The organism is Desulfocurvus vexinensis DSM 17965, from assembly GCF_000519125.1.
Taxonomy (GTDB): Bacteria; Desulfobacterota; Desulfovibrionia; order Desulfovibrionales; family Desulfovibrionaceae; genus Desulfocurvus; species Desulfocurvus vexinensis.
Map to the genome: position 1 here is coordinate 228,730 of NZ_JAEX01000001.1, position 111,398 is coordinate 340,127.

Genomic DNA, 111,398 nt, shown 5'->3' on the forward strand with positions numbered 1-111,398 from the left:
GCGTCTACAAGACCCCGGCCCAGATCCGCGCCGAGATGGAAGCCAAGGGCTGGGCCAACGTCGCCGCCCTGCAGCTGCGCAACCCCATGCACCGCTCCCACGAGTACCTGGCCAAGATCGCCTGCGAAGTCTGCGACGGCGTGGTCATCCACTCGCTCATCGGCAACCTGAAGCCCGGCGACATCCCGGGTCAGGTCCGCATCAAGTGCATCCAGACCCTGATCGAGAAGTACTTCGTGAAGGACAACGTGATCAACGCGGGCTACCCCCTCGACATGCGCTACGCCGGTCCCCGCGAGGCTCTGCTGCACGCCACCTTCCGTCAGAACTACGGCATCAACAAGATGCTCATCGGCCGTGACCACGCTGGCGTGGGCGACTTCTACGGCCTGTTCGAGGCCCAGGAGATCTTCGACCGCATCCCCTACGCCAACGAGGCGTGCCCCACCCCGGGCAAGGCGCTGCTGACCCAGCCCATGAAGATCGACTGGACCTTCTACTGCTACAAGTGTGACGGCATGGCCTCCCTGCGCACCTGCCCGCACGGCAAGGAAGACCGCGTCATCCTGTCCGGCACCAAGCTGCGCAAGGCCCTGTCCGAGGGCGCCGAGGTTCCGGATCACTTCGGCCGCGACGAGGTCCTGGCCATCCTGCGCGAGTACTACGAGGGTCTGACCGAGAAGGTCGAGATCAAGATGCAGGGTGCCGCTTCCGGCGCCGTGATGAAGTAGCCTCCGGCTGCGCTTCACGTCCGCGATCCACGGGAGGCGTCCTCGGATGCCTCCCGTTTTTTCATCCCGGCCCTGCGGCCGGGGCGGGGAGGGGCGGCCCGTGTGCGTCCTGGCTTGCGAGGCCGCCGCCGGGGGGTGAATTCCGCTCTTGCCGGGGGCGCATCAAATGGTATAGGAACGTCTCCCCGATCCCCTTTTTCCCCGAGAACCAGATGACCGAACAGCACAAAGGCGGCAAGGCCCCCAAGGCGGGCCAGTCCGGCGCCCGCAAACCTTCAGGCCAGCCGCGCAAGCCCGGCCAGGGCCCCCGCAAGCCCTCCGGCAAGGCCGGGGCGCGTGAGGACCGTGACCGCAAGCCCTACCGCCCCAAGGGCGAGGCACCCAAGAAGCCCTACCGCCGCAAGGACGAGGCGCCCCAGGACGGGGAGCGCAAGCCGTACCGGAGCGCGGACGAGGCGCCCCGTGAGCGCAAGCCCTCCGGCAAACCCGAGTTTTCCCAGGACCGCGAGCGCAAGCCGTATGGCAAGGCCGGGGCCCCTGGCGACCGCGAGCGCAAGCCCTCCGGCAAGGCCGGGGCGCGCGAGGACCGCGACCGCAAACCGCACCGCCCCAAGGGGGACACCCCCCGGGATGGAGAGCGCAAGCCCTACCGCGCGGGCGCGGACGAGGCGCCCCGCGAACGAAAGCCCTACGGGAAGCCCGAATTTTCTCAGGACCGCGAGCGAAAGCCGTACCGCAAGCCCGGCACCCCTGGCGACCGCGAGGGCAAGCCCTATGGCAAGCCCGAGTTTTCCCAGGACCGTGAGCGCAAGCCCTTCGGGCCGGGCACTGCCCCGGGCGAGGGCGCGCCGCAGCCTTCCAGCGCCGACCAGCCGCCGCGCCGCAGCCCCGCTGCCCAGGATTCCGGCGCCCAGGGCGCACGCCCCGGGGCGGCCCCACGCCGCGCCCCGGCCTACGAGGGCCGGGGGCCTGCGGGCATGGGCCGCAAGCCCGGCGGGCGCCCCCAGTCCATGACCGAGGAGCTGGCGGACCTGGAGTTCGACATCGCCAACCTCATCGCCCGGCGCACGGCCCTGCTGGGCCGCTCGGCCAAGGCCCGGATCGACAAGGGCCTGCCCCTGGCCGACCCCAACCAGGAGCGCACCCTGCGCCGCGCCTGGGACGTGGTGGCCGGGCGCGAGGGGCTGGAGGTCGGCCCGCTGCGCGGCATCTTCACCCTGGCCAACGGCTTGGCCTACGCCCATGCCACCAAGCCCGAGGTGGGCCGCAAGGCGTTCTACTTCTCGCCCCACGTCAAGGACCTGGACCTGACCATGGCCGGGCCGCGCTCCCTGGTGCGCACCCGGCTGTGGGCCGCCGCGGCCGCTGCGGCCGGGGCCGACTGCACCCTGGCGCCCATCGTGCTCAACGATCCGCTGGTGGAGCTGGTCAAGGCCCTGAACCAGGCGGGCGCGGGCCTGGCCTGGGAGGACGGCACCGTACGCTGCCAGGGCGGAGCCCTGGGGTTCGCCGACCGCACGGTCTTCGCCGGGGCGGACCTGCTGAACCTCTACCTGCTGCTGGCCCTGGCCCTGCCGCAGGTCGGGCGCATGACCTTCACCGGCGGCGCGGCCCTCAAGGTCCACGACCTGGGGCCTGCGGCCGGGGTTTTCGCCGGGCTGGGGGCGCGGCTCACGGCCCTGGAGCCCTACACCCCGGGCCTGCCCGCGCGCCTGGAAAGCGGCGGCATGACCCACAACACCTTCCACGTGCCCGACGCCCTGCCCGCCGAGGCCGCCGTGGCCCTGGCCCTGGCCGGGCCGACCTACCCCGACGGCATCCGCTTCACCTGGGGTCCGGACTGGATGGGCGCGCCCCTGCTGGCCCACGCGGCGGCGGTGCTGCGCGCCTGCGGCGTGCCCTGCGAGCTGACCGGGGGCGGATTCTCCGTGGCCCGGGGCGCGCTGGCCGTGCCCGTCGCCCCCGCCGGGCAGGATCTGCCCCTGGACCCGCTGCTGGCCGCCAGCCTGCTGGCCGTGCCGCGCCTGGCGGGCGGGCGTGTGACCCTGAGCGGGGCCTGGCCCGGGGACGACCCCCTGGCCCCCGCCGCCCGGGCGCTGCTCGCCGCCAGCGGCCTTGAGCTGGACTTCTCGCCCACGGTGGCCGCCGCGCGCTCCGGGCCCTGGCCCGAGGCCGTGGAACTGGACGCCACGGACCCGGCCCTGGTGCCCCTGGCCGTGGCCCTGGGCCTGGGCGCGCCGGGCGACACGCGCATCCTGGTGGACGAGCGGGGCGATAGCGCCACGGCGGAGATCGTGGCCGAGCGCGCCGGGCGGTTTGCCCGCGTCAAACCCGGGCGCATCGTCATCGTGGCCGGGCAGGGCGCCGGGGAATGGGCCGACGCCGAGCGGCGCATGTCCAGCCCGTCGGCGGCCTGGACCCTGGCCCTAGCCCTGGTCTCCCTGCGCACGCCCAATATCGGCCTGGCCAACCCTGGCGGGCTGGCCGAGGTCTGGCCGGGGTTCATCAGCCTGTTCGCCGACAACTTCACCGTCAGGGAGAAGGAGCCCGAACCCGATGACGCAAAGAAAAAAGGACGACGAGTCCGTCTCGATTGAGGAGGAGGTCGCGCGCCTGGACGCCGAGCGAGCGGCCTTCGAAGCCCAGCGCCAGCAGGTGGCGGCGGAAGTCCGCCGCCTGCGCGACGCCGAGAACCCCGCCACCGGCGTCTACCACGCCCAGGAGATCTTCCGGCTCTCCCAGGAGAAGCTGCGCCTGGACACGGAAATCGAGGTCTGCCGCCGCCGGGCGGCGCGCCTGCTCATGCCCGACCCCCTGCACGGACCCCTGCAATAAGCCACGCCCGGCGGGACGCCTGCCCCCCGCCGCCAGGAGCCTCCCATGCCCATGAACCTGACCCGCAAGATCATCGCCGCCCACCGGGTTGACGGGGAGATGACCCCCGGCAGCGAGGTGGCCCTGCGCATCGACCAGACCCTGACCCAGGACGCCACCGGGACCATGGCCCACCTCCAGTTCGAGGCCATCGGCGTGCCCCGGGTGCGCACCGAGCTGTCGGTGAGCTACGTGGACCACAACACGTTGCAGATGGGCTTTCGCAACCCCGACGACCACCGCTACCTGCGCACCGTGGCCGCGCGCTACGGCATCGTCTTCTCCCCGGCGGGCACGGGCATCTGCCACCAGCTGCACCTGGAGAATTTCGCGCGCCCGGGGCGGACGCTCATCGGCTCGGACAGCCACACCCCCACGGCGGGCGGCGTGGGCAGCCTGGCCATGGGCGCGGGGGGCCTGTCCGTGGCCCTGGCCATGGCCGGGGAGCCGTATGTCATCACCATGCCCCGGGTGGTGGAAGTCCACCTCGCCGGGCGGCTGGGCGGCTGGGCCACGGCCAAGGACATCATCCTGCACCTGCTCGGCGAGCTGAGCGTCAAGGGCGGGGTGGGCAAGGTGCTGGAATACACCGGGCCGGGCGTGGCCACGCTGACCGTGCCCGAGCGGGCGACCATCACCAACATGGGCGCCGAGCTGGGCGCCACCACGTCCATCTTTCCCAGCGACGAGCAGACCCGGGACTTTTTGCGCGCCATGGGCCGCGAGGCGGATTTCGAGGCCCTGGCGGCCGACCCCGGCGCCGACTACGACGAGCGCGTGGAGATCGACCTGGGCGCCCTGGAGCCCCTGGTGGCCGCCCCGCACATGCCCGACCAGCGCCGGACCGTGCGCGAGCTGGCCGGGCTCAAGGTGGACCAGGCGGCCATCGGCTCGTGCACCAACTCCTCCTACGCGGACCTCAAGACCGTGGCCCTGATGCTTGCGGGCCAACGCATCGACCCGGGCACGGACCTGCTCGTCTCGCCGGGTTCCAAGCAGGTGCTGGCCATGCTGGCCGCCGAGAATCTCGTGGAGCCCGTGCTGGCCTCGGGCGCGCGGCTGCTGGAATGCACCTGCGGGCCGTGCATCGGCATGGGCGGTTCGCCGGTGTCGGCGGGCGTGTCGGTGCGCACCTTCAACCGCAACTTCGAGGGCCGCAGCGGCACCCAGGACGCCCAGGTCTACCTGGCCAGCCCGCAGACCGCCGCCATGTGCGCCCTGCGCGGCGCGTTCAGCGACCCGGCCACCTGGGGCCAGCCCCCGGCGCAGCCCGAATTCCCGGCGCGGGTGCCCTCCATCCGCCACCTGTTCGTCATGCCCCCGGCCGACGGCGCGGGCGTGGAGGTGCTGCGCGGGCCCAACATCGTGGCCCTGGAGACCTTCGACGCCCTGCCCGCGAGCATCGCGGCCACGGTGACCCTCAAGGTGGGCGACAACATCACCACCGACCATATCCTGCCCGCCGGGGCCCAGATCACGGCCCTGCGCTCCAACATCCCGGCCATCAGCGAGCACGTCTTCTCGCGGGTGGACGCGGGCTTCGTGGCCCGCCAGCGCGAGGCCGGGTGCGGGATCATCGTGGGCGGCGACAACTACGGCCAGGGCTCCAGCCGCGAGCACGCGGCTCTGGGCCCGCGCCACCTGGGCGTGCGCGCGGTGCTGGTCCGCTCCCTGGCGCGCATCCACCGCGCCAACCTCGTGAACTTCGGCATCCTGCCGCTGTTGTTCGCCGACCCGGCGGACTACGAGCGCGTGGCCCAGGGCGCGGCGGTGTCCATCCCCGCCGCGCGGCTGGCCGCCGGCGGCGTGCTGGAGCTGGAGGTGGCGGGCGCGGGCCGGGTGGCCGTCCGAAACGATTTGACGGAAAACGAACTGGCTATTATTCAGGCAGGCGGCCTGCTCAACCATGTGCGCACCCGCGCGGGCGCGTAGGCCCGCCACAACCGAACCCCCTTTGGAGACGTCATGCTAGACGGAATGCGGCAGCACGCCGGATCGTGGGTCATCAAGATCCTGTTCCTGATCATCATCCTGGCGTTCATCCTGGCCTACGGCTCGGGCTCGCTGCAGCAGGGCGGCAGCGGCATCCTGGCCTACGTGGACGACGAGCCCATCCTCGTGCGCGACTTCGAGCGCCAGTACGAGACCGACGTGCGCCAGCTCCAGGAGCAGATCCCCAACCTGAGCGCCGAGGACATGGCCAAGTTCGACATCAAGCAGGCCGTGCTGGCCAAGATGGTCAACACCATGCTGCTGGACCGCCAGGCCCAGCGCCTGGGCATCGGCGTGACCGACGCCGAGCTGGGAGCCTTCATCCGCTCCAACCCGCGCTTCCAGGGCGAGGGCCAGGCCTTCGACGAGCAGTACTACGAGCGCGCGGTGCGCGCCCAGGGCATGACCCCCGCAGCCTTCGAGGAGTCCACCCGCCGGGCCATCGTGCAGCACAAGCTCATGGAGCACGTGGGCCGCGCGGCCCAGGTCCAGGAGCGCGAGGCTCGCGACCTGTTCCTGTTCAGCCAGGAGCGGCTGGTGGTGGACTACCTGCTGCTGCCCTGGGAGGACTTCAAGGAGGGCGTGACCCCCGCCGAGGAGGAGATCGCCACCTACTACAAGGACAATATGGAGCGCTTCAAGCGTCCGGCCACGGCGGGCTTCAACCTGCTGCTGCTGGCCCCGGCCAACCTGGCCTCGCGCCAGGAGGTGGACGACGCCGCCGTGCGCGCCTACTACGACACCCACCCCGGGGAGTTCGAGGTCGCCGAGTCCGTGCGCGCCCGGCACATCCTGCTGGAGTTGCCCGCCGACGCCCCCGGGGCCCAGGCCGACAAGGCGCGCGTCGAGCTGCTCAAGCTCAAGGCCCGCCTGGCCAAGGGCGAGAGCTTCGCCACCCTGGCCGAGAAGCATTCCGACTGCCCGAGCAGCGCGCGCGGCGGCGACCTGGGCTGGTTCACCCGCCAGGCCATGGTCGCGCCCTTTGCCGAGGCCGCCTTCGCCCTGGAGCCCGGGGCCGTGAGCGACCCGGTGCGCACCGAGTTCGGCTGGCACCTGATCAAGGTCGAGGAGCGCCGCGAGGCCGGGACCAAGACCTTCGAGGAGGCCGCTCAGGGCATCCGCCAGCAGCTGGCCGAGGAGAAGGCCGCCGACGCCCTGCACGAAGTGCTGGACATGGCCATCGGCCGTCTGGTGGCCGGGGACACCCTGGCCCAGGTGGCCGAGTCGCTGGATCTGCCGCTGCAGCCCGTGCCTGCCGTGGCCAAGGCCACCCTGGTGCAGCGCCTGGGCGTGGACGAGGCCTCCGCCGAGATGCTCTTCGGCCTGGCCGTGGGCAAGGCCACCGAGATCCCCGTGGAGATCGAGGAGGGCGCCCTGCTGGCCGAGAAGACCGTGGACAACCCCGAGTCCGTGGCCGGGCTGGACGAGGTGCGCGAGGCCATCGTGGAGGCCCTGCGCCGCGAGGCGGCCATGCGCCTGGCCCGCGAGAAGGCCGTCCAGGTGCTGGCCGAGACTGCGGACGGCGACCTGCCCGCGACCCTGCGCGGCAAGGTCAAGACCAGCGAGCCCTTCCAGCGCTCGGGCGTGGTCGGCGAGCTGGGCATGAACCCGACCCTGGCCGAGGCCGCCTTCGCCGCCGAGGCCGGGAAGTGGCTGCCCGAGCCCCACGCCGTGGCCAACGGCTACGCCCTGGTGCGCGTGCGCGAGCGTCAGGTGCCCTCCGACGAGCAGTGGGCCGCCGCCAGGGACGTCATGCTGGCCCAGATCCGCCAGTCGCGCCAGCAGGAGATGTTCCAGGCCTTTGTCATGGAACTGCGCGACAAGGCCCAGGTCAAGATCGTGGAGCCGCGCGTGCTGCAATAGCGCGCGGCCACCTTGCAATGGCAAAGGCCCGTCCGGCATGTCCGGGCGGGCCTTTTCGCTGGCCTGCGGGGGGCGCTGCGGTGGTGCGGGGGCTGGCCCGCGCCGCAGCGCCGTTGCGGTGCAGCCGGGCCGGGGCGGAGCCCGCCGGGCCGCGCGGCGCGGGGCTCAGTCCTGCCCTGCGGCCCCGGGGTGCAGCCTGCGCCACAGCCGAAGGCCCAGGGCCGCAGCCTTGAGGGGCAGGTACATGTAGACCACGATCATCACCAGGGCGTAGATGTAGCCCCCGTTCCAGGGGTTGTCCTTGTACCAGGAATACGCGGGGTGGTTCCAGATGACGAAGAAAAAGAAGATCAGGCCCATGGTGTGCAGGAAGGAGCCCAGGCGCTGGCCCCGGTGGTAGCCCCAGCCGATGGCCGCCACCAGCGCCAGGTACAGGACCAGCGACAGCGGCGAGATCAGCGTCAGCGAGACTTCCAGGGCCCGCTGCACCAGCAGCAGAAGGTTCTTCAGGCCTTGCACGGCGCCTCCGGGGCTTTGGCCCAGGGTAGCGCATTGGCCGCAGCCGCGCAACCCGCCCCGGGCCGCCGCCTCAGCCCGGGGCCACCCGTGCCTGGCGGCGCAAAAGCGCCAGGTTGGGCAGCACGATGCCCGCCACGATGAGCGCCGCCCCGGCCAGCTGGCGGGCGAAGACCGGCTCGCCCAGCAGCAGGGCCGCCGCAGCCACGGTGGTCACCGGTTCCATGGTGGAGAAGATGGACGCATACGCGCTGCCCACGGCCTCGATGGCCGTGTAGAGCAGGGTCAGGGCCAGCACCGTGGGCACCAGGCCCAGGGCCAGGGCCACGCCCGCCTGGGCCGGGGTCACGCTGCCCGGGTCGGGCAGCCCGCGTAGCAGGGTGAAGGCCAGGGCGGCGAAGAAGATCACGTACAGCGAGAAGGTCAGCGGGCGCTCGCCGCGCATCAGGCGCTGCACCAGCAGCATGTAGACCGAGAAGACGGCCATGGACACGCAGGCCCACAGCACCCCGGCCAGGGCCACCTCGCGCATGAAGGCGTCCAGGAATACCAGGGCGCACCCGGCGGTGACCAGCACCAGCGACAGGCCCACCCGCCGCCCGATGCGCTGGCGGTGGATGAGCGCCCCGAGCAGCGTGACCACGGCGGGGTAGAAGTACAGGATCAGCGAGGTGGTGGCGGCGGGGATGGTCTCCAGGGAAAGCATGAAGCAGGTGCTCTGCACCGGGGAGATGAGCCCGCCCAGCAGCGCCGTCTTGAGCAGCCCGGCGGGCGAGATGCGCAGGGCCTCGCGCCGGGTGGCCGCGAACCAGGCCGCCAGCAGCAGCGCCCCGATGACGAAGCGGTATTGCAGCATGCGCGTGGAGTCCAGGCCGTGGGCGAAGCCGAGTTTGCCCAGGATGGGCAGCAGCCCGAAGCAGCAGGCCGAAAGCACGGCGCAGACAAGACCTTTTCGCATGGTGCAACCCCGGGAAGCGGTGAGCGGTGCGGGGGGTTATAGCACCATGGCCCCCGGGGGCAAGCGGAATCGCGCCCGGGGCGCCCGGAACGGCCAGCCGCGCAGGTCCGGGGGCGTGTCGTGCGATCCTGGCGGGGCGGGCCGGGGGCGCGAACACCCGGCCATGGCGTCACACCTGGCCCATGCGCTGGGCGATCTCGTGGTGGTTGACCAGGCAGCGGCTGACGTAGCCCACGGTGTCGGCGAAGGCCGGGATGCGCCCGTAGCGCTTGTAGACCCCGGCGTCCTCGCTGGTGTTGCCCAGCCCGGCGTGGTAGCCGGCGGCGGCGGCCAGGATGTTGCCGCCCCGGGCCCGCAGGAAGCGCGCCAGCATGAGCACCATGGCGCCCACGGGTTTGGCGTAGAGCACGCGCTCGTCGAAGCCCTGGAAGAAGGCCACGTCCTTGGCGTCGAAGATGTTGCGCCCGGCGAAGTTGGCCTCCAGGTAGGCCGTGAAGCGCTGGCGGGCGTCCTTGACCTCGGCGTCCAGCGCGTCCACCGCGGCGGCGGCGTCCAGGTAGGCCCGGGCCTGGGGGAAGGGCGCGCCGTCGGCGTGGGCCTGCATGGCCGCGCGCAAGAGCTCGGCCTCGTCGCCCAGGCGCCTGCGCTCGCGCAGGGCCTCGCGCCACTGGGCGCGCACGGCGGTGTAGTGCGCCCCGGCCCCTGCGTCGGCGGGGTTCCTGTAGGGCGCGGCGCCGTGGGCGGGCACGGAGCCTGCCACCATCAGGCCGTACTCGCTGGCCGTGGGGCCGATGAACTGGCAGATGCCCACGGCCAGGGCCCAGGACACGGCGAATTCGTTGAAGAACGATTCGGCCATGATCTGCCCGGCGACCCAGGCCGGGTCCATGGGGTAGACCTCGCGGTGGGCGTGGCAGGAGCGCACGATCCACAGGCAGATGTTGGCCACGCGCTTGTGCAGCTCCACCTCGGCCAGCGGCTTGCGCCATACGGGCAGGTTGCGGCCCTGGTAGTTCTCGCGCACGAAGTCCATGACGGCCAGGGTCAGGCGCTCCTGGACGGCGCGGCCCGCCGCCCCGTCCAGGTCGAGCTGGCGGGAGCGCGGCAGGATGACGTTGATATGCGTGGCGGCGGCGGGCGCTTGGGGCGCGGCCAGGGCCGGGGCGGCCAGGGGCAGCAGGGCGGCGGCCACGGCGGCTTGCAGGGCGGTGCGGCGTTGCTTGTCCATGGCGCAAGGCATAGCACGGCGCGACCCGGTTGCGAAGGGGGGCGGGCAGGCTTTGCCCCCGGCGCCCGGAGATGCTAGCATGGACCCCGAGGGGGACGATGCCCCGGCAGGCCCGGGGCGTGGAGGTTTTCATGCCCGATGTGTCGCGGGTTCCCGAGGACGCGTATTTCGCGGTGTCGCCGCTGATGCTGTTTCCGCACACCCACGGGAACTTCGAGGTCTACCTGCGCCAGGACGGCGAGTACGTGCTCTACACGCGCACCGGCGAGCTGTTCACGGCGACCCACAAGCGGACCATGCACGACCTGGGCGTGCGTGAGGTCTTCGTGCTGCGCGAGCAGAGCGCGCGCTTTCGCCGCTACGTCGAGGAGAACCTGGGGGCGATCCTGTCCAACGAGAGCCTGCCCGTGCGCGAGCGGGCGGGCATCTTCTACGACGTGTCGGTGTCCATCGTGCGCCAGGCGTTCACCCGGCGCCTGCCCGAGACCATGAGCGAGGCCGAGTTCGCGCGCATCCGCCGCCTGGTGCGCGGCTGCGTGGGCTTTTTGTCGCGCGGCGACGGGCTGCGCGCCGTGGGCGGGCTGGTCAGCCACGACTACAAGGTCTACCGCCACAGCATCAACGTGCTGGTCTTCGCCATGGCCATTTTGCAGACCTACGACCTGGAGGAGTCCTTCCTGGAGGAATGCGGGCTGGGGGCCATCCTGCACGACGTGGGCAAGACCGGGATACCGCGCGACATCCTGGAGCGCCCCGTGAAGCTTTCGGCGCGCGACAAGGAGATCCTGCGCACCCACCCCGTGCGCGGGGCGGCCCTGTGCGCCGGGATGCCGCTGCCCGGCGAGGTGATCAACGTGATCCTGTTCCACCACGAGAAGCTCGACGGCTCGGGCTACCCTGCGGGCATCGCGGCGCAGTCGCTGCCGCTGGCGGTGCGGGTGGTGGCCGTGGCCGACAAGTACGAGAACCTCATCTCCGGGCCGCGCTGGCAGGCGGGGCTTTCGCCCTTCCGGGCCCTGCGCGCGCTCTCGGAGCGCTACAAGGGCAAGTACGACCCCGACGTCATCCGCAGGCTGGTGCTGGTGCTCTCCGGCGCAGGGCTGGCCGGGGACGGGGCCGGGGGCGAGGAGCCCGCCGGGGAGGCCGGAGCGTAGCCGGGCGCCGGAAAAGGCGCGCCGCGCGACTGGCGTCGCGCGGCGCGTCCTGGCGGCGGACATCCGCCGGGCTAGAACAGGAAGGACAGGATGCGCAAGGGCAGGGGGGTCCGCTTGGGCTTCGGGGGCGTGACGGCCCATTGCCTGCGGCATTCGGACAGGGTGCTGTTCCTGCGCCGGGCCTCGGCGCGCAGGCCCCTGGTCGCGGCCTTGAGCTCGCGGCGCAGCTCGCGCATCTGCCGCTTGTGCTCCAGGACCAGTGCATCGGTGGTGTACATGGCGTGAGCCTCGTGTGACGTTCGGCGCTCCGGGCCGGGCCCGGGGCGCTTGGGTCCGGCCGGCACCCCTATGCCGTCCACAACCCGGTGCTGAAAAAACTCCCGCCCGGCGCCCCTCTGCGCCCGGGGGAGTTGTTTTTCCACAGGCCCCTGCGGGGCTGTGTGGAAAAGCGCATGAAGAGAGTATATTGGCCGCAGCAAGGGGCCGCAAATAGAAAATATCTATGGGAAGGCGCGAGTGGCGGCGGAGGCTGGAATAGCGCAATTTGCCGAAATATCGTTGAAATTGCCGTCCCGCAGCATGGGGAGGCGGCCCGGCTCAGGCGGCAGGGGCCGGAGTGCGGCCCGCCCGGAACCGGGAGGGCAGGCCGCCGGGCGTAGGTGCAGGCCGCCGGGCATGGGTGCAAACAGCCGGGCAACGGCGCAGGCCGCCGGGCGTGGGCCTTTGACAACCCGCCCCGGCTCTCCTATTGCTGACTGGCGGACAATCCCGCAAAGGAGTGAACAATGAAAGGATTCGGCATCGTCCTGGCCGCACTGGCCCTGATCGTCACCCTGGGCGCGGCCCGGGCCCAGGCCCAGGGGGCCGGGCCCGTGGTCGTCCTGGAAACCAGCAAGGGCACAATCATGGTGCTGCTCGACCCCGCCAAGGCTCCGGCCACGGTGGAGAACTTCCTGAAGTACGTGGACGCGGGCTTCTACGACGGCACGCTGTTCCACCGGGTCATCAAGGGCTTCATGATCCAGGGCGGCGGGTTCGACACGTCCCTGCGCCCCAAGCCGACCATGGCGCCCATCCGCAACGAGTCCGGCAACGGCCTGGAAAACCGGCGCGGCACCATCGCCATGGCCCGCACCAACGACCTGGACAGCGCCACCAGCCAGTTCTACATCAACCATGTGGACAACGCCTTCCTGGACACCAACAAATACTGCGTGTTCGGCAAGGTGCTGCGCGGGCTGAACGTGGTGGACGAGATCGCGGGCGTGGCCACCGGCAACCAGGGCGGCATGGCCGACGTGCCCCGCGAGCAGGTGCTCATCCTGCGGGCCTACCGGCACCAGGGCTAGCTCTCGCCCGGCGGGCCGGGGACGTTCCCGGCCCGCCCGGCACCCTTGACGCCCCACCCGGCGGCGGGATAGGAAACCGTTACATTCTTTCCGGTTCCCGAGGTGCCCAATGACGACCCCTGCCCAGGCCCGCGAGCGGATCATGGCCGCAGCCTACGCGAAGTTCTCCGCGCGCGGCATTCGCCGGGTGACCATGGACGACATCGCCCGCGACATCCGCATGAGCAAGAAGACGCTGTACCGGCACTTCGTGGGCAAGCACGACCTGGTGCGCCAGCTGGCCCTTGTGGGCGTCGGGCGGCGGCTGGAGGCCGCGCGCCAGGCCCTGGAGGCGGCGCCCGGCCCGCGCGAGGGCTTCGCGGCGGGCTTTTTCGCCATCCAGCGCCTGAGCAGCGAGGCCTCCCCCGAGTTCCTGGGCGACATCCGTGCCGACTACCCCGAAATATGGGAAGAGGTCGAGGCCGTGCGCATGCGTATCGTGGCGCTGTTCGCCCGCTGCTTGGCCGAGAGCGCGGCGCGGGGCGAGCTGCGCCCGGGCGTGGTGCCCGAGGTCGCGGCGGGCATCATGCAGGCCGTGGTCCAGCACTACATGATCCCGGAAACCTTCCGCGAGGCGGGCCTGGACCCGAACGCGGCGGTGAGCACCTGGTTCACCATGCTCTCGGCGGGCCTGTTCCGCGATCCGCCCCAGCTGCGGCTGGGCGGCATGGACCTGCCCGCCTCTTGACGACCCCCCGATTGTTTGCAAGCCGCGTGGCAGGCCGCGTTGCGACGGCGAGACGCAGTCGCGGGGCGCGCCCCGCGCGTCTGCGGGCGGCCTCGCACGGCGTCCTGGCGGCGCAGCGGATGTCTTGAAGCAAAAAACTGCTCCTTGGCAGGCCGTCGCGCTGTGCGATGCGCAGGCGCGCCCCTGGCTGGCTGCCGGAGAAATCAAGACCCGCAGGCCGTTCACAAATGGCGGGAGGCACGACGCGGCACAATCGGGCCGCGCCGTGCATTGCCCATGCACAAGCGGCCCGGGTTTTCCGCTGGCGCAGCAGGGCGCCGTTTGGGGCCGGCCTGCTAGCGCAGGGTGATGGTCAGCGTGTCGCCCTTGCGCGCGACCTGGGGCCCCTTGGCGGGTTTGCGCTCCAGGTCGAGCACCAGGCGCAGGGCACCGTCGCGCAGGCCCGTGCGCACCCCGCGCAGACCTTTTGCGGCTGTCTTGACGCTTCTGGCGCTGTCGGGCGTCCACTGGCCGGGAATGTCCACCACGAAGCGCGGCGGGTTCTCCAGGGCAAAGGCCCGGGGGGCGGCCAGGGCGGCGCTGGCCCGCGCCGTGACGACCACGGCCCCGCCCGAGGTGCGCACGGTCAGGTCCCTGATCCGCAGGGGCCCCCCGGCGGCGGGCTTGGCGGCCTCGGCGGACCGGGGTTCGGCCTTGAGCGGGCGGGGCACGATGTCCAGGGGCGCCTCCTCGTCCAGGGGCGTCTGCGCGTCCTGCGGGGCGGCGGCCAGGGGCGCCCCGGCCTGGACGGGGCTGGCTTCGGCGGGGGCGCCCGGGGCGGCTGCGGCCTGCAGGGGCGCCTCGGCTTCGGGCGGTGCGGGGGCCTCGGGGGGCGCCGGGGGGGCGGGCTCCTGCGGCGCCGGAGGCAGGGCGGCCATGGTGACCGCGCCGGGTGCCGGGTCCGCCCCCGGCAGGCCCAGGGTCGCCCCCAGCCAATAGGCCAGCACCAGGGCGACCAGACCCAGCAGGCCCAGGGCCAGCCGCGAGCCCAGGGCCCCGTAGGAGACCGACAGCCGCCAGTTGCTCTTGCCGCAGCGCACGCAGCGGTAGGGCGCCAGGGGCAGCATGTGCAGAAGCCGCGCCGGGCCCCGGGGCACGATGCCCAGCATCAGGTCGTTTCCACAGTTGCCGCACTTCACAGCGTCGCCTCGTCCGTTGGCGGTTTGCTTGCCTGCCGTCATGTAAAGAGAAACAGGGCCGCGTGTAAAGCCCGGTTGCGGGCTGGGGCGGAAGAATGGTCTTGACAAGGCGGCGCAATGGAACATATCCATGACCTCCCACCGGGCCTGCCCGGGCCGGGTTGACATCATGGAGCAATCGTCCCGCGTGGGGCCCCGGCCCGGCGCGCGACCCCTTGGAGAGGTGGCCGAGCGGCCGAAGGCGCGCCCCTGCTAAGGGCGTATACCTTAACGGGTATCGAGGGTTCAAATCCCTCCCTCTCCGCCATTTTCAGAAAAGCCCCCGCCCTGCGGGGGCTTTTCGCGTCTGGCGGGCTGCCTGCGGGGGGGGCGGGACGGGTGCGCCGGGGTCGGGTGGCGGGCGTTGGCCCGGCGCTGGTACGGCAGGCCGGTGGCGGCTTGGCGCTGGCGCTTTGCGCGGGGGCAAGGGGCCGGACCCGTTACTGGCACCGGCAGCCGAACGCTGGCGCCCCGCGCGCGGTGGGGGCGGCGCGGCCCGCCGGGGGATATGGTTCGTGGCGCGGCGCTGGCGCTTCGCGCTGTGAGCCCGGCAGGGCGGTACGCGATTGCGGGACAGCATCCGCGCTGGCGCCTCGCGCGCAGGAGCCCGCGCCCAAGGCGGCCTTTCGGGAAAAAGCAACTCCGCCAGGCTTCCGGGCGGGGCGAGCCATCTGTGGCGACAAAATGTCACCACCATGGTTGTCATCGATCACCGTTTTCCGTATTCTCCGGGGCAGAATCCCGGAGCAGAGCCGGGACCGGACTCGACGGGCCGCTCCGGCGGCCATGGGACTCCATGCGTACACTCCTGCGTCTGCTGCTCGCTGTCGCCCTGCTGCTGCCCGCCGTGCCGTGCCGTGCCGGGCAGCCCCTGCACATCGCCTTTCCCGAGTTCTGGCCCTTCTTTTCCCAGGGGCCGGACGGCGCGGTGACGGGGTTCTTCCACGATATCGTCACCGAGGCCCTGGAGCGGCGTCTGGGCGTGCCCCTGGTCTGGGAGTGCTACCCCTGGGTCCGCTGCCAGGAGCGCGTGCGCGAGGGCAAGTCCGACGCCATGATTACCGCGCCCACCGCCGAGCGCGCGACCTACGCCCTGACCCACCCCACGCCCTTCTACCGCAAGGAGCTGGTGGTCTTCACCGCCCCCGGGCATCCGCGCCTGGCCGAAATCCTGGCCCTGCGCAGCGTGCAGGACATCCGCCGGGGAGGCTTCTCCGTGGTCACCTATATCGGCAACGGCTGGAGCCGCGAGAATCTGTCCGCCGTGGGCATTCCCGTGCAGGAGAGCTCTTGCTTCGAGTGCGTCTGGCCCATGCTGGCCGCGCGGCGCGCCGACCTGGTTGTGGAATGGCCGCCTGCGGCCTGGCCGGGCATCCGCCACGCCGAGCTCGAGGACCGCGTGCTCCAGACCGGCGTGGTCCTGGACTCCATGCCCTTCCACCTGCACATCGGCAAGCATTCGGCCCATGCCGCCCTGCTGGGTCCCTTCGAGGAGACGGTGGCCGCCATGCGCGTCGACGGAACCCTGGACCGGATCCTGGCGGGCTACTAGCGCAGGGGCGCCGCTGGCGACTGTCTGGAACCAGGTGCTTGCCTTTGGGGGGTAATCGGCTTATTTCGCAATCTGTTAGCTTCGATCTGCCCCGGCGTTCGCGTCCGGGGAAACCCTTGGCACGAGGAACGGCCCGCCCATGAACCGAACGGTCCTGCTGCTGCTCACGGCCCTGGCGCTGGTCGCCTCGCCGTGCGCCCCCGCAGCGGCGGGCGGGGCGATGCATGTCGCCTACACCGACTTTCCCCCCTTCCACAGCCAGGACGAGCAGGGCCGCATGTCCGGGCTGCTCTACGACATCGTCACCGAGGCCGTGCAGAAGCGCCTGGGCATCCCTCTGGCCTGGGAGCCCTGCCCCTGGGCCCGCTGCCAGGAGCGCGTGGAGCGCGGCCAGGCCGACGCGCTGGTCACCGTGCCCACCCCCGAGCGGGCCCGCTACACCGTGACCCACGACGTGCCGTTGTACCGCAAGGAGCGGGCCCTGTTCACCTACGCGGGCCATCCGCGCATGGACCAGATCCTGGCCCTGGGCGGCGTGGCGGACATCCGCCGGGCCGGGTTCACGGTCATCACCTACGTGGGCAACGGCTGGAGCCGGGAGCACCTGGCCAAGGCCGGGGTGCGGGTGATCGAGACTGCGGACCTGGACAGCATCTGGCCCATGCTGGCCGCGCGGCGCGCGGATCTGGCCGTGGAGTGCCCGCCCGCCGCCTGGGGAGCCATGCGGGGCCGGGTTCCCGAAGGCCAGGTGGTGCAGACACCCGTGGTCCTCGAGGCGGTGCCGTTCCATCTGCTCGTGGGCAAGGGCTCGCCCCTGGCGGGTTTTTTGCCACAACTGTCCGCCATCCTCGCCTCCATGCACGCCGACGGCAGCATGGAGCGCATCCTGTCCGCCTACAGGTAGGGCCCGGACTCCGGGGCCTCCCCGGCTGCCGGGCCGGACGCCCGCCGCCCCGCCCGGGGCTGGCCATCCAGCAGCGCGCGGGCCAGGGACGCCGCGTCCGCCACATATCCGCATCGGGCACAGGCGTAGAGGCTCAACCCGCCCAGGGCGGGGTGGGCGCTGGCGTGCGTGGCGTCGGCCAGCAGGCCCCCGGGGGCCGCGCACGCCGGGCAGGGCACGCCGCAGGGCGCAAAGCGCGGGCAGTCGGCGGGCTGGCGCGCGGATTCGGGGCGGGGCGGGCAGTCGTGGCCGTCCAGGGTGCAGCGCCAGCCGCCCCGGGGGGTGGAAAGCCGGAAGCGGCAACGGGTGGTGGGCATGGAGCCTCCTGGGGCAATATAGGCGATTTTTGCCTTTTAGGGTGAGGGTGATATCGCCTGTTGGCCGGGCGGCGCCGCAGAGGGGCGGCGCCGGGCGGCAGGGTGTCTGCCGCCCGGCAGGTCGGGCCAGGGCCGGGCCCGCGCGGGTTCAGTCGGCCTGGGCGCGGGGGGCGGGCTCCGGCGCGGGGGCCGGGGAATGCAGCGCGTCGGGCCGTGCGCCGGGTTCGGCCAGGCGGCTTTCCAGTTCCCACAGGGCGCTGGCCAGGTCGCTGACCCGGCGGCCCATGAGCCCTGTGACATAGGCGGCCCCGCCTGCGTGGACCTGGGTTTCCGTTTCGTCGTGGCTTTCCAGGGCGTCCTCCAGGAAGCGCAGGGCGGAAGCGACATCGTAGAGTTCGGTGAGGGGGTCCTTTCCGGTGTTCGGGTGGCGTGGCATGGGCGCTCTCCTTTCAGGGTGGCATCAAGTCTTTGCCGCGCAACACGTTGCACTATATTTTGTGCGGCGATGCGATAATTAGCAAGTTGCATCCGTTTTGTCCAGAAAATATGCCGCACTATTGTATAGAATAGCCTATTTGTGTGTCGTTGCGGAAATTCTTACTATAAAAAATTTTTACCTTGCTGCTGTACTGTATTGCTTGGGCAATGCAACATGCTTGTGGTGCATTGATGTAGCACAAGAGACGCACGCCGAACAAGGCTGCGTGCCATGCGCGGCACGCATCGCATCATTGCGACGGGGCGGGGCGTGGGGACGGGGGGCGGGGACGAACGGGCGGCGCAGGCGCGGTCAGCGGCCGGGAGCAGGAGCGGTGCCCGGGGCCTGCATGGCCTGGGACACCTGCCAGCACAGGGAGGAGAAGTCGAGTTGCACGGCCTGGGCCAGGCGGTACGCATCGGCCAGCTTCACCGTGCGCCCCGAGTTGCGCAGCTTGCGGTAGGTGCCTACGGGGTCCTTCTGGGTGGGGAAGGCCGCGCGGGCGATGTCCGAATGGCTGCGGCCCTGGCGGATGCGGGCGGCCTCGATGGCGTCCAGAAAGTTCTGGGAGAAGATCAGTGCTTCATCCATGCCGTTTTCTTACAAGAATTCCGGCGCGGCGGCTATTAGGCAAAAATCACCTAAAAATTTGCGTGACCCCCTTGACAAGGCGGTGAAAATCGCCTAGAAGTTGACCCGTCGTCGCGTGGCCCGATGGGCGGGTCGTTGCGGCGCCAGCGCGGGAGGAGCGCCATGGACCAATGCCTGTGGACCGACGAGGTCTGGGCCCCGGTGGGCATCAAGGGCTTCGGGCTGGAGTACGAGATGTGCCCGCTGGGCTATGTGCGCCGGGTGGTGCGCGGGGCCGGGGCGCCCAGGCGCTTCTGGCTTTTGCCCCTGGAGGAGCCGGACGGGGGCGGGCCGGATGACGGCCCCCTGTATCGCCTGCGCGCCGCAGGCGCCCGGGCCGAGCTGCGCGTGCGCGATATCTTCCGCCTGTTCGGGGTGCGCGCCGAGGCCGACCGGGCCTGGCTGGCCCGGACGCGGACCCGGGCCCTGGCCGAAAACGCCCTGGCCCACGGGGCGGCCTATGCCTGCGACGCCCTGCGCCAGACCGTGCAGGAGGGCGGGGACGTGGACATGGAGATGCTGGCCCTGACCATCGAACACGGCTGCCCCTGGGAGCGCGCCCGCATGGGCGGCGACGCCCGGGGCGCGGACCCGGTGCTGGGCTTCTAGGGGCGCCCGGGCCGGCAACTGCGGGGCGGCTGGCCCGGGGCACAAGCACCGGGCTGGCGCCAGGGTGCAGGCGCGCGGCGCTGGCCTGGAATCGCGCAGCGCGCGCGGCGCCTGGGGCGCGGGCGCAGGCGTGCGGTACTGACACCCGGGCGGCTGGTGCCCGGGCGGTGGGTGGTCGCGTCCCCGTTTCGATAGGTTCACGCATATCAATAAACAATACACGCTGTGCAAGGAGGGCTCATGAACCTGGAACCCGTGGTGGAGATCGTGCGGCTGGAGGAGTCGGCCCAGGGCACTTTCGGGGCGCTGCGCGTGAACAAGCAGGTGTTGTGCGTGACCCTGGAGCCGCCGGACCGGCTCAACGAGCGCAACACCTCGTGCATCCCGGCCCAGCAGTACCGCTGCGCGCGCACCGTGTCGCCGCGCTTCGGCGAAACCTTCACCGTGCAGGACGTGCCCGGGCGCAGCCAGGTGATCTTCCACGGCGGCAACACCGTGGCCGACACCCAGGGCTGCGTGCTGCTGGGCGAACGCTTCGCCCCGCCCGGCGCCGCGCGCGGCGTGCAGGACAGCAAGCGGGCCCTGGCGGCGTTCCTGGACGCCCTGCGCGGGCACGACGGCTTCCACCTGACCATCCACCAGCACTACTAGCCGGGCGCAGGCGGGGAGCGGACATGACGTGCAGGGAATGCGACGGGCGCACCAGGGTGGTGCGCACCGTGCAGACCGGGGACCAGGGCACCGTGCGGGTGCGCATCTGCCTGCGCTGCGGCGCGGTGCTGCGCACCTGCGAACGGCCCCTGGCGCCCGGGGAGCGCCCCGGGGCAACGGGCGGACAGCCGGAGGGACGGACATGGCGGACTGGAAGGATGTAGGCCGGGCGGTGGCCAAGGTCGCCCCGGTGCTGGCCGGGGTGTTGGGCGGGCCGGTGGGGGCCGTGGCCGGGGCCGCCGGGGCGCTGGTGGCCTCCTGGCTGGGCACGGAGGCCGAGCCCGGGGCGGTGATGCGCGCCGTGCAGGACCCGCAGACGCTCATCCGGCTCAAGGAGCTGGAAATGCAGCAGCAGGAGCGGCTGTTGGCCTGGCAGGGCCGCCAGCTCGACGCCGAGATGGAGTTCGAGCGCAGCCTGACCGGGCGGCACACCGCCGACGCGGCCTCGGACTCGTGGCTGTCCAAGAACGTGCGGCCCCTGTGCCTGCTCGTGTTCACGGCGGCCCTGGTGGGCGGCACCTTCGCGCCCGAGGTGGGCGCGGAGAAGCTCGACGCCCTGGCCGAGCTGGGCTTCGGGGTCTACGGCTACTACTTCCTGGGCCGCAGCGCCTTCGACAAGGGCGCCGTGCGCCTGCGCTGGGGGCGCGGGGGCGAGGGCCAATGAGCCGGGAGCAGGACATGTGCGTGCTGCTGGCGCGCATCGACGAGCGGGTGCGGGCCATGGCCAGCGACGTGGCCGAGATCAAGGCCACCCGGCGCTGCCACAGTCATGCGGAAAAGCTGCGCAATGTGGAGCGGGTGATCTACGGGCTGATGACCACCGTTTTCGGACTGGTGGGCAAGGCGGTGTACGACCTGTTCCGCTAGAGCAGCGGCCCGGGAAAGGACGCAAGAAAGCCCGGGAATCCGTGGGCGGCGCCACCGTGAACGCTCTTTTGTGCATTGGGGGCTTGCCCCCTGCGTACTCCCCCGGGGCCGGCACTGCCGCCCGGATGGGACGTCGCGACTGCTGGGTGTTCATTCACTTTGGTCGAGTCGCCTCACCTGATTCCCAGGCACCTACAAGATAACACCCCCGGGGGCCCGTGGCAAGGGGGAATGGCCAAAAACCGTTGCTGTACGGGAACTCCCGGGAATCTGCCGGGTTGGGAGAGCCGTGGCCGATGACGACCAGCAAAGCATGCATCACCACTGACGAAACCGGGCGGGGCGCCAGGCCCCTGCCCGCACGCCAGCAGCGCTTCGTGGCCGAGTACGCCGTGCTCGGCAACGCGGGCGAGGCGGCGCTCCGGGCGGGCTACGCCGCCGCCACGGCCCCGGCCCGGGGCCGGGCCCTGCTGGCGCGGCCCGAGGTGGCCCGCGCCGTGGCCCTGGCCCTGAACGGCCCGGGCGACATGGACGGTCCGGGCGGCGCGCCCGGCGCCCCCCAGGGCGGCCAGGACCACGACGCCGTGACCCGCGAATGGGTCGTGGCCAGGCTGCGCGAGGTGGCCGAGCGCTGCATGCAGGCCGCGCCTGCCGCCCCCGCCCGGGGCGCCGCCGGGGCCGAGGGGCCCCAGTACAAGTTCGACGCGGGCGCGGCCATTCGCGCCCTGGGGCTGCTGGGCAAGCATCTGGGCATGTTCGGCCCGCGCGAGGCCGACGAGGCCGGGGCCCACGAAACCGCACTGGAAGAACTGCAATGAGCGCACTGACCGCACGCGACCGCCGCATCCGCCAGCGCCTGAAGGACGATTTCATGTTCTACGCTGGGCGGTGCCTGAATATCCGCACCAAGCTCGGGGGCCTGGCGCCCCTGGTGCTCAACCGCGCCCAGCGCCACCTGCACCAGCGCCTGGAGGAGCAGCGCGCGCGCACCGGGCGCGTCCGGGCCTTCGTGCTCAAGGGCCGCCAGCAGGGCGTGTCCACCTACGTGGGCGCGCGGTTCTTCCACCGCACCACCCACGAGCGCGGGGTGCGCACCTTCATCCTGACCCACGAGATGGAGGCCACGCGCAACCTGCTGGAGCTGGCCCAGCGCTTCCACCGCCACTGCCCGGCGCCCCTGCGGCCCCGGCTGGGGCAGAACAACGCCCGTGAGATGCATTTTCCGTTGCTGGACAGCGGCTATCGCGTGGGCACGGCGGGGGCGCGCGGCGTGGGTCGCTCGCTTACGGTGCAGCTCTTCCACGCCTCGGAGGTCGCCTTCTGGCCCCGGGCCCAGGAGCACGCCGCCGGGGTGCTCCAGGCCATTGCCGACGCCGAGGGCACCGAGGTCATCCTCGAATCCACGGCCTGCGGCATGGGCAACTTCTTCCACGCCGGGTGGCAGGCCGCCGAGGCCGGGCAGGGGCCCTACCAGGCCGTGTTCCTGCCCTGGTTCTGGCAGCCCGAATACAGCGTCGCGCCCGGGCCGGACTTCACCCCCGATGACGAGGAGCGCGAATACATGGCCCTGCACGGCCTGGCCCCGGGCCAGCTGGCCTGGCGCCGGGCCAAGATCGCCGAGCTCAAGGACGCGCTGCTCTTCCGCCAGGAGTATCCGGCCACGCCCGCCGAGGCCTTCCAGAACACGGGCCAGGCGCCGTTCATCGACCCGCTGCTTGTGCTGCGCGCGCGCCGGGCCGACGAGGCCGGGCATGGCCCGGTGGTGGCCGGGGTGGACCCCGCGCGCTTTGGCGATGACGCCACGGCGGCCATCTTCCGCCAGGGCCGCAAGGCCTTTGGCCTGCGCACCTGGCGCGGGCGCGACACCATGCAGGTGGCGGGCATCTGCCGCCGGATGCTGGAGGCCGAGAGCCCGCGCCTGGAGCGGCTGTTTGTGGACGTGGGCGGCCTGGGCGCCGGGGTGGTGGACCGCCTGCGCGAGATGGGCTTCGAGCGCAGGATCACGGCGGTGAACTTCGGCGCGCGGGCCCTGCGCCCCGAACGCTACCGCAACAAGCGCGCCGAGATGTGGGCCGGGCTGCGCGACTGGCTGGCCGACGAGGCCCAGGCCGACCTGCCCGACGACGACGCGCTGCACGCCGACCTCACCGGGCCCTCCTACAGCTGGGACAGCGCCTCGCGCCTGGTACTGGAGCCCAAGGAGGAGATGCGCGCCCGGGGCCTGCGCAGCCCGGACCTGGCCGACGCCCTGGCCCTGACCTTCGCCGCGCCCGTACGCGGGGCCGCCCCGGCCCAGCGCTACGCCGACGGCGCCACCCCCAGCTTCGGCCACCGGCCCCGCGCCGGGGCCCCGGAGGCCTGATGCTCCACGCACCCGCCACCCCCCGCCGCCCCCGGCCCCGCCGCGTCCCGACCCTGGAGGTCCTGGACATCCGGGCCCACCCCGGCGGACTGGACGCCATTGACCTGCAGGCGCTGTGGGAGCGCCTGGAGGACGACGGCCTGACGCGCCATGTGTTCCACGACGGTTCGGTGGCCGACGCCGAAGCGTTCATCGCCTTCGCGGGGGCGCCCGGGCGGGCCTTCTACGCCGTCTACGCCGACGGCGACCCGGCGGCGCTGTTCTGGCTCGATGGCCGGGCCGGGCGCTCGGCGCGCATCCATTTTGCCGTGCTGCGCGACTATTTCGGCAGCCCGGCGCGGATCATCGGCTTCTACGTCACCGACTGGCTGCTGTCGGTCAGCGGGTCCGACGGGCGCCCGCTCATCGAGGTGCTCGTGGGCGTGACCCCGCGCACCAACGGCGCGGCCCTGGGCCTGGTGCGCGACCTGGGCTTTACCGTGCTGGGGACCATCCCCCACGCGGCGCCCATGGCCAACGGGCGCAGCACGGGTGCGGTGGTGTCCTATCTGACGCGCAACAAGGAGGAATGAGATGGGCGGATCGTCGATCATCGGCGGCGGGGGCGGCGGCAAGGGCGCCGTGCAGGCCCCGCCCGCACCCGTGCCCCTGCCCGAGGAGCCGGGCAGCGGGGAGGACGCCAAGCGGATGCAGGAGGCCAGGCGCCGCGAGGCCGAACGCCTGCGGCGCCTGGCAGGGGCCACCGTGGCCACCGCCGAGGGCGGGGTGCTCGGCTCGGCACAGGTTGGCCGCAAAACACTGGGGTAGCCATGCAACAGCACACGACTCACGACGCCGCGCCCACCGCGCGGCAGGCCGGGCCCGGCCCCGGCGCCGCCCACGCGGCGGACGCCCGCGAGCTGGCCCGGACCACGCGCCAGCACTTCGAGGCCCTGCAACGGGCCCGCCAGCCCTTCGACTCCATCTGGGAGGAGGTGGCCGAGCACATGGGCCCGGCCTACGCGGGCTTCACCAGCGAGCCCGGGCACCCCCGGCGCCGCCGCGAGGACCTGGTGGACTCCACCGCCCGGCGCGCGGCGAACATCTTCGCCGCCGGGATGCTGGCCGGGGTTTCCTCGCCCTCGCAGCGCTGGTTCGCCCTGGGCCTGGAGGCCCGGGAGCTGATGGACCTGCCCGGGGCCCGGGCCTGGCTCCAGGAGGTGGAGGACCGCTTCTACGCGACCCTGGAGCGCTGCGGCTACTACCCGCAGCAGGCCCTGGGCTACCACCAGGCCGGGCTCTTCGGCTGGCAGTGCCTGTTCGTGGACGAAGACCCGGCGGTGCCGGACGCGGGCATCCGCTTCCGGGCCCTGCCCCTGCACGAGGTCTACATCGACGAGAACCACCAGGGCGAGGTGGACACCGTCATGCGCCGCTTCCGGCTCACGGCGCGCCAGGCCGCCGAGCGCTTCGGCGCCGAGCGCCTGTCGGGCGCCCTGCGCCGGGCCCTGGGCCAGCGCCGCGCCGAGGACCGCGAGGTGGAGTTCCTGCACGCCGTGACCCCGGCCCCGCGCCAGGGGCGTTGCGCGGGCGCCCGCCAGGGCCTGGCCTACCGCTCGGTCTACATGGAGCTGGCGGGCGGGCATGTACTGTCCGTGGGCGGCTACGCCGAGCTGCCCTATGTGGTCACCCGGGCCCACCGCCTGCCGGGCACGGCCTACAGCTACAGCCCCGGCACCGAGGCCCTGGCCGACGCCAAGATGATCAACGAGATGAAGCGGCTGATCCTGGAGGCCGGGCAGTTGGCCGTGGCCCCGCCGTATCTGGTGCCCGACGACGGCTTCGTGGGCCGCTTCAGCTTCGAGCCCCGGGCCATGAACTACTACCGCCGCGCCGAGGGCAACAGCCTGGCGGACTTCGGCCCGCTGGGCGTGGGCGGCGACCCGCGCTTCTCCTTCGACCTGCTGGCGGCCACCAGGCAGGACATCCACGAGGCCTTTTTCGTGGACCTGTTCCTGGCCGTGAGCCAGCGGGCGCGGACCGGGAGTACGCCCACGGCCCTGGAGGTGGCCGAGCTGACCGCCGAGCGCATGTTCCTGCTCGGGCCGCTCTTGGTGAACCAGCAGCGCGAGAACTTCCAGCGCCTGTTCGAGCGTCTGTTCCGGCTCATGTCGCGGCGCGGGGAGCTGCCGCCCGCGCCGCCGGAGCTGGCTGGGCAGGGGCTGCGCGTGGAGTACGTCAGCCCGCTGATGCTGGCCCAGCGCGAGGCCCAGGCGCGCTCGGTGCTGCGCACCTACGCGGAGATCGCGCCCATCGTCGCCGTGGCGCCCCAGGTGCTGGACCTGTTCCACCACGACGAGAACGTGCGCCGGATCATGGAGCAGCGCGGCTTTCCCCAGACCGGGGTGCGCACGCCCGACGAGGTGGCGGCCCTGCGCCAGGCGCGCGGGCTGGCGGCCCTGGCCGGAGAGCTGGGCGCGGCGGGGCTTCCCGTTGCCCCCGGGGGCGCGGTGGGCGCGCAGCCGGGCCCCGTGGCACCCCCGCAGGCCGCCCTTGCCCCCGGCGCCGGGGAGGTGGGCTGATGGACCTGGCGGCCATGAACGAACGCGAGCTGCACGGCCACGTCCACGCGGCCCTGGCCACGCCCTCGGGGCAGGTGCTGCGTGAGTTTTTGCGCACGCACTGCTTCATGCGCCCGGCCCCGGCGCCGGGGCCCTGGCAGGGCGGGGAGCAGGTGGAGTTCCGCTACGGCAGGATGACCCTGTTCCAGTTGGTGGAATATTTCGAGAACCCCGAGAATTTCAAAGCAAAGGAGTAGCAGGACCATGATGCAGGAAGCCTCGATTGCCCCCGCGGGCGGACACGGCGCAGAGACACCTTCCCCCTCTGCTCGACACTGGCTGGAGGAGGCCATTCCCGAAACCGAGGTCTGGGAGGCCGATGGCCGGGCCATGCCCCTGGCAGCGCACCCCGCGCTGCGCAAGTACGCCAGCATGCCGGACATGGCCCGGGCGCTGGTGGGCGCCCAGGCGCTCATCGGGCGCAAGACCGTGGGGCTCACGCCCCTGCCCGAGGGCGCCAGCGACGCCGAGCGCGCCCGCTTCGACGCCGAGCTGCGGCGCGTGCTGGGCGTACCCGCCGGGCCCGAGGGCTACGCCATCGCCCTGCCCGAGGGCCAGCAGGCCGACGCCCGGCTCCTGGACTGGTTCCGCGCGGCGGCCCACGAGCTGGGCCTCTCGCCCGCCCAGGCCCAGGGCCTGTCGGACCGCTACAACGAGCTGGGCGCGCGCACGGCGCGCGAGTTCGAGGCCCAGCGCGGGCGGCGGCGCGCCGAGACCCTGGGCGCCCTGGAGCAGCTGTGGGGCTCCGACGCCCAGGGCAACACGGAAATCGCCCGGCGGGGGTTCGAGGCCGTGGCGGGCCGCGCGGGGCTGGACCCCGCCGAGGTCCGGCGCATCCTCGACACCCACGGCGACGACCCGACCATGGTCCGCCTGTTCCACGAGATCGGGAAAGCCAATCAGGAGGACGGTTTCGTCGGCGGCAGCGGCGGTCCCCGCAGCCGCGACGGCGTCATGTCTCCGGAACGTTTCTTCGCCGAAGTCGTCTTCGGCGGCAAAGGAGAATAGCAGATGAGCACCGCTTCGACCCTGCGGGACCTGAGTGCCCGCTTCGCCACCCGCCAGCCCGACCAGGTGGACTGGCTGACCGAGGAGACCCCGGTCCTGGACGTGATCCCCTTCGAGGAGGCCTCCCACGCCCTGTGGAACGTCTACGACGAGGTGGCCGACGTGACCGGCGGCGGCTTCGTGGACATGGACGCGCCCCTGGGCAGCATCGACGTGGGCACCCGGCTGAAGAAGGTGGACCTGTCCATCCTCGGGGCGCGGATGTTCCTGCCCGAGGACAAGGCCAAGGCCATGGGCGGGCGCGACGCCTACTTCGCCAAGAAGCTGCCCAAGGCCCTGCGCAAGCTCGGCGTGGACGCCGAAAAGGCCATCGTCTACGGCAACCTGCGCAAATACGCCCTGGACGCCGGGCGGCTCATGGACGCCGGCGGCCAGGACGACAAGGGCTACAGCCTGCTGGCCGTGCGCTTCGTGCCCGGCGAGACCACGGGCCTGTATTCCAGCAACACCTTCCGCCAGGGCGGCATCCTCGACGTGCGCTCCGTGGGCGGCGGCACGCTCTACGAGGACGAGCGCGGCGTGCTGGGCTACGGCGTGCGCATCAAGGGCTACTTCGGCATCCAGATCGCCAACCCCGAGACCGTGGCGGCCCTGGTGAACATCACCCCCGACACCCCGCCCACGGCCATGCAGGTGGACAACCTGCTGGACATGGTCCGCGGCGGGGCGGGCACCTTCCTGTTCTGCCACCGCAAGGTCATGAGCATCCTGGCCGAGGCGGGCAAGGGCGCGGCCTTCCAGATGACCGCCTCCGAGCGCAACGTGGACCGGCGCATCGCCGAGTGGAACGGCGTGCCCATCGTCACCAGCTACAACTTCGCCGACGCCGCCGAGGCGACGGTGCCCGTCAATTAGGAGGACGCGCGAGCATGTACGACCATATCCTCAAGGTCCACGACGAATACCTGGCCAAGGCCCAGCCCCTGCCCCAGAACGCCAGCGCCGAGGGCAACGGCCGCGTGCTGGACTTCTCCGGGGGCCTGGGCTCCCAGGAGGTGGTGGCCCAGGCCGACACGCCCGTGACCCTGGCGGGCGGCGCCACCCTGAGCGTGACCCTGGAGCAGCGCGACGCGGGCGGCGCCTGGGAGCCCCTGGGCACCGTGTGCGCCCTGGCCGGGCCCCTGGCCCTGGAGGCCGGGGCGGTGCTGGGCCGCTTCATCCCGCCCAGCGACACCCGCGCCCAGACCCGCGCCCTGCTGGCCAGCACCGACCCCGCCGCCCAGGGCAGCCTGTCGGTGTATCCGCACTACCTGGCGCGCTAGCGGCGTAGCGCGGGCGGGGGGGCAGGCTCCCCCGCCCGCCCCGGGCCGCAACGCACACAACGGGCGGGGCACAGGCCCCGCCCCACCTCAACCCCGCAGGAGACAGCACATGGACACCCCGACCATCATGGACCAGCGCAAGCCCCTCGTCATCGCCCTGGACGCCGAAACCCTGCCCGCCCTGGGCCTGGCCCAGGCCCCCGAGCCCGGCGCGGCCTTCACCCTCACCGCCCAGGCCCGGGCCCACGACGCCTACCCCGGCGACGGGCAGGGCCCGGCCCAGGTGAGCTTCGAGCTGACCCCCGAGCGCCTGGAGCCGCGCGCGGCCCAGGCCGCCCCGGCGCCCCAGGCCCCGGCCCCGGCCGCCCCGGGCGCCGCCGCCCCGGCCCCCGGCGGGGCCGACGACGCCCAGAAGCGGCGCGAGGCGTTCTTCCGCAGCCTGTTCCAGGGGGACGACTAGGCCATGAGCGTGGAGATCCTCTCAAGCGCGCTCATTGAGCTGGGCGAGGACCGCATCGCCTCGGCGGACCAGGACACCGAGCGCGCCCGGCTGGCCCGGGCCGTGTACGAGGTGGAGCGCGACGCCCTGCTGGAGGAGCACCCCTGGAAGTTCGCCATCCGCCGCGTGGCCCTGGCCCGGCTGGCGGCGGCCCCGGCCTTCGGCTTCGCCCGGGCCTTCCGCCTGCCCGCCGACTGCCTGCACGTCATCGGCACCGAACCTGAGACGGCGTACGGCATCGAGGGCGGCAACCTGCTGTGCGACCTGGACGCCGTGGCCGTGCGCTATGTGCGCCGGGTGGAGAACCCCGCCGAGATGCCGCCGACCTTCCGCGTGGCCCTGGCCGCGCGGGTGGCCGTGCGCCTGGCGCGCAAGATCACCGGCTCCAGCGCCGAGAAGGAGCGCCTGGAAGCCCTGTACCGCGAGCGCCTGCGCACGGCCAAGGGCCGCGACGCCCGGGGCGGCGGCACCCCCGAGGCCAACCGGCCCGACCTGCTGCAACGGGCAAGGAGGTAGACCATGAGCGTTTCCGCATCGCCGATCATCAACGCCTTCACCGGCGGCGAGCTGTCGCCGCACCTGGACGGGCGCACGGACCACGAGAAGTACTACACCGGCTGCCGCAGGCTGGAGAACTTCATCCCCAGGCCCCACGGCAGCGTCTGCAAGCGGTCGGGAACGCGTTTCATCGCCCTGGCCGGGGCCCAGGGCAGCGCCGCACGTCTGGTGTCCTTCGACTTCAACGGCACCCAGAGCCAGAGCTACGTCATCGAGCTGGGCGACGGGTTCCTGCGTTTCTTCACCGGCGGGGGCGCCGTGCTCAAGACCGGCGCCCCCGCCTGGGAGGGCGCGGCGCCCTACGCCACGGGCGACTATGTGACCCACGGCGGGGCCGTGTACCGTTGCCTGGGGGCGCACACGGCGGACGGCGCCACCGAACCCGGCGCGGGCCCGGACTGGGCCGGGGCCTGGGTGGCCGATGCGGTCTACCGCATCCCCAGCCCCTGGGGCGCGGCGGCCCTGTGGGGTGTGAACCATGTGCAGAGCTGCGACGTGCTCTACCTGGCGCACCCCGACACGGCCCCGCGCAAGCTCGTGCGCCGCGCCCACGACCACTGGACCCTGGAGGAGCTGGACTACCGCATGCCCGGCCACGACCTCGCGGCCACGGCCCCGGGGGGCACGGCGCCCATCTGCGCCGTGGCGGGGGCCGCGCGCCTGGCGCTGCCCGCCGGGCGCAGTTTCGAGGTGGCGACCATCGTGCGCGCCCTGGACCCCCAAGGGGCCGAGGGCTGGTACATGTACAAGGGCGCCGGGGTCTTCCTGGCCGAGGGCGCGGCCCTGGAACTGGCCTTCACGGCCTCGCCGGACCACGGGAAGAACCAGATCGAGCCCATCCACGCGGGGAGCGTGCTGCAGGACCGGTTCTGGAAGCTCATGGCGCGTAACGACGCCATGCCCGAGGCCTTCGGGCCCGGGGAGGATGGCGGCTCAGCCCAGTGGCCCGCCGTGGTCGGGTTGTACGAGGACCGCCTGGTGCTGGGCGCCACCCGCTCCAGGCCGCTGACCCTGTGGATGTCGCGCACCGGGGCCCACGAGGATTTCCGCCTGAACACGGCCTCGTTCATCGACGGCGTGCAGGACCAGCCCCTGGACGACGACGCCATCGAGATCACCCTGTCGGGCTCGCGGGTCAACCCCATCCGCTGGATCGCCGACCAGGAGGAACTGCTGGTGGGCACCAACGCGGGCGAGCTGAAGGTCTGGTCCGGCCTGGAGGGCGAGGGCATGACCCCGGCCAAGGTCCAGCGCAAGCGCCAGAGCTCCCACGGCAGCGCGGCGGTGCAGCCCGAGCCGGTATCCGGCGCGGTGCTCTTCGTCTCGCGCAGCGGGCGCAAAGTGCGCGAAATGGCCTACGACATCACCAGCTACAAGTACGCCTCGCCGGAGCTGACGCTTCTGGCCGAGCACGTCACCGGGCCGGGCCTGCGCGACATGGCCTTCGCCCGCGAGCCCGACGGGGTGCTGTGGGCCGTGCGCCACGACGGGGTGCTGGCGGCCTGCACCTACCTGCGCGAGCAGGGCGTGGTGGCCTGGCACCGCCACCTGCTGGGCGGCGATGGCCGCTGCGAGAGCGTGGCCACCGTGCCCGGGCCCGAGGGCGACGAGGTCTGGATGCTGGTGCGCCGCGAGAGCGGGGCGGGGGGCGTATTGCACACCGTGGAGCGCCTGGACCCGGCCTTCGACGCCGGGGAGCGCCACGGCGCCCGGGCCCAGGACGCCGCCGGGGGCTTCTTCCTGGACTGCGGGCTGTCCAACTGCGCGCGGGTGGACGCCGTGGAGGTGGAGGCGGACACGGGCCGGGTGCGCGTGCGTGCCCAGGGCCTGGGCGCGTGCGACGGCGACCGGGTGCTTCTGGAGGGCCTGGCGGGGCTGGAAGGCCTGTGCGGCGTGGAGTGTACCGTGGGCGGGGCCGACCCGGAGCAGGGCAGCTTTGCGCTCCTGGTGGACGGGGCCTGGGTGGACGGCGCGTGCCTGCCCGCGCACCAGGGCGGGGGCCTCTGCTGGCGGCGCGTGCCCGCCGGGCTCCTGGGCGGGCTGGGGCACCTGGAGGGCCGCGAGGTGGCCGTGGTGCTCGACGGTGCGCTCCTGGGCGTCCAGCGCGTGCAGGGCGGGGCGGTGGCCCTGCCCCGGGCGGCCTGGAAGGTCCACGCCGGGCTGCCTTACAGCGCCGTGCTCCAGCCCATGCGCCTGGAGGCGGGCGGGGCGGGGGGCACCGCCCAGACCCGGCGCAAGCGCATCATGGGCGTCACCGTGCGCCTGCGCCAGACCGTGGGCGGGCGCGTCTGCCCGGGCGACGACGTGGCCGACAAGTACGAGCGCCTGCTGCCGCACACCGCGCCCGTGCGCGCGGGCATGGCCCCGCCGCTGCTGGACGGCGACCGCGAGGTGCGCCTGGCCAGCGGCTACGACCGCGACGGCCTGTTCACCATCCGCCAGGACGACCCGCTGCCCATGACCGTGGTCTGCTGCGTGCCGCAGGTGCAGGGGGAGGGCTGAGGATGCGCGTGGTGGCCTTCGAGGTGGCGCATGTGGAGCGCCTGGAGCTGCGCGCGGCCGACCGGCTGGGGTTCGCCGCGCGCGGGGGGCGCGCGGGGCTCCTGGCCCTGGCGCGGCTCTACCGGGCCAGCGGCCCGTGCTGGACGGTCCTGGCGGGCGACACGGTGGCGGCCTGCGGCGGGGTGGGCGTGCAGCCCGGGGCCACGGGCAACGCCTGGGCCCTGACCAGCCCGCTGGTGGAGGCCCATCCCGTGGCCACGGCGCGCCTGGCCCGGCGCTGCATCGAGGCTGCCGAGGCGGGCCTGGGGCTTTCGCGCATCCAGACCACGGTCCACGTGCGCCATGTGGCGCGCGCCAAATGGTTCGAATTTTTGGGGTTCACCCGCGAAGGCCTGCTGCGCAGGCTCGTGGGCGATGACGACTACCACCTTTACGCGAGGGTACGCTGATGGGCGCCGATCCCATTTCCGCAGGGCTTCTGGGTTTGAGCATTGCCAGCACCGTTGCCGGGGGCGTGAGCCAGGGCCGGCAGGCCTCGGCCCAGGCCCAGGCCGCCAATCGCCAGGCCGACGCGGCCCAGGCCGAGGCCGCGCGCCAGGCCGAGACGATCCGGCTCCAGACCGCCCAGGAGCGCCAGCGCGCCGGGGCGGAGCTGCGCCGCCAGCTGGCGGCCGCGCGGGTGGGCGCCGTGGGCGCGGGCATCGACGCCGGGTCGGGCTCGGCGCTGGAGGTGCTCGGCAGCGCGGCGGCCCTGGGCGCCCTGGACCTGGCGCACATCGACTACGCGGGCGGGCTGCGCGTGGCCCAGGCCCTGCAACGCGGCCAGCAGGCCGCCTACGGCTACTCCGACTCGGCCAGCGCCGCCCGGGCCCGGCGCGGCGACGCCCTGCTGCGCACGGGTCTGGGCCTGGGCGGTACCGTGCTGGGCCAGGGCGCGCGCGGCTGGTAGCGGCGCGCGCCGGGCCGCGCCGCGAGGTGGTTGACGCCTGCGTCAAGGACCGTTACAGGCAGCCCCCCGGCGTGGTACACCCGGGGCCGGGGCGGGGGCCACCCCCCGCCCCGCCAGCGCCACGCCAAACCCCGGAGGCCGCCGTGCATCTGTTTCTGAGCGTGTTCATCAAGTTCTTCTTCCTGCTGACGCCGTTCTTCGTGCTGTCCATGTTCCTGGCGCTGACCAAGGGCATGGGCGCGCGCGAGCGGCGGCTGACCGCCGTGCGCGTGACCCTGGCCGTGGCCGTGGTCACCCTGGTGCTCTTCCACTTCGGCAACGCCATTTTCGACGTTTTCGGCATCACCGTGGACAGCTTCCGCATCGGTGCGGGGGCGTTGTTGTTCCTGTCCGCCGTATCGCTGGTGCGCGGGCGGCCCGGGGCCGACGCCGGGGAGGGCGAGGGCGACATCAGCGTGGTGCCCCTGGCCATTCCCATCGCCGTGGGCCCGGCCACCACGGGCGCGCTGCTGGTCATGGGCGCGTCCATGCCCGCCCAGGACAAGCTGGTGGGCAGCGGCGCGCTCATGGCCGCCGTGGTCTGCATGGGCATCGTGCTGGTGCTTTCGGCGCACGTGCGCCGCCTGCTGGGGAGCATGGGCATCGAGATCCTGACCAAGCTCACGGGCCTGATCCTCTCGGCCCTGGCGGCCCAGATCGTTTTCACCGGCGTGCGCAATTTCCTGGAACTGGGCGGCTAGCTAAGGGATTGGAAATGTGGATCGAGGAAGACTCGAAGCCTTGCCCGGAAGACTATGGGTACGACAATGAAGGAGAGAGAGTTTCAACCTCGTTCGCTTTCTTTTTGAATTGACGCTAGTTATAATAATATATATAGTCGTGGCGTAAAAAGACGCAATAGCTTTTGCTAGGCATCCTGTTTAGGGTTAGGCACGAAGAATTTCTTGACAGCCTGAGTAATTTCTTGACAGAGAACTTCCAACAGTTAACTTTAAGGTTAACCGATGTCGTCGTTGACGCTAGCCGAAGGCAAAAAACATAAATTGATCTATTGGGTGCCTGGCACAGTTCCTCCCCGAGATCATTTTTGTGAGTGCCCTGCGATTACCCCAGCGGACAAGAAAAAAATTGCTAAGAGTCTTAAACGTTACTCGGAGAATGGATTCCCAAATAACCGAGAAAAATTCAAGTCTCTTGGAGAGGGGTTGTCTGAAATTAAGGTGACGAGCCAGCTCCGGTTGATTGGTTTCTTGGATGGCACGACTTTTGTAATTTTTTTGTGTGTCAGAAAGAAACAAAATGATCTCCGACCGGAGGACATTGAGAAAGCCAAAAGAATAAGGGGGCAATATCATGACGGAAGGCACTGAAAACTCCACGCTGTTCGGACCCCTCGCCGAGATTGCGAACGAAATTACGCCTGAGGAATGGGCTTTTTTTGATCTGTCCGAAGATATTTCGGACCAAATTGCTGAGTTCATGCAAAATAACGATATCAGTAAGGCTGACCTCGCAGTCCGTCTGGACAGCTCTAGGGCTTTTGTGACCAAGGTTCTGCGTGGCGAATCCAACATGACTTTTAAGACGTTCACTAAGATTTTGCACCACCTTGGCGCCAAGGCCGAGATCAAGATTGCTCGACGGCAAGATGGCATCCGCTGGTTTGTGGTCCATGAGAGTGACCGCAGGCGCGGAGCGAGGGGAACTAAGCAAAATTACGAGCGAGTTGATTTCGAACTTGCGGCCAAGGCCGAATGCCGGATTTGTCTCTCGGACAACGCTGAGATGGTTGTCGCCTAATTGCATCAGGAAGGTTTAGGTTATGGAAGTCACCGATGTGAAAAAACCCCCCTTGGAAATGAAGGAGCACTTCTTCACGAAGGTTTCGTTTGCCGCCAACGATTCGCTTACCGAGGAAGATGTCGCCTCTAGCAAGCCTTTTGAGCACGATTTTAAATGTTTCGTTGAAGTCCTGACTAATAACAAGGACCCTCTGCTCCACCAAGTCAGGCTGAAAATTGTTGTCGCTGAAAAAGAAGACGCCTTGAAGGCCTACGATATTGAAATTGAAGTTGTCGGCCTGTTCAGGCCGACTAGGGAATTCGATACCGATGAAGAACTTAAAGGTATGATTCAGATAATAGGGGCCACGTTGCTGTACGGCGCGGCGAGAGAGTATATCTATTCCTTGACGCTTCGCGGTCCGTGGCCGCCGGTCTATCTCCCCACGACATCGTTCATTCCGGCTCAGTCTGCTCCGTCTCCAGGAAAGGGGAAGTAGCTTCAAGGTTTTGGTCTTCGCAAAAAACACCCCGGAGTCTGGATAACTCCGGGGTGTTCTTCCTTATTTATCGCAAGCTGTTCTTAGGACGCTGGGAAAACTAGATTTATCAGCCCCGCAGCCGCTCCAGGGCCCAGGCCATGTTGCGGCCCAGGGTCTGCATGGTCTGCACGCCTTCGGCGTCGTCGTCCACGTCGCCGCGGTTCAGGCCGATGCCCATGTTCCAGTAGCTCGACCCCACCACGACCATCTGGCCGATGAGGAAGAAGGCGTTCAGGGCGTTGAAGACCTGGATGGCCCCGCCCCGGCGCACGGCCACCACCGAGGCCCCGACCTTGCGCGCGAGCATGTCGCCGTTGGCCTTGGCCACCATGCCCGCGCGGTCGATGAGCGCCTTCATTTCTGCCGAGACGTTGGCGAAGTAGGTGGGCGAGGCCAGGATGATGGCGTCGGCCCCGAGCATCTTCTCCACGCATTCGTTGACGAAATCCACGTCCACGGCGCAGCGTTTGTCCTGGCTGGTGAAGCATTTGAGGCAGGCCAGGCAGCCGCGCATGGGGCGCCCGGCCAGGGAGACGGTCTCGGTGTCGATGCCCCGGGTGGTCAGTTCCCGGAAAACGTGGTCGATGAGGAGCTGGGTGTTGCCCTTCTTGCGGGCGCTGCCGTTGAATGCCACGACCTTCATGCGGACCTCCGGGAGGGGGACGGGGTTGCGGGAGGCGCTGTGCTGCGCCGCCGGGAAAAGGCGCGCAGAAACGGCTTTTCCCTGGCCTTCGGCTGGGGTATACACCAGAACACGAGGGTTTGCCACGCGGGGAAAACGGATGGCCGCGCCGGGCCGGGGGCAGGCCGGAGCGGCCTTTGGTGGCGCCCGCAACAAGGAGTGCGACGATGGCCGAACCGGGCCGGAACATGGTGGAGCTTGAGCAGGTGCGCCTGACGCTGACCGGCGGCGCGGGCGCGGTGGAGGTCCTGCGCGGGGTGGACCTGACGGTCCAGGCCGGGCAGACCCTGAGCGTGGCCGGGCCCTCGGGGGCCGGCAAGACGACCATGCTCATGGTCATGGCCGGGCTGGAGCGCGCCACCTCGGGCCGCGTGGTGGTGGATGGGCACGACCTGCGCGCCCTGGACGAGGACGGGCTGGCGCGCTTCCGGCGCGGGGCGGTGGGCGTGGTCTTCCAGGCTTTCCACTTGGTGCCGACCATGACCGCCCTGGAGAACGTGGCCCTGCCCCTGGAGTTCGCGGGCAGCCGCGACGCCTGGGATCGCGCCCGCGAAAGCCTGGCCGCCGTGGGCCTGGAGAACCGCTCCGGGCACTACCCCGCCGAGCTGTCCGGCGGCGAGCAGCAGCGGGTGGCCATCGCCCGGGCCTTCGCCCCCGGGCCGCGCCTGCTTCTGGCCGACGAACCCACGGGCAACCTCGACGAGGACACCGGCGCCCGGGTGGCCGACCTGCTCTTCGAGCTGCGCGAAAGGCGCGGCGCGACCCTGGTGCTCATCACCCACGACATGCAGCTGGCTGCGCGCTGCGCCCGTACGGTGCATATGCACGGCGGGCAGCTCGGCGGCGGGGAGCCCCGGGCGTGACCCGGCTGGCCGAACTGGGCCTGGCCCTGCGCCTGGCCCGGCGCGAGATGCGCGGCGGCACGCGGGGCCTGCGGGTCTTTCTGGCCTGCCTGGCCCTGGGGGTGGCGGCCATCGCCGCCGTGGGCACCTTCGCCGCCGGGGTCGGCGGCGGGCTGGCGGCCAACGCCCGGGCCATCCTGGGCGGCGATGTGCAACTGGTGCGCTCGCATGTGCCCGTGGATTCCGCCGTGGCCCGGGCCCTGGAGGCCCGGGGCAGGCTCTCGCGCCAGGTGGACCTGCGCGTCATGGTCCGCGCCCGTGAGGGCCAGGGCTCGGCCCTGGCCGAGCTCAAGGCCGTGGACGAGGCCTACCCGCTGTACGGCAAATTCCACCTGCGGGGCGGCTTCGGCCTGCCCGCCGCCCTGGCCGGGCGCGACGGGCTGCCGGGGGCCGTGGCCGAACAGGCCCTGCTGGAGCGGCTGAACCTGCTGCTGGGCGATGTGGTGCGCGTGGGCGACGCCGAGTTCGTGCTCACGGGCATCATCCGCCAGGAGCCGGACCGGGTCGGCCAGTTCTGGGCCCTGGGCCCGCGGCTCATCGTCGGCCTGGACGCCCTGACGGCCTCGGGGGTGGTCCGGCCCGGGACCCTGGCCCGCTACGTCTACAACCTGCGCCTGCCGGACGGGGCCACGCCCGCCGACGCCGACGCCCTGGCTGGCGAACTGCTGGACGCCCACCCCGACGGCGGCTTCCGGGCGCGCACCTTCCACAAGGCCGCCACGCGGCTGACCTGGCTGCTGGACGATGTGGCCCAGTACCTGACCCTGGTGGGGCTGGCCACGCTGCTGGTGGGCGGCATCGGCGTGGCCGGGGCGGTGCGCGCGTTCCTGGCCGGGCGCGAGCGGTCCATCGCCGTGATGAAGGCCCTGGGCGCCTCGCGGCGGCTGGTGTCCACCATCTATTTCATCCAGGTCATGGCCCTGGCCCTGGCGGGCAGCCTGACCGGCGCCCTGGCGGGCTGGCTGACGGCCTGGGCCGGGGCGGGGCCGCTGGCCCTGCGCCTGGGCGTGCCCCTGGCCCGGGAGACGGCGGTGCTGCCCTCGGCCCTGGCCGTGGCCTACGGGCTGCTCACGGCCCTGGCCTTTTCGCTGTGGCCGCTGTCCGCCGCCGGGCTGACCTCGCCCGCGCGGCTGTTCCGGGGCTACGCCGACGCCGGGCGCCGCCGCCCGGGCCGGGGCACGCTGGCGGCCTGCGCCGGGGCCGTGCTGGCGCTCATGGCCCTTTTGACCCTGGCCAGCGAGGACCGCATCGTGGCCCTGGGCTTCGCGGCCTGCGCCCTGGGCAGCGTGGCGGTGCTGCGGGCCTGGGCGGTGCTGGTGCGGCGTGTGGCCGCGCGGCTGCCGCGCCCGGGCAGCCCGCGCCTGCGTCAGGCCGTGGCCAACCTGCACCGCCCCGGGGCCGCCACGGCCAGCGTGATCTTCTCCCTGGGCCTGGGGCTCACGGTGCTGGTGGCCGTGGTGCTGGTCGAGGGCAACATCCGCGACCTCATCGGCCGCCAGACCCCGAGCACGGCACCCTCGTTCTTCTTCATCGACATCCCGCGCGGGCGCATGGAAGCCCTGGAGAGTACGGCCATGGCCGTGCCGGGCGTGTCGCGCATGGAGAAACAGCCTTCCATCCGCGGCCGCATCGTGGAGATCGACGGGCGCGACGCCGACAGCGTGGACGTGGACCCCGACGTGGCCTGGGCCCTGCGTTCGGACCGGGGGCTGACCTTCGCCGGGCCCATGCCGCCCGGCGTGGAGCTGACCCAGGGCGCGTGGTGGGCGCCGGACTACCAGGGCCCGCCGCTCATCTGCCTGGACGAGCGCGTCTGCCGGGGCTTCGGCATGACCCTGGGCGACACGCTGACGGTCAACGTGCTCGGGCGGCGGATGACGGGCACCGTGGCCTGCACCCGGCGCATCGACTGGACCACCGGGGGCCTGAACCACACCATCATCTTCTCCCCGGGGGTGCTCGAGGGCGCGCCGTACACCTGGATCGCCACGGCCTACGCCGACCCCGGGCAGGAGACGGCCCTGTTCCGCGCCGTGACCGAGGCCTTCCCCGAGGTGGTGGCCATCTCCATGCGCGAGGTGCTGGAAAATCTGGCTGAACTGGTGGACGATGTGGGGCTGGCCGTGGGCGCGGCGGCGGCCCTGGCCCTGGTGGCCGGGCTGCTGGTGCTGGCCGAGGCCCTGCGCGCCAACCTGCGCGCGCGGCACTACGACGCGGTGGTCTTCAAGGTCCTGGGCGCCACGCGGCGCGACATCATGGCCGCGCTGGTGCTGGAGTTCGCCATCCTGGGCGCGGCGGCGGCGGCCCTGGCGGCGCTGCTGGGCATCGCGGGCTCCTGGCTCTTTGTCACCGGGGCGCTGCGCGGCAACTGGGTCTTCCTGCCACTGCCCCTGGCGGCCATCACCGTGGGCGGGGTGACGGCCACGGTGCTCCTGGGTCTGCTCGGCGTGCGCCGGGCGCTGCGCGGCAGCGCCTGGGGCGTGCTGCGCAACGAGTAGGGGGGCCCGGCGCCGGGCCCGGGTGCGCGCAGGGGCAGCCCGGAACGGCCGTGACTCTTGACGACCCGCAAGCCGCCGGGCCCGGGCGGCAGGGGCAGCCCGCTGTACCGACCAGCCAGCCCCGGATGCACGCTACACGCCGGACCCGGGCGCGGCTGGCCGCCAGCCGGGGCGCCCCCCCACGGAAAAGCACGCCGAAAAAAGACGCTCCCGCGTGGCTGTTGCACGCGGGAGCGTCTTTTTTCGTGCCCTGCGGCCCTCAGGGCCGCGCCGCCGCCTGGACCAGGGCGCGTACCCCGGGCAGCAGGGCCCGGGCGATGACGGCCACCCCACGTTCGTTGGGGTGGATGCCGTCGTCCTGGTTCAGGGCCGGGTCCAGGGCCACGCCGTCCAGCAGGAAGGGATGCAGGGGCACGCCGTGGCGCGCCGCCACGCGCGGGAACACGGCGTCGAAGCGCGCGGCGTAGTCCGCGCCGTAGTTCTCCATGGCGCGCATGCCGATGAGCAGCACGGGCACGCCCCGGGCCGCGAACAGCTCCAGCATGGCGTCCAGGTTGGCTTCCATGAGCGCGGGGTCCTGGCCGCGCAGGCCGTCGTTGGCCCCCAGGGCCAGCCAGGCGCAGTCGGGGCGCTCCTCCAGCAGCCAGGGCAGGCGGGCCAGCCCGCCCGAGGTCGTGTCGCCGGACACGCCCGCGTTGACGATGCGCACGTCCAGGCCCTCCTGGCGCAGCAGGGCTTCCACCACGGCGGGCAGGGCGGCGGAGGCGGGCAGGCCGTAGCCCGCCGTGAGGCTGTCGCCCACGGCCAGCAGGGTCACGGGGCGGGGGGTGCTCATGGTGTCCTCGGAAGCGGCGGGCGTGGTGGGGGCGGCGGTGGCCTGCGGGCCCGCTGCGCGCGCGGCGGGCAGGGGCCCCAGGGCCAGGGTCAGCAGCGCGGCCAGGGCCAGGGCGCCCAGGGCCCGCGCCCAGGCCGCGCGCCCTGGGCGGCCCGGCACGGGCCCCGGCAGGCCGCCCCGCAACGGCGCGCTGCCGCGCTGCTCAAGCATTCCGAACCCGCGCGCCTGCCTTGCTGCGCGCCGGTCGCGGACTGTGTTTCGCGCCTTGCCGCTCATCATTGGCGCCCGGCCCGGGAAAAGGAGGTGTCCAACACCCACTCAGCCGATGGCCATCAGTTCGATTTCGAAGGTCAGATCCTGACCGGCCAGGGGGTGGTTGGCGTCCAGGGTCACGGTGCCCTCGTCCACGGCGGTGACGTTCAGCCGGAAGGGCTGGCCGTCGGGGCCCTGGGCCTCCAGGGCCATGCCCGGCGCGGGCTCCACGCCCTGGGGCAGCTCGGTGCGCTCCACCACGTAGATCAGCTCCTCGCTGCGCTCGCCGTAGGCCTCGGCGCAGGGGATGGTGAACGTCTTGGACTGCCCGACGCTCATGCCCACGGCGGCCTTCTCGAACCCGGGGATGACCATGCCCGAGCCGATGGTGAACTCCAGGGGCTCGCGCTGGCGCGAGGTGTCGAACAGGGTGCCGTCGTCCAGGGTGCCGGTGTAGTGGATGGAAACGCTGTCGCCGCTTTTGGCCTGGGTCATGAAATCTCCTGGTGGCTCCCGGAGTCCTTCCGGGGGGCTGCAAGGCCCGGGGGACGCCCGGGCCGGGGGGCCGGAATGGCCTGGACGCGGGCTGGCGGCGTGCGGCGCCCGGCCCGGTGTGCATGATTCGATGCTGGCAGCCTACAGGTTTTCCCCCTGGCGGGCAACCGGGCTGCGGCCAGGGGCGGGGCCTGCGCCGCCGCGCGCCCGGGGGGCGGGGGACGCCTACGCGGCCTACGAGCAGTGGTGCGCCCTGCGCCGCCGCTCGCCCGGGGGCGGGGCCCGGCTGGCGCGCGGTGCAAGGCCCGCCGCCTCCGGCGCGCCACCGCCATGCGGCCCGGTCCACCGCGCTGCGCGCGCAGTGCACCGGGCGGGGCCCCGCACCCGCCCGCCCCGGCCGCGGCGCTCCCGTTTCCTTTACAACCCCGGCCCCCTTGCCTATGCTGTGCGCCCTGCGGAGGGGTGTCCGAGTGGTTGAAGGAGGCGGTCTTGAAAACCGCTGACGGGGCAACCTGTCCGGGGGTTCGAATCCCTCCCCCTCCGCCACAGGGCATTCAGTCTCGCTGAAAAGTCCAGGATTGCCCGCTATTTTTTGCTTTTTTGTCTCTTGCCGCAGGGCTGGTCGTTGCGATTCCTGGGTCTGGTTGACCTTTGTTACCTTAGTGGTTACAGTCGTGATCAAAAGCTTCGTCCACAAAGGGCTTGAGGTGTTCTTCACCTCCGGCAGCACCCGGGGCATCCAGGCCAAGCACGCCGGGAGGCTGGCCCGCCTGCTGGACCGCCTGGACGCCGCCACGCAAGTCCGCGACATGGACGCGCCCGGCTATGGGCTGCATCCCCTCAAGGGCGAGTTGAGCGGTCACTGGTCCGTGAAAGTCTCCGGCAACTGGCGGGTGACTTTCCGGTTCGAGAACGGCGATGCCCATGTCGTGAACTATCAGGACTACCACTAGGAGGCTGGCATGGACGCCACGACCCGTAAGCCGACGCACCCCGGAGCCATCATCCGCCATGACTACATGGAGCCTTTGAACCTGACCGTCACCGGGCTTGCCGCCCACCTGGGCATCAGCCGCAAGCACCTCTCCCAGGTGATCCACGAGCGGGCCGGGGTCACGTCCGGCCTGGCCCTGCGCCTTGCCCGCGCGTTCAACACCTCCCCGGAACTCTGGCTGAACCTCCAGCGCAAGTGCGACCTCTGGGAAGCCGAGCGCGCGGCCCCGGGACTTGAGACAATCCGCCCGCTGCCGCAGCTTGCGGGGCTGTAGCGCCGCCCCTCTTCCCCACTTTGGCTTGCCAGGTTTTCCGCTTTTCCCTCTGCTTTCCGACAGCGCGCTCCTGCCCCCTCACCCCCGCCCCGCCAGGGCCGCTTCCACGGCGTGGGTCAGGTCTTCCAGGGTTGCGGGTTTGGAGACGTAGCCGTCCATGCCTGCGGCCAGGAAGGTTTCGGCGTCGCCGTCCATGGCGTAGGCGGTCATGGCGAGGATGGGGATGGCCCTGGCGGCCTGTCCGGCGGCGCCGTCCCGGATGGCGCGGGTGGCTTCCACGCCGTCGAGCACGGGCATCTGCACGTCCATGAGCGCCAGGTCGAAAGGCTCCCGGCGCAGGGTGTCCAGGGCCTGCTGGCCGTCTTCCACCACCGTGGCCTCGGCCCCGGCCTTGGCCAGCAGCCGGGCGGCCACCAGGGCGCTGACGCGGTCGTCCTCGGCCACGAGGATGCGCCTGCCCGCCAGGGCCAGGGCGGGCCGGGGCGCGTCGTCCCCGGGCGCCAGTTCCGGGGCGTCCAGGGCCTGGAAGGTGCAGCAGAAGAACATGGTCGTTCCCGCGCCGGGCTCGCTGTCCACGGCGATGTTGCCGCCCATGAGCTCCACCAGCCGCTTGCAGATGACCAGCCCCAGCCCCGCGCCCTGGTACTTGCGCGTGAAGCCCTCGCTGACCTGGGAGAAGGGCTTGAAGAGCTTGTCGATGTCCTCGCCGGGGATGCCGATGCCCGTGTCGGCCACGCTGAAGAGCACGCGGCATTGCCCGGGCGCGCGCGGTGGCAGGCGGTAGGCCTCCAGGGTCACGCTTCCGGAGGTGGTGAACTTGAAGGCGTTGCCCAGCAGGTTCATCAGCACCTGTTCCAGGCGCACCTCGTCGCCCACCACCAGCGCGGGCACGGCGGGGTCGATATGGCATTCGAAGCGCAGGCCCGCCTGCCTGGCCATGGGCCGGAAGATGCCCTTGAGCTGGTCCACCACGTCGGCCAGGGCGAAGGGCTTGGCCTGCAGGCTGAGCTTGCCCGCCTCCACCCGCGAGAGGTCCAGGATGTCCGAGAGCAGGCGCGTCAGGCGGGTGCAGGACTGCTTGGCCAGCCCTACGTATTCGCCCTGCTCGTCGTGCAGGGCCGTGGTTTCCAGGAGCTGGAGCATGCCCATGAGCCCGTTGAGCGGCGTGCGGATTTCGTGGCTCATGTTGGCCAGGAATTCGCTCTTGGCCTGGCTGGCGGCCTCGGCGGCCTCCTTGGCGTGCAGCAGTTCGGCCTCGGCCTGCTTGCGGGCCGTGATGTCCTGCGCGGCCCCCAGGATGCCGATGGGCGCGCCGTCGCGGTCCAGAACGCTGGTCGTGGACAGGCTGATGTGGACTTTCGAGCCGTCCTTGCGGTTGCGCACCAGCTCCATGCCCAGCAGGGTTTCCCCGGCCAGGACCCGCTGGCGCAGCGAGGCGAATTCCTCCTGCTGCGCGGACCCCACGATGGGCAGCGGCCTGCCGAGCACCTCCCCGGCGCCCCAGCCGAAGATGCGCTCGGCGGAGGAGTTCCACGACAGCACGTTGCCGCCCATGTCCACACTGTACAGAGCCACGGGCGAGCAGGCGATGATGGCCTGCTGGAATTCTTCGCTGCGGCGCAGCCGCTCCTCGGCCTCGCGGCGCGCGGTGACGTCGATGATGCAGGAGTAGAGCATCTCGCACCCCTGCATGGACACCGGCCCGCTGTAGACCTCCACGTCGCGCACCTCGCCGCTGGCCAGCCGGTGGCGGAAGGAGAAGTGCCGCCTGCCCGCGGCCTTGGCCTCGCGCATGGCGGCCCGGACCTCTTGCGGGGGCAGGGTGTTGATGTCCAGCACGGAGCGGGCCTTGAGCTCGTCCCGGGTCCAGCCGTAGTAGGCGCTGGCGGCGTGGTTGGCCTCCACGATGCGCCCCGTGCCGGGCTCGACCAGGAGCATGACCATGCTGCTGTCCATGAACAGCGCGCGGAAGAGGGCCTCGCTTTCCTGGGTGGCGAGCCGGGTCTTCTTGTGGGCGGTGATGTCCTCCAGGATGCCGACGACGCGCTCGGGCAGCGCGTCCGCCGCCGGGATGCGGAAGGCGCGGACGCCGACCCAGCGCTCCTGCCCCGGGGCGGGCAGGATGCGGAATTCCATGTCGAACGGGGCGCCGGTCTCGTGCAGGGCATGCATGGCCTGGCGCACGGCCGTCGCGTCGTCGGGGTGCACGGTCTCCAGGAAGGCCGCAGGGTCGTCGTACAGCGCCTGGGCGCTCCTGCCGAAGAGGGCTTCGTAGCCCGGGCTGACGTAGACGATCCGCTGCGCGGCCAGGTCGCGCATCCAGAAGACGTGGCGGATGTTCTCCACCAGATGGCGGAAGAGGTCCCGGCTGTGGGCCAGCTCGTCGGCGCCGCGGCGGCTGGCCTCCAGGGCGGCGGCGAGGCGGTTGTTCAGCCGCAGGGTGAGCCGGTAGTGCACGGCCAGGGCGGCAAGCAGGGCGGCGGCCAGGGCCAGGCCCGCGGCCACGGCGATGCGCGGCGCCGTCCAGAAGGGCTGGGGCCTGCCGTACCAGAGTTCCACCAGGGCGGGATACTGCGGGGAGGCGATGAACTCGCGCACGGCGGCGTCGAGCCTGTCGCGCAGGCCGCCCTGGTCCGGGGCCAGGGCCAGGGCCCGCTTGTATTCCATCTCCGGGCCGGGCACGAAGTCCACCAGGTTGTCCACCCCGGCCCGCATGGTCAGGCGCTGGAGTTCGTAGCGCCCGCCGAGCACGGCGTCCGCGTTGCCGGAAAGCAGGTCGAAGATGTATTTCTCGGGGTTGGGGTAGCCGTGGATGCGCAGCCTGGGCACGCGGCCCAGGGATTCCGGGATGATGTTGCCCTGCAGCGCGGCCAGGGTCCGCCCCGCGAGATCGTGCGGGCCCTTCACTGTATTGTTGTTGGCCCGGACCATGAGACACGCGGGCGAGACGAAGACAGGCGACGTGAAGATGAAACTGCGCAGGCGCTCGGGAGTGGGAGTCAGCCCGGCCATGAGCGTGGCCCGGCCGTCGAGCACGGCCTGCTGGGCCTGGGTCCAGTCGTTGGCGACGATGAAGCGGACGCGCAGCCCGGCGCGGGCGGCGATGGCGCGCATGGCGTCCACGGCGAAGCCGAAGGGGGCGCCGTCCTGCCCGGCGGCGAAAAAGGGCGGAAAGTCCTTGAGCACCACGGCGGTGACGAATCCGGGATCGGCGCCGGGGGCGGGGCTGCCCTGGCCCGGAGGGGCGGGCGCTTGGCCACGCGCGGCCCACGGGCCCAGCAGGACGGCGAGCAGGGCGCAAAAAATGATCACGGGAAAACGCATTCCGACCTCGGCGCTTCGGGTTCCAGGGGCCACGGGCGGGCCGTGGCGGTTTCGTCCGTCGATGCAGGGTGCGCAGGGCGACAGCGTGTCATGTATCATATGTCCGACGCGCCTGCCACTCCCGATGTCGGCGGGCGGGCCTCCCTGCGGGGCGCGCCGTGTTTCTATTGTAGGAAAGTTTGCCGAAAAACTTGAATGCCAGGAAATATCGCGTTAGGGTGCCGCCAGCAGGGGAGGCTGGCGATGATGCACGAAAAGAATCTTCTGGGGCAGCGTATCCGCATGCTGCGCAGGCAGCAGGGGCTGACCCTGCGCGCCCTGGCCGATGGTGCCGGGTGTTCGGAAAGCATGCTGTCCAAGCTGGAGAACGGCAAGGGCAACCCTTCCATCAACGTGCTGCACGCCGTGTCGCGCGCCCTGGGCACCAACATGGGCTCGCTGTTCCTGCCCGCGCCCATGCCCGGGGTGGTCATGCGCCGGGGCGACCGGCACCTGGCCCAGCTCGGGCCGGGCAACGGCCAGGGAGTGATCCTCGAATACCTTTCGCCGCACCTGCCCGGGCACGTGCTCCAGGCGCATATCCATATCATCGAGCCCGGCGGCGGCACCGAGACCATCACCCACGAGGGCGAGGAGGCCGGCTACGTGCTCGAGGGTGAACTGGCGCTGACCGTGGACGGCGAGGCCTACCACCTCCACGAGGGCGATTCCTTCTTCTTCGATTCCAGCCTGCCGCATTCCACGCGCAACCCCGGGCAGACCACGGCCCGCGTCCTGTGGGTCAACACGCCGCCCACGTTCTAGTCTTTTTTTGACATTTCTGGCTATCCGGGCCAGGAAATATTTCTCAAAAAAGTCAATATCAGCCGGTTCCGCTGCCTATAAAAAGGGGGCTGGGCTGTCGCTCGCCTTTTCATCCCTGTTTTTCATGGATATTTCTTTTCAGGAAAGTCGTGGCACGAAGAATGCTATCACGAAGCAAGTTGGTTGCGTTCCGATGCTTCACCTGAAACAGCCCAATGCGAGGAGAACGACAATGGTATGGAAGTTCCCGGCTCCCCGAACCCTGGCCGCCTGCGTGGCCGTCTGCGCCGCGCTGCTCGCCGCCGCCCCCGCGCGGGCCGACCTGCTCGAAACCGTCAAGCAGAAGGGCGAGATCGTCATCGGCACCGAGGCCCAGTTCCCGCCCTTCGAATTCGTCGAGGACGGCAAGATCGTGGGCTACTCCGCCGATCTGCTGGAGCTGGTCATGGCCGAGCTGCCCGGCGTGGCCGTCAAGCGCCTGGACGTGCCCTGGCAGGGCATCCTGCCCGGCCTGGCCGCAGGCAAGTTCGACTATGTGGTGACCTCCGTCACCGCCACCAAGGAGCGCTACGAGCGCTACGCCCTGAGTCTGCCCGTGGCCGATGCCACCGTGGCGCTGCTGGTGCGCGCCGACTCCGACATCCAGACCCCTGCGGACGTAGCCGGGAAGACCGTGGCCTCGCAGACCGGCTCGGCCCAGCTCCAGGCCCTCAAGGGCCTGGGCGAGACCCTGGCCGCCCAGGGCAAGGGGCTGGCCGGGATACGCGAGTATGTGGGCTTCGACGAGGCCTACGCCGATCTGGCCGCCGGGCGCGTGGACGCCGTGGCCCAGTCCTTCCCCAACCTGGCCGACGCGGTGAAGAAGCGCCCCGACGCTTTCCGCATCATCACCCCGCCCTTCGGCCCGGCGGTGTACTTCTCCTGGGCCGCGCGCAACGACGAGGACAGCAAGGCCCTGGCCGCCTTCTTCGACCAGGGCCTGCGCAAGCTCAACGAGTCCGGCAAGATGCGCGAGTTGCAGGTCAAATGGTTCGGCTTCGAGATGGCCGTGCCGTCCGACGCCCTGCCCGTGCCCATCCAGTAGCCCTTGGCCCGGCCCGCCCGCGCCCCGCGCGGGCGGGCCGCCCCTCCCCAGAACGCCCCACGGGCAACCCCGACGGAAGGACACCGTGAGCGCATTGCCGAAACTCGACCCGGGCGTGGTCCTGGACAACCTGCCCGCCATGCTCACCGGGGCGGGCGTGACCCTGGGCGTGGCCCTGGCGTCCATCGCCGCCGGGCTGGTCATCGGCATGGGGGTCTGCCTGTGCCGCATCTCGGGCCGCCCGGCCCTGCGCGGGGCTGCGCGGGTCTACATCAGCGTGCTGCGCGGCGTGCCCATCCTCGTTTTGCTGCTGCTGGTCTTCTACATGCTGCCCCTGGTGGGCGTGGAGGCGCCCCCGCTGCTGGCGGCCATCGCCGCCCTGAGCCTGAACTCCGGGGCCTTCCAGGCCGAGATCTACCGGGGCGGCTTCGCCAGCATCGCTCCGGGCCAGGCCGAGGCCGCCCGGGCCCTGGGCCTGGGCGAGGGGCGCATCCTGGGCCGGATCATGGTGCCCCAGGTGCTGTGGCTGGTGCTTCCGGCCCTGGTGGGCGAACTCATCGTGCTGCTCAAGAACACCTCGCTCATCTCGGTCATCGCCGTCACCGAGCTGATGCGTGCCAGCCAGCAGCTGGTGTCCAAGACTTACCGGCCCACGGAAATCTACCTCGCGGCGGCCCTGTTCTACATCGTCATGAACCTGGCCCTGGCGGGGCTGGGGGCCTGGGTGCGCAGGCGCCTGGCCGGGGGCAGGGAGGTGGCGCCATGAACCTCGCCGTGCTCGACGGCTACTGGCCGGTGATCCTTGCCGGGCTGGGCACCACGGCACGCATCTGCGCCCTGTCCGTCGCCCTGGGTCTGGCCCTGGGGCTTGGCATCGAGCTGCTGCGCCAGGGCGTGCGCCCGGCCCGGGCCCTGTGCCGGGTCTATATCGAATTCTTTCGCGGTTCGCCCATCCTCATCCAGCTGTTCCTGCTCTACTACGCCGGGCCGGGCTTCGGGCTGGTGCTGGAGCCCGAGGCGGCGGGGGTGGTCGGCCTGGGGCTCTACGGCGCGGCCTATTTCACCGAGATCTTCCGCGCCGGGTTCGAGTCCATCCCCCGGGGCCAGATCGAGGCCGCCCAGAGCCTGGGCCTGTCGCCGCTGCGCATGCTCACGCGCATCCGCCTGCCGCAGATGGCCGCCCTGGTGATGCCCCCTGTGGTCAACCAGATCATCATCCTGGTCAAGGATTCCGCCGTGTTGTCCATCATCACCGTGCCCGAGCTGACCAAGGAGACCTCCAAGATCGTCAACGAGACCTTTGCCATCGCCGAGCCGCTGCTCATCCTGGCGCTGCTGTACTGGCTGCTGGTGGAGGCCGTGTCGCGGGCGGGCGGGGCCCTGGAGGCCCGGCTCACGCGCCACCTCAAACCCGCAGCCGGGAGGCGCCCATGACCGTCAAGACGCGCACCATGACCCCGATCATCGAAATCACCGGATTGCACAAGCGCTTCGGCGAACTGGAGGTGCTGCGCGGCATCGACCTGCGGGTCTACCCCTCGGAGGTCGTCTGCCTCATCGGACCTTCGGGCTCGGGCAAGAGCACGCTGTTGCGCTGCATCAACTTCCTGGAGGCCTACGAGGCGGGCAGCGTGGTGGTCAACGGCCAGCTCATCGGCTACCGGCGCGAGCCCGACGGCAGCCTGCACCGTTGCACCCCGGCCCAGGTGCGCCTGGCGCGCCGCGGCCTGGGCATGGTCTTCCAGCAGTTCAACCTCTGGCCGCACATGACGGCCCTGGACAACGTCACCGAGGCCCTGCGCTCGGTCAAGGGCAAGACCCGCTCCGAGGCCGCCGACATCGGCGCGGCCATGCTGGAGAAGGTCGGGCTGGCCGACAAGGCCCGCTGCTACCCCGCCAGCCTGTCCGGCGGGCAGCAGCAGCGTGTGGCCATCGCCCGGGCCCTGGCCATGGAGCCGACCATCATGCTCTTCGACGAGCCAACCAGCGCCCTGGACCCCGAGCTGGTGGGCGACGTGCTGGCCGTCATGCGTTCCCTGGCCGCCGAGGGCATGACCATGGTCGTGGTGACCCACGAGATGGGCTTCGCCGCCGAGGCCGCCGATCGCGTGGTGTTCATGGAGGACGGGCAGGTGGTGGAGCAGGGCCTGCCCGGGCAGATGTTCAACGCGCCGTCCACCAGCCGCCTGGAAGCCTTCCTCGGCGGCTGGCGGCGGCGCAACGCCTAGCGGGCGTCCCCCCAAACAAAAAAGGAGTTCCGAAAATGGCAAGCGAACTGATGACCATCCCCGCCCGCAAGGGCAAGGCCGCCGTGGTGCGCGCCGGGCAGCGCATCAAGATCATTAACACCCATGGCCAGCAGGTGGTGGACACCTGGGCCTTCAACCTCTGCGACATGAACGAATACCTGTCCATGCAGCACACGCGCGCCTACCTGGACAAGATCATCCCCCAGGCGGGTGATGACCTTGTCTCCAACCGCCGTCGCCCCATGCTGCGCTTCGTGCAGGACACCTCCCGGGGCGTGCACGACACGCTCATCGCCGCCTGCGACATCTACCGCTACATCGGCCTGGGCGTGAGCGAATACCACGACAACTGCCAGGACAATTTCTTCGCCGCCATGGGCGCCCTGGGCCACCACCCGGCCTTCTGCCCCAGCCCCCTGAACCTGTGGATGAACACTCCCGCCCGGGACAACACCATCGTCTGGCTGCCGCCTGTCTGCAAGGCCGGGGACTTCGTGGTCCTGGAGGCCTGCTTCGACTGCGTGGTGGCCATGTCGGCCTGCCCGCAGGACGTGGTGCCCATCAACGGTGTGGGCTGCACGCCCACCGAGGCCCACTTCGTGGTCCTGGAAGGCTAGCGTGGACCCCGTCCTGCTGGCCCGCGAGCTGGTCCGTCTCGATACCACCAACCCCCCGGGGGGCGAGGAGCGGGCCCTGCGGTACCTGGCGCAGCTGTTGTCCGCCGGGGGGCTGGAGGTGGCCCTGGACACCTTCGGGCCGGGCCGGGGCAGCCTGGTGGCCCGGCTGAACCCCGGGCGCGGCCCGGCCCTGTGCCTGGCCGGGCATGTGGACACCGTGCCCGTGGGCCGCGAGGCCTGGGCCGTGGACCCCTTCGCCGGGCTGGTGCAGGACGGGCGGCTGCATGGCCGGGGCGCCAGCGACATGAAGGGCGGGGTGGCGGCCATGTGCGCCGCCGCCCTGGCCCTGGCCCGCGAAGGCTTCGGCGGCGCCCTGGCCGTGTATGTCTTTGGCGGCGAGGAAAGCGGCTGCGAGGGCTCCTTCCACGCCCTGGCCGACCCCGCTCTGCGCGGCCAGCCCGGGGCCGTGGTGGTGGCCGAGCCCACGCGCAACCGGCCCCTGGTGGGCCACAAGGGCGCCCTGTGGCTGGCCTGCGAAACCCGGGGCCGCACGGCCCATGGCTCCATGCCCGAGCTGGGCGACAACGCCCTGTACAAGCTGGTGGACGCCGTGGCGCGCGTCCGGGCCCTGGACCTGGGGCCGGCCCACGCGCACCTCGGCCCGCCGACCCTGAGCGTGAACACGCTCCAGGCGGGCGAAAATGTCAATTCCGTGCCCGACCGGGCCCGGGCGACCATCGACATCCGCAGCGTGCCCGGGCAGGACAACGCCGCCCTGACGGCCCTGGTCCGCGCCGCCGCCGGGGAGCAGGCCGAGGTCCGCGCCCTGCTGGACCTGCCCCCGGTCTGGACCGCGCCGGACCACCCCTGGCTGGCCCGGGCCTGCGCTGCCCTGGCGCCGTTGCTGGACCGGCCCCCGGGCGTGGAGACCGTGCAGTTTTTCACCGACGCGGCGGCCTTCCGCCACGTCTGCCCCGAGGTGCCCATGCTCATCCTTGGCCCCGGCGACCCGGCCCAGGCCCACCGCACCGACGAATGGTGCGCCACTGCCGATATCCATGCCGCCACCGCCATGTATCTGGCCCTGGCCCGCGACTGGGACGCAGCCCCCGACTGAGCACCCGGCCCACCCTCCCCCTCGTGGGCCCTGCGCTCGCCCCGGGTTCGGCATGGTGCCGGGCCCGGGGCTTTGCGTTGTGGCGGGGAGGACCAGGGAGCGAGAGGCATATAACTACGTTTTTGTAGTTTAACGCGCAGTTTACCCTAAAAAGAGCCGAAAAATTTTCACAAAAATGAGTATAATGATTTTCGAATTGACATCGTTGTTACAAAATGCGGGGGGTGGGCCTGCAACAATGGGGTGCTCAGACTAAAAGGCCCTGAAATAAAACGAAAAAATAAGGCGGGCACGTTGCGGAACGATAGTTGCTGAAAGGGCGTGTGCTGCCGCGCCGACGCCGGGTCCGCGCGTGGCGTCAGGCCGCCGGGAGCACGCACACCCCACACCCGACCAGGAGGACACCAGTCATGAAACGCAGAGAGTTCATCAAGAAGGCGGGCGCCGCCGGGCTCGCGGCCACCGCCGGGGCCGTGGTCAACGCGCCCTTCGTCCACGCCAGCAAGAAAACCACCATCCGCTGGCGCCTGCAAACCTATGCGGGGCCCGCCCTGGCCGAACACGTCATCAAGCCGCAGATCGAGGCCTTCAACAAGATCGCCGACAACGAGATGGTCATCGAGTTGTACAACGCCGACCAGTTGGTGCCCACGGGCGAGCTGTTCCGCGCCATGCAGCGCGGCACCATCGACGCCGTGCAGAGCGACGACGACTCCATTGCCGCCCCCGTGGACGTGGCCGTGTTCGCGGCCTATTTCCCCTTTGCCTCGCGCTACGCCCTGGACGTGCCGACGCTCTTCAACCACTACGGGCTCAAGGAAATCTGGGAGGAGGCCTACTCCGAGGTCAAGGGCGTGACCTGGCTGTCCGCCGGTGCCTGGGACCCCTGCAACTTCGCCACCAAGCAGCCCATCAACAGCGTGGCCGACCTCAAGGGCAAGCGCGTGTTCACCTTCCCCACGGGCGGACGCTTCCTGCAGCGCTTCGGCGTGGTGCCCGTGACCCTGCCCTGGGAGGACGTGGAAGTCGCCCTGCAGACCGGCGAGCTGGACGGTATCGCCTGGTCGGGCATCACCGAGGACTACACCGTGGGCTGGGCCAACGTGACCAACTACTACCTGACCAACAACATTTCCGGCGCCTGGGCCGGGTCCTACTTCGCCAATTCCGACAAGTGGGACGCCCTGCCCGAGCGGTTGAAGACGCTGTTCCGTATGTCCATGGACAGCTCGCACTACTACCGCCTGCACTGGTACTGGTGGGGCGAGGCCCACTACCGCACCAAGGGCGGCAAGCTGAAGCTGACCTCCATCCCCGAGAGCGAATGGAAGGTCGTGGAGGACGAGGCCATCAAGTTCTGGGACGAGATCGCCGCCCAGAGCCCCCGAAACGCCAAGGTCGTCTCCATCCTCAAGGACTACGTCGAGACCATGAAGCAGGCCGGCCCGCCCTACCGCGGCTAGCCGCGCCCGGCCCGGGCCCGGCGTCCTGCCGGGTCCGGGCCCGCTTCATCCGTTGCCCAGCCCCGTAACACCTAAGCAGAAGAGCAGACAGCCTTGCCCAGAGCAATCCGACTCTACGTCCAATACATGGACGCAATCAGCACCCGCGTCGGCCAGGCGACGCTTTACCTTGTCTTCGCCATGATGGCCATCCTGCTTTTGTCGTCCATCGCGCGAACCGTGTTCAATTACCCGTTGCTGTGGGCTGTTGAATCGGCGCAATTCACGATGTCGGCATACTACATGCTTGGCGGAGCGTTTTCCATGCTCCTGCACTCCCATGTGCGCATGGACGTGTTCTATGGCCGCTGGACCACGCGCAAGCGCGGGGTGATGGACTCGGTGACGTCCCTGTTCCTGCTGTTCTACCTGGGCGTGCTGCTCTACGGCGGCATTTCCAGCACGGCCTATTCCATCGAGTATGGCCAGCGCAACTACTCGGCCTGGGCGCCGCTCATGTGGCCCATCAAGGTGATCATGGTCGCGGGCATCGCGCTGATGCTGCTCCAGGCGGTGGCCATGTTCTTCAAGGATCTTGCCCAGGCCCTGGGGAAGGAGCTGTCGTGAGCCACGAACTCATCGCGCTTTTGATGTTCTCGCTGCTCATGCTCATGCTCATGACCGGGCAGCGCGTGTTCGGGGCCATCGGCTTCATCGCGGCCATTTTCTCCCTGTGCCTGTGGGGTGACGGCGGGGCCGAGATGCCCTTCAACGCCAGCATCGCCCTGCTGAACTGGTACCCCCTGCTGACCCTGCCGCTGTTCATCTTCATGGGCTACATCCTGTCCGAGTCGGGCATCGCCAACGATATGTACAAGATGCTGCACGTCTGGATGGGCTCGCTGCCCGGCGGCCTGGCCATCGGCACCGTGGTGCTCATGGTCGCCATCTCGGCCATGAACGGCCTGAGCGTGGCGGGCATGGCCATCGGCAGCAGCATCGCCCTGCCCGAGATGCTCCGGCGCGGCTACGACAAGCGCATGGTCACCGGCGTGATCCAGGCCGGGTCGTCCCTGGGCATCATGGTTCCGCCGTCCATCGTGCTGGTGCTCTACGGCATGATCGCCCGCCAGCCCGTGAGCCAGCTCTGGCTGGCCGGGGTGCTGCCCGGGCTTTTGCTGGCCGCGCTGTTCATTGTCTACATCGTGGTGCGCTGCTGGCTGCAACCCGAGCTGGGCCCGGTGCTGTCTGCCGAGGAGCGCAACGTGGGCCGGAGCGAGAAGCTGCGCCTGCTGCGCGCCGGGCTTTTGCCCCTGGTGATCATCTTCTCCGTCACCGGCCTGTTCATGCTCGGCGTGACCAGCCTGGTGGAAAGCTCGGCGGTGGGCGCCTCGGCGGCGCTGCTGGCCGCCTGGGCCAAGGGTCGCCTGACGCGCAAGATGCTGCGCGACACCCTGCACCTGACCCTGTCGGTGAGCTGCATGTTCATGTGGATCATCCTGGCGGCCATGTGCTTCGGCGCGGTGTTCGACGGCCTGGGCGCCGTCCACGCCATCGCCCGGCTGTTCCTGGACGAATGGGGCCTGAGCCCCTGGGGCGTGCTGATCATGATGCAGGTCTCCTACATCATCATGGGCATGTTCCTGGACGACACGGCCATGCTGGTCATCGTGGCCCCGTTGTATATCCCGCTGATCATCTCCCTGGGCTTCAACCCGGTGTGGTACGGCGTGTTGTATACCGTCACCTGCCAGATCGCCTACATGACCCCGCCCTTCGGCTACAACCTGTTCCTGATGAAGGCCATGGCCCCCAAGGAAGTCACCCTGGTGGACATCTACAGCTCCATCGTGCCCTTTGTGGCCATCATGGTCGTCGGGCTGGCCATCATCATGGCCTTCCCGCAGATCGCGCTGTATTTGCCCACGGCGTACTTCCAGTAGCCCCTGGCGCGGCGCGCGGCGATGGAGTAAGCACGGACAGGGGAGGAACCATGGGCAAGACGGGCAAGAGAACCCTGCGCGAGCTGCTGGCCTGGGCCACGCCCGCGCGTTCGGGCGACGTGCTGGCGGGCGTGGCCGCGCCGGATGCGGAAAGCCGCGTGCGCGCCCAGATGGAGCTGGCCGAGGTGCCGCTGACGCGCTTTCTGGACGAAGCCGTGGTGCCCTACGAGGACGACGAGGTCACCCGGCTGATCATCGACAGCCACGATGCGCAGGCCTTCGCCCCGGTGCGCTCCTTCACCGTGGGCGAGCTGCGCGACTGGCTGCTGACCGACGCGGCGGACAGCGACGCCCTGGCCCGGCTGGCCCCGGGCCTGACCCCCGAAATGGCCGCCGCCGTGAGCAAGCTCATGCGCGTGCAGGACCTGGTGCTGGCGGCGTCCAAATGCCGGGTGGTCACGCGCTTTCGCAACACCGTGGGCCTGCCGGGCACCTTCAGCGTGCGCCTGCAACCCAACCACCCCACCGACGACCTGAAAGGCATCGCCGCCTCGACCCTGGACGGGCTGTGCTACGGCTGCGGCGACGCGGTCATCGGCATCAACCCGGCCACGGACAACCTGGAGAACATCTCCCGGCTGCTCTTCATGCTCGACGGGCTCATCCAGCGCCATAAGGTGCCCACCCAGAGCTGCGTGCTGACCCACGTGACCACGACCATGGAGGCCATCGAGCGCGGGGTGCCTGTGGACCTGTGCTTCCAGTCCATTGCCGGGACCCAGCGGGCCAACGCCAGCTTCGGCGTCTCCCTGGCCCTGCTGGAGGAGGCCCACCAGGCCACCCTGGGCCTGGGCCGGGGCAGCGTGGGCGACAACGTGATGTACTTCGAGACCGGGCAGGGCAGCGCCCTGTCCGCCGGGGCGCACCACGGGGTGGACCAGCAGACCCTGGAGGCCCGGGCCTACGCCGTGGCCCGGCGCTTCCGCCCGCTTTTGGTCAACACCGTGGTCGGCTTCATCGGCCCGGAGTACCTCTACAACGGCAAGCAGATCCTGCGCGCCGGGCTGGAGGACCATTGCTGCGGCAAGCTGCTCGGCCTGCCCATGGGCGTGGATATCTGCTACACCAACCACGCCGAGGCCGACCAGGACGACATGGACACCCTGCTGACCCTGCTGGGCGCGGCGGGCTGCACCTTCATCATGGGCGTGCCCGGGGCCGACGACATCATGCTCCACTACCAGTCCACGTCGTTCCACGACGCCTGCTACCTGCGCCGCCTGCTGGGCCTGCGCCCGGCCCCGGAGTTCCAGGCCTGGCTGGAGGCCCTGGGCATACACGACGCCGCCGGGCGGCTTTTGCCCATGAGCGCGGAAAACGCGCTGCTGGCCCTGCCGCGCGAGGCCGGGGCCGCGCGCGAGGGCGGGACCAGAGGGGAGGGCGGGGCATGAGCAAGGCCGGACCCATCGTCACCCCCGACCTGTGGAGCGAACTGCGCCGCTTCACCCAGGCGCGCATCAGCCTGGGCCGCTGCGGGGTCAGCCTGCCCCTGGCCGAGAGCCTGGCCTTTCGCCTGGCCCACGCCCAGGCCCGCGACGCCGTGTGGCAGCCGTTTCGCATGGCCGAGCTGGCCGGGGAGCTGGAAGGGGCCGGGCTGGAATGCCTGCGCCTGCACAGCGCCGTGGCCGACCGGGGCGAATACCTGACCCGCCCGGACAAGGGCCGCCGCCTGGACGAGGCCTCGCGGGAACTGCTTGCGGCGCGCGCGGCGGGCGCGGCGGGCGGAGCCGGGGGGCCGGAGGGCGGAGCCAGGGAGCCGGAGGGCGCCTCCCGGGCCTCGCGGAACGCGGCGGGTTCGCCCCCGGGCGCGGCCCCGGGTGCCAGCCCGGACGTGGCGGGCGCGACCTCCTGCGCCGCTTCCCATGCCGCTCCGGGCATGGCCCCGGGCGGTGCCCCAGGCGTGGCCCCGGGCGGCGCCTCGGGCGCGGCTCCAAACGGTGCCCCGGAAGGTGCCCCGGGCGTGGCTTCGAGCGGTGCCCAGGGTGCGACCCCGGGCGGCGTCCCGGACGTGGTCCTGGTGGTGGGCGACGGTCTGTCCGCGCGCGCGGTGCACGAGACCGCCGGGCCCCTGGTGCGCCGTCTGGTGCCCGTGCTGCGCGGGGCGGGGCTTTCCGTGGGCCCGGTGTGCCTGGTGGAGAACGCGCGGGTGGCCGTGGCCGACGAGGTGGGGGCCCTTCTGGGCGCCCGGGTTTCGGTGATCCTCATCGGTGAGCGCCCGGGGCTCAGTTCGCCCAACTCCCTGGGCATCTACCTGACCCACGGCCCGCGCCCCGGCACCACCGACGAGGCCCGCAACTGCATCTCCAACGTGCGTCCGGGCGGCCTGAGCCTGGACGAGGCCGTGCGCAAGCTGGCCTATCTGCTGGAAGAGGCCCTGGCCCTGGGCCTGTCGGGCGTGGCCCTCAAGGACAAGATGCCCCCCGCCTACCTGCCCTTCGGCACCCCCGCCCCCCCGGCCCTGGAGAGCTGAGGGCTGGGGCCACACTTTGAGCGGGCGCGAAAAAGCGCCTCGAAGCCGAGCCGTTCAGCAAAGGTGTGGGTTTTTGTTTGTCAAAAGCAAAATCCCCCTGCTGTACCAACAGCCAGGGGGATTTTTATGTCCATCAAGAGACTTTGCCCAGCACAGAAGCCGTGTATCCTAGTCTCTGTTGACGGGACGCGGAGCATTCTTTGCAGGAAGCCAAAGGTTAGAGGTCATATCTAGAAGATCAGTATAGCCTATGTTCGGCTTATATTATGACATTCGATAGGACTGGGTTACAGACGTTGTCCTATTAGAGTGCTTATTCCCCATCCTATCCCGTAAAGAATAGCCAGAAGAATCGCCTGTAGTGGCATAGATCCGAAGACACCTTTCCAATAAAAACCTCGTTCCCTTGCCGCCGCAGCTTTTCCGGGAGGGTAATGCATACCAAGGAATCCGGCGATGATAGCACCGGGAATCAACACCCAAGGGGTGACATTAAGGAAGCCACAGACAAGCATTCCAATTAACAGCAGCGTTCCAAGCATACTTACTCCGAATATTTGAGATCCTCAGATGAAGAGATTAAAGTATCTTGTGCCGCCTGTGTCTACCGGCCTGGTCAAGTCAAAGCCCCCCCCCTCAGTCCGGCAGGTCCACGTTGATCCAGAAGTGGATGGTCGTGCCCTTGTCCACCGCGCTTTCCACGGTGATGATGCCGCCCATGAGCGTCACCAGGCGCTTGACGATGCCCAGGCCCAGGCCCGTGCCCTCGTATTTGCGGTTCTTGGCCCAGTTGAGCTGCACGAAGGGGTCGAAGATGGTGTCGAGCTGGTCGGCGGGGATGCCGATGCCCGTGTCGGCCACGGTGAACAGCAGCCGCGCCCGCCCGGGGTCCGCGCCCTTGCGCAGGATCTGCGCCTGGACGTGGACGCTGCCCTTGTGGGTGAACTTCACGGCGTTGCCCACCAGGTTGAACAGGATCTGGCGGATGCGGCCCTCGTCGCCGATGATGGTCTCGGGCACGGCGGGGTCGATGGTGTAGCCCACGTCCAGGCCCTTGCGCAGGCTCTGTTCGCGGAAGGTGTTGCACACCGTGCGCACGGTGCTTTGCAGCCGGAAGGGCCTGCGCGAGAGCACGATCTTGTCGGCCTGGAGCTTGGAGAAGTCCAGGATGTCGTTGATGATGGCCAAAAGGCCCTCGCCCGCCTGCAATGCGGTCTGGATGCAGTCGCGCTGCTCGGCGTCCAGGTCGGTGTCCAGCAGCACGTCGAGCATGCCCAGCACGCCGTTCATGGGCGAGCGCAGCTCGTGGCTCATGTTGGCCAGGAATTCGTCCTTCATCTTGGTGGCGTTCTCGGCCAGGTCGCGGGCGGCGCGCACGGCCTCCTCGGCGCGCTTGCGGCTGGTGATGTCCGTGGCGACCTCGATGGCGCCGGACAGGGAGCCGTCGGGCGCGAAGGAGGGGTAGCCCTTGACCAGCCAGGTCCGGCCGCCCTCGCCCTCTACCTCGGCCTCCACGGGCGCGCCCAGGCGCAGGGCGTGGTCCACCGGGCAGGAGGTGGTGGTGCAGGATTTCTTGTAGCCGTGCCAGACCTCGTAGCAGCGCTTGCCCCGGATGGCCTCGGGCCCCGCGCCCACCAGGGCGCAGGCCGCGCGGTTGGCCCACAGGATGCGCTTGTCCGTGGTCTGGTAGAGCACGCACTCGGAAATGGTGTCCAGGATGACCTTCTTGTCGCGCTCCGAGGCGCGCAGGGCGTTCTCCACGGCCTTGCGCCCGGTGATGTCCATGCCCGTTTCCCACACCGCCCAGCCGGGCAGGGGGTGCTCGCCGGAGATGCGCGTCCACAGGATGGTCTTTATGCTGCCGTCGGCGGCGGTGGTGTCGGCCTCGCGCCCCGTGTAGTCGCCCGACTCGCCGTGCAGGGTTTCGATGCGCCGACGGTAGCCCGGGTCGGGGAAGAGCAGCTCGCGGGCCCGGGGGTTGCCGATGATGTCGGCGGCCTTGTAGCCCAGCACGCGCTCGCACTCGCGGTTCCAGAACACGTAGTTGCCTTCGGCGTCGTGGGCGTGGATGAGCACGGGCAGGCGCTCCACCAGCAGGCGCAGGCGCTGCTCGCTCTCCCAGATGGCCGTCTCGGTGCGCTTGCGGTCGGTGATGTCGTGCAGCACGCAGACGAAGCCCTGGGGCTCGCCGCCGGGCCTGGTGAGCACGCGGGTGGTCAGGTCGGCCCACAGGGCGGAGCCGTCCTTGCGCAGGAGCTTCTTTTCGTAATGGAAAGAGGCCGCGGCACCCCGGCGCGCGGAGTCCACCAGGGCCAGGGTGTGCTGCACGAAGTCCGGGTGGGTCACGGCGGTGGCGGGCAGGCCGTAAAGCTCCTCGGCAGTGTAGCCGACCATGTCCAGGAAGGTCTGGTTGCAGCGGACGATGATCCCGTCGGCGTTCTGGATGCTGATGCCCGAGGCGGCGTTGTCGAAGATGGTGCGGAACTGCTCCAGGCGGTGGCGCAGGTCGGCGTTTTCGGCTTCCAGCTGGGCGCGCAGGGCGTCCGTCTCGGCGGCCTGGGCGGCGAGGGCGGCCTTGAGCCGGGCGATTTCGTCCTGCGGGTCCTGTGCGCTGTCCGTGTCCATGTCCTGCTCCGCCTTGGCCGGAAAGGGGCGGGGCAGCGGCCCCGTGGGCGGAAGTCTCCTGGATTGGTCATGGTTTGTCAACGGGTTTGGCCGCGCGGGGCGCGGGCCGGGGCCGGGGGCGCGGTGCGTGCGCAGGGGGCGCGCAGGGCGCGCGGCTGTTGTCGGCGCGGGCAAAGGCTGGTAGATGACCCGTGACCGCGCGCGGCGCGGCGGGCGAGGCAAGGAGGGCGACACGGTGCAGGTGCGGGCCACGAGCATTCCGGGACTGCTGGTCCTGACCCCACGGGTCTTCACGGACCAGCGGGGGTTCTTCATGGAAACCTACAGCCGCCGGGTGCTGGCGGAACACGGCGTGGCCTGCGACTTCGTGCAGGACAACCACGCCCGGTCCGAGGCCCGGGGCGTGCTGCGCGGGCTGCACTTCCAGACGCCGCCCTCGGCCCAGGCCAAGCTGGTGCGCGTGTCGCGCGGGGCGGTGTACGACGTGGCCGTGGACCTGCGCGTGGGCTCCCCGGCCTACGGCACCTGGCACGCCGAAACCCTCACCGCCGACAACCACGTCCAGATGTTCATCCCGGCGGGCTGCGTCCACGGCTACCTGACCCTGGCCCCGGGCACGGAGTTCCAGTACAAGGTGGACGCCTACTACGACCCCGCGCGCGACACCGGCATCCTGTGGAACGACCCGGACCTGGGCATCCCCTGGCCCGAGGCCGCCCCCCTGCTTTCGGACAGGGACCGCGCCCTGCCGCGCCTGGCCGACTACGCCTCGCCCTTCGTCTTCGCCGCGGGCGCCGGGCCCGGCGCCGCAACCCCCAACCCCGAGGAGGGGCGATGACCCGCGACTCCGCCGCCGCCAAGGCCCTGTACGGCTGCCAGGCGCTGATCCTGGCCGGAGGCTCCGGCACCCGCCTGTGGCCGTATTCGCGCACGCTTTTGCCCAAGCAGCTGCTGGCGCTGACCGGTACGGCCACCATGCTCCAGCAGACGGCGGCCCGGGCCCTGGAGGTCTTCGCCCCTGCCGACGTGTGGGTGGTGACCAACGAGGAGCAGTTCTTCGAGGTGCGCGGGCAGGTGGCCGGGGTGGACCCGGACCTGGAGGCCCAGGTGCTGGCCGAGCCCATGCGCCGCAACACCCTGCCCGCCATCCTGCTGGGCATGGAGCGCGTGGCGGCGCGCGACCCCGAGGCCCTGGTGGCCGTGTTCCCCTCCGACCACCTGATCCACAAGCCCGGGGTCTGGCACGAGGCCCTGGGGCGCGGCGCGGCCCTGGCCCGCCAGGGCTGGTTCGTGACCTTCGGCGTGGTGCCCGACAAGCCCGAAACGGGCTACGGCTACATCGAGCGCGGGGCGGAGCTGGGCGACGACTGCTTCGAGGTCGCCCGCTTCGTGGAAAAGCCCGACCTGGATACGGCCCGCCGCTTCCTGGCCGGGGGGCTGCATTTCTGGAACAGCGGCATGTTCATCTTCCAGGTCCGGGCCTTCCTGGAGGCCGTGGAGCGCTTCCAGCCCGAGCTGGCGGCCTGGTGGGCCGCGCGCGGGCGCGAGCCCCTGGCCCGGGGCTACGCGGCCCTGCCCGACGTGTCCGTGGACTACGGCATCATGGAGCACGTGGCGCGCCAGGCCGTGGTGCGCGCCGACTTCGGCTGGGACGACCTGGGCAGCTGGGAGGCCTTGTACCGCCTGGGCGCCAAGGACGCGGCGGGCAACGTCGTCCAGGGCGATGTGCTGGCCATGGACTGCAAGGACAGCCTGCTGCTCTCGCGCGGGGGCAAGCTGGCCTGCGTGGAGCTGGACGGGCTCATCGTGGTCCAGACGCGCGACGCCACGCTGATCTGCCCCAAGGACAAGGTCCAGCGCGTCAAGGACGTGGTGGAGCGCCTGCGCGCGGAGCAGAGCAGGCTGGTGGAGGCCCACGTCACCGTGCGCCGCCCCTGGGGCAGCTACACGGTGCTGGAAGAGGGCCCGCACTACAAGATCAAGCGCATCGAGGTACTGCCCGGGGCGCGGCTGTCGTTGCAAAAGCACCACCACCGCAGCGAGCACTGGGTGGTCATCTCCGGCACGGCCCAGGTCCAGGTGGACGACCGCGAGATCCTGCTCTACGAGAACCAGTCCGTGGACATCCCCAAGACGGCCCTGCACCGCCTGGGCAACCCCGGCAAGGTGCCCGTGGAGATCATCGAGATCCAGTCCGGCCCGTACCTGGAAGAGGACGACATCGTGCGCTTCGACGACGTGTATGGCCGCGCCCCGCGCGAGGCCGGGCCGCAGGACGACGCCTAGCTGCGGGCGGGGGGCGCCGGGAGCGGGGCAGGGGCTTTGGCCACGCTTTGCGCACATGCAGGGCCGCCCGCGCGCGGGCGCGACGTGCGGCAGCTTTTTCGACGCCGGGGCGGAGGCGGCAAGGCCGCCCGCGCGCAGGCGTGGCGCAGTTCCGCAGGAGCCAAGCCGGGACCATGCTGGGCGCCTTTGCCGCGCCCGGGCTCGGCGCGGGCAGGGCGGCAGGTCGCCGTTGCCTTCCCGCCCGCTGGCGCGCGGCCGCGGCACCGGGCGGCCACCCCTTTGCGTTGCGGCGCGCCGGGGGCGGCACGCCGAGGTCCGCAGGCCCGCCCGGTCCGCAAGCCACGCCGCTCCGTGGGCCGCCCGGCAGGGCCCGCCCCGCCCGCAGGCGCCTGCCCGGTCCGCAAGCCGCTTTTCCCCCGGAAACGGAGGACAATCCAGGGAAATCAGGTTCGTGAATTATTTCATTAAGCCTTGACACGTCTGGGCTGACGTGCCTAGAACTGCTGCGTCTCCCTGTGGCTTTTTTTTCGGTCGTGAACCCCGCCTGAACGCGTCGTCCGGCATCTCTCGGCCGGATGGGCAGACGCGTTCGAGCGGGGTCGTGGTAAGGGCCCAAGGGCCGTTCTCCCGGAGGGATGCCGGGACGTGCGTCCGGTGAGCAACTCTTTTACCCAAGGATGAGGCGAGAGCACATGGTGAAGAAAACTTCAGGAAGCGGAGGAGCGTTGCCGTTTTTCATCGGATTCGTGGCAATGCTTCTCGTGGGCTGGTGGTGGTTCCCCCGGGTGCTGTTCAGCGTCGAGCAACAGCCCATCCGGTTCAGCCACCTCGTCCACGTGGATGATGCCGGAATGGCCTGCGAGGACTGCCACTACCTCAACGAGGACGGCTCCTTCAGCGGTATTCCCACGACCGAGTCCTGCACCGACTGCCACACCGACATGATGGGTGAAGACCCCGAGGAGGAGCGGTTCATCAACGAGTACGTCAACGAGGAGAAGGAAGTGCCGTGGCTGGTCTACCAGCATCAGCCCGACAACGTGTTCTTCTCCCACGCGGCGCACGCCTCGCAGGACTGCACCACCTGCCACCCCGACGTGGGCAGCAGCGATACCCCGCCCCTGCACTACCGCAACAAGCTGACCGGCTACTCCAACGGCGGCTACAAGATCGTGTTCGGCAGGGGTGTCGGCGTGGACCCGGCCTACAGCCGGGGGACCATGAAGATGTGGGAATGCGAGCGCTGCCACGCCGAGAACGGCCAGAGCAACGCCTGCTACGTCTGTCATCGCTAGCAACGAGGTGGCGCAGTTATGAATAGAAGAACCTTCCTGAGTTTTGCCGCCGGTGCCGGGGCGGGGATGATGATCACCCCCATCCCCTGGAAGCTGACGGACGATATCTCCATCTGGACCCAGAACTGGCAGTGGAACCCCAAGGTTCCCAAGCGCGCGGTCTACTTCGCCGAGATGGCCTCCAAGCTCGACCCCGCCGGGTCGGGCGTGCGCGTGGCTCTGGTGGACGGCGTGCCCGTGGGCCTTGGCGCCAGCAAGGATCACCCGCTGTCCGGAGGGGGTGTGTCGGCCCTGGCCGCCGCCGAGGTCGGCCTGTTGATGAGCCCGGCGCGCGTGCGCCAACCCCTGGTGCGCACCGCCGCAGGCCTCGAGCCCATCTCCTGGGACGACGCCGAGGCCCTGCTGGCCGAAAAGCTCGGTCAGGCCAAGGGTGATGTGGCCATGGTCAGCGGTGACGACACCGGCACGGCCAACGAGGTCTTCGCGGCCCTGATGCACAAGCTCTCCGGCGCGTTCTACATGATGCCCGGCGAGGCCCAGAGCGCCCACAAGGCCCTGGAGATGCTGGGCGCCGAAGGTCGGCTGGCCTACGACATCGAAGGCGCGGACTATGTGCTGCTGCTTGGCGCCGACGCCCTGGAAAGCTCGGGCACCGCCGTGCGCAACGCCCGGGCCTTCTCCCAGAGCCACCCCTCGGGCCAGGACGCCACGGCCAAGTACGTCTACGCGGGCCCGGTGCTGAACAACACCGCCGTGGTCTGCGACCAGTGGATCCAGGCCCGCCCCGGCGCCGCCGCCAGCGTGGCCCTGGGCCTGGCCCACGTGCTCATGGAGCGCGGCGCCACCGCCCAGGCCAAGGGTCTGGACGCCTTCCGCAAGGACGTGGCCGCCAACTACAGCCCCGCGCGCATCGAGCGCGAGACGGGCGTGCGCGCCGACACCCTGCGCAAGCTGGCCGCCGAGCTGGCCGCCGCCAGGCGGCCGCTGGTCATCGCCGGGTCGGAGTTCGGCCAGGGCGCAGGCGCCCGGGCCCTGATGGCCGCCCTGGGTCTGAACGCCATGCTCGGGCGCGTCAACGTGGCCGGTGGTGTGAAGCTTGTGCCCGAGGCCCCGGTGGTCGTGGACGGCGCGCCTTCGGTCGCCAGCCGCTACAGCGCCGACCTGGTGCCCTTCCTGAAAAAGCTGGCCGAGGGCCAGGCCAAGGCCGACGTTCTGCTGGTCTACGACGCCAACCCGGCCTACGCCCTGCCCCAGGCGGAGCTGATGGCCCAGGCCGTGCGCCGCGCGGGCTTCACCGTGAGCTTCTCGAGCTTCATGGACGAGACCGCCGAGCTGGCCGACCTGGTGCTGCCCAGCAGCATGGCCCTGGAGCGCTACGACGACGTGTACACCCCCTACGGCGCCGGGCAGGCCGTCTACAGCCTGAACCGGCCCCTGGCGCGCCCGGCCTTCGACACCCGCGCCAGCGCCGACGTGCTGCTCTCCGTGGCCCGTAGGCTGGACATCGACCTGGGCTATGTCGCGTTCAAGGACGTGCTGCGGGCCAAGGCCGTGGCCCTGGGCGCCGACTGGAACGCCCTCAAGCGCGGAGCGGCCTGGACCAGCGCCCGGACCCTGCCCCTGGTGCCCGACCTGACCGTGGCTGCGGCCCCCGCGCCCCGGGCCGTGGGCGAGGGCCTGCTGGCCCTGGCCCCGGTGGCCAAGCACAACCTGGGCTCGGCCAAGGTGGCCCTGCCGCCCTACAACGCCGTCACCGTGCGCAACTGCGACCTCATGGTGCAGATGAACGCCAAGACCGCGCGCATGAGCGGCGTGGCCGACGGCCAGACCGTGCGCCTGACCGGCCCCGGCGGCGAGATGACCGCCCGGGTCCATGTCACCGAGAAGGTCATGACCGGCGTCGTCGCCGCGCCCCTGGGCTTCGGCCACACGGCGTGGGACGAGTACAGCAGGGGCCTTGGCGACAACGCCTACAAGGTCCTGGCTGCGGCCGATGACCCCGAGACCGGCCTGTCCGTGTGGTCCGACACCCGGGTGAACATCGCCACCGCCTAAGAAGAGGTACGCAATATGTCCACTTTCCAAGACTTCCCGATCAGATGGGGCATGGTCATCGACATCGACAAATGCACGGGCTGCGGCGCGTGTGTCGTGGCCTGCAACAAGGAAAACAACATCGCGCCCCAGGACAACCAGCTGCGGCGCATCGAGGCCAAGGGCTTCCCCACCCGTTTCAAGAAGATCGAGTGGCTGACCATCTATGAGCTGACCGACGGCGGCGACACGGCCTACCTGCCCCGGCCCTGCATGCAGTGCGGCGTGCCCTCGTGCGTGTCGGTCTGCCCGGCCATCGCCACCGACAAGAACGAGAACGGCGGCATCGTGAGCCAGATCTACCCGCGCTGCTTCGGCTGCCGGTATTGCATGGCCTCGTGCCCCTACCACGCCCGCGTGTTCAACTGGGACCAGCCCGTGTGGCCCGAGGGCATGGAGAAGCAGCTCACCCCGCATACGTCGGTGCGTTCGCGCGGCGTGGTGGAGAAATGCTCGTTCTGCCACCATCGCCTGATGTACGCCAAGGACGCCGCCCGCGTGGCCGGGGAAGACCCCGAAAAGCTGGCCGACGGCGCCTACATGCCCGCGTGCGCCGAGGTGTGCCCCACGGGCGCCATCACTTTCGGCGACGTGAAGAACCCCGAGCACGCCGTCTACGAGCTGGCCCGCAGCCCGCACACCTTCCGGCTGCTGGCGCGCCTGGGCACCGACCCGCAGGTCTATTACATGAGCAAGCGCGCCTGGGTCCGCCTGCAGGGCGACAACTACCTGGCCAATGAAAAAGCCCAAGTGAACGAGGGAGGGGCTCACCATGGATAGAGCACTGTGGCCTGAGGGAGTCGAGCGCTGCTCGCTCGGCAAATTCCTGCTGTGGCTCGGCGTGTGCGGGGTGGTGTTCGCCCTGGGTGCCTACGAGGCCATCATGATCCTGTTCCCGGACGGCCTGGCGCGCACCGCGCTGGACAACTACTTCGGGTTCGGCTTGTGGATCACCTTCGACCTGGCGGTCATCGCCCTGGGCGCAGGGGCCTTCTTCACCGGCTTGCTCAAGTACATCCTGGACATCAAGGAGCTGGAGAAGATCGTCAACCTGACGGTCATCATCGGCTTTTTGTGCTACTCCGGCGCCATGCTGATCCTGGCCCTGGACGTGGGCCAGCCGCTGCGCTCCTGGTTCGGCTTCTGGCACCCCAACGTCCACTCCATGCTGACGGAAGTGATGTTCTGCATCACCTGCTACCTCATGGTGCTGACCCTGGAGTTCATCCCGAACATCCTTGAGAACCGCAAGCTGAACCAGATTCCGCTGCTGCACAACATCGCGCACAACTTCCACTACGTGATGCCGCTCATCGCGGGCATCGGCGCGTTCCTGTCCACCTTCCACCAGGGCTCCCTGGGCGGCATGTACGGCGTGCTCTTCGGGCGGCCCTACGTGCTGCGTGACGGCTTCTTCATCTGGCCGTGGACGTTCTTCCTGTTCGTGCTCTCCGCCGTGGGCTCCGGCCCGTGCTTCTCCGTGCTGGTGGTCAAGCTCATGGAGCTGCTCACGGGCAAGAAGCTGGTGGACTGGAACGTCAAGCGCCTGATGTGCAAGATCGCTGGCACCATGCTGACCCTGTACGTCTTCCTGAAGATCCTGGACACCTGGGCCTGGGCCACGGACGTGCTGCCGCGTTCCGGCCTGACGTGGGACCAGATGTTCAACAGCGACCTGGGCTACGGCGTCAGCCTGCTGTGGATCGAGATCGGCCTGTGCGGCGTCGTGCCGGCCGTCCTGCTGATGGTCTCCGCGTTCAGGAACATCCCCGCGCTGCTCTACACCGGCGCGATCCTGTCGTGCGTGGGCGTGACCATCAACCGCTACGTGTTCACGGTGCAGGCCCTGGCCATCCCGGTCATGCCCTTCGACAAGTGGTACCTCTACGTGCCGAACTGGGCGGAGTGGGGCCCGTCGGTGATGGTCATCGCCTACGGCTTCATCGTGACCTCCCTGGCGTACCGCTACCTGCCTGTGTTCCCGCAGGAGGTGGCCCTCAACGCCAAGGCGCCTGCGGCGCCCGTGGCCCCGGCGGCCCCCGCCGAGGCCGAGCAGCCCGCGTAAGGGCGACCCGGTTTCCCTGTGCTCTCGGGGCCCGGCCAGTTGCTGGCCGGGCCCTTTGCATGGGCGCGGGAGTGGGGTGGTCCATTGTGCGCTTTACGTGGGATGCACAAGTGCTGACAGGGGCGCGGGCGCGGAAGGGGGGCTAACCCCCGGGCCTTTCCCCGCCGGCGCAAGGCGTGGGCGCGGAAGTGGGGAGCCCTCCGGCCAGGGCGCGGGCAGGCCCGGGGGGAGCGGCGCCCCTCTCCGGCGGCGCGGGCTTGGGCGTGGGGGCTGGCCATCCCATGGCGGCCGCCCGGCTGCGGCGTGCGGGCGTGGGCGTCCTCCGGCGGCGGGGGGCAGGTCCGGGCGGGAGTGGCAGGGTGTGCCGGGTGAGGCGTTTTTCCGTTTCCGGGCCGCGCGTGGGCCGCGCGCCTTCGCGTGCCGTCCCGGGCCGCTTGACGGCGCCGCGGAAGTTCGTTAATCGTCGATGAACGATGAAACGCGATCAGCCCGGTTCGGAGCCGTTCCGGACCCCGGGCGCGGCGGGCAGCGGCGGAGGGGTGACATGAGCGACGACACGCGGCGGCAAGGCTCGCCCGAAACGGAGCCCGGGCGGGAGCGCGAGTGCGCGGACGCCGGGGAGCTGGCCCTGCTGTGCAAGGCCCTGGCCCACCCGGCGCGGGTGCGCATCGTGGACCATCTGGCCCGCGCGGGGCGCTGCATCTGCGGCGAGATCGTGGAGATCATGCCCCTGGCGCAGTCCACGGTGAGCCAGCATTTGAAGATTCTCAAGGAGTGCGGGCTGGTGCAGGGCGAGATCGAGGGCCCGCGCACCTGCTACTGCCTGGACGCGGGGCGCCTTGCGCGCTTCGTGCAACTGGCCACGGCCCTGGAGCGCGGGGCAAAGGCGAAGGACGAGCCATGAAGCTGGAACGGATGCAGGACACGTGCGGTTGTGCGCACTCCGGGGCGGACGCGGGCGGCTGTGCGCAACCCGGGGCGGACGCCTGCGGCTGCGCGCAACCCGGGATGGACGGGCGCGCGGCGGCCCGGCCCCTGCCCGGGGCGCCCGCGAGCCCCGCGCGCGACGACGCGCCCTGTTGAGGGCCGAAGACCGAGTCCGGGTTCGGACTCGAAGACCGGCCGGGCTTCCGGCGCGAGCCCTTCGTGCTCGGCTTCCTGCCCACGGCGGCGGGGGCCGTGCCGCGCGTGGACACCCGCCTGGGTGCCCGCGACGGGCTGGGCACGGCCCTGGCGCGCCTGGGCGCCGTGCGCGACGACTACAAGGTCGTGCCGGGGCTCTACGCCGTGGGCCATGCGGGCCCGGGGTCGCCGGTGGTGGTCACGGCCAACTACAAGCTGAGTTTCGACGCCGTGCGCGCGGCCCTGGAGGGCGCGGACGCCTGGCTGCTGGTGCTGGACACCCACGGCATCAACGTGTGGTGCGCGGCGGGCAAGGGCACCTTCGGCACCGAGGAACTGGTGCGCCGCATCGGCGCGGCGGGGCTGGACACGGTGGTCACGCACCGCGTGGTCATCGTGCCGCAGCTCGGCGCGCCGGGGGTCTGCGCGCGCGAGGTGCGCAGGCGCAGCGGGTTCGCGGTGCGCTTCGGCCCGGTGCGCGCCGAGGATTTGCGGCCCTGGCTGGAGCGCGGGGGCGAGGTGTCCGAGGCCGAGCGCACAGTGACCTTCACCCTGGCCGAGCGCGCGGTGCTGGTGCCTGTGGAGTTCTGGCTGCTCGGGCGCATGGCGCCCTGGGTGCTGCTGGCGGCGGCGCTGCTCTCGGGGCTGGGGCCGGGCTGGTTCTCGTTCGACGCGGCCTGGCGGCGCGGCGTGCTGGCGGCGGCGGCCTGCGCGGCGGGGGTGCTGGCCGGGGCGGGGCTCACGCCGCTGGCGCTGCCCTGGCTGCCCGGACGGGCCCTGGCCTTCAAGGGCGCCGTGGCCGGGGCGGCCTGCGGGCTGGCGCTGGCGCTGTGGGCCGGGGCGGGGGCCCTGGGCGGGGCCGGGCTCGCGCTGTGGGCCACGGCCCTGGGCTCGTACACGGGCATGAACTTCACGGGCTCGACGCCCTACACCTCGCCCTCGGGCGTGGAACGGGAGATGCGCGTGGCGCTGCCGCTCCAGGCCGGGGCGGTGCTGCTGGGCGCGGCGGCCTGGATCGCGGCGGCCTTTGCCGGGCCGGGAGGTGGGCAATGAAGGAGTTCCGCTACCTGCCGGGGGTGGTCAGCCTGGAGCTGGACGCGGCGGCCTGCGTGGGCTGCGGCATGTGCGTCACGGTCTGCCCGCACCGGGTCTTCGCCCTGGAGGGCGGCAGGGCCGTGCTGCGCGACCGCGACGCCTGCATCGAATGCGGGGCCTGTGCGCGCAACTGCGCCCCCGGGGCGGTGCGCGTTTCGCCCGGCACGGGCTGCGCCACGCTGATCATCCAGTCCTGGCTGCGGGGGCTGGGGCTTGCGGGGCGCAGCGCGGGCGGCTGCTGCGGCGGTTGAGGCCCCGGGGGCATGAAACGGCACACGGCCCGGGAGGCGAACCTCCCGGGCCGTGTCGCGTTGTCGGGGTGCGCCTGCCTCAGTAGGCGTGGGCGGGCGCGCCGGGCAGCAGCTTGATGGCGAAGTCGGAGATGGTCGCCAGCTGGGAGCTGCCGCCGGGGGTGCCCACGGTCCAGCCGAAGCGGAAGGTGTCGAAGCTGCCGGTATACGGCGGGGACGAGGTGGAGTTGGTGCCCACGGTGGCGTTGAGCTGCACCACCACGTCCCCGGCCTGGGTGGCGTAGGGCAGGGTCAGGTCGTCGCAGCTCAGGCAGTCGATCCAGGCCGTGGCGTTGAACGTGCCGCCCGCCGCGCCAGCCCCGGCGTTGCGGTAGACCTCGATGCGCACGTTGTGCGAGGCGCCGTTCTCCAGCCAGTTGGGGCTGCGGCTGGTGGAGGGCATGGCGATGGCCGTGCTGGGATACGCGGGGTTGAAATCGCCCGCCAGTCCGCCGTTCACGTCCACGTGGCGCACGGAGGAGTCGCTCGAACTGTCCCAGAAGACCAGGGCCGCGTGGTTGTAGGCCATGTTGGAGTCCACGCGCTGGGGCGCCGGACCGCTGACCCCGTTGGAGTACACATCCAGTTCCAGGGCCATGCTCTCGGCGCTGATGGTCCGCGCGCCCTGGGAGCCGTAGCCGAGGTAGTCGGCGGTGGAGCCGCAGGCCTGGGAGTCGTTGGCCAGGGCGTCGATGATGGCGAAGGTGATGCCGCTGCGGGCGGCGGAGCTGTCCGCGCTGGTGTCGGTTTGCGAGAAGCGCACGGTGAAGAAGGCCCGGAAGCCGTAGTTCAGGGTGCAGGCCCCGGCGGCGCAGCCCAGGGCGGCGTCCGTGCCCTGGTACCACAGGCAACCGGCGTCGTTGTTGTTGACCCCGCCCAGGGCCACGGTCAGGGCGCCGTCGTCGATGACCACCACGGGGTTGGGGCCGGTCTGCCCGGGCGGGTTGGCCACCCCGGCGACGTCGAAATCGTCCATGCCGTTGGCGAAGGCGATGTCCGAGCCGGAGCCCGGGCCGGGCCCGGGCCCGGGCCCGGAGCCCGAGCAGTCCATCCGGCTCTTGATGTAATCCAGGGTCACGAACTCCGCGACGTCGTCGAACTCCAGGCCCGCGTTGACGGCGCTGTCGGCACCGAAGGACCGGGCGGTCACCGTGCCCGTGCCGATGCCAGCCAGGTCGTTCATGGCGTTCAGACCCTTGCTGGCGACGATGAAGGCCACGTCCACCGTGGTCTTGCCCGCGGGGTCGGTGTAGGAGAGGGTGGTGCCGTCGAAGTCGCACAGGCTGGTGTCGGCCAGGGTCTGGCCCGTGGCGTTGGCGTTTGGCAGCACGTAGGTCAGCCCCTGGCCCCAGGTGTCTTGCCGGGCCTTGATGCTGCCCGGCACGGCGGGCACGGTCCCGGTGACGTCCGCCGCCGGGAGCATGGTGTTCACCAGGGCGTAGCCGATGAGCTCCTCGCGGGCCTCGCTGACGGAGGCCTTGCCCTCCCGGGTCTTGTCGGTCTTGATGTCCGAGAGCAGCCGGGGCAGGACAGTGGCCAGCAGAACGCCGAAAAGCAGCAGGATCAGGGCCATCTCGACGAGGGTGAAGGCCTTGGGCGGACGTTTCATGGGGCACTCCTTGCCCCGGGGGCGGGGCTGTCGTTGTCCGTGCGCATCCGCGCGGCGTGCCGTCTGCCTGCGGCCGCCGCGAAGGATGGGCCCAATGTACACCATTTCATCGCCGAATGCGAGACGTGGCGCGAGGAGGCTCGCGCGGGTGGGGAAAGTGCGGCGGCCTTGGAAAAAGCAAGGCGCCGCAGGCTTATTGAAGCCTGCGGCGCCCGGGGCTGGTTCGCAATCCGCTCAGTAGTAGCCGCGCGTGGCGTTGTACCACGAGCCGATCTCGTCGTCGGTGAGCGCGTAATTGTAGATGACGATCTCGTCGATGTAGCCGTCGAAGTAGCGCGAGGTGCGGTCTTCCTTGCCGATGTACATGGTATAGACGCCAGCCCCGGTGGCCGGGCCCAGGGCCGGGCCCCGGTTGAGCAGGCGGTTGGTGGTCACCGCGTTGGCGGTCTTGTGCAGGTCCTGGGCGATGTTCTCGCTGACGAACACCGTGGCCCGGTGGGGGTTGTTCACGTCCTTGGGGCTGACGGTGTCCTGCATGGTCACGGCGAAGAAGTGCCAGTTGGCGTCGTGGTGGCGGGGGGCGGCCACGCGGGTCTGGGCATCGGTGTCCACGTTGAAGTGCGGCTCCGCCGTGCCGATGTTGCGGCTGGCCTTGAAGACGGCTTCACCGGGGAAGTGGCTCTGGTCGGTGTTGTTGGCCCAGGTGACGACCCAGAAGTTGCGATGGTTGTGCGGGTTGGCGTTGGCGTCCCACTGGCGGCTGATGATGGGCTCGTAGTCGCCCACGGTGGCGTCGCGGGTCTTGAACCAGCCCATGATGGTGAACTCGTCCAGGCGGTAGTCCGCCGAGTTGAGCACGGTGACGGCGCCGCTGGCGGTACCGTCCACGGAGAGCACGTTGCCCATGCCGCCCCCGGCGGTCGCGCTGGAGACGATGGACGCGCCGCTGCCGAAGCTCAGGTTGGTGTCGGTCATGTCGTCCATGGGCAGGGTGGACAGGGGGCTGCCCGGAGGCTCGGGCGTGTAGTCCGAGCAATCGAACTTGGCTTGCAGGTAGTCCAGGGTCACGAACTCCACGATGTCGTCGAATTCCAGCCCGGGGTTGGCGTCGCTGTCGGCGCCGAAAGCCTTCATGGTCACGGTCCTGGCCGCGCCCTGCACGCCGGGGACCATGGGCGGGGCCACCACCAGGTCCAGGGCGTGGTTCTGCCCCGGGCTGGCGACGACGAAGGCCACATTGTCCGTGGTGCCGCCCGGCCCGGTCACGGACAGGCCGGTGTCGCCGAACACGCAGATGTCGTCCTCCCACAGGGCTCCGCCCGTGGCGTTGACGTTGGGCAGGATGTAGACGATGGGCTGGCCCGAGGCGTCGATGCGGGCCTTGATCTGCGTGGGGGCCACGGTCCGGGTGCCGTCGATGGCCGCCTCGGGGAGCTTCTTGTTCGCCAGCACGTAGCCGGTGATCTCCTCGCGGGCCTCGGCCACGGAATTCTTGTTCTTCTTCGCGGCGTCGGTCTTGATGTCCGAGAGCAGCCGGGGCAGGGTGGTGCCCAGCAAGACGCCGAACAGAATGAGCACGAGCGCCATCTCGACGAGGGTGAATGCGCGGGTGCGGTGCGACATGGGGGCTCCGGTCGGTTGGCGCGCCCGGGGATGGCAGCGAGGCTGGAGGATGGAGCGCGCCGGAGTGTGAAGATATGGCCTGCTGGTCGGTATGCGACTCCGGGCTACCTACAGGAACTTGAGGCCGAAATTGGACAGGGTGATGGTCTGGCCCGTGGCCGTGGCGTCGGCGCTCATGGTCCAGCCGAAACGGATGGTGGGCCAGGTGTTGGGGCTGGCGTGCAGCACGTGGTGGATCTTCTTGCCGTTGCCGTCGTGCGAGGCGTTGCCTTCCCACTGCTGGGTCAGGTCCGCGCAGTTGGAGCAGTCCATCCACACGGTGGCGTTGTACCAGCCCGGCGCGGCGGGGTTGGCGTAGACTTCCATGCGCACGTTCTTGCCCAGGCCGTCCTCGAGCCAGTTGCGCTTGTTGGGCCCGGCGCCGGTGGCGTTGGCGAAGCCCGCGATGTTCTTGGGCCCGGCGGGGGCGAGGTCGTCCTGGCAGGCGGCGTAGGTGTTGGTGTGGGTGTCGGCGATGTCGGCGGCGATGGAGGCCGCGTCCAGGGTCGGGTTGAAGGGCCGGGACGAGCCGACGGTGCTGGGCGCGACGCTCACGCCGGTGGCCGTGGCCGTGGGGATGTCCTCGCCGTGCTTGTTGCTGTGGGCGTCGCCGGTCCAGTAGACCAGGGCGGAGTGGTTGTAGCCGGGGTCGCACTTGCTGCCGTCGGCGAAGGTGTCCACCTCCACGGCCATCTTGGGCGCGGAGACGCCGCCGTCGGCGCCCAGGTCGCCCACGACCTCGCTGTAGCCCAGCCAGCTGTCGCTGCCCGAGGCGGCGCCGCACGACTGCGGGCCGTTGTTGCCGTCCACCAGGGCGAAGGTGAAGCCGCCGCCGTAGCCCCGGGGCTGGTTGGCGGCCTCGCTGTCGAGCTGGAAGGTGAAGTAGGCGCGCACGCCGCCCCCCCAGTCGCACACGCCGTTGCCGCGTCCGTCGCCCGCGTTGGCGTCCGAGCAGTTGCCCGCCGCGCTGTCGCCCTGGTACCACACGCACGCCGCGCTGGGCGAATTGGAGGTCGAGGCCAGCTCGATGGTGCCCGTGGAGACGTTGACCGTCACCGTGCCGCCGCCGGCGGAGTGCGGGTCGGCGCTGGTGCTGGCCCCGCCCTGGCTGGCCCCGGCGAAGTCGGCGATGTTCTTGGAGAAGGACACGTCGGACCCGGGCGGGTTGAAGGAAGAGCCGCTGTTGGTGCAGACCTTGCTGCGCAGGTAGTTGTAGGACACGTAGGCCACGATGTCGTCGTATTCGGGCTGCGAGGGCGTCGGGGAGCCGTGGTTGGTCCAGGCCCGGGGGTCGTAGGTGGTCACGTCCGTACCCGCGACCGCGTACTCCTCGTTCAGGTTGCGCCCGGCGCTGGACAGGACGAAGGCGATTTCCGCGTAGGTCGTGGTGGTCCCGTCGGGCTGCACCTCGCCCACCTCGTAGAGGGAGCTGGACGCGGGCGTGGTGGAGCAGAAGTCGGTGGAGGTCAGCGAAGAGGGGGCGTGGTAGGCCAGGGTGTTGCCGTAGGGGTCCACCCGGGTGCCCAGCTCCGCGCTGGTGGGCAGGCGCTTGTTGATGAGCGCGAAGCCGATGATCTCGTTCTTGACCTGCTCGACGTAGGCCTTGGCGCCCGAGGATTTCTCGCGTTTGACCATGTCGGTGACGATGGGCGCCACCAGGCCTATGAGCAGGCCGATGATGATCAGCACGATGGCCATTTCGATGAGCGTGAACGCTCGATATGCGCTGCGGGATTTCACGGTGTCCCCTCTTCTGGTTGTCTGGTTCGCCCGCCCGGCGCGGCGGGCGCCCGCTACTGCGCCAGGAGCGTGCGCAGTTCGGGAGCCGTCATGTACACGTAGATGTCGTCGTCGCCCTGGATCGTCCACGCGACGCTGTAGTCCGGGGGCGTCTGGCGGTCGAAGTCCGGCGGGTTGGCGGTATCCATGGGCGCGGCCAGGGCGCCGCCGGAGAACAGGTCGCGGTAGGACGAGTCGTCCAGCAGCCCGTCGGGCCCGGCGCTGACCAGCACGAAGACCACGTAGTTCACCTCGTTGCCGTTCATGTCGATGATCCGCGAGGCGTCCTTGTCGGGGGTGGTGCCGTTGACGCCCTGGTGGGCCACGGCGGCGATGTTCTTGCCGTCCTGGCCCAGGGGTTCGAAGCCGCCCCCGGCGGCCTCGGCCACGCCCTCGATGAGGTAGACGTTGCGGCCCCAGGGGTCGAGCACGCCGCACAGGCAGGCGTCCACGTCCATGGCGGGGGTATCGAAGCGGCCGCCGACCACGCAATCCAGGTTGTCCGCGGCGCTGCCGGGGGTGGTGTCGCCGGTGTAGGACGGATAGGTGTTGTTGTAGTACATCCGGCGCAGCAGGCAGTCGCGCACTTCAAGCAGGTTGGTCTTGGCCTCGGCCAGGCGGCGGCCCTGGGTCACGGCGTTCCAGCCCAGGGTGCCAGCGCCCAGGATGATGCCGATGATGACGATGACCACGGACAACTCGATGAGCGTAAAGCCCGCGCGGCCCCGCCGGGGGGGCCGCCCGGCGCCTGCGTCCGGAAGGGGCGTGCCGGGTGTGCTGTTTTTCATTGTGCGTGTTGTCCTGCCTGTTTTTGTGATGTTGTGATAATGACCACTTTCGGGGAAAAAAGCAATACGACCGGAAAATAGGGGTGATCCATGAAAACATCCCAACTGGTGGGCCTTTGGGGGAATCGGCCCCGCCCCGTGCAACAGCGCTTGCCATTTGTCCGGTTTGTCCGTAGGTTGCAGGACAATACGGAATCACGGACACGGCACTGACACGAGGCATCCAGGCGTATGCAGACAGCGGTTGTGAAGCACCAGACGCGGCGTAGGGGCGGGGCGGCGCGGGCCGCCGGGTTCACGTTCCTGGAGTTCAGCGTGGCTCTGGGGTTTCTTTCGCTGATCCTCCTGGGGCTGGTGCTGCTGGTTTCCTCCACCGACGACTCCTCGCCCTACCCCGACATCACGCCCTACACATGGTCCAACGCCCTGTACACCTGGAACCAGGTGGAGCGGCTGCGCACCGCCGTGCGGCTCTACGAGGACCAGACCGGCAAGCTGCCCGGCGACTACCCGCACGGCAACCGGAACGGGCGCATCGAAAAAGAGTTGGGCGAGGCCGACCTCGTCTTCGACGACCTGCGCACCTCCGGGGTGATGCCCGACCTGCCCCAGCTGGTGCGGGGCCGCAGGGTCGTGCTGTATTTCGCCGAGCTGCGCGCCGAGGGCCAGCCCCTGGCGACGGGGCACTTCTTCAAGCTGGAGGGCCTGGAGCGCCTGGAGGCCCTGGCCCTGGACCGCAAGTTCGACAACGCCCGGGGCGACTCCGGTTCCATCATCATCGCCGCGCGCGATGACGACCGGGTGGACTGCTTCATCGCCCTGGAACTTTTCTGAAGCCTTTCGGCACTCTTCCTCTCGGCCTGCAACCATGACCACCAGTCCATATCATGTACATAGGTAATGCATGGCTTCGCCGCGCCGCCCGGGGGCGGCGCGTTGCCGTTTCGGCCCTGGTCCTGTGCGCGCTCTTCTTCTTGCTGGGCGAGGCCCGGGGGGCGGAGCCGGACGCGCCCCAGGGCCCCGCGCCCCTGCTGACGCTGTTGTTCACCGGCAACACCGAGGGCCAGTTCCGGCCCTGCGCGGTCTGCGGCGGCACAGCCCACGGCGGGCTGGACCGGCGCAGCACGGTCCTGGCGCAGGTGCGCGCGCAGGGCGGTGGGCGGGTGCTGGCCGTGGCCGGAGGCTACGAGTTCACACCCTTCCGCGCCGAGCTGCCCGGGGCGGATGTGGCCCGGGCCCTGGCCCAGGCCTACGCGCACATGGGTTACGACCTGGGGCTTTTGTCCGCGCGCGATTTCGACTGGCTGCGCGGCGCCGGGGCCAACCCCGGCCCGGCCTGGCTGCCGCCCGCCCCGGAGCCCCGGGTCCGGCGCCTGGACGCAGGCGGGCTGCGGGTGGGGGTGGTCGTACTGCCCGCGGGCCAGGGGCTGCACGCCCCGGCGGCCCCCGAGGCCGTGGAGGCGGTGCTGCGCGCCGCCCGGGAACTGCGCCCGGAGGTGGACCTGTTGGTGGGCCTGGGGTCCTGGGGCTGGCAGGCCGACAAGGCGCTGCTGGACGCGTCCGAGGTACCCTTCGACGTTTTGCTGTCCAGCGGGGCGGGGCGCGGCACGGGGGTGCGCCCCGTGGCCGGGGGGCGGGTGCTTGAGGTCCGCCCGGAGTACCAGGGCTGGTCCGTGATCCGCCTGGACATCCTGGCCCTGCCGCAGGCCGGACCGGACGCGGCATGGACCGAGGGCGTGCACTACCGGGCCCGGGTGCTCAAGCTGGACGCCACCGTGCCGGGCGACGCGAAGGTCTCCAGCATTCTTGGTTGGATGTGAAAACGGCGCGCGGCACAGGCTCTTGCCGTCGCCATGTGTCTTTTTCATGCAGATGATGGTGAAATGAACAATGGTGTATTGACGGGCCGCGGTGGTTGGGGTAGAAATACATCAATTCTCATAGCGTGACGGTTAGCAAAGCCAAACTTGCCGCGAGGCGGGGACGGAAAGCCTACGGGTCTCTCGGAGATGGCCGGGTTGCCTAACGATTTTCCAGGAATTTCCACCCAAGGAGGAAGGAACATGCGTTTCGAGAAACAGGCAAGAGGCTTCACGCTGATCGAAATGGCGATCGTGCTGGTCATCATCGGCATCATCCTCGCCGGCGTCATGAAGGGCCGCGACATCGTTCGCGGGTCGCAGGTCAAGCAGTTCTCGCAGCAGTTCGCCCAGAAGTGGCAGACCGTTGCGCAGACCTACTACGACAAGACCGGTCGGCAACTCAACGATGGCATCCTTAACGGTGCCGGAGCTGGGGATCCGAACGGATTCATGGACGGCGAGGCCGGTGTCAACGCCGACACGATCGAAGACGTGCTGGACAGCGTCGGCATTACCGTTTGCGGGATGATCAAGAGCAAGATCACCACCGACTTCACCCACACCTCCCAGAGCACTCTGGCTGGATGTGAAGAAGCCGCTGGCACTCCGACGAAGAACCTGTTCGTCACCCTGGTCGAGGGCGAGTACGCCGGTACCCTGACCGTTATGGCCGACCTGGTGAGCCTGACCCTGACCATGGGCAGCGGCAATATCCAGCGCCGCAACTGTGTCGTGCTGTACAACGTGCCCACTGATGTCGCCATCGGCCTGGATACGGCCATCGACGGCCTGGCCGACGGTACCAACGGCTCTTTCGTGAACCTGCGTCAGCGCACCGCCGCCCAGACGACGGGCAACGGTGGGGCTGACTACGCCGTGAACGCCGCCGTGACGCCCATCCAGTGGGGCGATGCGACGCTCGCTCGCGGTGAGGACGTCGCCATCGTGCTGGACTTCTAGGTCCGCACGGCTTGAACAACCAACAAGAGACCCGGCCTGGCCGGGTCTCTTGTTTTGCCCTTGCGAAATCCCGGTCCGCCCCTGCGCCGGGCCGGGATTTCAGACGCCACTGTTGCATGGCGGAATATATTGTCATGGGCGGCGAATGACGGTATGGAATGCGGGACCTGGAACACAAGGAGTACGCCTTGACCAATGATGTCTTCGACGTGCTTGGCCTCAAGCACAACCCGTTCTCCATGGCCGCCGATACGCCCGGCTATTTCCACACCGAGATCACCAAGCAGATCCTCGACGAGCTGGCCTTCGGCATCTTGTCGCGCAAGGGCTTCCTGGTGCTGTGCGGCGAGGTCGGCGTGGGCAAGACGTCGCTGCTCTATCAACTCCTGCGCCGCCTTGAGGGCGAACAGCTGGTCACCTCCTGGATATTCAACACCATGCTCAACAAGGAGGAGCTGCTGCACGCCATCGCCCGCGACTTCGGGCTGGAGGCGCCGCGCGAGGCCAACGTGGCCCAGCTGGTGGAGCTGCTCCAGGGCTTCCTGGTGGAGCAGAACGCTGCCGAGCGCAACTGCGCCATCATCGTGGACGAGGCCCACAACCTCTCCCTGCCGGCCATGGAGGCCCTGCGCATGCTCTCCAACCTGGAGGTCAGCGGGCGCAAGCTGGTGCAGATCCTGCTGGTGGGCCAGCCCGAGCTCAAGGAGCGCATGGACGAGCCCAAGCTGCGCCAGCTGCGCAGCCGTATCACCATCTACCGCGAACTGCGGGCCTTCAATGCCGAGGAGACCGGGCGCTACGTGAATTTCAAGCTGGCTGCCGCCGGGTCACAGTTGCGCATCGCCAAGGCCCCGCTCAAGCTGCTGCACCTGGCCACCGAGGGCAACACGCGCATGATCAACCTGATCATGGAGCGCAGCCTCTACGCGGCCCTGGCCTTCGGCGAGCAGGAGCTTTCCGTGCGCGTGCTGCGCGCGGCGGTGGACGAGATCGCCTCCTGCCAGATCGACGTGGCCGCGCGGCTGGCCGCCCGGCGGCGCAAATTCGTGCGCCTGGGCGCCGCCGCGGCGGTGCTCGTGGTGTTCGCGGCGCTGGTGGCGCCGTGGGTTCCCGGTCAGGATGGGGCCAGAAGCCCCCTGGCCCTGGCGGTCGGCTCGTATCTCGCCCGCGACGCCGCGCAGGACGCGCCCTCACAGCCGCAGCCCACTGCAACCGCCGATGCTGCGCCTGGCGCGGACAACAGCAACACACCGTCTCCCGCAGCCGACGCCGCAGTGACTTCAACAGCATCACAAAAAGTCACCGTCGCGGAAAATGCAGCGCCGCAGAGCGGCGCGGCGGATTATGCAGACGCGGCACAGGGAAATAACTCCTTGACAGGAATTTCCAAACCTGAGACAGACTTGACTAATACAGGAAGCTCAGCAGCGGTCGCGGCCCCCACGCAGGAGATGCTGGCCTTCCTCAAGCCCTTCGGGCTGGAGGACAAGGCGGGGGATCTGGCCACAGCCTTGCAGAGGCGCGAGCTGGTACTGTTCGAGAAGGTGTTGCCTGGGGGGGTGCAGCTGTTGCAGGTGGACAGACTGCCCAGCGAAGGTCCGGTCGTATTCACGGCACTCCCCTGGCAAGATGCAGTTGGCGGAAACCCGTCGTGGCTGGTGCTCTGGCAACCGCCCTTCGTGGTGCAGGATTTCTACTACGGCTACCGTAACGAGAACATCCTCGCACTGCAAAAGCTGCTCAAGCGGCTGGGGTACTACTGGGGTCCGGACGATGGCATGGTTGGCCCGGTGACGTGGCGCGCGATCAACAGCTTCCAGAAGGATATGCAGCTCAAGCGCACCATGTGGCCCGACCCGGAAACTGTTTTCTGGTTGAACGTCATGTCGAAGCAAGGTTGACGCGGACAGGAACGTTCCCGAAACGCCAAACCCTCTGCGAAGGGGGGACGGAAAGCCAACGGGTCTCTCGCAGACGGCCGGGCCACCGAAGGACGCACCAGGCGCGACCTGCTTCGGCGTAATTCCGAAGTTAGGTGGACCACATGGCTGCTCCAATTCGTATCGGCGACCTTCTGCGTGAAAAGGGCTACATCGGCGACGAGCACATCCGCTACGCTTTGCAGGTGCAGCGGGTGACCAAGGAGAAACTCGGCCAGGTGCTCACGCGCACCGGCCTGGTTTCCGAGTACGACCTCGTCTACACCGTCGCCCAGCAGCTTGGCATCGACTACGTCAAGCTCGACAGCGTCCAGCCCGATTTCCAGCTCCTCAAGCGCTTCAATCGCAACGCCTGTCTGGCCCAGAGGGTCTTCCCCTACGGCCAGACCGAGGACGGCGAAGTCGTCGCCGCCATCTCCGACATCCCCGACCCCAAGCTCGACCAGTTCATCCTGCGCGCCACGGGCATGCGCCCGCGCTACGTGATGGCCGAAGAGTCGCGGGTGGTGTCCTCCATCTACAACTTCTTCTATTTCCTCGACAACCCCGTCGAGAAGCTCATGCAGCGCGAGGTCGGCATCATCGCCGCCGACACCAGCCGCACCGTGAGCCCCGACACGCTCATCAACTACATCCTGCTGCTGGCCGTGAAGCAGCGCGCCACGGACGTCCACCTGCGGCCCATGGCCCACGGCATCGCCGTGGCCTACCGCGTGGACGGCGTGATGGTCAACGTGGCCTTCCTGCCGCCGCAGCTCTCGCGCCTGTCCACGGCCATCAAGCTCCAGGCGGGCATGGACATCGCCGAGCAGCGCCTGCCCCAGGACGGCCGCTGGACGGCCAACCTGCTGGAGCGGCGCTACGACATCCGCGTCTCGTCCATCGTCACCCCGTTCGGCGAGAACATCGTCATGCGCCTGCTCTCCCAGGAGCGCGCGAGCTTCAGCTTCCCGGCCCTGGGCTTCCTGCAGGAAGACGTGGCCATCCTGGCGAAGATCTTCGACGAACCCTTCGGCATCCTGCTGCTCACCGGCCCCACGGGCTCGGGCAAGTCCACCACGCTGGTGGCCGGCCTGACCTCGCTGGACCTCTTGGGCAAGAACGTGCTCACCGTGGAAAACCCCATCGAGTACGTGGTGCCCCTGGCCCGCCAGACCCAGGTCAACGAGACGGCGGGCTACGATTTCTCCAACGCCATGCGCCACTTCCTGCGCCACGACCCCGACGTGATCCTCATCGGCGAAATGCGTGACCAGGAGACGGCCTCCACGGCGCTCACCGCCGCCACCACCGGCCACCTGGTGCTCTCCACCCTGCACGCCAACACGGCCATCGGCGCCCTGCCGCGCCTGCAGGGCCTGGGCATGGATACGCAGATGCTGTCCGAAAGCCTCATCGGTGTGGTCAGCCAGCGGCTGGTGCGCATCATCTGCCCCTACTGCAAGGTCGCCTACCATGCCAGCGCCCAGGAGAAGCAGTACCTCGGCGTGAACGTGGACACCCTGTACAAGGGCGAGGGCTGCGAAGCCTGCAACCACACCGGCTACATGGGCCGGACCCTGATCTACGAGATCCTGGTGGTGGACCGCGAGGTGCGCCAGGCCATGGAAAAGGACATCGAGCTGACCCAGCTCGAGGATATGGTCAAGCGCAAGGGCTTCCGCAACATGTACGACGTGGCGGTCATCAAGGTCCAGCAGGGCGTGACCTCGGTCGAGGAAATCCAGCGCGTGCTGGGCAAGACCCGGTACTAACCCGGCCCCGCGCCGGCAGGAAAACCACGGACCACAGCCATGGCATTCTTCAGGTTCAAGCTGCTCACCGCCAACGGACGCATCGACAGGGGCGTCGTGGAGCTGCCTTTCACCGACAACCCCCCGGCGATCCGCTATCTGGAGCGCCAGGGCGGGGTGGTGATCGACATCCACAAGCTCGGCGCGCTCATGTCCTGGCTCACGCGCGTCGTGACCCAGGGCTTCACGCGTGTCAAACGCCCGGACCTCGCTGAATTCTTCAACAACATGGCCATGCTGCTTGGCGCTGGCGTGCCCGTGCTCTCGGCCATGGAAGAGATCATGCAGGAGATCAAGAACCCGATGCTCCTGATGACCCTCAAGTTCATGCGCACCGACATCGAAAGCGGCCAGACCTTCGGCGAGGCCCTGTCGCGCCACCCCAAGGTCTTCAACCCGCTGGTGCAGTACATGTGCCGCATCGGTGAAGAGACCGGCATGCTGGACAAGATGTGCGCGAAGTCCGCCAAGCACCTGGAGCACATCGAGCAGATCGTCAGCGGCACCAAGCGGGCCCTGGTCTACCCCGCCTTCATCCTCACGGTGGTGGTGGCGGCCTGCGCCTTCTGGTTCTACGTGGTCGTGCCCAAGATTCTGGCCCTGTTCGTGGACATGAAGGTGGCCATTCCCTGGCCCACCCAGCTGCTGATGAACATCTCCAACTGGTTCCAGGCCTATTTCGGCTGGAGCATCCTGGGCTTTGTCGCCGCCATCTTCCTGGTCACCACCCTGCGGCGCAAGAACACCTGGTTCCACTACCAGACGGACTGGGTGATGCTGCACATCCCCGTGCTGAACAATATCATCCACCTCTCCACCAACGCCCGCATTTCTGAATACCTGGGCATCCTGGTGGGCGCGGGCGTGGGCGTGGTGCGCACCCTGGAGATCATCACCGACTCCATCGAGAACCTCGTCTACAAGGGGCGGCTGATCCTGGTCCAGGATTCCGTGAAAAACGGCAACCCGCTGTCGGATTCCATGCGCCAGGCCGAGGCCCTGCACCCGTTCGCGGTGCGCATGGTCTCCGTGGGCGAGCAGACCGGGCGCATCGAGGAGCAGACCGGCTATGTGGCCGAGATCTACCGCCAGAAGCTCGACGGCATGGTGGAAGTGCTCGGCAAGACCCTGGAGCCCCTGATGCTGGTCATCATGGGCGTCATGTTCGGCGCGATCTTTGCGGGACTCATGCTGCCCATCTACGACATGATGGGCAAACTCGGATAAAGGGGGCATAGCTGTTATGCGTTGGCTTGTCAGTATTGTGGTTTGTGTGGCCTTTGCCGCCGGGGCCGTTCTCCTCTTCCAGTCCTTGGCCGAATACAACGTCGCCAAGAACCAGCTCGTTGCGTTGCAGCAGGAACGGGGCGACTACGAGACCATCGCGCGCAGGTACGACGAGGAAGAGCGCAAGGTGGCCATCGTCAACAGCCTGTGGAACGAGCTGCAGAGCGTGAAGCTCAAGCCCGGGGACTGGACGAGCTTCCCCCTGGCCGTGTCCAAAACCCTGGAATGGAAGGATGTGGAGCGCCTGCTGGTGCTGGCGTCCAACCACCTCAAGGAAGACCCGGGCTACTATTTCAAGCCCGAGTCGATTCGCCTTTCCCGGGTGGTGGTGACCCAGGACGGCCAGCCCGTGACCCCCGGCGCCGAGGCTCCGGTCACGGAGATGGGCGTGCAGACCGAGGCACTGCTTCCTGTGCAGAAGTACGATACGACCATACGCGGTACGTTCCTCATTCCCAGGACGACGGAATAGGGCGGCGGTTCACGAATATGAAGCGGGGTAAAGCATGACCGAAGATCGAAAAAAGCCGACCGCGCCGGACGACGAGGCCCTGAACGCCTCCGGAACCGCCGCGTCGGGGAAGGATGTTCCCGAGCTGGAACTCGAAGACGTGTCCTGGGAGATCGAGGCCCAGGAGGCCGGGGCTGCCCCTGAGCCCGAGCCCTATGCCGCAGCCCAGAGCGAGCCCGAGCCGGAGCCCGAAGCCGAGCCGCAGGAGCCGGAAGAGCCCGTGACCCGGGTGGCGCCGCCTGCGGCGCCCGCCCAGGGCGGGCCCAAGCTGCGCCCCACCGCCCCGGCGGGGGCCAAGCTGGTCCAGGAGAGCTACGTCGATCCCGGGGCGGACTACACCGCCGAGTGGGGCTGGCGCACGCGCTCCTCGGGCTTCCCGGCCTTTGTCTTCAACATGCACGGCAGCAAGCTGCTCTTCTCCCCCCGCGGGGTGGAGCCCATCGACGAGGTGGGGGGCATCGGGCGGTATTTCAAGTATCTCATGGACTACGCCGACTCCTCGGGCATGGGCATCCTTACGCTCAACACCGAGAGCAAGTACGCCGAGGTCCTGGCCCGCAAGCAGCTCGAGGAGGCCGGGGAGCTTTCCGCCGAGGGCATCCTGAATGTCTTCTCCAAGCGCAAGCTCGAGGGCGGGCAGATCAGCGTGTTCTACGAGATCCTGCCCCGCGACCGGCACGTGGGCGCCATCGAAAGCTACGCGAGCTACCCCCAGGGCTTCGTGGTCCTGGACACCGTGTCGCTGCTCTACGGACTGCTCAAGCGCCATGGGCGCGGGGTTCATGTCCTGGCGCTGCATGTGCCCGGGGCCATCATCATGGTGGCGGGCAAGAACGGCGACGTCTACCTCTCGCGCCGCTACACCCTGGTGGGTGACGACGGCGACGCCCTGGTCGAGGGCATCTTCGCCCTGGAGCAGGACATCGTGGCCCTGGAAAAGAACCTGGGGCAGAAGGTCAGCCACATCAACTGGATCGAGGGCCTGACCAATACCTTGAACCTGCCGCGGCCCGACGTGGAAATCCCCCTGGTGCCCTACCCGGTGCACCGGCTGCAGCACGGTGGGGAGACGGTCTGGTCCGCGCTACCCGACGCCATGCAGGACGCGCCCATGGCGGCCGTCATCGGCCCGCGCGAGGAACGCCTGCTGCGGCCCCTGGAGTTGGCCGAGAAATACGTCTGGGCGGCCATGCTGGCCATGGCCCTGGTGGCGTTTGTCGGCTACGGCTACGTGGCCTCGCACAAGGCCGACGCCCAAGCCCGGCTGGCGGCCATCCAGTCCGCCAACAGCGAGCTGGAAGCCAAGATCCAGGCCCGCTCGGGGAACCTGGCCTTCCAGGACGTGGGCGCCGCGGTGCAGACCGCCTCGGAACTGCGCCTGGCGGCCCTGGCGCCGCCCCTGGGCGAGATGTGGAACTACCTGTCGTCCCTGCGGCCCGACTACATGCGCGTGGACGGCCTCGAGTTCACCTACCAGCCCGAGGGCGTGATCGTGCGCCTGGAAGGACAGGTGGAAATGGATATCTCCACGGCCCAGCACGGGTTCGTGAAGTTCGTCAGCAGCCTGGAAAGCCAGGGTTTCACGATCCAGTCCAAGCAGATCGACCTGGGGCTGGAAGGCAACTACTATTCGCTCAACGCCCTGTGGCCGTTGAAAAAGAAGGGGGACTAAATGCACCCGGGCAGGAGAAGCATTCTGGTCCGCTGGATAGCCTATGTCGTGGTCATTGTGGCAACGGCCTCGTGGCTCTACGCGAACCAGCGGATCGACGTACCCCGGCCATCCGGCATCGAGGAGCGGCTGGCGCCCAAGCAGGTGGCTCTGCCCCCGGAGGAGGTCACCGCGACCATCCGGGAGGCCATCGGCGCCTTGACGCAGAAGATTCCGAACTACGGGGCTGTCGAGAAGGTCGACCCTTCGCTTGTGGTCATCGACCCCGAGGCGCTGGACGAGGGCAAGCAGCAGTTCGCGGCCTTGTCCCTGAGCGCCCTGTTCCTCGGGCCGCCCGCGAAATACGCCATCCTGAACGGGGTGGTGTACCGCGAAGGGGCGGCGTTGTCCGACGGCCGCGTGCTGCAAGCCATCGACGCCGACGGCGTGACGCTGGCCAGGGGGGAGGAGACCGAGCGCGTCAGCTGGCTGCCGCCGTACCGCGTGGAGCTGAAGAGGGCTGCGGCCCAAGCCGCCGGTGAACGCCGTTCGGGCGAAGCCGAGGCCGGGGCCGCCCCGGAGGCGCAGGCCGAACAAGCCCCTGCGGCGAATCTGGAAAACCTGCCTCCGGATCTCACTCCGGACCAGGCATTGCAGATTCTCCAGCAGGTCGGACAGAAGCAATAACGAGAGGGCGACATGGCCACATCCGCAAGCAAACAGGGCCACTCCCCTTCGGGAGCCTGGAAGGAAAAGGGGCGACACATGCGCAGGAGCTTTGCCTACATCGGTTTCATTGTGTTGGCGCTTTCCCTGGCGTCCTGCCAGAAGGCGACGAAACAGCTTGAAAGCGATCTGAACTACGATACGCTCTACAAGCAACTCAGGAAGGAAGACGAGCAGTTCATCAAGATGCGCGCCCAGGAGTCGCAGCACCTTGAGCGGGCCGCCGCGGTGGACGAGAGCATCATCGAGCCGGTGCTGCCCGAGTTCAACCCCCTGGACGAGACGACCATCTCCATCAGCGTCCAGGAGGAGACCCTCCACAACATCCTGTATATCGTCGCCCGCAACGCGGGGCTGAACCTGGTCATCGAGCCGGGCATCAGCCTGGACAACCGGGTGACCATCAGCTTCGAGGACGCCTCCAGCGCCCTGGTGGTGGAAAAGCTCCTGGCCGCCTATGACCTGGCCTGGGAAGTGAGCGACAACATCCTGATGGTCTCGCGCTTCTCCGAGAAGATCTTCTACCTCGACTTCGTGAACACCAACGCCCAGGTCACCTCGACCAGCGGCGGCGACATCTTCGGCAGCGCGCTGTCCGGGCAGGGCCAGCTCTCGGGCACCTTCGCGGTGGGCAACGAGCTGAGCGGCGAATTCAAGGACGAGTCCATCTACGGGCAGGTCCTCAAGAGCGTGGACTCCATCCTCTCCGAGGAGAGTTCCTTCGGCGAACAGGGCGCCACGGGCGAGGCGCCTGCGGACCCGGGCTACTTCGCCCTGGATCCGCTCACCGGCGCCCTGTACGTGCGCTCCACCCCCGGCAAGCTGCGGGCCGTGGCGCAGATGCTCAACAACCTGAAGACCAAGCTTTCGCGCCAGGTGGTCATCGACGCCCGGATCATGGAAGTGCGCCTGTCCGACGAGTTCCGCTTCGGCATCGACTTCTCCTGGGTGGCCCAGCGCATGGCCTGGGGTGACGCCACCACGACCATGAGCTGGCTGCAGCGCGGGGCTACGCCCATCGGGGGCCGCACCTTCGCTGGCGACAACACTGCCGCCACCATCACCGGCTTCAAGAAGGGCGACGACGCCTTCAACGCGGCCCTGGAGGCCATGCAGACCTTCGGCGGCGTCAAGGTCGTGGCCAACCCGCACGTGCGGGCCAAGCACGGCCAGCCCGCGCTCTTCACCGCCGGCAGTTCGCGCCAGTATGTCTCGGGCATCGAGCGCGACGTGGACGACTCGGGCAACGTGACCTTCACGGTCAGCACGGCCTCGGTCTTCGACGGCGTGATGCTCGGCGTGGTGGCCTACGTCAGCGACGACAACAAGGTCGACCTGCAGATATTCCCCATCAAGAGCGAGGTCAACGAGGCCAGCCTGGCCCTGGTGGAAGTCACCAGCGCCGGCGACAAGCTGACCCTGCCCCGGGTGGACGTGAAGAACGTCGTCACCACGGCCCGGCTGAACGATGGCGACACCATCATCCTGGGCGGCCTCATCGACAAGAACACCGACAAGCAGGACACCGGCGTGCCTGTGGTCGGCGATATCCCGATCCTGGGGTGGCTCTTCAAGACCCGCGTCGAAACCGACGCCGTCCGCGAACTGGTCGTGGTCATGAACATCAAGGTGGTCCAATGAGCGTCATCTACCGCAGCCTGCAGCAACTGAAACGGGAGGAGGCGGAGCGGAATTCCCGCCAGGCGCCTCAAGCGGTTGCTCCGAGGATGAGCAAGCTCTTCCTCAGGGGACTGCTGTTCCTGCTGGTGTTCGTCGTACTGGCCGGTTCCGGGCTGTACTTCGTCCAGCGCGAGGTCCAGCAACTGGCCTTGCCTGACGACCCTGCGCTCCAGACCGAGCAACGCCAGGCAGTTGCCGAAAAGATCGTGGAAGAGGTCCCCGCCGCGCCTGCCGAGCCCGCGCAGCCGGTGGTTGCCCAGCTCGCCCCCGCGCCCACCCAGGCGCCCATCGTGCAGCAGCGGCTGTACCGCGAGCCGGAGCCCGAGAAACCTGCGGCCATCGACCTGTCCAAGCCCTCGCGGGCCCTGGAGCAGCACTTCGCCCAGCGGGCCAAGAAGAACGAAAGCGTTCTGGCCCTGGAGCGGACCCTGGTCCAGGCCTCGCGCAAGGGCGACGCCGGGCAGTCCAGGGACATCCTGGACTCCATGTCCCGCGAGATCGGCAAGCAGGACAGCGCCACGGCCTACAAGTGGGAGGGCTACCTGGCCCTCAAGGAGAAGCGCTACGCCGACGCGGAGAACTTCTTCCGACGCGCCGTGGCCCTGCGCGCCACGGACTACGTGAGCAACATCAACCTTGTCTACGCCCTGCTTGGTCAGGACAAGCGCGACGAGGCCGTGGTCATCTACCGGCGGCTCATCGACCGCTACCCCACCAACGACCGGGTGGTGAAGCTCGGCAAGGCGCTGGGCCAGCTCTAGCATGCCGCATCCGCCGACCTGACGGGCCGGGAGTTCGCTCCCGGCCCGCTTTCTTTGTTCCTTTGCTCTTGTCCCGGTTTGGGATATAAGACTCTTGCGAGGTTGACGCCGGAACGTCCGGCGACCGGGGCAGGAGGGCGACGGCATGGATGGACAGGACAAGGGCGCAAGAGGCCGGACGGCGGACGGGCACGGGTGCCCCGGGGCCGCGCAGGCCGAATTGTCCGCCTTCCAGCTCTATCATCTGGGCAAATATGCCGAGATCGGCATGGCGCTCTCGGGCGAAGAGAGCGTGGACCGGCTTCTGGAGATGATCGTCCACGAGGCCCGCGAGATCACCGACGCCGACGCGGGCACCCTGTATCTGGTGAACGCCGAGCGCACGCACCTGGATTTCGCCATCCTGCACAACGACACCATGAAGACCCGCATGGGCGGGACCTCGGGAGTGCCCATCAAGCTGCCCCCGGTGCCGCTGCAGGTGGACGGGGCGCCCAACCACGCCAACGTGTCCTCCCACGTGGCCATCACCGGCGACATCGTCAACATTGCCGATGTCTACGAGTCGGAGGAATTCGACTTCACTGGGCCGCGCAAGTACGACCAGGCCACCGGCTACCGTTCCAAGTCCATGCTGGTCATTCCGCTGCGCAACCACGAGAACGACGTCATCGGCGTGCTGCAACTGCTCAACGCCCAGGACGTGACCCGGGGCGGGTGCATCGGCGAATTCGCCGACGACCGCGTGGCGCTGGTGGCCTCCCTGGCCTCCCAGGCCGCCGCGGCGCTGACCAAGACCCGCCTGATTCAGGACCTCAAGGACCTTTTCTATTCCTTCATCAAGACCATCGCCAACGCCATCGAGGAAAAATCGCCCTACACCGGGGGGCATATCAACCGCGTGGTGGACATCACCATGCTGATCGCCAGGCATATCAACAGCATGGACGAGGGTCCCTTCGCGGACGTCCACTTCAACGAGGACGAACTCGAGGAGCTCAAGCTCTCGGCCTGGCTGCACGACATCGGCAAGATCACCACCCCGGAATGGGTGGTGGACAAGGCCTCCAAGCTCCAGACCATCTACGACCGGGTGGACCTGGTCCACCAGCGCTTCGACCTCGCGGCCCAGGCCCTGCGCGCGGCGAGCCTGGGGCGCAAGGTGGCGCTTCTGGAATCGGGCGCCCCGCCCCGGGCCCTGCACGACGAGGACCAGGCCCTGGAGCAGGGCCTGCAGGCCCTGCTCCAGGACCGCGCCTTCGTCATCTCCTGCAACGAACCCGGCGAGTTCATGAGCGACGAGCGCCGCGAGCGCGTGCGGGCCATCGGCGAGCGGACCTTCGAGGTGGACGGCCAGCCCCGGCGCTTTTTGACCGACGACGAGATCGCCAACCTGTGCATCCGCAAGGGCACGCTCACCGACGCCGAGCGGGCGATCATCGAGAACCACGCCCGCGTCACCGGCAGGATGCTCTCGGAGTTGCCCTTCCCCAAGAAGCTCTCGCGGGTGCCGCAATACGCGGCAGGGCACCACGAAAAGCTCGACGGTACGGGCTACCCCGACGGCCTGGACGAGACGAACCTGTCGCTCCAGGCGCGGATCATGGCCGTGGCCGACATCTTCGAGGCCCTGACGGCCAAGGACCGGCCCTACAAGAAGCCCATGCCCCTGTCCCAGGCGGTGAAGATCTTGGGATTCATGAAGAAGGACAGGCACATCGACCCCGACGTGCACGACCTGTTCCTGTCTTCCAAGCTGTTCCTGAAGTATGCGGGGCAGGAGCTGGCCCCGGCGCAGTTCGACGCCGTGACCGTGAACCCCGCCCTCAAGGGCCGCCGGGTGCTGGTGGCCTCGGGGCGCGACACGACGGCGCTTGTGGCGCTGCTCGGGGCCTGGGGCGCTTGCCCGGAAACGGCGCAGGACTGCGCCACCGCGCGCGCCATGCTGCTGGACGCCTTCCGCGACTGCCAGCCCTACCGCCTGGCTTTCGTGGACCTGGACCAGTGCGAGGCCGGGCTGCTGGAGGAGTTGCGTGCGACGGACGGCTTTCCGGCCTACAGTGTGATCCTGCTGTGCGACGACCCGCAGGCCCGCGCCGCCGAGGCCCGGCAGGCCGGAGCCGGGGCCTGCCTCGCCCTGCCCGTACAGGAAGGGCCGCTGCGCGAGGCCGTTTTCGCGATCCTCGAAGGGCACACCTTCCGCGAGGGAGTGAACCCCGCCCTGTGCCTCATGGGCACCGCAGCCAACCGCCCGCGCCGCAGCCCGGGCCCGGCCATCCTGCTGGTGGACGACTCGGCCAACACGCGCATGATGCTCCAGTACCACCTGCGCCACACCGACGTGACCCTCGATGTGGCGCATAACGGGCGCCAGGGCGTGGACGCGGTGACCCGTCAGGTCTACGACATGGTCATCATGGCCACGCGGCTGCCGGTGATGGACGGATTTTCCGCCGCGCGCTCCATCCGCACCTGGGAGCGCGAGAGCGGGGCCCGGCCCGTGCCGCTCGTCGCCATGACCCTGTCCTACATCCCCCAGGACGTGAGCCTCAGCCTCGAGGCGGGCTTCACGGCCACGGTCGAGCGCCCCGTGACCCAGGCCCGGCTGCGCGACCTGCTGGCCAGGTACCTGCCCGCGTAGCCGCCGCAGGCCCTGGCCGGGCGCCCGGCCCGCGCCGGGCCGGGCTGGTTTGCATTTTGCATGCAGTGCTGCGCCTGCGGGCCGTGTTGCCAACGCGGCCTGCGGGCGGTAGAAGGGGGCACCGGCGCGGCACCGCCGCGCGGGCCCGGGCCGGGCCCTGCCCGGCCCGGGGCGCGATCCCGGCGGGCCGCATGCAACGAACTCCCCTGGCGGAAGAATCTGCCCGGGGCAAGCGCGGGAAGCGTTCATGAGCAAGATTCTCGACCAGGACGAAGTCGATGCGTTGCTGCGCGGGCTTTCCGGCGGCGAAATAGAGGCCGAGGCCGACATACCCGAGGACGATTCCGGGGTCGTCAGTTTCGACCTGGCTAACCAGGACCGCATCATCCGGGGCCGGATGCCGGTGCTGGAGATCGTCAACGACCGCTTCGCCCGGCTGTGCACCAACGCCCTGGCCAACGCCATGCGCAAGCGCGTGGACCTGAACCCCATCTCCATCGACATGTCCAAGTTCGGCGACTTCATGCGCTCGTTGCCGGTGCCGACCTCCATCAACATCTTCAAGATGGACCCCCTGCGCGGCAACGCGCTTTTGGTGGTGGACTCGCGTCTGGTCTTCGCGCTGGTGGAGAACTTCTTTGGCGGCGCGGGCTCGCAGCCCAAGGTCGAGGGCCGCGACTTCACGCCCATCGAGCAGGCCATCGTGGACCGCGTGGTCAAGATCGCGCTGTCCAACATGGAGGACGCCTGGCGCCCGGTGCACGAGGTGCACATCGAACTGACGCGTTCGGAGATCAACCCCCAGTTCGCGGCCATTGTCCCGCCTTCGGACGTGGTCATCGTCGTGACCTTCGAGGTGGAGCTGGAAAACGCCATCGGCTCGCTCATCGCCTGCCTGCCTTATGCGACCTTGGAGCCCATCCGCTCCAAGCTGCACGCGTCCTTCCAGTCCGAGCGGCTGGAGGTGGACCACGCCTGGATCGCGCGCTTCAAGGAGCGCCTGCTGGAAACCCCGGTGGAAATGGTCATCGAGCTGGGGCAGACCCAGATCACGGGCCGCCAGCTGCTGAACCTGGAGATCGGCGACATCCTGCTGCTCAATACCGACACCGAGCGGCTTCTGGAGGCCGAGGTGGAGGGGGTGCGCAAGTTCTACGGGCTGCCCGGGGTGGTCAAGGGCAACAAGGCCTTCCAGGTGGTGCGCGAGGAGGAACCCCGCTACACCTGACCCCCGCGCGCGGCTGGGCAGTTTTTCGTGGCCACCGCCCGGGCGGTGGCCTTTTTTTGTGCCAGCCGGGCCGGGGGCTCTTTCCGGCCTTGGCGGCGGCCGGGCTTTGGGATAGGAACCTTGCGGAACGCGCGTCGGGAGCGCGGCTGGAGATGGAGAGGGACGATGCGCGGTCTGGTTGTTTTCGTTGCGGCCTGTGTCATGGCCCTGGCGCCCTGCGCCGCCGTGGCCCAGGTCCCTGCGGACTGGCAGCCCCTGGTCCTGCCCAGCCCGGCGCAGCCCTCCGCGCCCGCCGACGCCTCCGGGCCCGAAGCGGCCCCGGCTCCGCAGGAGGGTGTGAAGACCCGGGGCACGGTCCTGCAGAAGTTCGGTGCCAGGCCGTCCGCCGAGGAAATCGGCCCCCGCCCAGCCGATGCGCCTGTGCGGCGCCGCTTCCCGCTGCGTGAGCCGGGGGCGCACCTGGACGAGCCGTCGCGCATTCCACCCGTGGCCCAGGAGGACCTGCCCCCGGAGCCGGACCCGGAACCGGCCCTGGAGCCCGCCCCGGTGCCGGGCCAGAAGCCCTGGGTGCCCCTGGTGCCCGATCTCAAACCCCGCAAGAAGCCGGAGCGCAAGCCGGAGGCGGCGCCGCGCCGCGCCCCCGGGGCCAAGGGCAAGGCCAGGCCCGAGCCCAGGCTCGAAGGTCCGGACGGCACGCCCTGGGTGCCCCTGGTGCCCGAGGCCAAGCCAGGGCCAGAAGCCAAACCCGCGCCCGAGGCCGCACCCAAGGCCAAGCTAGGGCCCAAGACCGAACCAGAGCCCAAGGCCAAATCCGCGTCCAAGGCCAAGCCCGCCCCCAGGCTCGAGAACCCGGACGGCACGCCCTGGGAGCCCCTGGTGCCCGCGACCGGACCCTAGCCCCGCACCTGGACGCTGGCGGAGGCCACGCCCGGCCCTGCGCCCGCGCCCGGGCGTCAAGGTCCTGGCGTCGGGCGGGCCGCCCTTGCGCCTCTGTCCGCCCTGTGGCACAGCATGGGCATGTGTTGGCCGTCCTTGTCCCCGCGCCGGGTCCTGTCCGCCGTCCTGCCGATCCTGGCGGTGCTGCCGGTTCTGCCAGTTCTGCCCGTTCTGCCCGTTCTGGTTGTCATGGCCGTCCTGGTGCCCGCGTCCGCCGGGGCTGGAGGGGTGGAGTGCGGCGCCAATCTTGGCCCGCAGGACAGGGTCCACTGCGAAAACCTGCTCCTGGACGCCGCCGACGCCGAGTTGAACCGCGTCTACCGCGAGGCCCTGGCCGCCCTGGACAGCCGGGGAGCGGACCTGTTGCGCACGGCCCAGCGCGCCTGGCTGGCCTACCGGGACAACAACTTCGAGGCCTTTTCCGCCGCTGATCCTGCCCAGGGCCTGGGCGGGCTGGCCGACCGCGTGCGCGACCTGCGCCTGCAAACCAAGAGCCGCACGCAGGAGCTGGAGCGCCTGGCCGAATTGGCCGCAGGAGCGCACCAGACCGCGCCCCCTGCGGCGGGCGCGCCCTACGCGGGGCAGGATGCCGCCCTCGCGCCCGCCTCGCCACCCCTGGGCATGACCGACCCCGGGCAGGACCCGGGGCGGCGCGACGCGGCTCCCGATGCTTCTCCCCCGGGCCTGCCGCCCGGCGAAGCCCCGCCCGCCTTGCCTCCGGCGCTGCCTGCGCCCGCCTCCGAGCCCGCGCCGCTGCCCGCGCCCGTGCCCCCCGATACCCCTCCGGACCTGCCCGGCCCGGCACCCGGGACGGCGGTCTCCAGCCAGGACGCCCTGCGCCAGCTGCTGGGCCGCCATGCCCTGCGCCTGCAATGGCTGGCCGCCGTGCCCGCAGGCACGGCGGAGATCGTGGAGCGCGACGGGGCCCTGTGGCTCTCGGGCCGCCAGGGCGATGGCGCGAACATGCTCCTGGTGGAGGGGCAGGTCGCCTCCGTGGCCGAGGACGGGTTTGTGCTGCGGGGCAGGGTGGTGACGCGCGTGGGCTTCCTGGGCGGCGGGCAGCCCTGCGAGCGCCGGGGCGAGCTGTGGTTCGCGCGCAAGGCCGGGCGGCCCTTCTGGCGGATGCAGTCCATCGCCAGCCCCTGCACCGGGGTCAGCGACTATGTGGACATCGCCGTGGAACACGAGCCCTGAGGGGCGCCCCGGCCCCTGTTGTCCCGGCCTGTCCGGCCCGGTGCCCGGAGGGCGTGCTGTCCGGGCAGTGCAGACGCGAGCACCGCACGGCCCCCGGGGTGGCGCCTGCCGCGCTCCCGCCTGGACGCTGCGACCGGAACATCGCCCCGCGCGGGAAGAACGCCCGGGGCGGGAGACGCCAGCCCCGGGCCCGCCGCCGCGTCCGTTCCGGACTCACGGGGGCCTTGGATCCGGCCCGGCGGTGCGGGGCGCTTCCGGCGCCTGGGCCGTCCGTCCCGGGCCAAGCCGCCGCGCCTGGCCGCTGCGGGTCGCGTTGCGCGACTCTTGCGTCCTGGAGACCCGCGCAGGGCGCTCCCGCCTCTGGGCCTTGTTCTCCCCGCCCAGGTGTCCGCCCCGCCTCGGGCCGTGCGGGCGGGCTTGGCCCGCCAGTCCGCGCCGGGGCGCTCCCGGGCCTGGATGCCGCCCGGTCTGTGGCGCGGTTTCGCACCGGGGCCTTGACAGGAAATGCGACTTGGTTGCAAAAAGACCTGGGGCGCATCTTCCGAGGAGCCCGAGGAGCCCGAGGAGTCTGACATGAGAATGAAATTCTTTTTCGTCGTACTGGCGGCCCTGGCCCTGGTGGCCGGGGCGCTGCCTGCGCGCGCGGCCCAGGGCGGGCCGCTGCGGGTGCTGGTCACCGTGGAGCCCCAGGCCTGGCTGGTGGAGCAGGTGGCCGGGCCGCTGGCCCAGGTCACGGTCATGGTGCCCCCGGGGGCGGACCCGCATACCTTCGAGCCGCGCCCGAGCCAGATGGCCGAGGTGGCCCGGGGCGACCTCTACCTGAGCCTGGGCCTGGAGTTCGAGGCCGTGTGGCTGCCCCGCTTCCTGGCGGCCAACCCGGGTCTGCACGTGGCGGCCATGGACGCGGGCATCGTCAAGCTGCCCATGCCCGCCCACGGCCACGAGCACCCCGAAGCGGAGGCGCATGGCCACGAGCATCCCGCGGGCGAGGCCCACGGGCAGGACCACGGCCACGACCACGACGCGGGCCACCCCGAGGGCGAGACCCATGGCCACAAGCATCCCGAGGGCGCTGCCCACGGGCATGACCACGGCCACGACCACGACGCGGGCCTGCCCGACCCCCACGTCTGGCTGGCGCCGGAGCTGATGCAGGCCATGGCCGCCACCACCCGCGACGCCCTGACCCAGGCCGACCCCGCCAATGCCCAGGCCTACGCCGCAGGCTGCGAGGCCGCCGTGGCCAAGGCCCGGGCCGTGCACGATACCATCGCGGCCCTGTTCGCCGGGCTCACCGAGCGGCGCTTCATGGTCTTCCATCCCTCGTGGGGCTATTTCGCCAAGGAGTTCGGGCTGGTGCAGATGCCCGTGGAGGGCCACGGCAGCGAGCCCGGCCCGCGCGCGATGATCGGGCTGGTGGCCGAAGCCCGCAAGCACGGCGTGCGCGCGGTCTTCGTTTCGCCGCAGTTCTCGCAGCGCTCCGCCGGGGTGGTGGCCCAGGAGCTGGGCGGGGCCCTGGTGGAGGCCGACCCCCTGGCCCGCGACTGGGACGCCAACCTGCGCGCCGTGGCCCAGCGCATGGCCCGGGCCATGGGCCAGGAGAACTAGGGTGGGCGATCCGGTCATCGAGTTCCGCGACGTGGGCTTCGCCTACGGCCGGGGCCCCGAGGTGCTGCGCGACCTGAACTTCCGCATCGCCGCCGGGGACTACGTGGCCGTGCTCGGGCCCAACGGCGGGGGCAAATCCACGCTGCTCAAGCTGATCCTGGGCGTGCTGGCCCCGGGGCGGGGCGAGGTTCGCGTGTTCGGCGGCCCGCCCCGCGAGGCCGCCCGGCGCATCGGCTATATGCCGCAGTCCACGGGCGTGGCCCGCGAGCTGCCCGTGACGGTGCTCGACGTGGCGCTCATGGGCCTGCTGGGCGCCACGGGGCGCGGCCCGCGCTTTTCCGCCGTCGAGCGCGCCCGGGCCGAGGCCGCCCTGGAGCGCACGGGCATGCTGGACCTCAAGAACCGGCTGGTGGCCGACCTCTCGGGCGGGCAGCGCCAGCGGGCCTACATCGCCCGGGCCCTGGTGGCCGATCCGCAGGTGCTCATCCTCGACGAGCCCACGGCCAGCGTGGACGCCCAGGGGCGCTGCTCGTTGCTGGAGCTTTTGGCCGAGCTGAACCGGACCATGACCATCCTCTACGTCAGCCACGACCTGTCCATCGTGGCCAGCGGGGTGCGCTCGGTGGCCTGCGTGAACCGCACCGTGCACCTGCACGGCCAGCCCGAGGTCACCCGCGACATGCTGGCCATGATGTACGGCGGCGGGCGCACCTGCCCGGTGGAAATCTTCACCCACGGCGAGGTGCCGCACCGCGTGGTGCCACGCCACGACGGGCCCGACTGCCCGGGCTGCCCCGGCTGCCAGGGCGGCGAAAGCCCCGGAGGCGGCGCATGATCGAGGCCCTGTCCTACGAGTTCATGCAGAACGCCCTGTGGGCCGGGCTGCTGGCCAGCGTGGCCTGCGGGGTCATCGGCACCCTGGTGGTGGCCAACCGCGTGGTCTTCCTGGCCGGGGCCGTGGCCCACGCGGCCTATGGCGGGGTCGGCCTGGCCTATTTCCTGGGCTGGCCCGTGCTGCCCTGCACGGTGGGCTTCTCGGTGGCCGCGGGCGGGGCCATGGCCGCCGCCACGGCGCGCGGCATGGACGGCGCCGATCGGCTCATCGGCGCGCTGTGGGCCGGGGGCATGGCCACGGGCGTCATCCTGCTCGACCTTGCCCCCGGCTACAACGCCGACCTGATGAGCTTCCTGTTCGGCAGCATCCTGGCCGTGCCGCGTGCGGACCTGTGGCTCATGCTCGGGCTGGACGCGGCCATCGTGGCCGTGACCCTGGTCTTCTACAAGGAGTTCGCGGCCCTGGCCTTCGACCGCGAGTTCGCCGCCGTGCGCGGGGTGCCGGTGCTGGCGCTGCATTTCCTGCTGCTGGCCATGATCGGCGTTTCGGTGGTCATGGTCATCCGCGTGGTGGGGCTGATCCTGGTCATGGCCCTGCTGACCATCCCGCCGGGGCTGGCCCTGCGCGCCTCGCGCTCCCTGGGCGGGATGATGGTGCGCTCCGCGCTGCTCTCGGCGCTGTTCTGCACGGCGGGCCTGGGCCTGTCCTACGCCCTGGACCTGACCTCCGGGGCCTGCATCATCGCCGTGGCCGTGGCGGCGTTCTTCGCCGACGCGCTGTGGCGGCGGCTCGCGCGCCGGGGGCGGCCATGAGCCGCGCGGCGCAGCTGCTGCGCGCCGCCGGGGTGCGCGCCACGCGCAAGCGCGCGCAGGTGCTCGACGCGGTGCTGGCCGCAGGCCGGGCCGTGGCGCCCGCCGAGCTGCTGGAACGCCCGGAACTGGCCGCGCTCATGGACCGCGCCACCCTCTACCGGACCCTGGACCTTCTGGCCGGGCGCGGGCTGGTGCTGCGCACCCTGGGGCCGGACCGGGCCTTCCGCTACTGCGCCGGGGGCGGGGCGCCCCTGGGGGGTGCCCACGGCCATTTCTACTGCCTGCGCTGCCACGCCATGCGCTGCCTGCCCCAGGGCGCTCTGGCCGTGGAACAGGCCCTGCCGCCCGGCGCCGCCGCCGGGCATGTGGAGATCAGGGTGGACGGGCTGTGCGCCGCCTGCCGCGAGGCCGAGGCCGCGCCGGGCTGAGAGGTCGCCGCCCGCGCGGCGGGCTGCCGCCTTCGGGGCTGCTAGGGCGTGAAGCGGATGGTGAAGCGGGCGCCGCCGGACAGCGCCGTGTCCAGCTCGCCGCGAATCTGGTGCACCAAGTTGACCACCAGCTGCATGCCCAGGGTGTCGGTCTTGGTGATGTCGAAGCCCTCGGGGAAGCCCCTGCCGTCGTCGCGCACTTCCAGCTCCACGGCCTCGCCCGCCCGGCGCAGGGCCAGGGCCAGGATGCCGGGGGCCTCGCCGTCGAAGGCGTACTTCAGGGCGTTGGTCATCAGCTCGTTGACGATGAGGCTGCACGGGATGGCCAGATCCACCGGCAGGCAGATGTCGTCCAGGGCCAGGTCCAGGCGCACGGTGCGCTGGCGCTGGGGGTAGGCCTGCATGATGGAGCGGGTGAAGCTCGTCAGGTAGTCGTGGTAGTTGATGCGCGCCAGATCCTCGGACTGGTAGAGCTTCTCGTGGACCAGGGCCATGGAGCGCACGCGGCCCCGGCTCTCCATGAACAGCTCGCGGGTGCGCTCCTCGCTGATCTGCTGGGACTGGAGATAGAGCAGGCTGGAGATGATCTGCAGGTTGTTCTTGACCCGGTGGTGGATCTCCTTGAGCAGGACTTCCTTCTCCTGGAGGGAGCTGCGGATGCGCTCCTCGGCCAGCTGGCGCTCGGCGACCTCCTGGGCCAGACGTTCGTTGGTCTGGCGCAGCTCGGCGGTGCGCCGCTCGACCTCACGCTCCAGCTCCTCGCTGTAGGTCTCCTTGCGGCGCAACAGCTCGGCCCGTTCCAGGGCCTTGGACACGGCGTGCTCGAGCACGGCCATGTCCTGCACGGGCTTGGTCACGTAGTCCCACGCGCCCAGGCGCAGGGCCTCGATGGCGTCCTGGAGCACCCCGGTGCCCGAGACTACGATGATGGGCGTGAGCGGCGACTCGCTGGTGACCTTGGCCAGCACGTCCAGCCCGTCCACCTCGGGCATGCGCAGGTCCACCAGCACCAGATCGGGCCGCTCGCGGCGGAAGGCCTCCAGCCCCACGCGCCCGTTCTCGGCGTGGATCACCGCGAAGCCGCTGTCCTCCAGGTAGGCCTCGATGCTTTCGCGGATGATGTCCTCGTCGTCGATGGTGAGGATTTTCGCCTTGGGGGAGGTGCCCATGCCTTCAGGCCTTGTTGCGGGTTGGTGCGGGTGGCCGGGGGCCGACCTTGGGGGATGCTAACCACAAACAGGCCCCGGCGTCAAAGGGCCAATGGATTTCCCGAGGCTGATTCACGGCTTGCGGGCCAGGCAGTGCAGCCAGACCTCGCCCGCGCGCCCGGGGCGCAGGTCCGGGCTGGTCCAGGTTTCCAGCAGGCGCAGCGGGCAGGGCGGGGCCAGCAGGGCGGCCAGGGTGGCCTCACCGTAGGCCCAGAAGGGCAGCCCCTGGCGCAGCCAGTGCCCGCTGCCGCGCTTGAGCCCGGCGCAGAGCACGCCCCCGGGCAGCAGGGCCCGGGCCACCCCCGCCAGGGCCCCGGGCAGGGCCGCCGGGGGCAGGTGCAGCAGCGAGGCGTTGGCCAGCACGCCGTGGAAGCGCGGCGGGTAGTCCATGGCGGCGAAGTCCAGCACGCGCACGGGCACCCCGGCGTGGGCCCGCGCTAGGCGGACCATGGCCGGGGAGGCGTCGAAGGCCTCCACGCGGTAGCCGCGCGCGGCCAGGCGGCGGGCGTCGCGCCCCGCGCCGCAGCCTGCGTCGAGGATGGCCCCGCCCGGCGGAACCAGGGGCAGGAAGCGCGTGTAGACGTGTTCCAGGTCCAGGTCCGCCGTCTGGGCGTGGAAGGCCTCGGCGTGGGCGTCGTAGTAGGCCACGGCGGCGCGCAGGGCCTCTGCGGGCGTGGGCTCCGGGGCGGGGCCGGAGCCGGGCCCGGAAGTGGAGCCGGAATCGGGGCCGGAATCGGAGAGGGTCATGCCCCCTTGTAGCCCAGGCCCGGGGCCCTGACCAGGGGGCCGCGCGGGCAAATCCCACCCGGACGCAAGGGAATTGGCGCCCGGGGCGCGATGGTGCTAGCATCGGAGCGGGCCTCGCCGCGCGGCGCCGGTCCGGTTCGCCCGCCGAAGCCAGTCGGCGTCCGCCGGGGCCCGGAGGTTCTCCGCATCATGCGCATCGCAAGCGTCATCCTCTCCCTGCTGCTGCACGCGGGCTTGGCCTTGGCCGCGTTGTGGTCGATGGCGGAGCTGGGGCGCGCGCCGTTGCCCGACAAGGCCTACATCGTCGATCTGGTGCGCCTGGCCCGGCCCGCGCCGCCCCGGCCTGTGGCCCCGGCCCCTGCCGCGCCTGCGCCCGTTGCGCCAGCCCGTGCCCGCGCCGCGCCCGCGCCCGCCGCGCCCGCGCCCGTCGCCGCTCCCCCTGCGCCCCCTGCCGCGCCCCAACCGCCCGCGCCCGCCGCTGCGTCCGCCGCCGCGCCGCCGCCCGGCCCCGAGGCCCCCGCGCCCCCCGCGCCGCCTGCCGCCGCCGTGCCGGAGTTTCCCTGGCTGCGCCCCGCCCCCGCCGGGGAGCCGTCCGCCGCCGGGCCGCAGGAGGAGGACCCCACCCGCGCCCTGGCCCAGGCCAGCGCCGTGCAGTCCGGCGACACCACCCATGTCGTCGGGTTGCACGGGTTCGCGGCCTTCGCCGACACCTTCGCCCTGGACGCCGCCGGAGCCGACATCTACGTGCCTGAGGACTACTTCGGGCACTACGCCGTGGGCCGCGACCGCGTGGTCAGCATCGTCGATGGCAGCCAGGAGCACGACGCCTTCGTGCTCTACGACTCGCGCAGCGGCCTGCACCGCAAGCTCGCGCGCCAGGGCGAGATGATCTTCACCTACGGCCCGTCGTTCGCGGTCGCTGCGCCCGTGGAGGGTTCGGTGACCATCCTGCCCAAGAAGGACCGCTACGGGGACAAGCTGATCCTGACCCCGGCCCAGCTCGTCTGGCTGCCTGCCCAGCCGCCCATGCAGTACGGCACGCGCGTGGTCTTCACCCAGGCCGAGGTGGCCGTGGAGGCCGCCGGGGCGCAGTTGGCGGGCACGCTGGTGCTGGTGCCGGGTCGCGGGCCCGTGCCGGGGGTGGTGCTGCTGCACGGCGCGGGCTGCGAGCCGCGCGGGCGGATGCTGGGTTTTGCCCAGGCCCTGGCCCTGCACGGGCTGGCGGTGCTGGTGTACGACGGGCGCGGCTGCGAAGAGGGCGGGCCGGGCGCGGCCCCGCCCGCGCAGCAGGCCCGGGACGCCCTGGCCGCCTTGGCCACCCTGCGCAGCCAGCCGGGGGTGGACGGTGCGCGGGCCGGCCTGTGGGGCCAGGGCGGCGGGATGGGCCCGGCGGTGCTGGCGGCCTCGGGCAGCGCAGCGCCGGATTTCCTGGTGCTGGCCCATCTGCCCCCGGAGCCCGGCCAGGCCCCGGCCCCGCCGCAGGACCTGGGGCAGGTCCAGGTTCCGGCGCTGCTGCTTTTCGCGGGGCCGGAGCCCGAGGTGCTGTGGGCCGGGCACCTGGACGCCGCCGGGCGCGCTGGGCAGGCGCGGCCCGGGCAGTTCACCGTGCGCCTGCTGCCCGACGCGCCCGGCGGGGGCGACCCCGACGCCGAGGGCCTCAAGCCGCCGGGCCTGCGCCTGGGGCGCGAGGCCGGGCCCTGGGTCCGCAGCCCGGGCGGCGGCTAGCGGGCGGCTGGAAAATGTCTTTTCCCGGGCCGCTTTGAAAGGATGCGGCAACGCGAAAAAAGATCCAAGCCCGCGCGTCTGCCCTGGGACGCGCGGGCTTGGATCTTTTGAACGCTGCGGCGGCTAGGCCTGGGGCGGGGTCTTGCTGATGCCCAGGCGCTTCATGCGCGAGTCGAAAGTCGAGCGCTTGAGGCCCGCCTCGCGCGCCGCGCGGCTGATGACCCAGCGGTGGCGCTCCAGCAGGTGCAGGACGTAGTCGCGCTCCACGGTGTCCCAGTCCTTGCCGGCGAAGGGGTCGCGCAGGGGGGCGGCCACCGAGGCCGCAAGCTCGGGGCGCACCTCGGCCAGGCGCTCGCGCGCGCCGTCCACGATGGACTGGGGCAGGTCGGCGGGGCGGATTTCGCGGCCCTCGGCGGTGACCAGCACGAGTTTGACGAAGTTTTCCATCTCGCGCACGTTGCCCGGCCAGGGGTAGGCCGCCAGCAGCTCCATGGCCTCGTGGGACAGGGCCCGGGGCTCCTGGTTCAGCAGCACGGCCTCGCGGCGGATGAAATGGGCCAGCAGGTAGGGCACGTCCTCGGGGCGCTCGCGCAGGGGCGGCACCACCACGGGCAGCACGTTGAGCCGGAAGAAGAGGTCCTCGCGGAAGGTGCCCTCGCGGATGCCCTGGCGCAGGTTCTTGTTGGTGGCCGAGATGATGCGCACGTCCACCTTGCGGGCCACGTTGCCGCCCAGGGGCTTGATCTCGTTGTCCTGGAGCACGCGCAGCAGGGCGGCCTGGAGGTCCGTGGACATGTCGCCGATCTCGTCCAGGAACACGGTGCCGCCCTGGGCGGCCTCGAACAGGCCGACCTTGTCGCGGTAGGCCCCGGTGAAGGCCCCGCGCTTGTAGCCGAACAGCTCGCTGGCCAGCAGCGAGCGCGGGATGGAGCTGCAATTCTGCACCAGGAAGGGCTTGTCGCGCCGGGCGCTGGCGCGGTGGATTTCGCGGGCCAGGACTTCCTTGCCCACGCCGGATTCGCCGGTGACGAGCACGGGGTAGTCGTTGGCGGCGTAGCTGCGCGCCAGGCGCACGGCGTGGCCGAAGGAGGGGCTCGGCCCGGCCACCAGCCCCTCGCCGCTCATGACCTGGATGGTGCGCTTGAGCTCGCGGTTCTCCTCCACCTGTCCGGAAAACTCGATGGAGTTGGACAGGGCGATGGAGCCGATGTCCACGAGGTTTTGCAGGAACTCCAGGTATTCGGGGGCCAGGTTCATGGAGTCGCCCCCGGCGCTGGTGTCGATGACCTCCACCACGCCGTAGACCGAGGAGTCCTTGAGGATCAGCGGGAAGGCCAGGATGACGCTGGACTTGACGGCCAGGGCCTCCTCGGCCTCCTTGAAGTGGCGCTCGTCGCGCCCGACCTCGGCGGTGGTCATGCGCCCGTTCTTCATCACCCAGCCGACGATGCTCTCCATGGCCCTGGGGATGCGCATGCCCTTGATGGAATCGCTCTCCTCGCCCACGGCCTCCAGGCACACGTAGTCGTCATCCTCGCGGCTCCAGATGGACCCGCGCTCCACGTTCTGCAGCTCCATGAGCAGCAGCAGGAATTTGAGCAGGATCTGGCGCGGGGAAACCTCGCCGGAGAGCAGCTTGAAGAAGTTCATGTGCCGCAGGGTCATGGCGGCTCCTTGCGGGGCGGGCGGTTCGGGCGGTTTCGGGGGCGGACAGCCGCTGACGATATATCGTAAAATTCTCGGGATTGCAAAAGCAAAATGGCCCGAAACGGGGCGCCCCGGAGGGCTGGCGGGGCCCGCACGGCCCAACGGAGCCCTTCCGTAGGTGGAAAACAAAATTTTCCACATGGGGTGTGCGCTGATTTTCCGGCCCGGCAGAAGGCTTGCGCCCGGTCCGCCCCTGCCCGGCCCCGGGCTGGCCGGGCAGGGGGGCGCCGGGGCGGCCCCTTTGGCATGGCCGTTGCTCTGTCTCCTGCATACAGCCCAGGGGGACGCCATGAATCTGCTGGACAAGTTCAGGTTGACGAAGATGCTGCACGACCAGGTGGAGGTCAGCGGGGACGACATCCCCGGCGTGCTTGGCGCGTGGGAGGAGCAGGACTACAAGGGGCTTTGCGAGTACGTGACCCAGTGTCAGGCCGTGGTGCCCAAGTACGTGTCGCGCCTGGCAAAGCTGACCGGAATGGAAACGCGCGAGGTCATCTTCGAGATCCTCGGTGCCCAGGGGCAGGTCAAGGGCCGCCGGGGCCGCCCGCCGAGCGCCGAGCCGCCCAACACGGCCTATATGCCCGAGGACCCCTCGGAGCGCGACATGTACCTGCGCAGCATCGTGGACGAGCGCAAGCGCTTCATGTAAGCCGCGCCCGGCCACAGGGCCCGCGCCCGGAGACCGCGAAACCTTGCACGGGGCGGAAGGCATGCCTTCCGCCCCGTGCCTTTGCGCGCGTCGCAAGAATAATCACGAAATATCGTCAGCCCGGGTTGCGTTTTCCGCAGCCGCAGCCGGAGCGGCCGCCGGGGCCGGGGCCACGCCCCGGCGCATGAAGGCCCGGGCGAAGGCGGCGTCGGACATGGCCGTGGTCACCCGCAGCAGCAGGGCCATGAACACGAGGGAAAACAGCAGCCGCCCCCAGAACACCCCGCCCAGGTGCGCCCCCAGCAGGAGCATGAGCATGGTGTCCTCGATGAGGGCGTGGGCCAGGCCCATGAGGGTCAGGGAATGGAACAGGTCGCGCTGCCCGATGCGCCCGGAGCGCGACTCGTGGATGATCAGCCCGCTGCCGTAGGACAGGCCCAGGGCCAGCCCGACGATGGTCACCGTGGAGGCCTGGGGCCCGATGCCCATGCGCCGCAGCACCGGCCGCAGCAGGTATTGCAGCAGGTCCGTGACCCGCAGCCACTCCAGCAGGCGCATGGCCAGCATCAGCACGAAGATGATGCAGAAGATGGCCGCCAGGTTGCGGACCTCGCCCAGGGCCCAGCCCGCCAGGGTCGCGGGCTCCTCCCCCGGGGTCCAGAACACGCCGCCGGGCTGCTGGAGCAGCCCGAACCCATCGAACACCCCGTGCAGCACCAGCCCGCAGGCCAGGGCCGCGCCCACGCGGATCAGCCCCTGCCCGAGCATGGACACCCCGCACTGCTGGGCGATCTTGAGCTCCACCGGCAGGCCGTGGGCGATGAGCAGCATGGTGCACAGCACCGTGGTCTGGGCCACGGTCAGCCCGGCCTCGGGCGCCAGGGACACAAAGACCACCATGGACGAATACACCGTGTTCAGCAGCGCCGTGGCCCATACCAGGCCCATGCTCGGCGGCAGGCCCACCAGCTCCATCACCGGCGCCAACGGCACGGCCAGATAGGCGATAAGCTCCAGCTCGCGCAGCACCTTGACCAGGATGATGATGGGAATCATGACCCGGAACAGCGTGACGCTGACCGAAACGGCGTTTCGCAGGCAGTCGGAAAGGGCGTGTCGCAGCGCCATGGGGTGGATGTCCTGTGGATGGCTGGAGTGGGGCAGGCCCCCCGACCCCTACACGTTCCGCCCGGCGGCGTCCACTGCCCCGGGGGGGGCGGCGGAAGCCTGGGGACGGTGCGTGCTCCCGGGGATGGATAAGCCTCCGGCGGCTTAAGGGACGTGTCCCTTGAGCCGCCGGAGGCTCATCAACCCGGAGGATACGCGCACCGTCCCCAGGCTTCCCCCCCGCCGCCGTGCGCTGTGCGCTGCGTCAGGGGATGGCGGCGGCCAGGTCGCGGAGGGCCTGGGCGCGGGTCAGGCCGTCGATCCAGGCTGCGGGCACGGCTGCGGGCCCGGCGGCGCAGCCCAGCACCAGCCCGGCGAGCAGCCCGCGCGCGGCGCTGTCGCCCCCGGCCAGGACGTTGTGTTCCAGGGCGCGGGCGGGCTCGGCCCCGTGCCGCGCGATGATCTGGACCACTCCCGGGAAGGCGCCCTCGATGTTGCAGCTTTGGCCGAACTGGGCGATGGCCGCCACGGTGTCGGCCCCGGCCAGGGCCAGGCCCTTGTCCAGCCAGTCGGCCACCGGGGCGGCGGCGTAGCGCGCCCGGGCGGCCAGATGCAGGGCGTCCACGGGCGAGGCGCCTTCCAGGGCGGCGTGGGCCGCGCGGGCGAAGAACTCGGCGGCGTCGAGCACCTGGGGCGTGTTGTGGGTCATGCGCGTCTGCTCGCGGGCGGCGCGCACCAGGGCGGGCAGGTCGTCGCGCAGGGCCAGCACCAGAGGGCCGATGCGCGCGGCCCCGGCCAGGTCGTGGGAGTTGGAGCCCGAGGTTGCGGGGCCCTCGCCGAAGTCGATGCGCCCCAGGGTGCCCCGGGTGGCGCCGTCCACATAGCCGTCGTAGTCCGCGAACAGGAGCTTCCAGCGCCGGAAGAAGTCGCCTGGGTCGAAGCCGCCCGAGGCGGCCACGGACTCAAGCAGCGTGAAGGTCTGGTCGCCGTAGTGGGTGAAGTCTCCGGCGCGGCGGTTCTTGTGGTAGGAGTCCGGCGGCGGGGCGAGCAGCCGGTCCACTGGGGCGATGTCGCGGGCGATGCGCCCGCTGTCGTAGATCCAGTGTGCGCCCAGGGCCAGGGCATCGGCTGCCAGGGAGGTCAGCATTCCGGACAGGGCGGCGTCTCTGCTGGTGGGCATGGGGGGCTCCGTGGGCTTGCGGCCCTGTGGGGGCCGGTTCGGGGTCTGCCATGAAGATAGGCCCTGGTCACGGCAAGGGCAAGTGGCGACCAAAAGGAACCGCCCCCCGCACCTCTTGCCAGGGGCGTACGGATGGGAATATAGGGGAGATGCTCCAAAAGCGGGCCTGCCCGCTGGCGGGGCCTGGTCCGGGAGCGGCATCTGGGAAAAGGAGGCCGGATGGGCGCTGGTGGTGGTGGCGATTGCGGTGTGACCGGTCGGCTGGCGGGAGCCCCCCGGGTGATGATCGTCGAGGACGAGTTCATCATCGCCCTGGCGTTGCGGCACCAGCTGGAGGCCCTGGGCTGCGTGGTGTGCTGCGTGGCGGATACGGCCCCTGCGGCCCTGGAGCGCGCGCGCTCGGGCGAGGTGGACGCCGTGCTCATGGACGTGTCGCTGCGCGGCGGCGGCGACGGCATCGAGGCCGCCCGGGTGCTTGTGCACGAGCACGGGCTTCCGGTGGTCGTCCTCTCGGCCTACACCGATGCCAGCACCAGGGACCGGGCCCTGGAGGCCGGGGCGCGTGCGGTGCTTGGCAAGCCGGCCTCGGAGCAGGAACTGTGCGCGGCCCTGGCGGAAGCCCTGGCGCTCTAGAAGACGGCACTGTTGGCTTGGCCTGGAAAAGGGGCTGCCCTCGCTGGCGAGGGCAGCCTCTTTTGCCAGCGGCGGCTGAGGCGCCCGGGGTCGCGTTTTCTTCCGGCGGGTTCAGGGCGTGGTCAGGGCCAGGCTCCAGGCCAGGGCCACCAGCCCCAGGGCGGCCAGCCCGGGCCACCAGCCCCGGGCCGGGCCCCGGCGCGCGGCGCGCCGCCCGGCCAGCCAGCCCAGGGGCAGCCCGGCCAGGAATCCGAACAGGTGCGCGCCCAGGTCGGTGCGCTCGCCCCCCGTGCCCAGCATGGCCAGGATGCCCAGCCCCGCCGCCACCGGGGCCACGGCCCGCAGCAGGTCCGGCCTGCGGCGCTCGGCCATGGCCGCCGCGCCCATGGCGCCCACCACCCCGAACACGGCGGTGGACGCGCCCACCGACAGGTGCCCGGGGCCGTGGAACCAGGCGTTGAGCACATTGCCCGCCAGCCCGGTGGCCACGAACAGCGCCCAGGCCGCGCCCGTGCCCACCCGGCGCCCGAACAGCGCCGTGAACAGCCCGCCGATGGCCGCGTTGCCCAGGAAATGGGCCGCGTCGGCGTGCAGGGTCAGAGCCGTGACGGCGCGCCACCATTGCCCGCCCAGGATGAGCGCCGAATCGGCCCGGCCTGCCTGGTCCCATGTTTCGGGATACAGGCCCAGGCCCGGGTGCGGCGCGGCCATGAACACGGTGAAGGCCGTGGCCAAGCCGACCACGGCCACGGCGGCCTGCACGGCGGGGGAGAGCGGCCCGGGCCGGGGCTCCGGCTCGGGCGGGCCCACGGGCTGCTCCTGGAGGTAGGCCGTCAGTTCCTGCACGGCCTCGTCCAGCCGGGCCACGGGCACCAGGATGCGCCAGCGGGCCCCGGCGCGCAGCAGGCGGTGGGGCACGCCCCGGGCCCGCAGGGCCAGGGACCAGTCGTCGGCCACGGCCTGGCGCAGCAGGCCCCGGGCCATGGCCGCACCCAGGTCGGCCCAGGCGGGCGCATCGTGGCGGACGGGCAAGGATTCGGAGTCGTACATGGCGGGGCTAGCTGGCCGCTCCCCAATGGTGCGCCCTCTTGCCCGAAACGCTCAGGCCCGCGCGTCCGTTTCGCTGCGCGCCGGGCCTGGAATGTTTTCGCGTCTTGCAGGTCACCATGTTTGCACGGCCTGGAAAGGAGGTTCCCGACAGTCGGCTAGGGGAAGCGGACCACGCGCACCTGCCCGCGCCGGACCCAGTCCTCCAGGGCCCGGCGCAGGGCGGCCTTGATGCGCCCGCGCACGGGCGGCACCAGCAGGGCCATGCCTGCCGTGTCGGTGATGAAGCCCGGGGTCAGCAGCAGCACCCCGGCCACCAGGATCAGCAGGGCATCGACCATTTCCTCGGCGGGGGCCGCGCCCCGGGCCATGGACTCGCGGATGCGCAGCATGACGCCCAGGCCCTGCTGGCGGGCCAGCCAGGCCCCGGCCAGGGCCGAGGCCAGCACCAGGGCGATGGTCACCTCGGCGCCCAGCAGCGAGCCGACCTTGATGAGCAGGTAGATTTCGAGCACCGGGATCAGCGCGAAGGCCGCGAAAAGGCGAAGGAACATGGATGGGTCCTGGCTTGCGTGGTTGGAGGGTGCGGGGCCTCAACCATGCCCCATTTCGCCCGCTTTGCAAAGCCGCAAGCGATGCTTGATATATTTCTATTTGCTTGACTCTATAGCAGTAAAATACTACATGAGTTCTGACAAGCGTTACAAGTGTGTGACGCAGCTGCGAACAGGCACTGCCTGCCCGGGCCGGACGGTTCCGCTGCCGGAGGGCTTCGCGGCTGGCCTGCGCGCTGCCCCGGGGGGGCGCGGCAGAACAGCAAACCGGCCCACGGGGCCGACAGGGGCCGCAGGGCGGCCCGGGGAGGTGGCCATGGCCGTCAGCAAACGCAAACCTGCATTCCAGCCCGCCGGGGGCGGGGCGGCGGTGGAGGGCTTCGGCGCCGCGCAGATCATCGAGCGCATGATGCAGGCCCTGGAGTTGGGCACCCAGAGCGCCCTGGCCGACGAGCTGGGCGTGAGCCGGGGGGCGGTGTCCGACGCCAAGAGCAAGGACAAGATCCCCGCCGAATGGCTGCTCAAGCTCTTTCGCGGTCACGGCGTGAACCCCTTCTGGCTGGAGACCGGGCGCGGGGCCATGCACCTGGACCAGCGCACCGTGCGCGAGACCGGCGAGGACGTGGCCCCCGGGCCCGAGGCCGAGGGCGAGTTCGACTACGTGCCCATGGTCAAGGCGCGGCTCTCGGGCGGCGGCGGCAGCCTGGAGACCAGCGGCGACGTGGTCGGCTACTATGCCTTCCGCCGCGCCTGGCTGGCGGGCAAGGGCGACATCCGCTCCATGCGCCTGATGCGCGTCACCGGCGTGAGCATGGAGCCGACCCTGGAGGACGAGGACGTGGTACTGGTGGACCTCTCCCAGCGCGACATCCTCACGGGCAAGATCTACGCCGTGCGCATCGACGACGAGATCGTGGTCAAGCGGCTGGACAAGCGGCCCGGCAGGCTGGTGCTCATCAGCGACAACCGCAGCTTCTACGAGCCGCTGGAAATCGCCGTGGGCGAGCAGGCCAACGTGGACATCCTGGGCCGGGTGATCTGGATGGCCCGCGAGGTCATGTAGGACGAAGTCCGGGGCGAAGCCCGGGGTGAAGCCCGGGGCAAGGGCCGGGGTGAAGATCAGGGTGAAGCCCGGGGCAAGGCCCGAAGCAAGGCCCGAAGCAACGCCCGGGGCTTGGGCGGGGCACTGCCGCTCGTGACCGGGCCGGGCCCAGGCCCGTGCGGCGGCCTGCCCGCAACGCCCGGCCTGCGCCTGGGTCGCCGTCGGGAGCCTTCTCCGGGCGCGTCATCATGGCCCCGGCCCGTCGCGTGCGGGCCGGGGCCTCGGCCTTCTGCCGCCCTGGGGGCCGCCTCTTCTAGGAGGCGCCCACGGCCAGACCCAGAGGCGGGCGCAGGGCCACCGGCGCGAAGGTGCCGCACAGGGTGAACGCGGCGTCCTCGAGGGCGGCCTGGCGCAGCAGTTCGGCGGCCAGGGGCGACAGGGGCCGGGTGCTGACTTCCATGTAGTCCAGCAGGTCCTGGGCCGTGGCGAAGACCAGGGCCGTGGGCACGCTGCGCCTGCCGCAACTGGTGATGTGGAACACCGAGGCCAGCACGTACTGGCCCATGGCCGTGCGGTACAGGGCGGTCTCCATCCAGTTCTCGCTGAAGCCGCTGATCTCGCGGTCGTCCACGCGCGCCAGGCGCGTGCCCTCGAACAGCAGGTCGGGCTTGCCGTGGCGTTGCAGTCTGAGCTGGATCATGGCGTCCTCCTGGCGGTTCAGGTTGGAGCGATGCCCGCGCCGGGGCGCAGGAAATTCTGCTTACTATGCCTATACCACGAAAACGCGAGCGGTTGTAAAGGGAAAAACATACGGATGGGCGACTTTTTCGTTGCGACCCCGCAAGGGGCGCGGCGCGCGGCGTCCGGGCCGCGAGGCGGTGGATGAGGCCCGGGGCCGGGCGTCCCGGGGGGCGTCGAGGGGGGGCTGCGGGCGTGCGCGGCGGCGGATGGCGCCCGGGGCTTCAGGGGAGCGTCGCGGGCGGGCGCCTGCGGGGCCTGCTCGGGGGGCTGGCGGAATTCCCGGCCAGCAGCCCGCCGGGGTGCCGCCGGGGCGGGGGGCGGCTGCTGGCCCGCCCGGGCTCGTGCGCCGGGCGGGTCCGCAGCGGGCGGGCGGCCTACAGGCCGTAGAGGGCTTCGTACTTGGCCGTGAGGTAGCCCATGAAGGCCTCGTGGCCCAGCTCGGCGCCGGTGGCCCGGCGCATCAGCTCGCGCGGCACGTAGCGGCTGCCGTGGACGTGGACGTTGGCGCGCAGCCAGCCCAGCAGGGGCGCGAAGTCCCCGGCGGCGAAGCGCTCCTCCATGGCCCCGGGCCCGCCGCCCAGGTCGCGCCCGGCGGCCTCGAAGAGCTGCGCCGC

108 protein-coding genes, 2 tRNA genes and 2 riboswitches (2 of these 112 only partly in view) are annotated in these 111,398 nt (G+C 70.3%); of the genes, 83 read left to right on the forward strand and 27 right to left on the reverse strand.

Annotation, left to right across the window (positions count from 1 at the left end):
- The 5 genes from sat to G495_RS0101010 all read left to right on the forward strand — a co-directional run.
- A protein-coding gene (gene sat, locus G495_RS0100990; RefSeq protein WP_028586278.1) for a sulfate adenylyltransferase crosses the window boundary here: on the forward strand, positions 1-731 show its 3' portion. It extends 553 nt beyond the left edge of the window; only the last 731 of its 1,284 coding nucleotides appear in the window; the start codon falls outside the window, past its left edge; it ends in the stop codon at positions 729-731.
- Between the two features lie 212 nt (positions 732-943).
- Entirely contained in the window at positions 944-3,328 is a 2,385-nt protein-coding gene (locus G495_RS0100995; RefSeq protein ID WP_051444932.1) for a hypothetical protein, read from the forward strand.
- The gene (locus G495_RS0101000) at positions 3,288-3,566 is read left to right on the forward strand and encodes a hypothetical protein (protein WP_028586280.1); all 279 of its coding nucleotides are present in this window, start codon (positions 3,288-3,290) and stop codon (positions 3,564-3,566) included. The genes G495_RS0100995 and G495_RS0101000 overlap by 41 nt, the downstream gene beginning before the upstream one ends.
- A 45-nt stretch (positions 3,567-3,611) precedes the next feature.
- The gene (locus tag G495_RS0101005) at positions 3,612-5,537 is read left to right on the forward strand and encodes an aconitate hydratase (RefSeq protein WP_028586281.1); all 1,926 of its coding nucleotides are present in this window, start codon (positions 3,612-3,614) and stop codon (positions 5,535-5,537) included.
- A gap of 33 nt (positions 5,538-5,570) precedes the next feature.
- Positions 5,571-7,460: a peptidylprolyl isomerase gene (locus G495_RS0101010; RefSeq protein WP_084457687.1), complete on the forward strand. Its 1,890-nt coding sequence runs from the start codon at positions 5,571-5,573 to the stop codon at positions 7,458-7,460.
- A 165-nt stretch (positions 7,461-7,625) separates the two neighbouring features.
- Here G495_RS0101010 and G495_RS0101015 read toward each other — a convergent pair whose 3' ends face one another.
- The 3 genes from G495_RS0101015 to G495_RS16895 all read right to left on the reverse strand — a co-directional run bounded on the left by G495_RS0101015 (position 7,626) and on the right by G495_RS16895 (position 10,162).
- Positions 7,626-7,979 (reverse strand): hypothetical protein, encoded by a 354-nt coding sequence (locus tag G495_RS0101015; RefSeq protein ID WP_028586283.1) that lies wholly within the window; start codon positions 7,977-7,979, stop codon positions 7,626-7,628.
- A 70-nt stretch (positions 7,980-8,049) separates the two neighbouring features.
- Positions 8,050-8,934, reverse strand: a complete 885-nt coding sequence (locus G495_RS0101020; protein ID WP_028586284.1) for a DMT family transporter — start codon at positions 8,932-8,934, stop codon at positions 8,050-8,052.
- Positions 8,935-9,103: 169 nt separating this feature from the next.
- Positions 9,104-10,162: a transglycosylase SLT domain-containing protein gene (locus tag G495_RS16895; RefSeq protein WP_051444933.1), complete on the reverse strand. Its 1,059-nt coding sequence runs from the start codon at positions 10,160-10,162 to the stop codon at positions 9,104-9,106.
- A 131-nt stretch (positions 10,163-10,293) separates the two neighbouring features.
- On the opposite strand from G495_RS16895, the gene G495_RS0101030 reads away from it, so the two are divergent.
- Complete coding sequence (locus G495_RS0101030; RefSeq protein WP_169734337.1) at positions 10,294-11,316, forward strand: HD-GYP domain-containing protein; 1,023 nt, start codon at positions 10,294-10,296, stop codon at positions 11,314-11,316.
- A gap of 71 nt (positions 11,317-11,387) precedes the next feature.
- Here the strand turns inward: G495_RS0101030 and G495_RS0101035 are convergent, their stop codons facing one another.
- Positions 11,388-11,594 carry a hypothetical protein gene (locus G495_RS0101035; RefSeq protein WP_028586286.1) on the reverse strand — a complete coding sequence of 69 codons (207 nt, stop codon included), beginning with the start codon at positions 11,592-11,594 and terminating at the stop codon, positions 11,388-11,390.
- A 507-nt stretch (positions 11,595-12,101) separates the two neighbouring features.
- Between G495_RS0101035 and G495_RS0101040 the strand changes: the two genes are divergently transcribed.
- Together G495_RS0101040 and G495_RS0101045 are read left to right on the forward strand one after the other, a co-directional pair.
- Positions 12,102-12,665, forward strand: coding sequence for a peptidylprolyl isomerase (locus G495_RS0101040; protein ID WP_028586287.1), 564 nt, complete (start codon positions 12,102-12,104; stop codon positions 12,663-12,665).
- A gap of 109 nt (positions 12,666-12,774) precedes the next feature.
- A complete protein-coding gene (locus tag G495_RS0101045) occupies positions 12,775-13,392 on the forward strand; it encodes a TetR/AcrR family transcriptional regulator (protein ID WP_028586288.1) in 618 nt (205 codons plus the stop codon).
- Between the two features lie 335 nt (positions 13,393-13,727).
- Here G495_RS0101045 and G495_RS0101050 read toward each other — a convergent pair whose 3' ends face one another.
- The gene (locus G495_RS0101050) at positions 13,728-14,612 is read right to left on the reverse strand and encodes an AMIN domain-containing protein (protein ID WP_156939533.1); all 885 of its coding nucleotides are present in this window, start codon (positions 14,610-14,612) and stop codon (positions 13,728-13,730) included.
- A gap of 175 nt (positions 14,613-14,787) precedes the next feature.
- Here G495_RS0101050 and G495_RS0101055 point away from each other — a divergent pair.
- From G495_RS0101055 to G495_RS0101065, 3 genes are all read left to right on the forward strand, one after another.
- A tRNA-Ser gene (locus G495_RS0101055) sits at positions 14,788-14,877 on the forward strand.
- Between the two features lie 528 nt (positions 14,878-15,405).
- Positions 15,406-16,161: a substrate-binding periplasmic protein gene (locus G495_RS0101060; RefSeq protein WP_028586290.1), complete on the forward strand. Its 756-nt coding sequence runs from the start codon at positions 15,406-15,408 to the stop codon at positions 16,159-16,161.
- A 139-nt stretch (positions 16,162-16,300) separates the two neighbouring features.
- A complete protein-coding gene (locus G495_RS0101065; protein ID WP_028586291.1) occupies positions 16,301-17,065 on the forward strand; it encodes a substrate-binding periplasmic protein in 765 nt (254 codons plus the stop codon).
- On the opposite strand, the gene G495_RS0101070 is transcribed toward G495_RS0101065, so the two are convergent.
- From G495_RS0101070 to G495_RS0101080, 3 genes are all read right to left on the reverse strand, one after another.
- Positions 17,056-17,421 (reverse strand): hypothetical protein, encoded by a 366-nt coding sequence (locus G495_RS0101070; RefSeq protein ID WP_028586292.1) that lies wholly within the window; start codon positions 17,419-17,421, stop codon positions 17,056-17,058. The genes G495_RS0101065 and G495_RS0101070 overlap by 10 nt on opposite strands.
- 148 nt (positions 17,422-17,569) lie before the next feature.
- Entirely contained in the window at positions 17,570-17,857 is a 288-nt protein-coding gene (locus G495_RS0101075; protein ID WP_028586293.1) for a hypothetical protein, read from the reverse strand.
- Between the two features lie 354 nt (positions 17,858-18,211).
- A complete protein-coding gene (locus tag G495_RS0101080) occupies positions 18,212-18,490 on the reverse strand; it encodes a hypothetical protein (protein WP_028586294.1) in 279 nt (92 codons plus the stop codon).
- Between the two features lie 162 nt (positions 18,491-18,652).
- Between G495_RS0101080 and G495_RS0101085 the strand changes: the two genes are divergently transcribed.
- The 23 genes from G495_RS0101085 (at position 18,653) to G495_RS20770 (ending at position 34,797) form a co-directional block, all read left to right on the forward strand.
- A complete protein-coding gene (locus G495_RS0101085) occupies positions 18,653-19,138 on the forward strand; it encodes a hypothetical protein (RefSeq protein WP_028586295.1) in 486 nt (161 codons plus the stop codon).
- A 240-nt stretch (positions 19,139-19,378) separates the two neighbouring features.
- Positions 19,379-19,789 carry a DUF5675 family protein gene (locus G495_RS16900; protein ID WP_035250390.1) on the forward strand — a complete coding sequence of 137 codons (411 nt, stop codon included), beginning with the start codon at positions 19,379-19,381 and terminating at the stop codon, positions 19,787-19,789.
- A gap of 23 nt (positions 19,790-19,812) precedes the next feature.
- Positions 19,813-20,013 (forward strand): hypothetical protein, encoded by a 201-nt coding sequence (locus G495_RS21500; RefSeq protein WP_156939534.1) that lies wholly within the window; start codon positions 19,813-19,815, stop codon positions 20,011-20,013.
- A complete protein-coding gene (locus G495_RS0101095) occupies positions 19,992-20,513 on the forward strand; it encodes a hypothetical protein (RefSeq protein ID WP_028586296.1) in 522 nt (173 codons plus the stop codon). Before G495_RS21500 ends, G495_RS0101095 begins: the two co-directional genes overlap by 22 nt.
- A complete protein-coding gene (locus tag G495_RS0101100) occupies positions 20,510-20,716 on the forward strand; it encodes a hypothetical protein (RefSeq protein ID WP_028586297.1) in 207 nt (68 codons plus the stop codon). The genes G495_RS0101095 and G495_RS0101100 overlap by 4 nt, the downstream gene beginning before the upstream one ends.
- Before the next feature lie 296 nt (positions 20,717-21,012).
- On the forward strand, positions 21,013-21,534 hold the full coding sequence (locus G495_RS0101105; protein ID WP_028586298.1) for a terminase small subunit: 522 nt from the start codon (positions 21,013-21,015) through the stop codon (positions 21,532-21,534).
- Positions 21,531-23,078, forward strand: a complete 1,548-nt coding sequence (locus tag G495_RS16905; protein ID WP_156939535.1) for a hypothetical protein — start codon at positions 21,531-21,533, stop codon at positions 23,076-23,078. Before G495_RS0101105 ends, G495_RS16905 begins: the two co-directional genes overlap by 4 nt.
- On the forward strand, positions 23,078-23,650 hold the full coding sequence (locus tag G495_RS16910; protein ID WP_051444936.1) for a hypothetical protein: 573 nt from the start codon (positions 23,078-23,080) through the stop codon (positions 23,648-23,650). The genes G495_RS16905 and G495_RS16910 overlap by 1 nt, the downstream gene beginning before the upstream one ends.
- A 1-nt stretch (position 23,651) precedes the next feature.
- Positions 23,652-23,885, forward strand: coding sequence for a hypothetical protein (locus tag G495_RS0101120; RefSeq protein WP_028586299.1), 234 nt, complete (start codon positions 23,652-23,654; stop codon positions 23,883-23,885).
- A 2-nt stretch (positions 23,886-23,887) separates the two neighbouring features.
- Entirely contained in the window at positions 23,888-25,639 is a 1,752-nt protein-coding gene (locus G495_RS0101125) for a portal protein (protein ID WP_028586300.1), read from the forward strand.
- On the forward strand, positions 25,639-25,875 hold the full coding sequence (locus G495_RS0101130) for a hypothetical protein (protein ID WP_028586301.1): 237 nt from the start codon (positions 25,639-25,641) through the stop codon (positions 25,873-25,875). Before G495_RS0101125 ends, G495_RS0101130 begins: the two co-directional genes overlap by 1 nt.
- 7 nt (positions 25,876-25,882) lie before the next feature.
- Positions 25,883-26,686, forward strand: coding sequence for a hypothetical protein (locus tag G495_RS20040; protein ID WP_156939536.1), 804 nt, complete (start codon positions 25,883-25,885; stop codon positions 26,684-26,686).
- A 3-nt stretch (positions 26,687-26,689) separates the two neighbouring features.
- Complete coding sequence (locus tag G495_RS0101140; protein WP_028586303.1) at positions 26,690-27,601, forward strand: major capsid protein; 912 nt, start codon at positions 26,690-26,692, stop codon at positions 27,599-27,601.
- 14 nt (positions 27,602-27,615) lie between these two features.
- Entirely contained in the window at positions 27,616-28,008 is a 393-nt protein-coding gene (locus G495_RS16920; RefSeq protein WP_035250394.1) for a hypothetical protein, read from the forward strand.
- 109 nt (positions 28,009-28,117) lie between these two features.
- Positions 28,118-28,468 (forward strand): hypothetical protein, encoded by a 351-nt coding sequence (locus tag G495_RS0101150; RefSeq protein ID WP_028586304.1) that lies wholly within the window; start codon positions 28,118-28,120, stop codon positions 28,466-28,468.
- Between the two features lie 3 nt (positions 28,469-28,471).
- Complete coding sequence (locus tag G495_RS16925; RefSeq protein WP_051444937.1) at positions 28,472-29,023, forward strand: phage connector family protein; 552 nt, start codon at positions 28,472-28,474, stop codon at positions 29,021-29,023.
- 3 nt (positions 29,024-29,026) lie between these two features.
- Positions 29,027-31,567 carry a carbohydrate-binding protein gene (locus G495_RS0101160; RefSeq protein ID WP_028586305.1) on the forward strand — a complete coding sequence of 847 codons (2,541 nt, stop codon included), beginning with the start codon at positions 29,027-29,029 and terminating at the stop codon, positions 31,565-31,567.
- Positions 31,568-31,569: 2 nt separating this feature from the next.
- Entirely contained in the window at positions 31,570-32,016 is a 447-nt protein-coding gene (locus G495_RS16930; protein WP_028586306.1) for a hypothetical protein, read from the forward strand.
- A 35-nt stretch (positions 32,017-32,051) separates the two neighbouring features.
- Positions 32,052-32,516: a hypothetical protein gene (locus G495_RS0101170; protein ID WP_169734338.1), complete on the forward strand. Its 465-nt coding sequence runs from the start codon at positions 32,052-32,054 to the stop codon at positions 32,514-32,516.
- 143 nt (positions 32,517-32,659) lie between these two features.
- Positions 32,660-33,256: a MarC family protein gene (locus G495_RS0101175; RefSeq protein WP_028586308.1), complete on the forward strand. Its 597-nt coding sequence runs from the start codon at positions 32,660-32,662 to the stop codon at positions 33,254-33,256.
- Between the two features lie 264 nt (positions 33,257-33,520).
- A complete protein-coding gene (locus G495_RS22965) occupies positions 33,521-33,886 on the forward strand; it encodes a type II toxin-antitoxin system RelE/ParE family toxin (protein WP_084457691.1) in 366 nt (121 codons plus the stop codon).
- On the forward strand, positions 33,870-34,316 hold the full coding sequence (locus G495_RS21505; RefSeq protein ID WP_035250398.1) for a helix-turn-helix domain-containing protein: 447 nt from the start codon (positions 33,870-33,872) through the stop codon (positions 34,314-34,316). The genes G495_RS22965 and G495_RS21505 overlap by 17 nt, the downstream gene beginning before the upstream one ends.
- A gap of 22 nt (positions 34,317-34,338) precedes the next feature.
- Positions 34,339-34,797, forward strand: a complete 459-nt coding sequence (locus G495_RS20770; protein ID WP_084457694.1) for a protein-export chaperone SecB — start codon at positions 34,339-34,341, stop codon at positions 34,795-34,797.
- 109 nt (positions 34,798-34,906) lie between these two features.
- On the opposite strand, the gene G495_RS0101185 is transcribed toward G495_RS20770, so the two are convergent.
- Positions 34,907-35,482 carry a flavodoxin family protein gene (locus G495_RS0101185; protein WP_028586309.1) on the reverse strand — a complete coding sequence of 192 codons (576 nt, stop codon included), beginning with the start codon at positions 35,480-35,482 and terminating at the stop codon, positions 34,907-34,909.
- 206 nt (positions 35,483-35,688) lie between these two features.
- On the opposite strand from G495_RS0101185, the gene G495_RS0101190 reads away from it, so the two are divergent.
- Together G495_RS0101190 and G495_RS0101195 are read left to right on the forward strand one after the other, a co-directional pair.
- The gene (locus tag G495_RS0101190; RefSeq protein WP_028586310.1) at positions 35,689-36,384 is read left to right on the forward strand and encodes an ABC transporter ATP-binding protein; all 696 of its coding nucleotides are present in this window, start codon (positions 35,689-35,691) and stop codon (positions 36,382-36,384) included.
- Positions 36,381-38,921, forward strand: a complete 2,541-nt coding sequence (locus tag G495_RS0101195) for an ABC transporter permease (RefSeq protein WP_051444938.1) — start codon at positions 36,381-36,383, stop codon at positions 38,919-38,921. Before G495_RS0101190 ends, G495_RS0101195 begins: the two co-directional genes overlap by 4 nt.
- Positions 38,922-39,180: 259 nt before the next feature.
- Here G495_RS0101195 and G495_RS0101200 read toward each other — a convergent pair whose 3' ends face one another.
- Both G495_RS0101200 and G495_RS0101205 read right to left on the reverse strand, forming a co-directional pair.
- Positions 39,181-39,966 (reverse strand): arylesterase, encoded by a 786-nt coding sequence (locus G495_RS0101200; RefSeq protein ID WP_084457697.1) that lies wholly within the window; start codon positions 39,964-39,966, stop codon positions 39,181-39,183.
- Positions 39,967-40,074: 108 nt separating this feature from the next.
- Entirely contained in the window at positions 40,075-40,503 is a 429-nt protein-coding gene (locus G495_RS0101205) for an FKBP-type peptidyl-prolyl cis-trans isomerase (protein WP_028586313.1), read from the reverse strand.
- Between the two features lie 456 nt (positions 40,504-40,959).
- On the opposite strand from G495_RS0101205, the gene G495_RS0101210 reads away from it, so the two are divergent.
- From G495_RS0101210 to G495_RS0101220, 3 genes are all read left to right on the forward strand, one after another.
- A tRNA-Ser gene (locus G495_RS0101210) sits at positions 40,960-41,049 on the forward strand.
- Between the two features lie 128 nt (positions 41,050-41,177).
- Positions 41,178-41,456 carry a type II toxin-antitoxin system RelE/ParE family toxin gene (locus G495_RS0101215; protein WP_028586314.1) on the forward strand — a complete coding sequence of 93 codons (279 nt, stop codon included), beginning with the start codon at positions 41,178-41,180 and terminating at the stop codon, positions 41,454-41,456.
- A gap of 9 nt (positions 41,457-41,465) precedes the next feature.
- Complete coding sequence (locus G495_RS0101220) at positions 41,466-41,771, forward strand: HigA family addiction module antitoxin (protein WP_028586315.1); 306 nt, start codon at positions 41,466-41,468, stop codon at positions 41,769-41,771.
- Positions 41,772-41,849: 78 nt separating this feature from the next.
- Here the strand turns inward: G495_RS0101220 and G495_RS20045 are convergent, their stop codons facing one another.
- Complete coding sequence (locus G495_RS20045) at positions 41,850-45,095, reverse strand: PAS domain S-box protein (RefSeq protein WP_051444939.1); 3,246 nt, start codon at positions 45,093-45,095, stop codon at positions 41,850-41,852.
- Positions 45,096-45,338: 243 nt separating this feature from the next.
- Between G495_RS20045 and G495_RS0101230 the strand changes: the two genes are divergently transcribed.
- The 12 genes from G495_RS0101230 to G495_RS22325 all read left to right on the forward strand — a co-directional run bounded on the left by G495_RS0101230 (position 45,339) and on the right by G495_RS22325 (position 56,881).
- Positions 45,339-45,899, forward strand: a complete 561-nt coding sequence (locus G495_RS0101230; protein WP_051444940.1) for a cupin domain-containing protein — start codon at positions 45,339-45,341, stop codon at positions 45,897-45,899.
- A 232-nt stretch (positions 45,900-46,131) separates the two neighbouring features.
- Positions 46,132-46,983, forward strand: a complete 852-nt coding sequence (locus tag G495_RS0101235; protein ID WP_035250405.1) for a transporter substrate-binding domain-containing protein — start codon at positions 46,132-46,134, stop codon at positions 46,981-46,983.
- 85 nt (positions 46,984-47,068) lie between these two features.
- The gene (locus G495_RS0101240) at positions 47,069-47,749 is read left to right on the forward strand and encodes an amino acid ABC transporter permease (RefSeq protein ID WP_211234115.1); all 681 of its coding nucleotides are present in this window, start codon (positions 47,069-47,071) and stop codon (positions 47,747-47,749) included.
- Positions 47,746-48,417 (forward strand): amino acid ABC transporter permease, encoded by a 672-nt coding sequence (locus G495_RS0101245; RefSeq protein ID WP_051444941.1) that lies wholly within the window; start codon positions 47,746-47,748, stop codon positions 48,415-48,417. Before G495_RS0101240 ends, G495_RS0101245 begins: the two co-directional genes overlap by 4 nt.
- Positions 48,414-49,211 (forward strand): amino acid ABC transporter ATP-binding protein, encoded by a 798-nt coding sequence (locus G495_RS0101250; RefSeq protein WP_281171676.1) that lies wholly within the window; start codon positions 48,414-48,416, stop codon positions 49,209-49,211. The genes G495_RS0101245 and G495_RS0101250 overlap by 4 nt, the downstream gene beginning before the upstream one ends.
- 35 nt (positions 49,212-49,246) lie before the next feature.
- Positions 49,247-49,849, forward strand: coding sequence for a DUF1989 domain-containing protein (locus G495_RS0101255; RefSeq protein ID WP_028586321.1), 603 nt, complete (start codon positions 49,247-49,249; stop codon positions 49,847-49,849).
- A 1-nt stretch (position 49,850) separates the two neighbouring features.
- Positions 49,851-50,966, forward strand: coding sequence for a M20 family metallopeptidase (locus G495_RS0101260; RefSeq protein WP_028586322.1), 1,116 nt, complete (start codon positions 49,851-49,853; stop codon positions 50,964-50,966).
- Between the two features lie 410 nt (positions 50,967-51,376).
- Positions 51,377-52,429: a TRAP transporter substrate-binding protein gene (locus G495_RS0101265; RefSeq protein WP_028586323.1), complete on the forward strand. Its 1,053-nt coding sequence runs from the start codon at positions 51,377-51,379 to the stop codon at positions 52,427-52,429.
- Between the two features lie 126 nt (positions 52,430-52,555).
- Positions 52,556-53,035, forward strand: a complete 480-nt coding sequence (locus tag G495_RS0101270; RefSeq protein ID WP_211234116.1) for a TRAP transporter small permease subunit — start codon at positions 52,556-52,558, stop codon at positions 53,033-53,035.
- Positions 53,032-54,351 (forward strand): TRAP transporter large permease, encoded by a 1,320-nt coding sequence (locus tag G495_RS0101275; RefSeq protein WP_028586325.1) that lies wholly within the window; start codon positions 53,032-53,034, stop codon positions 54,349-54,351. Before G495_RS0101270 ends, G495_RS0101275 begins: the two co-directional genes overlap by 4 nt.
- Positions 54,352-54,401: 50 nt before the next feature.
- Positions 54,402-55,802: an ethanolamine ammonia-lyase subunit EutB gene (locus G495_RS16950; RefSeq protein ID WP_051444942.1), complete on the forward strand. Its 1,401-nt coding sequence runs from the start codon at positions 54,402-54,404 to the stop codon at positions 55,800-55,802.
- A complete protein-coding gene (locus tag G495_RS22325) occupies positions 55,799-56,881 on the forward strand; it encodes an ethanolamine ammonia-lyase subunit EutC (protein ID WP_028586326.1) in 1,083 nt (360 codons plus the stop codon). Before G495_RS16950 ends, G495_RS22325 begins: the two co-directional genes overlap by 4 nt.
- 287 nt (positions 56,882-57,168) lie before the next feature.
- Here the strand turns inward: G495_RS22325 and G495_RS20780 are convergent, their stop codons facing one another.
- Together G495_RS20780 and G495_RS0101290 are read right to left on the reverse strand one after the other, a co-directional pair.
- On the reverse strand, positions 57,169-57,423 hold the full coding sequence (locus G495_RS20780) for a hypothetical protein (protein ID WP_084457706.1): 255 nt from the start codon (positions 57,421-57,423) through the stop codon (positions 57,169-57,171).
- Positions 57,424-57,517: 94 nt separating this feature from the next.
- On the reverse strand, positions 57,518-59,506 hold the full coding sequence (locus G495_RS0101290; RefSeq protein ID WP_028586327.1) for a PAS domain S-box protein: 1,989 nt from the start codon (positions 59,504-59,506) through the stop codon (positions 57,518-57,520).
- Positions 59,507-59,741: 235 nt separating this feature from the next.
- Here G495_RS0101290 and rfbC point away from each other — a divergent pair, with 235 nt between their 5' ends.
- From rfbC to hgcB, 9 genes are all read left to right on the forward strand, one after another.
- Complete coding sequence (rfbC, locus tag G495_RS16955) at positions 59,742-60,344, forward strand: dTDP-4-dehydrorhamnose 3,5-epimerase (RefSeq protein WP_051444943.1); 603 nt, start codon at positions 59,742-59,744, stop codon at positions 60,342-60,344.
- Positions 60,341-61,792: a mannose-1-phosphate guanylyltransferase/mannose-6-phosphate isomerase gene (locus tag G495_RS0101300; protein ID WP_028586328.1), complete on the forward strand. Its 1,452-nt coding sequence runs from the start codon at positions 60,341-60,343 to the stop codon at positions 61,790-61,792. Before rfbC ends, G495_RS0101300 begins: the two co-directional genes overlap by 4 nt.
- Before the next feature lie 692 nt (positions 61,793-62,484).
- Entirely contained in the window at positions 62,485-63,087 is a 603-nt protein-coding gene (qrcA, locus tag G495_RS0101305) for a menaquinone reductase multiheme cytochrome c subunit QrcA (RefSeq protein ID WP_028586329.1), read from the forward strand.
- A gap of 18 nt (positions 63,088-63,105) precedes the next feature.
- A complete protein-coding gene (gene qrcB, locus G495_RS0101310; RefSeq protein ID WP_035250411.1) occupies positions 63,106-65,142 on the forward strand; it encodes a menaquinone reductase molybdopterin-binding-like subunit QrcB in 2,037 nt (678 codons plus the stop codon).
- 15 nt (positions 65,143-65,157) lie between these two features.
- Complete coding sequence (locus tag G495_RS0101315) at positions 65,158-65,961, forward strand: 4Fe-4S dicluster domain-containing protein (RefSeq protein WP_028586331.1); 804 nt, start codon at positions 65,158-65,160, stop codon at positions 65,959-65,961.
- The gene (gene qrcD, locus G495_RS16960; protein WP_051444945.1) at positions 65,954-67,246 is read left to right on the forward strand and encodes a menaquinone reductase integral membrane subunit QrcD; all 1,293 of its coding nucleotides are present in this window, start codon (positions 65,954-65,956) and stop codon (positions 67,244-67,246) included. The genes G495_RS0101315 and qrcD overlap by 8 nt, the downstream gene beginning before the upstream one ends.
- A gap of 544 nt (positions 67,247-67,790) precedes the next feature.
- Positions 67,791-68,150: an ArsR/SmtB family transcription factor gene (locus G495_RS16965; protein WP_084457711.1), complete on the forward strand. Its 360-nt coding sequence runs from the start codon at positions 67,791-67,793 to the stop codon at positions 68,148-68,150.
- Positions 68,151-68,254: 104 nt separating this feature from the next.
- Positions 68,255-69,421 (forward strand): mercury methylation corrinoid protein HgcA, encoded by a 1,167-nt coding sequence (gene hgcA / locus G495_RS0101335; RefSeq protein WP_252989022.1) that lies wholly within the window; start codon positions 68,255-68,257, stop codon positions 69,419-69,421.
- Entirely contained in the window at positions 69,418-69,714 is a 297-nt protein-coding gene (gene hgcB, locus G495_RS0101340) for a mercury methylation ferredoxin HgcB (RefSeq protein WP_028586334.1), read from the forward strand. Before hgcA ends, hgcB begins: the two co-directional genes overlap by 4 nt.
- 79 nt (positions 69,715-69,793) lie before the next feature.
- Here the strand turns inward: hgcB and G495_RS0101345 are convergent, their stop codons facing one another.
- The 4 genes from G495_RS0101345 to G495_RS0101360 form a co-directional block, all read right to left on the reverse strand.
- Positions 69,794-71,362, reverse strand: coding sequence for a hypothetical protein (locus G495_RS0101345; protein WP_028586335.1), 1,569 nt, complete (start codon positions 71,360-71,362; stop codon positions 69,794-69,796).
- Positions 71,363-71,596: 234 nt separating this feature from the next.
- Complete coding sequence (locus G495_RS0101350; RefSeq protein WP_028586336.1) at positions 71,597-72,985, reverse strand: LamG-like jellyroll fold domain-containing protein; 1,389 nt, start codon at positions 72,983-72,985, stop codon at positions 71,597-71,599.
- 108 nt (positions 72,986-73,093) lie between these two features.
- On the reverse strand, positions 73,094-74,764 hold the full coding sequence (locus G495_RS22155) for a prepilin-type N-terminal cleavage/methylation domain-containing protein (RefSeq protein ID WP_211234117.1): 1,671 nt from the start codon (positions 74,762-74,764) through the stop codon (positions 73,094-73,096).
- Positions 74,765-74,817: 53 nt separating this feature from the next.
- Positions 74,818-75,591 carry a prepilin-type N-terminal cleavage/methylation domain-containing protein gene (locus G495_RS0101360; protein ID WP_028586338.1) on the reverse strand — a complete coding sequence of 258 codons (774 nt, stop codon included), beginning with the start codon at positions 75,589-75,591 and terminating at the stop codon, positions 74,818-74,820.
- Between the two features lie 231 nt (positions 75,592-75,822).
- Between G495_RS0101360 and G495_RS0101365 the strand changes: the two genes are divergently transcribed.
- From G495_RS0101365 to G495_RS0101460, 19 genes are all read left to right on the forward strand, one after another.
- Entirely contained in the window at positions 75,823-76,425 is a 603-nt protein-coding gene (locus G495_RS0101365) for a hypothetical protein (protein ID WP_028586339.1), read from the forward strand.
- Between the two features lie 53 nt (positions 76,426-76,478).
- Entirely contained in the window at positions 76,479-77,411 is a 933-nt protein-coding gene (locus tag G495_RS0101370) for a UshA-like (seleno)protein family 2 (protein ID WP_028586340.1), read from the forward strand.
- Positions 77,412-77,541: 130 nt separating this feature from the next.
- Positions 77,542-77,617, forward strand: a riboswitch (cyclic di-GMP riboswitch).
- Between the two features lie 37 nt (positions 77,618-77,654).
- Positions 77,655-78,413 (forward strand): prepilin-type N-terminal cleavage/methylation domain-containing protein, encoded by a 759-nt coding sequence (locus tag G495_RS20055; RefSeq protein ID WP_028586341.1) that lies wholly within the window; start codon positions 77,655-77,657, stop codon positions 78,411-78,413.
- 158 nt (positions 78,414-78,571) lie between these two features.
- Entirely contained in the window at positions 78,572-80,314 is a 1,743-nt protein-coding gene (locus G495_RS20060; RefSeq protein ID WP_051444947.1) for an ExeA family protein, read from the forward strand.
- 14 nt (positions 80,315-80,328) lie between these two features.
- A riboswitch (cyclic di-GMP riboswitch) is annotated at positions 80,329-80,404 on the forward strand.
- Between the two features lie 53 nt (positions 80,405-80,457).
- The gene (locus tag G495_RS0101385; protein WP_035250669.1) at positions 80,458-82,107 is read left to right on the forward strand and encodes a GspE/PulE family protein; all 1,650 of its coding nucleotides are present in this window, start codon (positions 80,458-80,460) and stop codon (positions 82,105-82,107) included.
- Between the two features lie 39 nt (positions 82,108-82,146).
- A complete protein-coding gene (locus G495_RS0101390) occupies positions 82,147-83,373 on the forward strand; it encodes a type II secretion system F family protein (RefSeq protein ID WP_028586343.1) in 1,227 nt (408 codons plus the stop codon).
- An 85-nt stretch (positions 83,374-83,458) separates the two neighbouring features.
- Complete coding sequence (locus tag G495_RS0101395; protein WP_156939538.1) at positions 83,459-83,905, forward strand: hypothetical protein; 447 nt, start codon at positions 83,459-83,461, stop codon at positions 83,903-83,905.
- A gap of 34 nt (positions 83,906-83,939) precedes the next feature.
- Positions 83,940-85,616: a hypothetical protein gene (locus G495_RS0101400; protein WP_028586345.1), complete on the forward strand. Its 1,677-nt coding sequence runs from the start codon at positions 83,940-83,942 to the stop codon at positions 85,614-85,616.
- Positions 85,617-86,282: a SctD/MshK family protein gene (locus tag G495_RS20065; protein WP_028586346.1), complete on the forward strand. Its 666-nt coding sequence runs from the start codon at positions 85,617-85,619 to the stop codon at positions 86,280-86,282.
- A 78-nt stretch (positions 86,283-86,360) separates the two neighbouring features.
- Positions 86,361-87,962: a hypothetical protein gene (locus G495_RS0101410; protein ID WP_028586347.1), complete on the forward strand. Its 1,602-nt coding sequence runs from the start codon at positions 86,361-86,363 to the stop codon at positions 87,960-87,962.
- Between the two features lie 86 nt (positions 87,963-88,048).
- Positions 88,049-88,762 (forward strand): tetratricopeptide repeat protein, encoded by a 714-nt coding sequence (locus G495_RS0101415; RefSeq protein WP_028586348.1) that lies wholly within the window; start codon positions 88,049-88,051, stop codon positions 88,760-88,762.
- A 145-nt stretch (positions 88,763-88,907) separates the two neighbouring features.
- Positions 88,908-91,403: an HD domain-containing phosphohydrolase gene (locus G495_RS20785; RefSeq protein ID WP_084457716.1), complete on the forward strand. Its 2,496-nt coding sequence runs from the start codon at positions 88,908-88,910 to the stop codon at positions 91,401-91,403.
- A 247-nt stretch (positions 91,404-91,650) separates the two neighbouring features.
- Positions 91,651-92,631: a flagellar motor switch protein FliM gene (gene fliM, locus G495_RS0101430; protein ID WP_028586349.1), complete on the forward strand. Its 981-nt coding sequence runs from the start codon at positions 91,651-91,653 to the stop codon at positions 92,629-92,631.
- Between the two features lie 165 nt (positions 92,632-92,796).
- Positions 92,797-93,528, forward strand: a complete 732-nt coding sequence (locus tag G495_RS0101435) for a hypothetical protein (protein ID WP_028586350.1) — start codon at positions 92,797-92,799, stop codon at positions 93,526-93,528.
- Between the two features lie 228 nt (positions 93,529-93,756).
- Entirely contained in the window at positions 93,757-94,761 is a 1,005-nt protein-coding gene (locus G495_RS0101440; protein ID WP_169734339.1) for a lysozyme inhibitor LprI family protein, read from the forward strand.
- Between the two features lie 573 nt (positions 94,762-95,334).
- Positions 95,335-96,369: a metal ABC transporter solute-binding protein, Zn/Mn family gene (locus G495_RS0101445; RefSeq protein WP_028586352.1), complete on the forward strand. Its 1,035-nt coding sequence runs from the start codon at positions 95,335-95,337 to the stop codon at positions 96,367-96,369.
- 1 nt (position 96,370) lies between these two features.
- On the forward strand, positions 96,371-97,204 hold the full coding sequence (locus G495_RS16995; RefSeq protein WP_035250424.1) for a metal ABC transporter ATP-binding protein: 834 nt from the start codon (positions 96,371-96,373) through the stop codon (positions 97,202-97,204).
- Positions 97,201-98,016: a metal ABC transporter permease gene (locus G495_RS0101455; RefSeq protein ID WP_028586353.1), complete on the forward strand. Its 816-nt coding sequence runs from the start codon at positions 97,201-97,203 to the stop codon at positions 98,014-98,016. Before G495_RS16995 ends, G495_RS0101455 begins: the two co-directional genes overlap by 4 nt.
- Complete coding sequence (locus G495_RS0101460; protein ID WP_035250426.1) at positions 98,013-98,444, forward strand: Fur family transcriptional regulator; 432 nt, start codon at positions 98,013-98,015, stop codon at positions 98,442-98,444. Before G495_RS0101455 ends, G495_RS0101460 begins: the two co-directional genes overlap by 4 nt.
- Before the next feature lie 41 nt (positions 98,445-98,485).
- On the opposite strand, the gene G495_RS17000 is transcribed toward G495_RS0101460, so the two are convergent.
- Together G495_RS17000 and G495_RS0101470 are read right to left on the reverse strand one after the other, a co-directional pair.
- A complete protein-coding gene (locus G495_RS17000) occupies positions 98,486-99,613 on the reverse strand; it encodes a sensor histidine kinase (protein WP_035250428.1) in 1,128 nt (375 codons plus the stop codon).
- Between the two features lie 111 nt (positions 99,614-99,724).
- Complete coding sequence (locus tag G495_RS0101470) at positions 99,725-100,399, reverse strand: class I SAM-dependent methyltransferase (RefSeq protein WP_084457722.1); 675 nt, start codon at positions 100,397-100,399, stop codon at positions 99,725-99,727.
- A gap of 189 nt (positions 100,400-100,588) precedes the next feature.
- Here G495_RS0101470 and G495_RS22160 point away from each other — a divergent pair, with 189 nt between their 5' ends.
- The gene (locus G495_RS22160) at positions 100,589-102,124 is read left to right on the forward strand and encodes an alpha/beta hydrolase family protein (RefSeq protein WP_211234118.1); all 1,536 of its coding nucleotides are present in this window, start codon (positions 100,589-100,591) and stop codon (positions 102,122-102,124) included.
- A 123-nt stretch (positions 102,125-102,247) separates the two neighbouring features.
- On the opposite strand, the gene G495_RS0101480 is transcribed toward G495_RS22160, so the two are convergent.
- Positions 102,248-103,789 carry a sigma-54-dependent Fis family transcriptional regulator gene (locus G495_RS0101480; RefSeq protein WP_028586357.1) on the reverse strand — a complete coding sequence of 514 codons (1,542 nt, stop codon included), beginning with the start codon at positions 103,787-103,789 and terminating at the stop codon, positions 102,248-102,250.
- 331 nt (positions 103,790-104,120) lie between these two features.
- Between G495_RS0101480 and G495_RS0101485 the strand changes: the two genes are divergently transcribed.
- Positions 104,121-104,480: a hypothetical protein gene (locus G495_RS0101485; RefSeq protein ID WP_028586358.1), complete on the forward strand. Its 360-nt coding sequence runs from the start codon at positions 104,121-104,123 to the stop codon at positions 104,478-104,480.
- A 102-nt stretch (positions 104,481-104,582) separates the two neighbouring features.
- Here the strand turns inward: G495_RS0101485 and G495_RS17010 are convergent, their stop codons facing one another.
- Entirely contained in the window at positions 104,583-105,608 is a 1,026-nt protein-coding gene (locus G495_RS17010; RefSeq protein WP_245588334.1) for a hypothetical protein, read from the reverse strand.
- Between the two features lie 244 nt (positions 105,609-105,852).
- Positions 105,853-106,767, reverse strand: a complete 915-nt coding sequence (locus G495_RS0101495) for an ADP-ribosylglycohydrolase family protein (RefSeq protein ID WP_245588335.1) — start codon at positions 106,765-106,767, stop codon at positions 105,853-105,855.
- A 282-nt stretch (positions 106,768-107,049) separates the two neighbouring features.
- Between G495_RS0101495 and G495_RS0101500 the strand changes: the two genes are divergently transcribed.
- Positions 107,050-107,400, forward strand: a complete 351-nt coding sequence (locus G495_RS0101500; protein WP_035250434.1) for a response regulator — start codon at positions 107,050-107,052, stop codon at positions 107,398-107,400.
- Positions 107,401-107,511: 111 nt separating this feature from the next.
- On the opposite strand, the gene G495_RS17015 is transcribed toward G495_RS0101500, so the two are convergent.
- Together G495_RS17015 and G495_RS0101510 are read right to left on the reverse strand one after the other, a co-directional pair.
- The gene (locus tag G495_RS17015; RefSeq protein WP_051444948.1) at positions 107,512-108,450 is read right to left on the reverse strand and encodes a rhomboid family intramembrane serine protease; all 939 of its coding nucleotides are present in this window, start codon (positions 108,448-108,450) and stop codon (positions 107,512-107,514) included.
- Between the two features lie 155 nt (positions 108,451-108,605).
- Positions 108,606-109,001 (reverse strand): FxsA family protein, encoded by a 396-nt coding sequence (locus tag G495_RS0101510; protein ID WP_028586361.1) that lies wholly within the window; start codon positions 108,999-109,001, stop codon positions 108,606-108,608.
- Positions 109,002-109,317: 316 nt separating this feature from the next.
- Here G495_RS0101510 and G495_RS0101515 point away from each other — a divergent pair, with 316 nt between their 5' ends.
- Entirely contained in the window at positions 109,318-110,064 is a 747-nt protein-coding gene (locus tag G495_RS0101515; protein ID WP_051444949.1) for a LexA family transcriptional regulator, read from the forward strand.
- Positions 110,065-110,356: 292 nt separating this feature from the next.
- Here G495_RS0101515 and G495_RS17020 read toward each other — a convergent pair whose 3' ends face one another.
- The gene (locus G495_RS17020; protein WP_051444950.1) at positions 110,357-110,743 is read right to left on the reverse strand and encodes a hypothetical protein; all 387 of its coding nucleotides are present in this window, start codon (positions 110,741-110,743) and stop codon (positions 110,357-110,359) included.
- A 415-nt stretch (positions 110,744-111,158) separates the two neighbouring features.
- Positions 111,159-111,398, reverse strand: the 3' end of a protein-coding gene (locus G495_RS0101525; protein ID WP_028586363.1) for a carboxypeptidase M32. It continues 1,281 nt past the right edge of the window; 240 of the gene's 1,521 nt are visible here — the last part of the coding sequence; its start codon lies off the right edge, out of view; it ends in the stop codon at positions 111,159-111,161.

Excerpts from the sequence above, each read along its gene's own strand:
- G495_RS0100995 (WP_051444932.1), top strand. The coding sequence starts at position 944 with ATGACCGAACAGCACAAAGGCGGCAAGGCCCCCAAGGCGGGCCAGTCC.
- G495_RS0101000 (WP_028586280.1), top strand. The coding sequence starts at position 3,288 with ATGACGCAAAGAAAAAAGGACGACGAGTCCGTCTCGATTGAGGAGGAG.
- G495_RS0101005 (WP_028586281.1), top strand. The coding sequence starts at position 3,612 with ATGCCCATGAACCTGACCCGCAAGATCATCGCCGCCCACCGGGTTGAC.
- G495_RS0101010 (WP_084457687.1), top strand. The coding sequence starts at position 5,571 with ATGCTAGACGGAATGCGGCAGCACGCCGGATCGTGGGTCATCAAGATC.
- G495_RS0101020 (WP_028586284.1), bottom strand. The coding sequence starts at position 8,934 with ATGCGAAAAGGTCTTGTCTGCGCCGTGCTTTCGGCCTGCTGCTTCGGG.
- G495_RS16895 (WP_051444933.1), bottom strand. The coding sequence starts at position 10,162 with ATGGACAAGCAACGCCGCACCGCCCTGCAAGCCGCCGTGGCCGCCGCC.
- G495_RS0101030 (WP_169734337.1), top strand. The coding sequence starts at position 10,294 with ATGCCCGATGTGTCGCGGGTTCCCGAGGACGCGTATTTCGCGGTGTCG.
- G495_RS0101035 (WP_028586286.1), bottom strand. The coding sequence starts at position 11,594 with ATGTACACCACCGATGCACTGGTCCTGGAGCACAAGCGGCAGATGCGC.
- G495_RS0101040 (WP_028586287.1), top strand. The coding sequence starts at position 12,102 with ATGAAAGGATTCGGCATCGTCCTGGCCGCACTGGCCCTGATCGTCACC.
- G495_RS0101045 (WP_028586288.1), top strand. The coding sequence starts at position 12,775 with ATGACGACCCCTGCCCAGGCCCGCGAGCGGATCATGGCCGCAGCCTAC.
- G495_RS0101050 (WP_156939533.1), bottom strand. The coding sequence starts at position 14,612 with ATGACGGCAGGCAAGCAAACCGCCAACGGACGAGGCGACGCTGTGAAG.
- G495_RS0101060 (WP_028586290.1), top strand. The coding sequence starts at position 15,406 with ATGCGTACACTCCTGCGTCTGCTGCTCGCTGTCGCCCTGCTGCTGCCC.
- G495_RS0101065 (WP_028586291.1), top strand. The coding sequence starts at position 16,301 with ATGAACCGAACGGTCCTGCTGCTGCTCACGGCCCTGGCGCTGGTCGCC.
- G495_RS0101070 (WP_028586292.1), bottom strand. The coding sequence starts at position 17,421 with ATGCCCACCACCCGTTGCCGCTTCCGGCTTTCCACCCCCCGGGGCGGC.
- G495_RS0101075 (WP_028586293.1), bottom strand. The coding sequence starts at position 17,857 with ATGCCACGCCACCCGAACACCGGAAAGGACCCCCTCACCGAACTCTAC.
- G495_RS0101080 (WP_028586294.1), bottom strand. The coding sequence starts at position 18,490 with ATGGATGAAGCACTGATCTTCTCCCAGAACTTTCTGGACGCCATCGAG.
- G495_RS0101085 (WP_028586295.1), top strand. The coding sequence starts at position 18,653 with ATGGACCAATGCCTGTGGACCGACGAGGTCTGGGCCCCGGTGGGCATC.
- G495_RS16900 (WP_035250390.1), top strand. The coding sequence starts at position 19,379 with ATGAACCTGGAACCCGTGGTGGAGATCGTGCGGCTGGAGGAGTCGGCC.
- G495_RS21500 (WP_156939534.1), top strand. The coding sequence starts at position 19,813 with ATGACGTGCAGGGAATGCGACGGGCGCACCAGGGTGGTGCGCACCGTG.
- G495_RS0101095 (WP_028586296.1), top strand. The coding sequence starts at position 19,992 with ATGGCGGACTGGAAGGATGTAGGCCGGGCGGTGGCCAAGGTCGCCCCG.
- G495_RS0101100 (WP_028586297.1), top strand. The coding sequence starts at position 20,510 with ATGAGCCGGGAGCAGGACATGTGCGTGCTGCTGGCGCGCATCGACGAG.
- G495_RS0101105 (WP_028586298.1), top strand. The coding sequence starts at position 21,013 with ATGACGACCAGCAAAGCATGCATCACCACTGACGAAACCGGGCGGGGC.
- G495_RS16905 (WP_156939535.1), top strand. The coding sequence starts at position 21,531 with ATGAGCGCACTGACCGCACGCGACCGCCGCATCCGCCAGCGCCTGAAG.
- G495_RS16910 (WP_051444936.1), top strand. The coding sequence starts at position 23,078 with ATGCTCCACGCACCCGCCACCCCCCGCCGCCCCCGGCCCCGCCGCGTC.
- G495_RS0101120 (WP_028586299.1), top strand. The coding sequence starts at position 23,652 with ATGGGCGGATCGTCGATCATCGGCGGCGGGGGCGGCGGCAAGGGCGCC.
- G495_RS0101125 (WP_028586300.1), top strand. The coding sequence starts at position 23,888 with ATGCAACAGCACACGACTCACGACGCCGCGCCCACCGCGCGGCAGGCC.
- G495_RS0101130 (WP_028586301.1), top strand. The coding sequence starts at position 25,639 with ATGGACCTGGCGGCCATGAACGAACGCGAGCTGCACGGCCACGTCCAC.
- G495_RS20040 (WP_156939536.1), top strand. The coding sequence starts at position 25,883 with ATGATGCAGGAAGCCTCGATTGCCCCCGCGGGCGGACACGGCGCAGAG.
- G495_RS0101140 (WP_028586303.1), top strand. The coding sequence starts at position 26,690 with ATGAGCACCGCTTCGACCCTGCGGGACCTGAGTGCCCGCTTCGCCACC.
- G495_RS16920 (WP_035250394.1), top strand. The coding sequence starts at position 27,616 with ATGTACGACCATATCCTCAAGGTCCACGACGAATACCTGGCCAAGGCC.
- G495_RS0101150 (WP_028586304.1), top strand. The coding sequence starts at position 28,118 with ATGGACACCCCGACCATCATGGACCAGCGCAAGCCCCTCGTCATCGCC.
- G495_RS16925 (WP_051444937.1), top strand. The coding sequence starts at position 28,472 with ATGAGCGTGGAGATCCTCTCAAGCGCGCTCATTGAGCTGGGCGAGGAC.
- G495_RS0101160 (WP_028586305.1), top strand. The coding sequence starts at position 29,027 with ATGAGCGTTTCCGCATCGCCGATCATCAACGCCTTCACCGGCGGCGAG.
- G495_RS16930 (WP_028586306.1), top strand. The coding sequence starts at position 31,570 with ATGCGCGTGGTGGCCTTCGAGGTGGCGCATGTGGAGCGCCTGGAGCTG.
- G495_RS22965 (WP_084457691.1), top strand. The coding sequence starts at position 33,521 with ATGTCGTCGTTGACGCTAGCCGAAGGCAAAAAACATAAATTGATCTAT.
- G495_RS21505 (WP_035250398.1), top strand. The coding sequence starts at position 33,870 with ATGACGGAAGGCACTGAAAACTCCACGCTGTTCGGACCCCTCGCCGAG.
- G495_RS20770 (WP_084457694.1), top strand. The coding sequence starts at position 34,339 with ATGGAAGTCACCGATGTGAAAAAACCCCCCTTGGAAATGAAGGAGCAC.
- G495_RS0101185 (WP_028586309.1), bottom strand. The coding sequence starts at position 35,482 with ATGAAGGTCGTGGCATTCAACGGCAGCGCCCGCAAGAAGGGCAACACC.
- G495_RS0101190 (WP_028586310.1), top strand. The coding sequence starts at position 35,689 with ATGGCCGAACCGGGCCGGAACATGGTGGAGCTTGAGCAGGTGCGCCTG.
- G495_RS0101200 (WP_084457697.1), bottom strand. The coding sequence starts at position 39,966 with ATGCTTGAGCAGCGCGGCAGCGCGCCGTTGCGGGGCGGCCTGCCGGGG.
- G495_RS0101205 (WP_028586313.1), bottom strand. The coding sequence starts at position 40,503 with ATGACCCAGGCCAAAAGCGGCGACAGCGTTTCCATCCACTACACCGGC.
- G495_RS0101220 (WP_028586315.1), top strand. The coding sequence starts at position 41,466 with ATGGACGCCACGACCCGTAAGCCGACGCACCCCGGAGCCATCATCCGC.
- G495_RS20045 (WP_051444939.1), bottom strand. The coding sequence starts at position 45,095 with ATGCGTTTTCCCGTGATCATTTTTTGCGCCCTGCTCGCCGTCCTGCTG.
- G495_RS0101230 (WP_051444940.1), top strand. The coding sequence starts at position 45,339 with ATGATGCACGAAAAGAATCTTCTGGGGCAGCGTATCCGCATGCTGCGC.
- G495_RS0101235 (WP_035250405.1), top strand. The coding sequence starts at position 46,132 with ATGGTATGGAAGTTCCCGGCTCCCCGAACCCTGGCCGCCTGCGTGGCC.
- G495_RS0101245 (WP_051444941.1), top strand. The coding sequence starts at position 47,746 with ATGAACCTCGCCGTGCTCGACGGCTACTGGCCGGTGATCCTTGCCGGG.
- G495_RS0101250 (WP_281171676.1), top strand. The coding sequence starts at position 48,414 with ATGACCGTCAAGACGCGCACCATGACCCCGATCATCGAAATCACCGGA.
- G495_RS0101255 (WP_028586321.1), top strand. The coding sequence starts at position 49,247 with ATGGCAAGCGAACTGATGACCATCCCCGCCCGCAAGGGCAAGGCCGCC.
- G495_RS0101265 (WP_028586323.1), top strand. The coding sequence starts at position 51,377 with ATGAAACGCAGAGAGTTCATCAAGAAGGCGGGCGCCGCCGGGCTCGCG.
- G495_RS0101270 (WP_211234116.1), top strand. The coding sequence starts at position 52,556 with ATGGACGCAATCAGCACCCGCGTCGGCCAGGCGACGCTTTACCTTGTC.
- G495_RS16950 (WP_051444942.1), top strand. The coding sequence starts at position 54,402 with ATGGGCAAGACGGGCAAGAGAACCCTGCGCGAGCTGCTGGCCTGGGCC.
- G495_RS22325 (WP_028586326.1), top strand. The coding sequence starts at position 55,799 with ATGAGCAAGGCCGGACCCATCGTCACCCCCGACCTGTGGAGCGAACTG.
- G495_RS20780 (WP_084457706.1), bottom strand. The coding sequence starts at position 57,423 with ATGCTTGGAACGCTGCTGTTAATTGGAATGCTTGTCTGTGGCTTCCTT.
- G495_RS0101290 (WP_028586327.1), bottom strand. The coding sequence starts at position 59,506 with ATGGACACGGACAGCGCACAGGACCCGCAGGACGAAATCGCCCGGCTC.
- G495_RS0101300 (WP_028586328.1), top strand. The coding sequence starts at position 60,341 with ATGACCCGCGACTCCGCCGCCGCCAAGGCCCTGTACGGCTGCCAGGCG.
- qrcA (WP_028586329.1), top strand. The coding sequence starts at position 62,485 with ATGGTGAAGAAAACTTCAGGAAGCGGAGGAGCGTTGCCGTTTTTCATC.
- qrcB (WP_035250411.1), top strand. The coding sequence starts at position 63,106 with ATGAATAGAAGAACCTTCCTGAGTTTTGCCGCCGGTGCCGGGGCGGGG.
- G495_RS0101315 (WP_028586331.1), top strand. The coding sequence starts at position 65,158 with ATGTCCACTTTCCAAGACTTCCCGATCAGATGGGGCATGGTCATCGAC.
- qrcD (WP_051444945.1), top strand. The coding sequence starts at position 65,954 with ATGGATAGAGCACTGTGGCCTGAGGGAGTCGAGCGCTGCTCGCTCGGC.
- G495_RS16965 (WP_084457711.1), top strand. The coding sequence starts at position 67,791 with ATGAGCGACGACACGCGGCGGCAAGGCTCGCCCGAAACGGAGCCCGGG.
- hgcB (WP_028586334.1), top strand. The coding sequence starts at position 69,418 with ATGAAGGAGTTCCGCTACCTGCCGGGGGTGGTCAGCCTGGAGCTGGAC.
- G495_RS0101345 (WP_028586335.1), bottom strand. The coding sequence starts at position 71,362 with ATGAAACGTCCGCCCAAGGCCTTCACCCTCGTCGAGATGGCCCTGATC.
- G495_RS0101350 (WP_028586336.1), bottom strand. The coding sequence starts at position 72,985 with ATGTCGCACCGCACCCGCGCATTCACCCTCGTCGAGATGGCGCTCGTG.
- G495_RS0101360 (WP_028586338.1), bottom strand. The coding sequence starts at position 75,591 with ATGAAAAACAGCACACCCGGCACGCCCCTTCCGGACGCAGGCGCCGGG.
- G495_RS0101365 (WP_028586339.1), top strand. The coding sequence starts at position 75,823 with ATGCAGACAGCGGTTGTGAAGCACCAGACGCGGCGTAGGGGCGGGGCG.
- G495_RS0101370 (WP_028586340.1), top strand. The coding sequence starts at position 76,479 with ATGTACATAGGTAATGCATGGCTTCGCCGCGCCGCCCGGGGGCGGCGC.
- G495_RS20055 (WP_028586341.1), top strand. The coding sequence starts at position 77,655 with ATGCGTTTCGAGAAACAGGCAAGAGGCTTCACGCTGATCGAAATGGCG.
- G495_RS20060 (WP_051444947.1), top strand. The coding sequence starts at position 78,572 with ATGCGGGACCTGGAACACAAGGAGTACGCCTTGACCAATGATGTCTTC.
- G495_RS0101385 (WP_035250669.1), top strand. The coding sequence starts at position 80,458 with ATGGCTGCTCCAATTCGTATCGGCGACCTTCTGCGTGAAAAGGGCTAC.
- G495_RS0101390 (WP_028586343.1), top strand. The coding sequence starts at position 82,147 with ATGGCATTCTTCAGGTTCAAGCTGCTCACCGCCAACGGACGCATCGAC.
- G495_RS0101400 (WP_028586345.1), top strand. The coding sequence starts at position 83,940 with ATGACCGAAGATCGAAAAAAGCCGACCGCGCCGGACGACGAGGCCCTG.
- G495_RS20065 (WP_028586346.1), top strand. The coding sequence starts at position 85,617 with ATGCACCCGGGCAGGAGAAGCATTCTGGTCCGCTGGATAGCCTATGTC.
- G495_RS0101410 (WP_028586347.1), top strand. The coding sequence starts at position 86,361 with ATGCGCAGGAGCTTTGCCTACATCGGTTTCATTGTGTTGGCGCTTTCC.
- G495_RS0101415 (WP_028586348.1), top strand. The coding sequence starts at position 88,049 with ATGAGCAAGCTCTTCCTCAGGGGACTGCTGTTCCTGCTGGTGTTCGTC.
- G495_RS20785 (WP_084457716.1), top strand. The coding sequence starts at position 88,908 with ATGGATGGACAGGACAAGGGCGCAAGAGGCCGGACGGCGGACGGGCAC.
- fliM (WP_028586349.1), top strand. The coding sequence starts at position 91,651 with ATGAGCAAGATTCTCGACCAGGACGAAGTCGATGCGTTGCTGCGCGGG.
- G495_RS0101435 (WP_028586350.1), top strand. The coding sequence starts at position 92,797 with ATGCGCGGTCTGGTTGTTTTCGTTGCGGCCTGTGTCATGGCCCTGGCG.
- G495_RS0101440 (WP_169734339.1), top strand. The coding sequence starts at position 93,757 with ATGGCCGTCCTGGTGCCCGCGTCCGCCGGGGCTGGAGGGGTGGAGTGC.
- G495_RS0101445 (WP_028586352.1), top strand. The coding sequence starts at position 95,335 with ATGAGAATGAAATTCTTTTTCGTCGTACTGGCGGCCCTGGCCCTGGTG.
- G495_RS0101455 (WP_028586353.1), top strand. The coding sequence starts at position 97,201 with ATGATCGAGGCCCTGTCCTACGAGTTCATGCAGAACGCCCTGTGGGCC.
- G495_RS0101460 (WP_035250426.1), top strand. The coding sequence starts at position 98,013 with ATGAGCCGCGCGGCGCAGCTGCTGCGCGCCGCCGGGGTGCGCGCCACG.
- G495_RS17000 (WP_035250428.1), bottom strand. The coding sequence starts at position 99,613 with ATGGGCACCTCCCCCAAGGCGAAAATCCTCACCATCGACGACGAGGAC.
- G495_RS0101470 (WP_084457722.1), bottom strand. The coding sequence starts at position 100,399 with ATGACCCTCTCCGATTCCGGCCCCGATTCCGGCTCCACTTCCGGGCCC.
- G495_RS22160 (WP_211234118.1), top strand. The coding sequence starts at position 100,589 with ATGCGCATCGCAAGCGTCATCCTCTCCCTGCTGCTGCACGCGGGCTTG.
- G495_RS0101480 (WP_028586357.1), bottom strand. The coding sequence starts at position 103,789 with ATGACCCTGCGGCACATGAACTTCTTCAAGCTGCTCTCCGGCGAGGTT.
- G495_RS0101485 (WP_028586358.1), top strand. The coding sequence starts at position 104,121 with ATGAATCTGCTGGACAAGTTCAGGTTGACGAAGATGCTGCACGACCAG.
- G495_RS17010 (WP_245588334.1), bottom strand. The coding sequence starts at position 105,608 with ATGGCGCTGCGACACGCCCTTTCCGACTGCCTGCGAAACGCCGTTTCG.
- G495_RS0101495 (WP_245588335.1), bottom strand. The coding sequence starts at position 106,767 with ATGCCCACCAGCAGAGACGCCGCCCTGTCCGGAATGCTGACCTCCCTG.
- G495_RS0101500 (WP_035250434.1), top strand. The coding sequence starts at position 107,050 with ATGATCGTCGAGGACGAGTTCATCATCGCCCTGGCGTTGCGGCACCAG.
- G495_RS17015 (WP_051444948.1), bottom strand. The coding sequence starts at position 108,450 with ATGTACGACTCCGAATCCTTGCCCGTCCGCCACGATGCGCCCGCCTGG.
- G495_RS0101510 (WP_028586361.1), bottom strand. The coding sequence starts at position 109,001 with ATGTTCCTTCGCCTTTTCGCGGCCTTCGCGCTGATCCCGGTGCTCGAA.
- G495_RS0101515 (WP_051444949.1), top strand. The coding sequence starts at position 109,318 with ATGGCCGTCAGCAAACGCAAACCTGCATTCCAGCCCGCCGGGGGCGGG.
- G495_RS17020 (WP_051444950.1), bottom strand. The coding sequence starts at position 110,743 with ATGATCCAGCTCAGACTGCAACGCCACGGCAAGCCCGACCTGCTGTTC.